Source organism: Pseudomonas sp. JC1203 (genome assembly GCF_056175065.1).
Map to the genome: position 1 here is coordinate 1 of NZ_JBWCAM010000011.1, position 115,343 is coordinate 115,343.

95 protein-coding genes and 3 pseudogenes (1 of these 98 running past the window's edge) are annotated in these 115,343 nt (G+C 61.0%); 56 read left to right on the top strand and 42 right to left on the bottom strand.

Annotated elements, in window-relative coordinates:
* Positions 1-101: 101 nt before the first annotated feature.
* From acnD to AC0SZ7_RS17205, 10 genes are all read left to right on the top strand, one after another.
* Positions 102-2,696, top strand: coding sequence for a Fe/S-dependent 2-methylisocitrate dehydratase AcnD (acnD, locus tag AC0SZ7_RS17160; protein ID WP_475505489.1), 2,595 nt, complete (start codon positions 102-104; stop codon positions 2,694-2,696).
* A gap of 11 nt (positions 2,697-2,707) precedes the next feature.
* Positions 2,708-3,910: a 2-methylaconitate cis-trans isomerase PrpF gene (gene prpF / locus AC0SZ7_RS17165; protein ID WP_475505490.1), complete on the top strand. Its 1,203-nt coding sequence runs from the start codon at positions 2,708-2,710 to the stop codon at positions 3,908-3,910.
* Positions 3,911-4,013: 103 nt separating this feature from the next.
* A complete protein-coding gene (locus tag AC0SZ7_RS17170; protein WP_475505491.1) occupies positions 4,014-4,556 on the top strand; it encodes a TetR-type transcription factor C-terminal domain-containing protein in 543 nt (180 codons plus the stop codon).
* 282 nt (positions 4,557-4,838) lie between these two features.
* Positions 4,839-6,509: a DUF1302 domain-containing protein gene (locus tag AC0SZ7_RS17175; RefSeq protein ID WP_475505492.1), complete on the top strand. Its 1,671-nt coding sequence runs from the start codon at positions 4,839-4,841 to the stop codon at positions 6,507-6,509.
* Positions 6,510-6,525: 16 nt separating this feature from the next.
* Complete coding sequence (locus AC0SZ7_RS17180) at positions 6,526-7,881, top strand: DUF1329 domain-containing protein (RefSeq protein ID WP_475505493.1); 1,356 nt, start codon at positions 6,526-6,528, stop codon at positions 7,879-7,881.
* A gap of 47 nt (positions 7,882-7,928) precedes the next feature.
* Complete coding sequence (locus AC0SZ7_RS17185) at positions 7,929-8,957, top strand: WD40/YVTN/BNR-like repeat-containing protein (RefSeq protein WP_475505494.1); 1,029 nt, start codon at positions 7,929-7,931, stop codon at positions 8,955-8,957.
* A 21-nt stretch (positions 8,958-8,978) separates the two neighbouring features.
* The gene (locus tag AC0SZ7_RS17190) at positions 8,979-11,402 is read left to right on the top strand and encodes an efflux RND transporter permease subunit (RefSeq protein WP_475505495.1); all 2,424 of its coding nucleotides are present in this window, start codon (positions 8,979-8,981) and stop codon (positions 11,400-11,402) included.
* Positions 11,403-11,500: 98 nt separating this feature from the next.
* Positions 11,501-12,481 (top strand): LysR family transcriptional regulator, encoded by a 981-nt coding sequence (locus AC0SZ7_RS17195; protein WP_475505496.1) that lies wholly within the window; start codon positions 11,501-11,503, stop codon positions 12,479-12,481.
* Positions 12,482-12,606: 125 nt separating this feature from the next.
* Positions 12,607-13,797, top strand: a complete 1,191-nt coding sequence (locus AC0SZ7_RS17200; RefSeq protein WP_475505497.1) for a M20 aminoacylase family protein — start codon at positions 12,607-12,609, stop codon at positions 13,795-13,797.
* 45 nt (positions 13,798-13,842) lie between these two features.
* A complete protein-coding gene (locus AC0SZ7_RS17205) occupies positions 13,843-15,153 on the top strand; it encodes an MFS transporter (protein ID WP_475505498.1) in 1,311 nt (436 codons plus the stop codon).
* Here AC0SZ7_RS17205 and AC0SZ7_RS17210 read toward each other — a convergent pair.
* The 3 genes from AC0SZ7_RS17210 to AC0SZ7_RS17220 are packed head-to-tail and all read right to left on the bottom strand — an operon-like array spanning position 15,150 to position 18,237.
* Positions 15,150-15,899: an SDR family NAD(P)-dependent oxidoreductase gene (locus AC0SZ7_RS17210; protein ID WP_475505499.1), complete on the bottom strand. Its 750-nt coding sequence runs from the start codon at positions 15,897-15,899 to the stop codon at positions 15,150-15,152. The genes AC0SZ7_RS17205 and AC0SZ7_RS17210 overlap by 4 nt on opposite strands.
* Positions 15,900-15,905: 6 nt before the next feature.
* Complete coding sequence (locus tag AC0SZ7_RS17215; protein ID WP_475505500.1) at positions 15,906-17,192, bottom strand: acyl-CoA dehydrogenase family protein; 1,287 nt, start codon at positions 17,190-17,192, stop codon at positions 15,906-15,908.
* Positions 17,193-17,214: 22 nt separating this feature from the next.
* Positions 17,215-18,237, bottom strand: a complete 1,023-nt coding sequence (locus AC0SZ7_RS17220; protein ID WP_475505501.1) for a phosphotransferase family protein — start codon at positions 18,235-18,237, stop codon at positions 17,215-17,217.
* Positions 18,238-18,438: 201 nt separating this feature from the next.
* Here AC0SZ7_RS17220 and AC0SZ7_RS17225 point away from each other — a divergent pair, with 201 nt between their 5' ends.
* The 10 genes and pseudogenes from AC0SZ7_RS17225 to AC0SZ7_RS17270 all read left to right on the top strand — a co-directional run bounded on the left by AC0SZ7_RS17225 (position 18,439) and on the right by AC0SZ7_RS17270 (position 31,411).
* Positions 18,439-19,647 (top strand): acetyl-CoA C-acetyltransferase, encoded by a 1,209-nt coding sequence (locus AC0SZ7_RS17225; RefSeq protein WP_475505502.1) that lies wholly within the window; start codon positions 18,439-18,441, stop codon positions 19,645-19,647.
* Between the two features lie 18 nt (positions 19,648-19,665).
* Positions 19,666-21,822, top strand: coding sequence for a 3-hydroxyacyl-CoA dehydrogenase NAD-binding domain-containing protein (locus AC0SZ7_RS17230; RefSeq protein WP_475505503.1), 2,157 nt, complete (start codon positions 19,666-19,668; stop codon positions 21,820-21,822).
* 12 nt (positions 21,823-21,834) lie between these two features.
* The gene (locus AC0SZ7_RS17235; RefSeq protein WP_475505504.1) at positions 21,835-22,992 is read left to right on the top strand and encodes an acyl-CoA dehydrogenase family protein; all 1,158 of its coding nucleotides are present in this window, start codon (positions 21,835-21,837) and stop codon (positions 22,990-22,992) included.
* A gap of 11 nt (positions 22,993-23,003) precedes the next feature.
* Positions 23,004-23,981, top strand: a pseudogene (locus AC0SZ7_RS17240) (NAD(P)H-dependent flavin oxidoreductase); the annotation flags it as partial.
* Positions 23,982-24,027: 46 nt separating this feature from the next.
* Positions 24,028-26,157 carry a fatty acid oxidation complex subunit alpha FadB gene (gene fadB / locus AC0SZ7_RS17245; RefSeq protein WP_475505505.1) on the top strand — a complete coding sequence of 710 codons (2,130 nt, stop codon included), beginning with the start codon at positions 24,028-24,030 and terminating at the stop codon, positions 26,155-26,157.
* A gap of 15 nt (positions 26,158-26,172) precedes the next feature.
* On the top strand, positions 26,173-27,345 hold the full coding sequence (locus tag AC0SZ7_RS17250; protein WP_475505506.1) for an acyl-CoA dehydrogenase family protein: 1,173 nt from the start codon (positions 26,173-26,175) through the stop codon (positions 27,343-27,345).
* A gap of 25 nt (positions 27,346-27,370) precedes the next feature.
* Positions 27,371-28,519, top strand: a complete 1,149-nt coding sequence (locus tag AC0SZ7_RS17255; protein ID WP_475505507.1) for an acetyl-CoA C-acetyltransferase — start codon at positions 27,371-27,373, stop codon at positions 28,517-28,519.
* A 16-nt stretch (positions 28,520-28,535) separates the two neighbouring features.
* Positions 28,536-29,303: an enoyl-CoA hydratase/isomerase family protein gene (locus tag AC0SZ7_RS17260; RefSeq protein WP_475505508.1), complete on the top strand. Its 768-nt coding sequence runs from the start codon at positions 28,536-28,538 to the stop codon at positions 29,301-29,303.
* The gene (locus AC0SZ7_RS17265; RefSeq protein WP_475505509.1) at positions 29,293-30,189 is read left to right on the top strand and encodes an acyl-CoA thioesterase; all 897 of its coding nucleotides are present in this window, start codon (positions 29,293-29,295) and stop codon (positions 30,187-30,189) included. The genes AC0SZ7_RS17260 and AC0SZ7_RS17265 overlap by 11 nt, the downstream gene beginning before the upstream one ends.
* Positions 30,190-30,232: 43 nt before the next feature.
* Positions 30,233-31,411, top strand: a complete 1,179-nt coding sequence (locus AC0SZ7_RS17270; RefSeq protein ID WP_475505510.1) for an acetyl-CoA C-acyltransferase family protein — start codon at positions 30,233-30,235, stop codon at positions 31,409-31,411.
* A 50-nt stretch (positions 31,412-31,461) separates the two neighbouring features.
* Here AC0SZ7_RS17270 and AC0SZ7_RS17275 read toward each other — a convergent pair whose 3' ends face one another.
* Genes AC0SZ7_RS17275 through AC0SZ7_RS17290 form a run of 4 tightly spaced genes read right to left on the bottom strand, consistent with a single transcriptional unit; the run spans position 31,462 to position 37,190 of the window.
* The gene (locus AC0SZ7_RS17275; RefSeq protein WP_475505511.1) at positions 31,462-32,634 is read right to left on the bottom strand and encodes an acyl-CoA dehydrogenase family protein; all 1,173 of its coding nucleotides are present in this window, start codon (positions 32,632-32,634) and stop codon (positions 31,462-31,464) included.
* Positions 32,635-32,654: 20 nt separating this feature from the next.
* The gene (locus AC0SZ7_RS17280) at positions 32,655-33,767 is read right to left on the bottom strand and encodes an acyl-CoA dehydrogenase family protein (protein WP_475505512.1); all 1,113 of its coding nucleotides are present in this window, start codon (positions 33,765-33,767) and stop codon (positions 32,655-32,657) included.
* A gap of 27 nt (positions 33,768-33,794) precedes the next feature.
* Positions 33,795-35,942, bottom strand: a complete 2,148-nt coding sequence (locus tag AC0SZ7_RS17285) for a 3-hydroxyacyl-CoA dehydrogenase NAD-binding domain-containing protein (protein ID WP_475505513.1) — start codon at positions 35,940-35,942, stop codon at positions 33,795-33,797.
* Positions 35,943-35,981: 39 nt separating this feature from the next.
* Positions 35,982-37,190: an acetyl-CoA C-acetyltransferase gene (locus AC0SZ7_RS17290; RefSeq protein ID WP_475505514.1), complete on the bottom strand. Its 1,209-nt coding sequence runs from the start codon at positions 37,188-37,190 to the stop codon at positions 35,982-35,984.
* A gap of 230 nt (positions 37,191-37,420) precedes the next feature.
* Here AC0SZ7_RS17290 and AC0SZ7_RS17295 point away from each other — a divergent pair, with 230 nt between their 5' ends.
* Together AC0SZ7_RS17295 and AC0SZ7_RS17300 are read left to right on the top strand one after the other, a co-directional pair.
* The gene (locus AC0SZ7_RS17295) at positions 37,421-38,149 is read left to right on the top strand and encodes a 2-phosphosulfolactate phosphatase (RefSeq protein WP_475505515.1); all 729 of its coding nucleotides are present in this window, start codon (positions 37,421-37,423) and stop codon (positions 38,147-38,149) included.
* Positions 38,146-38,922 (top strand): DUF2889 domain-containing protein, encoded by a 777-nt coding sequence (locus tag AC0SZ7_RS17300; protein WP_475505516.1) that lies wholly within the window; start codon positions 38,146-38,148, stop codon positions 38,920-38,922. The genes AC0SZ7_RS17295 and AC0SZ7_RS17300 overlap by 4 nt, the downstream gene beginning before the upstream one ends.
* Positions 38,923-38,925: 3 nt before the next feature.
* Here the strand turns inward: AC0SZ7_RS17300 and AC0SZ7_RS17305 are convergent, their stop codons facing one another.
* Positions 38,926-39,738, bottom strand: coding sequence for a FadR/GntR family transcriptional regulator (locus tag AC0SZ7_RS17305; protein ID WP_475505517.1), 813 nt, complete (start codon positions 39,736-39,738; stop codon positions 38,926-38,928).
* A 220-nt stretch (positions 39,739-39,958) separates the two neighbouring features.
* On the opposite strand from AC0SZ7_RS17305, the gene AC0SZ7_RS17310 reads away from it, so the two are divergent.
* Genes AC0SZ7_RS17310 through AC0SZ7_RS17320 form a run of 3 tightly spaced genes read left to right on the top strand, consistent with a single transcriptional unit; the run spans position 39,959 to position 43,059 of the window.
* A complete protein-coding gene (locus AC0SZ7_RS17310; protein WP_475505518.1) occupies positions 39,959-41,071 on the top strand; it encodes an acyl-CoA dehydrogenase family protein in 1,113 nt (370 codons plus the stop codon).
* A gap of 9 nt (positions 41,072-41,080) precedes the next feature.
* Positions 41,081-42,277, top strand: coding sequence for an acyl-CoA dehydrogenase family protein (locus AC0SZ7_RS17315; RefSeq protein WP_475505519.1), 1,197 nt, complete (start codon positions 41,081-41,083; stop codon positions 42,275-42,277).
* A 20-nt stretch (positions 42,278-42,297) separates the two neighbouring features.
* Positions 42,298-43,059, top strand: a complete 762-nt coding sequence (locus AC0SZ7_RS17320; RefSeq protein ID WP_475505520.1) for an enoyl-CoA hydratase-related protein — start codon at positions 42,298-42,300, stop codon at positions 43,057-43,059.
* A 90-nt stretch (positions 43,060-43,149) separates the two neighbouring features.
* Here the strand turns inward: AC0SZ7_RS17320 and AC0SZ7_RS17325 are convergent, their stop codons facing one another.
* The 3 genes from AC0SZ7_RS17325 to AC0SZ7_RS17335 form a co-directional block, all read right to left on the bottom strand.
* Complete coding sequence (locus AC0SZ7_RS17325; RefSeq protein ID WP_475505521.1) at positions 43,150-43,956, bottom strand: FadR/GntR family transcriptional regulator; 807 nt, start codon at positions 43,954-43,956, stop codon at positions 43,150-43,152.
* 108 nt (positions 43,957-44,064) lie between these two features.
* Positions 44,065-45,060: an NADPH:quinone oxidoreductase family protein gene (locus tag AC0SZ7_RS17330; protein ID WP_475505522.1), complete on the bottom strand. Its 996-nt coding sequence runs from the start codon at positions 45,058-45,060 to the stop codon at positions 44,065-44,067.
* A complete protein-coding gene (locus AC0SZ7_RS17335; RefSeq protein WP_475505523.1) occupies positions 45,057-46,013 on the bottom strand; it encodes an NAD(P)H-dependent flavin oxidoreductase in 957 nt (318 codons plus the stop codon). Before AC0SZ7_RS17335 ends, AC0SZ7_RS17330 begins: the two co-directional genes overlap by 4 nt.
* A gap of 111 nt (positions 46,014-46,124) precedes the next feature.
* On the opposite strand from AC0SZ7_RS17335, the gene AC0SZ7_RS17340 reads away from it, so the two are divergent.
* The 4 genes from AC0SZ7_RS17340 (at position 46,125) to AC0SZ7_RS17355 (ending at position 49,542) form a co-directional block, all read left to right on the top strand.
* Positions 46,125-46,973: an alpha/beta fold hydrolase gene (locus AC0SZ7_RS17340; protein ID WP_475505524.1), complete on the top strand. Its 849-nt coding sequence runs from the start codon at positions 46,125-46,127 to the stop codon at positions 46,971-46,973.
* 94 nt (positions 46,974-47,067) lie between these two features.
* Complete coding sequence (locus AC0SZ7_RS17345) at positions 47,068-48,261, top strand: thiolase C-terminal domain-containing protein (protein WP_475505525.1); 1,194 nt, start codon at positions 47,068-47,070, stop codon at positions 48,259-48,261.
* Entirely contained in the window at positions 48,258-48,689 is a 432-nt protein-coding gene (locus AC0SZ7_RS17350) for a Zn-ribbon domain-containing OB-fold protein (protein ID WP_475505526.1), read from the top strand. The genes AC0SZ7_RS17345 and AC0SZ7_RS17350 overlap by 4 nt, the downstream gene beginning before the upstream one ends.
* Before the next feature lie 58 nt (positions 48,690-48,747).
* Positions 48,748-49,542: an enoyl-CoA hydratase/isomerase family protein gene (locus AC0SZ7_RS17355; protein WP_475505527.1), complete on the top strand. Its 795-nt coding sequence runs from the start codon at positions 48,748-48,750 to the stop codon at positions 49,540-49,542.
* Between the two features lie 227 nt (positions 49,543-49,769).
* Here the strand turns inward: AC0SZ7_RS17355 and AC0SZ7_RS17360 are convergent, their stop codons facing one another.
* From AC0SZ7_RS17360 to AC0SZ7_RS17375, 4 genes are all read right to left on the bottom strand, one after another.
* Positions 49,770-49,952, bottom strand: a complete 183-nt coding sequence (locus tag AC0SZ7_RS17360; protein ID WP_475505528.1) for a hypothetical protein — start codon at positions 49,950-49,952, stop codon at positions 49,770-49,772.
* Positions 49,953-50,062: 110 nt separating this feature from the next.
* A complete protein-coding gene (locus AC0SZ7_RS17365) occupies positions 50,063-50,422 on the bottom strand; it encodes a DUF6285 domain-containing protein (protein WP_475505529.1) in 360 nt (119 codons plus the stop codon).
* Positions 50,422-51,438 carry a phosphotransferase family protein gene (locus AC0SZ7_RS17370; RefSeq protein ID WP_475505530.1) on the bottom strand — a complete coding sequence of 339 codons (1,017 nt, stop codon included), beginning with the start codon at positions 51,436-51,438 and terminating at the stop codon, positions 50,422-50,424. The genes AC0SZ7_RS17365 and AC0SZ7_RS17370 overlap by 1 nt, the downstream gene beginning before the upstream one ends.
* Positions 51,439-51,449: 11 nt before the next feature.
* The gene (locus AC0SZ7_RS17375; protein ID WP_475505531.1) at positions 51,450-52,217 is read right to left on the bottom strand and encodes an SDR family NAD(P)-dependent oxidoreductase; all 768 of its coding nucleotides are present in this window, start codon (positions 52,215-52,217) and stop codon (positions 51,450-51,452) included.
* Between the two features lie 118 nt (positions 52,218-52,335).
* Here AC0SZ7_RS17375 and AC0SZ7_RS17380 point away from each other — a divergent pair, with 118 nt between their 5' ends.
* On the top strand, positions 52,336-53,199 hold the full coding sequence (locus AC0SZ7_RS17380) for an acyl-CoA thioesterase (protein ID WP_475505532.1): 864 nt from the start codon (positions 52,336-52,338) through the stop codon (positions 53,197-53,199).
* A gap of 10 nt (positions 53,200-53,209) precedes the next feature.
* Here AC0SZ7_RS17380 and AC0SZ7_RS17385 read toward each other — a convergent pair whose 3' ends face one another.
* From AC0SZ7_RS17385 to AC0SZ7_RS17395, 3 genes are all read right to left on the bottom strand, one after another.
* Positions 53,210-54,157, bottom strand: coding sequence for a flavin reductase (locus AC0SZ7_RS17385; RefSeq protein ID WP_475505533.1), 948 nt, complete (start codon positions 54,155-54,157; stop codon positions 53,210-53,212).
* Positions 54,158-54,230: 73 nt separating this feature from the next.
* Positions 54,231-56,762 carry an efflux RND transporter permease subunit gene (locus AC0SZ7_RS17390; protein ID WP_475505534.1) on the bottom strand — a complete coding sequence of 844 codons (2,532 nt, stop codon included), beginning with the start codon at positions 56,760-56,762 and terminating at the stop codon, positions 54,231-54,233.
* 32 nt (positions 56,763-56,794) lie between these two features.
* Positions 56,795-57,934 carry a WD40/YVTN/BNR-like repeat-containing protein gene (locus tag AC0SZ7_RS17395; protein WP_475505535.1) on the bottom strand — a complete coding sequence of 380 codons (1,140 nt, stop codon included), beginning with the start codon at positions 57,932-57,934 and terminating at the stop codon, positions 56,795-56,797.
* A 203-nt stretch (positions 57,935-58,137) separates the two neighbouring features.
* On the opposite strand from AC0SZ7_RS17395, the gene AC0SZ7_RS17400 reads away from it, so the two are divergent.
* Together AC0SZ7_RS17400 and AC0SZ7_RS17405 are read left to right on the top strand one after the other, a co-directional pair.
* Positions 58,138-59,253 carry an NAD(P)-dependent alcohol dehydrogenase gene (locus tag AC0SZ7_RS17400; RefSeq protein ID WP_475505536.1) on the top strand — a complete coding sequence of 372 codons (1,116 nt, stop codon included), beginning with the start codon at positions 58,138-58,140 and terminating at the stop codon, positions 59,251-59,253.
* A gap of 3 nt (positions 59,254-59,256) precedes the next feature.
* Complete coding sequence (locus AC0SZ7_RS17405) at positions 59,257-60,609, top strand: aldehyde dehydrogenase family protein (RefSeq protein ID WP_475505537.1); 1,353 nt, start codon at positions 59,257-59,259, stop codon at positions 60,607-60,609.
* 45 nt (positions 60,610-60,654) lie between these two features.
* Here the strand turns inward: AC0SZ7_RS17405 and AC0SZ7_RS17410 are convergent, their stop codons facing one another.
* Entirely contained in the window at positions 60,655-61,884 is a 1,230-nt protein-coding gene (locus AC0SZ7_RS17410) for an NAD(P)/FAD-dependent oxidoreductase (RefSeq protein ID WP_475505538.1), read from the bottom strand.
* 146 nt (positions 61,885-62,030) lie between these two features.
* On the opposite strand from AC0SZ7_RS17410, the gene AC0SZ7_RS17415 reads away from it, so the two are divergent.
* The 5 genes from AC0SZ7_RS17415 to AC0SZ7_RS17435 all read left to right on the top strand — a co-directional run bounded on the left by AC0SZ7_RS17415 (position 62,031) and on the right by AC0SZ7_RS17435 (position 65,815).
* The gene (locus tag AC0SZ7_RS17415) at positions 62,031-63,329 is read left to right on the top strand and encodes a cytochrome P450 (protein ID WP_475505539.1); all 1,299 of its coding nucleotides are present in this window, start codon (positions 62,031-62,033) and stop codon (positions 63,327-63,329) included.
* Between the two features lie 12 nt (positions 63,330-63,341).
* Positions 63,342-63,764: a DUF3237 domain-containing protein gene (locus tag AC0SZ7_RS17420; protein WP_475505540.1), complete on the top strand. Its 423-nt coding sequence runs from the start codon at positions 63,342-63,344 to the stop codon at positions 63,762-63,764.
* A 51-nt stretch (positions 63,765-63,815) separates the two neighbouring features.
* The gene (locus tag AC0SZ7_RS17425; RefSeq protein ID WP_475505541.1) at positions 63,816-64,484 is read left to right on the top strand and encodes a TetR/AcrR family transcriptional regulator; all 669 of its coding nucleotides are present in this window, start codon (positions 63,816-63,818) and stop codon (positions 64,482-64,484) included.
* Positions 64,485-64,497: 13 nt separating this feature from the next.
* Positions 64,498-64,818, top strand: coding sequence for a 2Fe-2S iron-sulfur cluster-binding protein (locus tag AC0SZ7_RS17430; protein WP_475505542.1), 321 nt, complete (start codon positions 64,498-64,500; stop codon positions 64,816-64,818).
* Between the two features lie 64 nt (positions 64,819-64,882).
* Complete coding sequence (locus AC0SZ7_RS17435; RefSeq protein WP_475505543.1) at positions 64,883-65,815, top strand: alpha/beta hydrolase; 933 nt, start codon at positions 64,883-64,885, stop codon at positions 65,813-65,815.
* A gap of 34 nt (positions 65,816-65,849) precedes the next feature.
* On the opposite strand, the gene AC0SZ7_RS17440 is transcribed toward AC0SZ7_RS17435, so the two are convergent.
* The 7 genes from AC0SZ7_RS17440 to AC0SZ7_RS17470 all read right to left on the bottom strand — a co-directional run bounded on the left by AC0SZ7_RS17440 (position 65,850) and on the right by AC0SZ7_RS17470 (position 75,411).
* Positions 65,850-67,292 carry an MFS transporter gene (locus AC0SZ7_RS17440; RefSeq protein WP_475505544.1) on the bottom strand — a complete coding sequence of 481 codons (1,443 nt, stop codon included), beginning with the start codon at positions 67,290-67,292 and terminating at the stop codon, positions 65,850-65,852.
* A gap of 74 nt (positions 67,293-67,366) precedes the next feature.
* The gene (locus AC0SZ7_RS17445; protein WP_475505545.1) at positions 67,367-68,746 is read right to left on the bottom strand and encodes a DUF1329 domain-containing protein; all 1,380 of its coding nucleotides are present in this window, start codon (positions 68,744-68,746) and stop codon (positions 67,367-67,369) included.
* 14 nt (positions 68,747-68,760) lie between these two features.
* Positions 68,761-70,404 (bottom strand): DUF1302 domain-containing protein, encoded by a 1,644-nt coding sequence (locus AC0SZ7_RS17450; RefSeq protein WP_475505546.1) that lies wholly within the window; start codon positions 70,402-70,404, stop codon positions 68,761-68,763.
* Between the two features lie 307 nt (positions 70,405-70,711).
* On the bottom strand, positions 70,712-72,265 hold the full coding sequence (locus AC0SZ7_RS17455) for an AMP-binding protein (RefSeq protein ID WP_475505547.1): 1,554 nt from the start codon (positions 72,263-72,265) through the stop codon (positions 70,712-70,714).
* A gap of 15 nt (positions 72,266-72,280) precedes the next feature.
* Positions 72,281-72,970, bottom strand: coding sequence for a phenylacetate--CoA ligase family protein (locus AC0SZ7_RS17460; RefSeq protein WP_475505548.1), 690 nt, complete (start codon positions 72,968-72,970; stop codon positions 72,281-72,283).
* Positions 72,967-74,280, bottom strand: coding sequence for a phenylacetate--CoA ligase family protein (locus tag AC0SZ7_RS17465; protein ID WP_475505549.1), 1,314 nt, complete (start codon positions 74,278-74,280; stop codon positions 72,967-72,969). The genes AC0SZ7_RS17460 and AC0SZ7_RS17465 overlap by 4 nt, the downstream gene beginning before the upstream one ends.
* Before the next feature lie 45 nt (positions 74,281-74,325).
* Entirely contained in the window at positions 74,326-75,411 is a 1,086-nt protein-coding gene (locus AC0SZ7_RS17470; RefSeq protein WP_475505550.1) for an amidohydrolase family protein, read from the bottom strand.
* Between the two features lie 402 nt (positions 75,412-75,813).
* On the opposite strand from AC0SZ7_RS17470, the gene AC0SZ7_RS17475 reads away from it, so the two are divergent.
* The 8 genes from AC0SZ7_RS17475 to AC0SZ7_RS17510 all read left to right on the top strand — a co-directional run bounded on the left by AC0SZ7_RS17475 (position 75,814) and on the right by AC0SZ7_RS17510 (position 87,892).
* Positions 75,814-77,343: a class I adenylate-forming enzyme family protein gene (locus AC0SZ7_RS17475; protein WP_475505551.1), complete on the top strand. Its 1,530-nt coding sequence runs from the start codon at positions 75,814-75,816 to the stop codon at positions 77,341-77,343.
* On the top strand, positions 77,340-78,161 hold the full coding sequence (locus AC0SZ7_RS17480; RefSeq protein ID WP_475505552.1) for an enoyl-CoA hydratase: 822 nt from the start codon (positions 77,340-77,342) through the stop codon (positions 78,159-78,161). The genes AC0SZ7_RS17475 and AC0SZ7_RS17480 overlap by 4 nt, the downstream gene beginning before the upstream one ends.
* Positions 78,162-78,193: 32 nt before the next feature.
* The gene (locus tag AC0SZ7_RS17485) at positions 78,194-79,480 is read left to right on the top strand and encodes an FAS1-like dehydratase domain-containing protein (protein ID WP_475505553.1); all 1,287 of its coding nucleotides are present in this window, start codon (positions 78,194-78,196) and stop codon (positions 79,478-79,480) included.
* Complete coding sequence (locus tag AC0SZ7_RS17490) at positions 79,477-80,652, top strand: acyl-CoA dehydrogenase family protein (protein WP_475505554.1); 1,176 nt, start codon at positions 79,477-79,479, stop codon at positions 80,650-80,652. The genes AC0SZ7_RS17485 and AC0SZ7_RS17490 overlap by 4 nt, the downstream gene beginning before the upstream one ends.
* Before the next feature lie 13 nt (positions 80,653-80,665).
* Complete coding sequence (locus tag AC0SZ7_RS17495) at positions 80,666-81,742, top strand: acyl-CoA dehydrogenase family protein (protein WP_475505555.1); 1,077 nt, start codon at positions 80,666-80,668, stop codon at positions 81,740-81,742.
* Between the two features lie 46 nt (positions 81,743-81,788).
* Positions 81,789-82,931: an amidohydrolase family protein gene (locus tag AC0SZ7_RS17500; protein WP_475505556.1), complete on the top strand. Its 1,143-nt coding sequence runs from the start codon at positions 81,789-81,791 to the stop codon at positions 82,929-82,931.
* Positions 82,932-83,085: 154 nt separating this feature from the next.
* Positions 83,086-85,482: a CaiB/BaiF CoA transferase family protein gene (locus tag AC0SZ7_RS17505; RefSeq protein ID WP_475505557.1), complete on the top strand. Its 2,397-nt coding sequence runs from the start codon at positions 83,086-83,088 to the stop codon at positions 85,480-85,482.
* Positions 85,483-85,510: 28 nt separating this feature from the next.
* Complete coding sequence (locus AC0SZ7_RS17510; RefSeq protein ID WP_475505558.1) at positions 85,511-87,892, top strand: enoyl-CoA hydratase-related protein; 2,382 nt, start codon at positions 85,511-85,513, stop codon at positions 87,890-87,892.
* Positions 87,893-88,039: 147 nt separating this feature from the next.
* Here the strand turns inward: AC0SZ7_RS17510 and AC0SZ7_RS17515 are convergent, their stop codons facing one another.
* The 4 genes from AC0SZ7_RS17515 to AC0SZ7_RS17530 all read right to left on the bottom strand — a co-directional run bounded on the left by AC0SZ7_RS17515 (position 88,040) and on the right by AC0SZ7_RS17530 (position 92,428).
* Positions 88,040-89,065 carry a zinc-dependent alcohol dehydrogenase gene (locus AC0SZ7_RS17515; RefSeq protein ID WP_475505559.1) on the bottom strand — a complete coding sequence of 342 codons (1,026 nt, stop codon included), beginning with the start codon at positions 89,063-89,065 and terminating at the stop codon, positions 88,040-88,042.
* 59 nt (positions 89,066-89,124) lie between these two features.
* Positions 89,125-89,940 carry an SDR family oxidoreductase gene (locus tag AC0SZ7_RS17520; RefSeq protein ID WP_475505560.1) on the bottom strand — a complete coding sequence of 272 codons (816 nt, stop codon included), beginning with the start codon at positions 89,938-89,940 and terminating at the stop codon, positions 89,125-89,127.
* Positions 89,937-91,604 carry a flavin-containing monooxygenase gene (locus AC0SZ7_RS17525; RefSeq protein WP_475505561.1) on the bottom strand — a complete coding sequence of 556 codons (1,668 nt, stop codon included), beginning with the start codon at positions 91,602-91,604 and terminating at the stop codon, positions 89,937-89,939. The genes AC0SZ7_RS17520 and AC0SZ7_RS17525 overlap by 4 nt, the downstream gene beginning before the upstream one ends.
* A gap of 71 nt (positions 91,605-91,675) precedes the next feature.
* Entirely contained in the window at positions 91,676-92,428 is a 753-nt protein-coding gene (locus AC0SZ7_RS17530) for a TetR/AcrR family transcriptional regulator (RefSeq protein WP_475505562.1), read from the bottom strand.
* Positions 92,429-92,617: 189 nt separating this feature from the next.
* Here AC0SZ7_RS17530 and AC0SZ7_RS17535 point away from each other — a divergent pair, with 189 nt between their 5' ends.
* Genes AC0SZ7_RS17535 through AC0SZ7_RS17550 form a run of 4 tightly spaced genes read left to right on the top strand, consistent with a single transcriptional unit; the run spans position 92,618 to position 97,217 of the window.
* Complete coding sequence (locus AC0SZ7_RS17535; RefSeq protein ID WP_475505563.1) at positions 92,618-93,868, top strand: amidohydrolase family protein; 1,251 nt, start codon at positions 92,618-92,620, stop codon at positions 93,866-93,868.
* Positions 93,868-95,277 (top strand): FAD-binding oxidoreductase, encoded by a 1,410-nt coding sequence (locus tag AC0SZ7_RS17540; RefSeq protein WP_475505564.1) that lies wholly within the window; start codon positions 93,868-93,870, stop codon positions 95,275-95,277. The genes AC0SZ7_RS17535 and AC0SZ7_RS17540 overlap by 1 nt, the downstream gene beginning before the upstream one ends.
* Complete coding sequence (locus AC0SZ7_RS17545; protein ID WP_475505565.1) at positions 95,267-96,055, top strand: SDR family oxidoreductase; 789 nt, start codon at positions 95,267-95,269, stop codon at positions 96,053-96,055. The genes AC0SZ7_RS17540 and AC0SZ7_RS17545 overlap by 11 nt, the downstream gene beginning before the upstream one ends.
* A gap of 1 nt (position 96,056) precedes the next feature.
* Complete coding sequence (locus tag AC0SZ7_RS17550; RefSeq protein WP_475505566.1) at positions 96,057-97,217, top strand: alpha-hydroxy acid oxidase; 1,161 nt, start codon at positions 96,057-96,059, stop codon at positions 97,215-97,217.
* A 37-nt stretch (positions 97,218-97,254) separates the two neighbouring features.
* Here the strand turns inward: AC0SZ7_RS17550 and AC0SZ7_RS17555 are convergent, their stop codons facing one another.
* Positions 97,255-98,364, bottom strand: a complete 1,110-nt coding sequence (locus AC0SZ7_RS17555; RefSeq protein WP_475505567.1) for an acyl-CoA dehydrogenase family protein — start codon at positions 98,362-98,364, stop codon at positions 97,255-97,257.
* Between the two features lie 9 nt (positions 98,365-98,373).
* Complete coding sequence (locus AC0SZ7_RS17560) at positions 98,374-99,543, bottom strand: acyl-CoA dehydrogenase family protein (RefSeq protein WP_475505568.1); 1,170 nt, start codon at positions 99,541-99,543, stop codon at positions 98,374-98,376.
* A gap of 138 nt (positions 99,544-99,681) precedes the next feature.
* On the opposite strand from AC0SZ7_RS17560, the gene AC0SZ7_RS17565 reads away from it, so the two are divergent.
* The 3 genes and pseudogenes from AC0SZ7_RS17565 to AC0SZ7_RS17575 form a co-directional block, all read left to right on the top strand.
* Positions 99,682-100,701: an AraC family transcriptional regulator gene (locus tag AC0SZ7_RS17565; protein ID WP_475505569.1), complete on the top strand. Its 1,020-nt coding sequence runs from the start codon at positions 99,682-99,684 to the stop codon at positions 100,699-100,701.
* 438 nt (positions 100,702-101,139) lie between these two features.
* Positions 101,140-101,754 (top strand): LysE family translocator, encoded by a 615-nt coding sequence (locus tag AC0SZ7_RS17570; RefSeq protein ID WP_475505570.1) that lies wholly within the window; start codon positions 101,140-101,142, stop codon positions 101,752-101,754.
* Positions 101,755-101,867: 113 nt separating this feature from the next.
* Positions 101,868-101,988: pseudogene (locus AC0SZ7_RS17575) on the top strand (hypothetical protein); the annotation flags it as partial.
* A 44-nt stretch (positions 101,989-102,032) separates the two neighbouring features.
* Here the strand turns inward: AC0SZ7_RS17575 and AC0SZ7_RS17580 are convergent.
* The 6 genes and pseudogenes from AC0SZ7_RS17580 to AC0SZ7_RS17605 all read right to left on the bottom strand — a co-directional run bounded on the left by AC0SZ7_RS17580 (position 102,033) and on the right by AC0SZ7_RS17605 (position 108,090).
* Positions 102,033-102,332 (bottom strand): cupin domain-containing protein, encoded by a 300-nt coding sequence (locus AC0SZ7_RS17580; protein ID WP_475505571.1) that lies wholly within the window; start codon positions 102,330-102,332, stop codon positions 102,033-102,035.
* A gap of 435 nt (positions 102,333-102,767) precedes the next feature.
* A complete protein-coding gene (locus tag AC0SZ7_RS17585; protein WP_475505572.1) occupies positions 102,768-102,902 on the bottom strand; it encodes a hypothetical protein in 135 nt (44 codons plus the stop codon).
* A 235-nt stretch (positions 102,903-103,137) separates the two neighbouring features.
* Positions 103,138-104,754, bottom strand: a pseudogene (gene ilvD, locus AC0SZ7_RS17590) (dihydroxy-acid dehydratase); the annotation flags it as partial.
* A gap of 33 nt (positions 104,755-104,787) precedes the next feature.
* On the bottom strand, positions 104,788-106,053 hold the full coding sequence (locus tag AC0SZ7_RS17595) for an alginate export family protein (RefSeq protein WP_475505573.1): 1,266 nt from the start codon (positions 106,051-106,053) through the stop codon (positions 104,788-104,790).
* 265 nt (positions 106,054-106,318) lie between these two features.
* The gene (locus AC0SZ7_RS17600; RefSeq protein WP_475505574.1) at positions 106,319-107,347 is read right to left on the bottom strand and encodes an AraC family transcriptional regulator; all 1,029 of its coding nucleotides are present in this window, start codon (positions 107,345-107,347) and stop codon (positions 106,319-106,321) included.
* Positions 107,348-107,448: 101 nt separating this feature from the next.
* Positions 107,449-108,090, bottom strand: a complete 642-nt coding sequence (locus tag AC0SZ7_RS17605) for a TetR/AcrR family transcriptional regulator (RefSeq protein WP_475505575.1) — start codon at positions 108,088-108,090, stop codon at positions 107,449-107,451.
* A 352-nt stretch (positions 108,091-108,442) separates the two neighbouring features.
* On the opposite strand from AC0SZ7_RS17605, the gene AC0SZ7_RS17610 reads away from it, so the two are divergent.
* Entirely contained in the window at positions 108,443-109,471 is a 1,029-nt protein-coding gene (locus AC0SZ7_RS17610; protein ID WP_475505576.1) for an AraC family transcriptional regulator, read from the top strand.
* Positions 109,472-109,710: 239 nt separating this feature from the next.
* Here AC0SZ7_RS17610 and AC0SZ7_RS17615 read toward each other — a convergent pair whose 3' ends face one another.
* The 4 genes from AC0SZ7_RS17615 to AC0SZ7_RS17630 form a co-directional block, all read right to left on the bottom strand.
* Positions 109,711-109,986 (bottom strand): hypothetical protein, encoded by a 276-nt coding sequence (locus AC0SZ7_RS17615; RefSeq protein ID WP_475505577.1) that lies wholly within the window; start codon positions 109,984-109,986, stop codon positions 109,711-109,713.
* Between the two features lie 225 nt (positions 109,987-110,211).
* Positions 110,212-111,687 (bottom strand): cytosine permease, encoded by a 1,476-nt coding sequence (locus AC0SZ7_RS17620; protein WP_475505578.1) that lies wholly within the window; start codon positions 111,685-111,687, stop codon positions 110,212-110,214.
* A gap of 13 nt (positions 111,688-111,700) precedes the next feature.
* Positions 111,701-111,925 carry a hypothetical protein gene (locus AC0SZ7_RS17625; protein WP_475505579.1) on the bottom strand — a complete coding sequence of 75 codons (225 nt, stop codon included), beginning with the start codon at positions 111,923-111,925 and terminating at the stop codon, positions 111,701-111,703.
* Positions 111,926-112,142: 217 nt separating this feature from the next.
* Positions 112,143-113,021, bottom strand: a complete 879-nt coding sequence (locus AC0SZ7_RS17630; protein WP_475505580.1) for an NAD(P)-dependent oxidoreductase — start codon at positions 113,019-113,021, stop codon at positions 112,143-112,145.
* Between the two features lie 272 nt (positions 113,022-113,293).
* Between AC0SZ7_RS17630 and AC0SZ7_RS17635 the strand changes: the two genes are divergently transcribed.
* The 3 genes from AC0SZ7_RS17635 to AC0SZ7_RS17645 all read left to right on the top strand — a co-directional run.
* Positions 113,294-114,280: an aminotransferase class IV gene (locus tag AC0SZ7_RS17635; RefSeq protein WP_475505581.1), complete on the top strand. Its 987-nt coding sequence runs from the start codon at positions 113,294-113,296 to the stop codon at positions 114,278-114,280.
* A gap of 63 nt (positions 114,281-114,343) precedes the next feature.
* Positions 114,344-115,213 carry a phytanoyl-CoA dioxygenase family protein gene (locus tag AC0SZ7_RS17640; RefSeq protein ID WP_475505582.1) on the top strand — a complete coding sequence of 290 codons (870 nt, stop codon included), beginning with the start codon at positions 114,344-114,346 and terminating at the stop codon, positions 115,211-115,213.
* A 54-nt stretch (positions 115,214-115,267) separates the two neighbouring features.
* Positions 115,268-115,343, top strand: the 5' portion of a protein-coding gene (locus AC0SZ7_RS17645) for an NAD(P)-dependent oxidoreductase (protein WP_475505583.1). 806 nt of this gene lie beyond the right edge of the window; 76 of the gene's 882 nt are visible here — the first part of the coding sequence; the start codon lies at positions 115,268-115,270; its stop codon lies beyond the right edge, outside the window.

Genomic DNA, 115,343 nt, shown 5'->3' on the forward strand with positions numbered 1-115,343 from the left:
GATGGGGCCCGCAATATCGCCATCGCGGCCAAGGCCGGCTCCTACGGATGAGTGCTCGCCCTCGCGATTGTGTGACCGACACCGTGAATGAGCCCACTACCATGAACACTCAATACCGCAAGAACCTGCCAGGCACCGCCCTGGACTATTTCGACACCCGCGCCGCCATCGACGCGATCAAGCCCGGCGCCTACGCCACCCTGCCCTACGTGTCCCGCGTGCTGGCCGAAAACCTGGTGCGCCGCTGCGAGCCGGCCAGCCTCAGCGCCTCCCTGAGCCAACTGATCAACCGCCAGCGTGACCTCGACTTCCCCTGGTTCCCGGCCCGCGTGGTGTGCCACGACATCCTCGGCCAGACCGCGCTGGTGGACCTCGCCGGCCTGCGCGACGCCATTGCCAGCCAGGGCGGCGACCCGGCGCAGGTCAACCCGGTGGTGCCCACCCAACTGATCGTCGACCACTCCCTGGCCGTGGAGCGCGCAGGCTTCGACCCGCAGGCCTTCGAGCAGAACCGCGCCATCGAGGACCGCCGCAACGAAGACCGCTTCCACTTCATCGACTGGACCAAGAAGGCCTTCAAGAACGTCGACGTGATCCCGCCCGGCAACGGCATCATGCACCAGATCAACCTGGAGAAAATGTCGCCGGTGATCCAGGTGCGTGACGGCGTGGCCTTCCCCGACACCTGCGTGGGCACCGACAGCCACACCCCCCACGTCGACGCGCTGGGCGTGATCGCCATCGGCGTCGGCGGCCTGGAAGCCGAGAGCGTGATGCTCGGCCGCGCCTCGTGGATGCGCCTGCCGGACATCATCGGCGTCGAACTCACCGGCCAGCTGCAACCGGGCATCACCGCCACCGACATGGTGCTGGCCCTGACCCAGTTCCTGCGCCAGCAGAAAGTGGTCGGCGCCTGGCTGGAGTTCCACGGCAAGGGCGCGGCGAAGCTGACCCTGGGCGACCGCGCCACCATTTCCAACATGGCGCCTGAATACGGCGCCACTGCAGCGATGTTCTACATCGACCAGCAGACCATCGACTACCTCAAGCTCACCGGCCGTGAAGACCAGCAGGTGCAGCTGGTCGAAGAGTACGCGCGGCGAACCGGCCTGTGGGCCGACAGCTTGAAGACCGCCGAGTACGAGCGCACCCTCAGCTTTGACCTGAGCACCGTGGTGCGCAACATGGCCGGCCCCAGCAACCCCCACGCGCGCCTGGCCACCAGCGACCTGGCGGCCAAGGGCATCGCCGCACCCTGGACCGAGACGCCGGGGCAGATGCCCGACGGCGCGGTGATCATCGCCGCCATCACCAGCTGCACCAACACCAGCAACCCGCGCAACGTGATCGCCGCAGGCCTCTTGGCGCGCAACGCCAACCGCCTGGGCCTGACCCGCAAGCCGTGGGTGAAGACCTCGCTGGCGCCCGGCTCGAAAACCGTCAAGCTGTACCTGGAAGAAGGCGGCCTGCTGCCGGAACTGGAACAGCTGGGCTTCGGCGTGGTGGCCTTTGCCTGCACCACCTGCAACGGCATGTCCGGCGCCCTGGACCCGGCCATCCAGCAGGAGATCATCGACCGCGACCTGTACGCCACCGCCGTGCTCTCGGGCAACCGCAACTTCGACGGGCGCATCCACCCCTACGCCAAGCAGGCGTTCCTGGCCTCGCCGCCGCTGGTGGTGGCCTACGCCATCGCCGGTACCATCCGCTTCGACATCGAGAAGGACGTGCTGGGCCACGGCCCTGACGGCGCGGAAATTCGCCTCAAGGACATCTGGCCCAGCGACGCCGAAATAGACGCCCTGGTCAAATCCTCGGTGAAGCCCGAGCAGTTCCGCCAGGTGTACATCCCCATGTTCGCCATCCACGAGGACACCGGCCCCAAGGTCAGCCCGCTGTACGACTGGCGCCCCATGAGCACCTACATTCGCCGCCCGCCCTACTGGGAAGGCGCCCTGGCCGGCGCCCGGCCGCTCAAGGGCATGCGCCCGCTGGCGGTGCTGCCGGACAACATCACCACCGACCACCTGTCGCCCTCGAACGCCATCATGCTCGACAGCGCCGCCGGCGAGTACCTGGCGAAAATGGGCCTGCCCGAGGAAGATTTCAACAGCTACGCCACCCACCGCGGTGACCACCTGACCGCCCAGCGCGCCACCTTCGCCAACCCCAAGCTGTTCAACGAAATGGTCAGGGAAAACGGCCAGGTCAAGCAGGGCTCCCTGGCCCGCGTGGAGCCCGAGGGCCAGGTGATGCGCATGTGGGAGGCCATCGAGACTTACATGAACCGCAAGCAGCCGCTGATCATCATCGCCGGTGCAGACTACGGCCAGGGCTCGTCGCGCGACTGGGCCGCCAAGGGCGTGCGCCTGGCGGGCGTGGAAGCGATTGCCGCCGAAGGCTTCGAGCGCATCCACCGCACCAATTTGGTGGGCATGGGCGTGCTGCCGCTGGAGTTCCTGCCGGGCACCAACCGCCACACCCTGGCCATCGACGGCAGCGAGACCTATGACGTGGTCGGCGCACGCACCCCGCGCGCCACCTTGACCCTGGTGATCCACCGCGCCAACGGCGAGCGCCTGGAGGTGCCGGTGACCTGCCGCCTGGACACCGCCGAGGAAGTCTCCATCTACGAAGCCGGCGGCGTGCTGCAACGCTTTGCCCAGGACTTCCTTGAACAAGCCCCCGCGGCCTGAGGAGCGATGCCATGAGCTACCCCGCACAAATCCGCATTCCCGCCACCTACATGCGTGGCGGCACCAGCAAGGGCGTGTTCTTCAAGCTTGATGACCTGCCTGCAGATGCCCGCCAACCGGGCCCGGCCCGTGACGCGCTGCTGCTGCGCGTGATCGGCAGCCCAGACCCGTACGGCAAGCAGATCGACGGCATGGGCGGCGCCACCTCAAGCACCAGCAAGACGGTGATCCTCAGCCAGAGCACGCGGCCCGGCCACGACGTGGACTACCTGTTCGGCCAGGTGGCCATCGACGCGGCGTTCATCGACTGGACCGGCAACTGCGGCAACCTCTCGGCCGCCGTGGGTTCGTTCGCCATCAGCAACGGCCTGGTGCCGGCCGAGCGCATCCCGCGCAACGGCGTGGCCACCGTGCGCATCTGGCAGGCGAACATCGCCAAGACCATCATCGCCCACGTGCCGATCACCGACGGCGCGGTGCAGGAAACCGGCGACTTCGAGCTGGACGGCGTGACCTTCCCCGCCGCCGAAGTGCAGCTGGAGTTCATGGACCCGGCCGCCGAGGAAGAAGGCGGCGCAGGCGCCATGTTCCCCACCGGCCACGTGGTGGACGACCTGGAGGTGCCCGGCATCGGCACCTTCAAGGCGACGCTGATCAACGCCGGCATCCCCACCATCTTCCTCAACGCCGCCGACATCGGCTACACCGGCACCGAGCTGCAGGACGCCATCAACGGCGACCCCAAGGCCCTGGCACGCTTCGAGACCATCCGCGCCCACGGCGCCCTGCGCATGGGCCTGATTTCGCACCTGGACGAAGCCGCCACGCGCCAGCACACGCCCAAGGTGGCCTTCGTCGCCGGGCCCGCCGCCTACACCGCGTCCAGCGGCAAGGCGGTGCAAGCCGGCGACGTCGACCTGCTGGTGCGCGCGCTGTCCATGGGCAAGCTGCACCACGCCATGATGGGCACCGCCGCCGTGGCCATCGGCACCGCTGCGGCCATCCCCGGCACCCTGGTGAACCTGGCCGCCGGCGGTGGCGCGCGCCAGAGCGTGCGCTTCGGCCACCCCTCCGGCACCTTGCGCGTGGGCGCCCAGGCCGAGCGGGTCAATGGCGAATGGAAGGTGCTCAAGGCCATCATGAGCCGCAGCGCGCGGGTAATGATGGAAGGCTGGGTCAGAATTCCGCGCAGTGGTAACCACCAGAGGGTCTAAAACAATGCATGCCCGCGATGGCTTCCCAACCAAGAGACAAGCCCAATCCGCTCCAGATGACGATCAGCTTCGGCCTGGGGGGGCCGGGCGCAGGCTTCGAGACGTGGCGCTTTCCTTATTCGTCCAGGAAGGCTTTGCCAATATCAGCCTGAGGACGCTCGGCAAGCACCTTGGCGTACAAGCCGGCTCCCTTTACAACCATTTGGACAATAAACAGGGCCTGCTTTTCGAGCTTATTCACGAGCACCTTGAAGGCCTGGTGGAGACGGTAGAACAAAAGGTGCGCAAATTCAGCAGGACCGAGGACAAGCTCAAGGCTTTCGTTTCAGTGCACCTCGCATTCCAAACCCATGAACGGCAATGTGCGCAGCTCATGGGCTTGGAGCTTCGCAGCCTGTCGCCCACCCACCGGAGTGAGATTGACACGCTGCTTCAGCGCTACCATCAATGCCTGGACACCATTGTGCGCACAGGTATCGAGCGTGGCGTGTTTGCACCTCAGGATCTTGGCACCAGTACCAGTAGCATTCTAGGCATGCTGACAAGCGCCGCGTTCTGGTTCAATGGCGGTACCGAACACTCTCGAGACCGCCTGATTACGCACATGAACACCATGATCATGGGCGCGCTAGGCGCGTACCGATAGCCGCCCCCTTGCGTTTCCATTTGCTCCCCTGCGCCACAATGGCGGTTTACCGATCGACGTTGTGGCGTCTCTGTCTCAAGCCTGCACTGTCTGCCCTGCGCTGATCAAGACTCACTGCCGCCGGTGGCTATCCAATCTCGGCATCATCATGCCGATTCTCGAATAGTCGCGATGCCCCCCCCCCTTTAGCATCCAACAGCAGACAGGTAATCCATACACCTGATGCCAAACATCCGCCGAGATGTGCTTTTGTACCTGGTTCTGGACTGTGGGGGCAATTTGATGAGGCAAGTGATTCGAGGTGGCAAATCCAAGGGACAGCGATGTGCATCCGCATTAACTCTGGCAGTGCTTACCGGCGTGGGCATGTCGACCGCCGAGGCGTTTGACTTCGATCTTACCGATACCGACTGGCATGGACGATGGGACAACACGCTGAGGTACAACCTGGGAGTGCGCGCTGAGGGGCGGGACTCAATGATAGGTAACTCGACCTCAATGCAATCGTCCGACTACAGTTTCAACCGTGGGCATGTCGTTACCGACAGGTTTGACCTGCTGTCGGAGCTCGACCTGATATACCAGGAACGCATGGGCTTGCGCATCAGCGGCTCGGCTTGGTACGACAATGCGTACGACAGCGATGTTCACACCAACCCAGGGCAGTACGCTCCAGGCGTAAGCTACTCGGACATCGGCAGCTACGAGGGCAACAAATACTCAAACTATACCCGACGCTATTACGAAGGTCCCTCGGGGCAGTTGCTCGATGCCTTCGTGTTCTCGAAGTTCGACATCGGCGACATACCCGTCAGCGTTAAGGCGGGGAGGCACAACGTGTACTGGGGTGAATCCCTGTTCAGCCTGGTACACGGGGTATCTTACTCTCAAGGGCCGGTTGACCTCGCCAAGGCCCAGGCGAACCCGGGCACCGAGGCAAAGGAGCTGTACTTGCCCCTCACGCAGGTCTCTTCTCAATTCGACCTTACCGATACTCTGTCCCTGCAGACCCAATACTTCTTCGACTGGGAAGCATCGAGGTATGCGGAAGGTGGGACTTACCTTGCCGCCAGCGATGTCGTGTTAAACGGTCCAGATCGCATGTTCGTCGCGAACACCGCCAATGGGCCGCTGTTCGCGCGCCGCCTTGATGCCCGTGAGGGCAGCAAGGTCGGCGATTGGGGCATAAACCTGCGCTGGTCGCCAGAGGCACTCAACAGCTCGACCATCGGTGTCTACCTTCGGCAGTTCGATGAAAAGTTGCCGTGGTTGCTTGTGAATACTCAAGATCCCGCCAACATGACCTACCGAGCCTCATACGCACGGAACACCCGCCTGCTGGGCCTGAGCCTGGCAACCAATCTAAACGGCCTAGCTGTTGGAAGTGAGCTGGTCTATCGCCGTAACACTGCGCTCAACAGCACGTCCTTGGTGGCGGGGGACGAAGGCGCGCGTGGAGATACGTTACACGCGCTGATCAACGTCATGGGCAGTATCAACTCCACTGCTTTCTTCGATGCCCTGAACTGGTCTGCAGAGATCACCTATAACCGGTGGCTACGGGTGCGCAGTAACGAACAGTACTTCAACGCCGGCGGCTACGCATGCAGCGGTGGCACATGGAGCGGCTGTGTCACGCGCAACTTCGTGGGCGGCCAGATCAGCGTCAGCCCAAGCTGGAACTCGATCATTGACGGCGTAGACCTGTCGTTTCCCATCAGTTTCAGCGAGGGCATCAAGGGCAATTCGGCCGTGCTGGGGGGTGGAAACCAAGGTTCTGGCAGCTACAGCCTGGGGCCGAGCGTCCTGATCCGCCAGCGCTATCAGATTGACCTCAAGTACATCGATTACCTGGCCCGCTACAAAGACAACGGCACCCGCATTACCGCTTCCAATGGCGCCCAGCTGCAGGATCGTGGCTGGGTTGCGCTGACGGTGAAAGCCGCATTCTGACCCCTGGAGCATGACCATGACATTGATTGCCCGCATTCCCCACACCCTGCTGTGCACATTGTTGACGATGAGTACAGGCACAACGTTTGCCGCCCAAGACAATGACGCGCCCGGTAACCCACTGACTGCCTTCGGCGCCGTCCAAGGCGCCAACGCCGATGGCAGTATTCCTTCCTACACAGGAGGACTGACCACTCCCCCCGCCCACTACATCTCCGGCAGTGGCGTGCGCCCGGATCCGTTCGCCAATGATGCCCCCATTCTACGAATCGATGCACAAAATATGGCGCAATACGCGGATCAGTTGACTGAGGGGACCAAGGCCCTCCTGAACACATACCCCAGCATGTACATGGACATCTACCCCAGCCGACGCTCGGTGGCTTATCCCGCGCAAGTACTGGAAAACACGCGCAAGAACATCCAACGTGCACACAGTACCGAAGGCGGCTTGGCCGTGGAAGGCGCCCTGGCTGGCTTTCCTTTTCCCCTCCCCGCAGACGGTCAGCAAGTCATGTGGAACCACCTGCTCGCCTATTCTGGCGCGGTGAAGGACTACTCCTCGCAAACCTGGATCGTGGCGGGCAATAGTGCACCCCTTCTGAGCCTGGTGCAAAAAATGCACGTCGAGTCGCCCTTCTATCAAGCCGACGGCGGTGAGGATACTGAAAAGTATTACAGCAAGGCCGTATCGGAAACCACTGAGCCTGCCCGTAACGCAGGTCAGAAAATCCTGTTCTACAAGGCACTAAACCCCATTAAGGGTGGAGACCTCTCCTGGTCCTACGTACCCAGCCAACGCCGCGTGCGGCAACTGCCTGATTATGTGTACGACTCGCCCATCGGCAGCGCAGGTGGCTACATGGTCATCGATGACGCTGGACTGTTCAGCGGCGCCCTGGATCGCTTCGATTTCAAGAAGATCGGCAAAAAAGAGGTATTCATTCCGTACAATTCCTACAATGCGCTCTATGGCTGCCCTACCGAGCAGTTGCTTAAACCAGACGTGTTGGCACCCCAGTGCATCCGCTGGGAGAAACACCGTGTTTGGGTAGTCGAGGCCGACCTCAAGCCTGGCCTGCGCCATATTTACAGTAAACGCCGGTTCTACTGGGACGAAGATAGCTACCTGGCCGGGGCCACCGAGAACTACGACAGCAGCGGCAAATTGTACAAGGTCGGTTATTCGTTGATGGCCCCTGCCTACGAGGTGCCAGCCCCCATGGCTGACACCACAGTTTTCTACGATTTAACGGCCAAAGCCTACGTGCTCTACAACTATGCTGGGCAATCTGGAGGTTATAAATTCACCCAGCCCTGGCCAGCCAAAGCCCTGACCTCACAGGCGATGGCCGGGGCGGGTATTCGCTGATGGTGGCCGGATTGATCGGGGGCTGGCGTGTGCTCCTGGTTACGGCAATGGTCCTGGCCATTGCTGCCCAGGCGCATGCCGACGTCAACGCCTTCATTGACCCGTTGCTCAGCCCTGCCGTTACTCGATCAAACCCGGAGCACGGTAGTTTTGTCGCCCTCGCCCACGCAGGCTCGCGCCTTGTAGCAGCCGGCGCCAGGGGGCGTATCGTCTACTCGGATGACCATGGCGACCACTGGTATCAAGCACAAGTGCCCGTGCAATCGGATTTGGTCGCGCTGAGCTTTCCCGACCCTGCCCAAGGATGGGCCGTGGGTCACGCAGGTGTGGTGCTGCACACCAGTGACGGCGGCCGTTCATGGCAAAAGCAATTGGATGGCATCCAGGCTGCAGTACTGATCACTGATTACTACATCAATTGGCAGCCAAACGAGCACCCGCAAGCCGAACAACTGCAGGCAACAGGCGCCCAGTTAAGGGCAGATGGGCCTGACAAACCTTTTCTCGATGTGTGGTTTGAGGACAACCAACATGGTTTCGTCGTGGGTGCTTATGGTTTGATCCTGCGCACCACTGATGGGGGGCAGCACTGGATACCTTGGTTGGACCATGTCGACAATCCTCAAGGGCTGCATCTATTCGCTATCCAAGGCAATTCCAATGGGCTGTTCATTGCAGGCGAACAGGGTTTGCTATTGCAATTTGACCGGCTGAAACAGCGCTTCGAGCAACGTAGCCTGCCCTATCAGGGCACCCTCTTCGGATTGCAGGCACACGACAACGCGCTTTACGTATTTGGTATGCGCGGGCATGTGCTGCGCAGCGTGGCGGGCGGCCCCTGGGAATCCCTTGGCAACAGCGACAGTAGCAGTGTCACCGCCGCCACCACGCTGTCCAGCGGCCAAGTGGTATTTGTCAGCCAGGCTGGCAACCTACTATATGCGGCCACTGGCAGCGACGTACTGAATGTCAGGCCCTCACAAGCAGGGATGCCACTCGCCTCCCTGATTCAAGACAACAATGACCACTGGGTGTTCGCCGGCGCACTAAGCGTGCTGGTGCGAAGCGCGCCCTGATTGGCAAAGGCTGGAGGTAGGGTGAATACAACCAAGCGATCAACAGGAAGCGAGCGCTGCGCCGCCGACCTTGACAGGCATTCAGGCAGCCGGATTGAACGGCTCATTTTCAACCACCGCGCATTCATTATCGCGCTATGTGTACTGATCACTGGGCTACTTATCGGGCCCGCCCTGCAGCTCAAAATGACGGCCAGCTACGAAAGCACGCTGCCGCACTCGCATCCCTACGTGCGTAACTACCTGGAGAATAAAGACCAGCTAAGGGGGCTGAGCAATACCTTGCGCATTGTGGTGCAGAACCCGAACGGCAGCATCTACGATGCCGATTTTCTGGACACGATGCGCCGCATCAATGACGCTTTTTACCTGCTCAAAGGCGTTGATCGGCCTTGGGTAAAGTCAATCTGGAGCGCGTCAGTCCGTTGGACCGAGGTCACCGAAGATGGCTTCAGAGGCGGCCCCGTCATGCCGGCTGATTTCAACGGCTCGGCCGCCAGCCTCGCGCAACTGGCAAGCAATGTACAAAGGGCCGGGCAAGTGGGGGGGCTGGTCTCCAACGATCAGACCTCGGCCATGATCATCTTGCCCCTGATGGATAACGCCGCTGGCGGTGAGATGCTGGACTACGCAGCCTTCAACCAGCAGTTGGAAGATCTGCGCCAAAGCTTCCAGGCAACCGGATCAGTGAAACTCCATATCATCGGTTTCGCGAAGGTGATGGGGGATCTAATCGATGGGGTACACAAGGTAGTTGCCTATTTTGCAGTCGCCGCCCTGATCGTCGCCATTGTGATATTCCTCTACCTGCGCTGTCTGCAAAGCACAGCACTGCTGATGACCTGCTCACTGACCGCAGTCATTTGGCAGTTGGGCCTGCTCAAGGTGGCCGGCTTAGGGGTAGATCCTTACTCAATGCTGATGCCGTTCTTGATCTTCGCGATCGGCATCAGCCATGGTGCGCAAAAAATGAATGGCATCATGCAGGACATCGGGCGTGGCCTGTCGGCGTACGTCGCGGCTCGACTGACGTTTCGCAGACTTTTCCTCACTGGCTTCGCGGCACTGCTGGCTGATGCGGTTGGGTTTGCCGTTCTATTGCTGATCGATATCCCGGTCATCCACACCCTGGCCTTGGCGGCCAGCATGGGTGTAGCCCTGCTGATTGTGACTAACCTCATCCTGCTCCCTGTCACGCTATCCTACTGCGGGGTCAGTCATCGTGGTGTACGTCATGCGCTGCGTGGACAAAGGCGCGCGCGCCAGGGTAGCAGCGCCATAGCCTGCTTTCTGGTTTCGTTGACTACGCCAAAGCGCGCGAGCCTTGTCTTGTTGATCGCGATGATCATAGGTGCTGGTGGCTACCAGCTGGGCCGCCGCTTGCAAGTGGGCGACCTGGCAAACGGGGCACCCGAGTTGCGCGCCGACTCTCGCTACAACTTCGACAATGCCTATATTCTGAGCCACTACGCCCTTTCCAGTGACCAATTCGTGGTCATGGTCAAAACCCCGAAGGATGGCTGCCAGACCTACCCTACCCTAGTGGAGACCAGTCGTCTGGCCGATGAATTGGCCAGCGTGGAGGGCGTACAGTCGACGCGCTCACTGCCGGACAGCCTGCGCAGAATAATTGCCGGCAATTTTGAGGGCAGCGCTAAATGGGAAAGCTTGTTACACAACGACGGGGTACTGGGCAATGCCATTTATACCGCCGGCAGCCTCGCGCCTGAACTGTTCAACCGGGACTGCTCAGTTCTGCCCGTAATAGCTTCGCTAACAGATCACAAGGCCGTCACTTTGACACGAGTGCTACAGGTCTCCGAAGCGTTTGCCCGCGACCACAACACCTCGGAACGTGAATTCGTATTGGCAGCTGGAAATTCCGGCATCGAGGCGTCTACCAACATTGTCGTTCAACGCGCCGATCACTTGATACTGTTCTACGTATATACGGCGGTTGCCCTGCTCTGCCTAGTGGTATTTGGTAGCTGGCGCGCGGTTGTGGTTGCCCTCATTCCCCTGGCGTTGACCTCGGCACTTGTCGAAGCATTGATGGTAATACTGGGGATGGGGCTGAAAGTAGCAACCCTGCCCGTCATCGCCTTGGGCGTCGGAATTGGCGTCGACTATGCGCTGTACCTGCTGAGCACCCAACTTCAGGCACTACGAGCGGGGAGTAGCCTTGCAGATGCATTCAATCACGCGCTGCAGTGTACGGGCAGAGTCGTGGCCATGGTCGGCGTGACGCTCGCTGCTGGTGTCGTTACATGGGCATGGTCACCCATAAAATTTCAGGCAGACATGGGCATACTACTGACGCTGATGTTCATGATGAATATGTTGGGGGCTTTGCTGCTAGTACCTGCCCTTTCACAGTTCCTGTTGCGCCAACCCGGTGCGGTCGCGCAACGCACGGGGCAACCCAGCCACGTGCAAACCCACTAGCTACACAGTTGAATTCCCTGCTGACTCTGAACCCATGGTGGGGCATATTTCTTGCTAAAGTCCAGATAGACCAATAACCAGAAGACTATCGGACGCCCATGAAAATTCACCAGCTACGCGCATTGATCACAATTAGCGAATGCGGCAGTATTCAAGAGGCTTCTCGACTGCTGCATATTTCGCAACCAGCACTGTCACGAAGCATCAAAGAACTGGAAGCGGAACTGGGTGTTTACTTGTTGGTACGCTCCAATCGAGGCATAACCCTGACCGAGTATGGGCAACGCCTGATAGGGCGTGCCCGGTTGGTGGTTGAAGAGTTACGCAAAGCTCGCAATGAAATAGAAACGCTCAAGGGCACGATGAAGGGTAGCGTGACCTTGGGCGTCACCCCCGTTTCCCCCGGCGACCAGTTCATGGACTGCATCGCCAAATTCCACAAACTTTATCCTGATGTCAATTTGACAATCCAGGAAATGCGCCCTCCCCGACTAATGGAAGGGTTGCGCGAGGGACGTCTGGACCTGATCCTCACGACACAGTCGACACAACCCAGTTCCGACGGATTCCAGTGGTCGGCGCTCTACACTCAACCCAGCGTTCTAGCGGTACGCAAGGGACATCCCCTCAGACACGTCAGGCACTTGCAAGCGTTGCGGGATATGGATTGGTTGTTGTTTGACGCTTTCGAAGATTCGTTGCTGGCCGGTTTCTTCGCACGCTTGCACATTGATCCACCCGCGCGAGTGATCGAGTGCTCGTCCTTGGGCCTTAGTCTCGGATTGAGCACACGAACCGATGCCATCAGTTTTATGTGCCAGCCGCTGGTTGTTTCGAGTTTGTTTAGAGAGCGCCTGGATTTCTTGCAACTCGAAGAGGAATTACCGTGCATGACCATCTCCATGGTCAGCCGCGACCCGGAGTTGATGTCCCGCGAAGCCAAAACACTGGCGGCCGATATGCTCTACGCATTCCGCGATCACAGAGCGACGCAAGGCCCGCCGTCGCCGTCGGCAAATCAGGGCAAGGCGTTCTTTCCTTCATCCGTCGTTTCAGGCCAGCACATGTTGCGGCATTAGTTCCCTCTCCACGGGTGGTGTGTTGCGATACCAAATACAAATAGCCATACGGAGACATGATTATCCAACAGGGCCGCATTCGGCCATGCTCCGGTTCTCGACCGACAACCTTGGAGTTATCAACGATGAGTGTCCCAACCGATCAATTGATCGCTGCCATCCACCGCAGCAAGGAAGAATTCACGCGCATTCGGCGGCATATTCACCAACACCCTGAACTGGGCTTCGAGGAGTATCAAACCAGCCAACTTGTCGCAGACTCTCTACGTCAATGGGGATATGAAGTTCAGGAGGGCATTGGAGGAACCGGTGTTGTCGGAATCCTGAAGCTGGGAAGTTCCACACGCAGCATTGGCTTGCGTGCGGACATGGATGCCTTGCCCATCATGGAAGCCAACGGCTTGGCGCATCAGAGCATGTCGCCTGGCAAAATGCACGGCTGTGGCCACGACGGCCACACGGCCATCTTGCTGTGTGCCGCCCGTTACCTGGCGCAAACCCAAGGTTTTGACGGGACGTTGACACTCATCTTTCAACCAGCCGAGGAAACACTGGGCGGCGCCGTGGCCATGATGAACGATGGCTTGTTCGAGCGTTTTCCATGCGACGCGGTCTTTGCTCTTCATAACGCTCCCGGCTTGCCGATCGGCATGTTCATGGCCAAATCCGGCTCACTTGCGGCATCCTCTGACCAGGTCGATATTCGCTTGATTGGCGTGGGTGGTCACGGTGCCATGCCCCACCTTACCCGCGATCCGGTAGTCGCTGCGGCCGAACTTGTCCTGGCACTGCAAAGTATCGTTTCGCGCAGCGTACCCGCCAGCGAAACCGCCGTGGTTACCGTAGGGGCCGTGAAAGCCGGCGAAGCAGCGAATGTCATTCCAGCTTACGCCGATCTCAAACTGAGCGTGCGTGCCACAACGCTTGAAACCAGACAACTGCTCAAAAAGAGGATTGGCGAAATCACCCAAGGTGTTGCCAGTGCTCATGGCATGGATGTGCAGTACGACTACCGCGAATTGGTGGGGACGGTGCAAAACTCCGACAACGAAACGCTGTTGGCTCAAGCGGTGATCCGCGAATTGTTCGGGGCCGAGAAACTGCTGACCCAACCATCCAAAGGCGGATTGGGCAGTGAAGATTTCGCTTGGATGCTGGAAAAGAGGCCAGGTTGCTACATTGCGCTAGGCAATGGCAACAGCGGACCCTGCGGCTGCTCCGTGCACAATCCAGGTTATGACTTCAACGATGAGGCCATTCCTTATGGCGCCAGCTATTGGGCTCACCTTGTCTACCGGTTTCTGGCCGCTGCCTGACAACGATGCCGTCGCTACAGACGGCACTTGCCAAAGGATACCATCATGATCAACTCGAACAACCGGCAGCGCAACATCGTCATCGCATTGCTGATGATCGTAGTCATTATCAGCACACTAGATAAAGCTGTTTTTGCCTTCGCGGGCGTTCAGATCATCAATGATCTGGGCTTAACCGCCGCCCAGTTCGGCTTAGTGGCCAGCGCGTTTTTCTTTCTTTACTCCGTGTCGGGCATAAGCGTGGGATTTTTGGCGGATCGATTGGCCACTCGCTGGATATTGATGGGCATGGCAGTCGTCTGGATGCTCTCGCAATTGTTGGTGGTGATAAGCAGCACTTATATGGCGTTGCTCATCAGCAGACTGCTGCTTGGGGCCGGGACCGGCCCTGCGACGGCAGTGACACAGCATGCCTGCTTCAAGTGGTTTACGCCCCGGCAGCGGGTGCTTCCCGCGTCGCTGATCACCAGCTCTATGATGATCGGCGGAGTACTCGCGGCCACGCTGATGCCGGCCTTCATCGACCACTGCGGTTGGAGAAACGCCTACCTCGCACTTGCAACACTTGGCCTTTGCTGGTTGGTCCTGTGGACCTTGCTTGGCCGAGAGGGCGAGGAAACTGGTAGGGTTGGCGAAATGCGACGGGACGCAGGCAGTCGTGTCCCATATCGGCAGTTGCTGCGCACGCCAAGTTTCCTCTGGACGACACTCATGGGGTTCCTGAGCTTTGTCCCTACCTCCCTAGGCCTTAGCTGGTCGATGGTGTATCTGCAAAAAGGCCATGGTTTCACCGCAATTGAGGCGGGGTATCTGACCTTGGCCATGACCGTGGCCATCATGGTTCTGACCCTGCTGGCTTCGGCCTTGGCGCAGAAAGCAATGGCCAATGGCTGCAGCGACCGCGCCGCGTTGGTGGCGCCCGCCTTCTTGTCCTGCGCTCTGGGAGGGATAGCGTTTACCGCCCTTTGGGTCTGGCCCTGGGATCCTACAACGGCCATCTCGCTTTTTGTGGCCGGCAATCTATTGATGAATATTTTGCCAACGTTCGGGCTGACTATCACCGCCCATATGGTGCCTTCTGGCCAGCGCGGCAGCATGTTGGCCATCTACAACGGCTGTGTGACCTCTGCCGGGATGCTAGTTCCGACGCTGGTGGGATACCTGATTGAGTGCAAGGCGGGCGACATCAAGGCCGGGTACGAGCTGGCGGTGGCGAGTTTCGGTTCAGTCACCTTGGTCTGTTCGCTGGCTGGCCTGGCGATCGTCAAGCCCGAACAAACGCGGCTAAAGATAATGAAGATGGCGCAGGGCCCGTCACCTAGTCCGCAAGTGACGGGCTTGGTCAGTGGTACCTAGCCGATCCCACCATCGACGCGCACCAGGCTGCCTGAGCTGAACGAACTGCAAGGGCTGGCCAGATACAACGCCGCCGTGATGATTTCTTCCGGCTGGCCTGGCCGGCCCAGCGCATTGTCGAAACGTTCGCGAGCAACCGCGGGCCAGGCCTTGGCAACATCGGTCAAAAACGGGCCGGCCGACAACGTGTTGACTCGCACCTTGGGCCCATATTCCTTAGCCAGCGACTCAGTCATGGCATTAAGCGCCGCCTTGGCACCACAGTAGGGGACCACAGCCGGCAATGGACGCAGCGCTCCAGTACTGCTCACATTGATGATGACCCCGCCCTGCCCGGTCGCCATCTGCGCCGCCACCCGCGCTGCCAGTCGAAACGGCCCTTTGAAGTTAACCTGCAACACTTTGTCGAACAGCGCCTCCTCCGTATCATGGGAAGCAGGAGCCACAGGAGACATACCGGCATTATTGACCAGAATATCAACACGACCAAAATGGGCAAACACGCGCTCGAGCATCAAGTCAATGTCTGCCCACTCTCCCATGTGGCAGCGAACGGCAATGGCTTCGCGCCCCATGTCGCGAATCAAGCGCGCGACGGTTTCACAGGCCTCCAGTTTGCGACTGGCGATGATGACATCGGCGCCTTGGCGGGCGTATGCCAACGCTATTTCGCGACCCAACCCACGGCTTCCTCCCGTGATCAGCGCCACCTTTCCGGTCAAGTCGAAGTAGTCGATTCGCGTCATGGGCAGCTACTCCAGGTAAGCCTTGAACTTGACCCTGGCCGCCTCGCGTCGTGCCACCAAGTGCTCCGAGGGGAACAGACCGGGGGCGGGTCGATAACGCTTGAGCAGACTCTTGGCGACCCCCACCTTGTGTACCTCGGTCGGTCCATCGACCAACGCCATCGACGCGGCGTAGATCCACATCTGTCCCAGAACCATTTCATCACTTACCCCCAGCGCCCCGTGAACTTGCATGCATCGCTGGACAATATCGTGGTAGACCTTGGGTGCTGCGGCCTTGATGGCGGCGATGTACATCTGGTTGGCCTTGTAGTCATGGCCGTTATCAATACGCCAGGCCGTTTCCAGTACCAGCAGCCGGTATTGGCGCAGCTCTATAAACGAGTCGGCCAGGTATTGCTGGACCACCTGTTTGCTGGCCAGTGGTTCCCCCTTGGTATGGCGCGACAAGGCACGCTCGGCCATCATGTCGATAGCTTTCTGGCATTGACCAACCGTACGCATGGCGTGGTGTACCCGCCCGCCCCCGAGCCGTGCCTGGGCGACCGCGAAGCCCTTGCCCTCTTCGCCTAGCAGCGCATCGGCGCTGACGCGCACATTGTCATACCGGATATAGGCATGTGCCCCCTCCCCGGGATTCTCCCCATAAACCCCAGGATTACGCAGAATATTGATTCCGGGCGTGTCAGCAGCCACCAGAAACATCGAAGTACCGGCATGGACAGGCACGTCCGGATTGGTCACGCACATGACGATCAGGAAGCTGGCGTACCGAGCATTGGAAGAGAACCACTTCTCACCGCTGATGATCCAGTCGCTGCCATCGCGCACCGCGCGGGTAGTAAATACTGCCGGGTCGGCACCGCCCTGTGGCTCGGTCATGGAATAGCAGGAGACGATGTCGCCATTGAGCAATGGCTGCAAGTACCTGGCCTTCTGCTCGGCGGTGCCGAACATGGCCAAAATCTCGGCGTTGCCGGTGTCGGGCGCGGCAGTGCCAAATACAGTCGGGGCCCAACTCGAACGACCGAGGATCTCGTTCATCAGCGCCAGTTTGATCTGGCCATAACCCTGCCCGCCCAACTCAGGCCCCAGGTGGCAAGCCCACAGTTCCTGCTTGCGCACTTCATCGCTGAGGGGCTTGATGATGGCGCGCGCCGCCTTGTTTCCGAGATCGTACGGTGCACTCATATCGGGCCAGAGCGTATCCAGGGGTTCAATCTCCTCCTTGACGAAGCGCTCCATCCAATCGAGTTTTTTCTGAAAATCAGGTTCGGTGCTGAAGTCCCACATGGGCTGCTCTCTCGCTGTCAGGTCAAAGGAGGGTGGAAAAATGCAGGCCGCGCTGGATCATGTCGGGTACCTGCTGTTCCATGCTTGCGTGAGCGGCAAGGTCTGATTTACCTGCCTGGTACCGTGCATAGGCACCTTCCATGATGATCGCCAGCTTGAACATCGACAGCGCCATGTAATAAGGCAATGCGCTGATGTCCAGCCCCGTCTTGGCGGCGTAGCGTTCGGCCAATTCGCGCCGCGCAGGCATCCACTGCCAGTCAATATAATTGGCATAGCTCTCGGGCTCGCCTGCTTGCTGCCATCCCGCCAGCATCCAGCCAAGGTCCAGCAACGGATCGCCGATGGTGGCCATCTCCCAGTCCACGATCGCCCCCAGGCGGACAGGGTTGCTGTGTTCATACATGACATTGATGAATTGGTAGTCGCCGTGAATCAGGGAGGCACGTTGCATGGCCGGGGTATGCTGCGCCAGCCAATCGCCGAGCCTAGCCAGCCCCTCGATATCGCGGGTTTTGTAGCGCTCCAACTGGGCTGACCACCGAGCCACCTGGCGCTCCAGGAAATGCTCAGGCTTGCCGAAGCCTTCAAGCCCGAGGCCTTGCCAATCAGCATTGGCCAATTCGGCCAACGCATCCACCAACTCAAAGGCCAATGTGCGATGGGCCTCGGGACTTTGGGCAATCGTCGCTGGCAATGGGTTCTTGCCGGCGAAGCCGTCATGCCACTCGAGCAACGCGAAAGGCGAGCCAATGACCTGAGGGTCTTCACAGCCGGCGATCAGCCGGGTATGGGGGATGCTGCTGCGGCCAATGGCGCGTAACAACTTCATCTCCCGCAGGATGTTGTTGGCACTGGCATCGTTGGCCACCTGCGGCGGTCGCCGCAGCGCGTATGAGCGTCCGTTGGCCTCGACTTTGTAGATGAGGTTGCTGGCGCCGCCCTGAACCACTTTGACGCTCAGCCCCTCTGCTGCGCCCAGAGTTGCCCTCAGCCAGGCCCCCAGCCTTGGCAGGTCTGGCAGAAATTGCGTTGCATCCGTCATGTGCCGTCTCCTCTTATTGGTCGCTTTTATTTCGAAGATCAAACAACATCATTCATCATTATGATCTACACGATTTCACTTCATGTCAATGACTGGCAGAGCGCTGGAAGATGCTTGTTTTATGATATAGATGATTATAATCTTTAAGCCTCATAGGCGATCCGAGCCCAGCTGTCGCCAAGGCATTTCGAGGGTCTTGAAGTGAACGATGCTTATATCTACGACCATGTACGCAGCCCGCGGGGCAAAGGCCGTCCTGACGGCGCCCTGCATGAGGTCAGCGCTACCGCGCTGGCAGCGCAAACACTCCAGGCGCTGCGTGCACGAAGCGATCTGGATACGGCCTTGGTCGAGGACGTTTTCCTGGGGTGTGTCATGGCTGCCGGCGAACAAGGGGCGAACATCGCCCGCGTCGCGGCGCTCCAAGCCGGTTATGCGCAGACGGTGCCCGGCCTGCAGCTCAATCGCTATTGCGCATCGGGCCTGGATGCGGTGAACCTGGCGGCCTCGACCTTACGTTGCGGCCCGGCCCAGGCCATCGTTGCCGGGGGCGTGGAATGCATGTCGCGCACCCCCATCGGCTCGGACGGTGGTTCGGTGTACACAGACCCACAGGTTGTGTGGAATACCTGGTACGTCCCGCAAGGCATCGGCGCAGACCTGATCGCCGAACAAGACAACTACAGCCGCGAAGACGTTGATAGTTACGCCCTGCGCAGCCAGCAGCGCGCCGCTATGGCGCAACAGGAGGGGCTGTTCAAGGCGTCACAGTTCACCGTCACTGACATCCTCGGCCAACCGCTGCTGGATCGCGATGAGGCCATCCGCCCAAACGCCACCCTCGAGGATCTGGGCAAACTCAAGCCCGCCTTCGAAGCCACTGGCAGTCAGAACGGCTTCGACGCCGTGATCCTGCAACGCTACCCCCAATACGAGGCGGTTCGCCACGTCCATACCGCAGGCAACTCCAGCAGTATCGTCGACGGTGCGGCCACGGTTTTACTGGGCACCGCACAGTTCGGTCGTGACCAGGGACTGGCTCCCCGGGCAAAAATTCGTCATTACACCGCCATCGGTTCCGAGCCGGCGATCATGTTGACTGGCCCTGCGGCGTGCACCGAAAAACTGCTCAGGCAGGCTGGGTTGACCATCAAGGACATCGATCTGTTCGAAGTCAACGAAGCCTTTGCCTCGGTAGTCATGCGCTACATGCGCCACTTCGACCTTGACCCGGCAAAGGTGAACGTCAACGGCGGCGCGATAGCCCTGGGTCACCCGTTGGGTGCAACCGGCGCAATGCTTGTGGGCACGGTGCTCGATGAGCTTGAGCGCCGCGACCTGAATACGGCCATCGTCACCTTGTGCGCGGCGGCCGGCATGGCCACCGCAACCCTGATCGAACGGGTCTGAACCATGGAGTCCATAACGATGAACACCCTGAGAATCGAACGGGACGGCGATGGCATCGTGGTCATCACCATTGACCTCCCCGAACGTAGCGTAAATATTTTCACCGAAGAGTTTGTCACCGACCTGAGCGCTGCGGTGAATCACGTGCTTGACGACGCCACGGTATCAGGCGCGATCCTGACTTCAAGCAAAGCAGCGTTCATCGCCGGTGCAGACCTCAAGGCACTGGTAGATGCCTATGACCTGGGCGTCGATGCCGCTACCGCCGCTCGCCGCTTTACCCGTGAAACAGCCGTGATGCGCCGTATCGAAACCGGCGGCAAGCCCTTCGTCGCGGCCCTCAACGGCCTGGCGCTGGGTGGAGGCCTGGAACTGGCGCTGGCCTGTCATTACCGAGTACTGATAGACACCCCAAGCGCCCAAGTCGGCCTGCCTGAAGTGACGGTTGGCCTACTGCCCGCAGGAGGGGGCACACAACGACTGCCCCGCATGCTGGGCATCGAAAAGGCGCTGCCGTTGTTGCTCGAAGGTGTATCGCTCAAGCCGGCTCAGGCATTAGAGCTAGGCATTGTCGATGAAGTGGTGCCTGCCGGCCAATTGCTTGCTACAGCCCGGCGCTGGCTCGCCGGGGCACCGTGCGCCGTGAAGCCATGGGATGCAAAAGGCTTTCACGTGCCCGGCGGGGTCGGCTGCCTGGCGCCCCATGCAATACGTTCTTTCCAGTTTGGCACTACTCAGGCCAAGGCCTTGGGGGCTGACAACTACCCTGCCCGCTTGGCCATTCTCTCGGCCGTTTTCGAGGGCAGCCAATTGCCCTTTGACAAAGCGCTGGAGGTTGAAGCCAAGTACTTTGGCACGTTGCTGGCGAACCCTGTCGCGCGCAACCTGATGCGTACGCTGTTCATTAACAAAGGCGCCGCGGACAAGCTGGCCCGCCGGCCACACGGCCCTGCCAAAAGCCAGGTGAGCAAACTCGGCGTACTGGGGGCTGGCATGATGGGCGCGGGTATCGCTTACGCCGCAGCCGTCGCAGGCATTCAGGTCACCCTGCTGGACACCGATGCCGCAGCAGCTGAGCGCGGCAAGGCTTATTCGGCCAGCCTGTTGGAAAAAGCCGTTGGCCGGCAGGCGCAAACCCGGGAATACGCCGATGCATTGCTGGGGCGGATTACCCCCAGTACGGATTTTTCCACGCTGTCAGGCTGTGACATGGTCATTGAGGCGGTCTTCGAGAACCGTGAAGTCAAAGCCCGGGTCATCGCCAACGCGCAAGCCTGGATGCCGGCGCACGCCATTTTCGCCAGTAACACCTCAACCTTGCCCATAACCGGCCTGGGCGAATACTTCGCTCGCCCCGAGCAGTTTATCGGCCTGCATTTTTTCTCGCCGGTCGAGCGCATGCCGCTGGTGGAAGTGATCGTTGGCCGGAGCACCAGCATCGATACCATTGCCAGGGCACTGGACCTGGTCGGTCAGTTGCGAAAAACGCCGATTCTGGTTAACGACAGCCCAGGTTTCTACACCAGCCGCGTGTTCTGTACCTACATCGATGAGGGCATGGCCATGCTGGCCGAAGGGGTCAACCCTGCACTGGTGGAGAATGCTGCCCGCCTGGCAGGCATGGCCACCGGACCGCTAGCGGTCACCGATGAAGTATCGCTGGACCTGCAAAAAAAAGTGATCGACCAGGCCCATGAAGACCAACTGCCGAGCAAGCACCTGCGCTTGCACGCCAAGCCGGTCGTGGAGCGCCTGGTCGCCTTGAATCGCCTGGGCCGCAAGAACGGCGGCGGTTTCTATGAATTCCCCCCAGGCGCCAAAAAGCGTCTATGGCCTGGCCTGCTGGACAGCTTCCCCCTGGCGGCCGTGCAGCCACCGGTCGAGATGGTCAAAGACCGACTGCTGTATATCCAGGCACTGGAAACTGCGCGCTGCCTTGAAGAAGGCGTGCTCAGTGACCCGGCGGATGCCGATCTGGGCGCGGTGCTGGGAATCGGGTTTGCCCAATGGACCGGGGGGACCTTATCGCTGATCGACACTCTGGGCATCGGTGCCTTCGTGAGCCGCTGCGATACCTTGGCCAATCAATTCGGCGAGCGTTTCCGCCCTTCGGCATGGCTGCGCGAACGCGCCGTGCGTGGCGATACATTCCACCCGCTGCCCAGCGCCAGCTGAAAGGAAACCAGGATGCTACAGAATCGATTGATCTTCGACAGTGATCACGAACTGTTCCGTGACCAGGTACGCCGGTTCGTCCAGCGCGAAATCGCGCCCAACGTCGACCGCTGGCGTGCCGCGGGCTGCTGTGACCGCGAGATTTTTCGCAAGGCCGGTGACCAGGGCCTTCTGCTGATGTGGGCAGACGAAGTCTACGGAGGCTCGGGGTTGGCCGATTTGCGCTACGAGCAGATCGTTTACGAAGAAGTCATTCGCCATGGCGATATCGGTGTGTTCTTCACCCTGCACTCACGCATCGTTGCACCTTACCTGCAACGCTTCGGCACGGACGCCCAACGCCAGCGGTACCTGCCGGGTTGCGTCGCAGGCACCACCATCCTAGCCGTGGCCATGACCGAGCCCGATGCAGGTTCCGATCTGGCGGGCATGCGGGCCCGGCTGGAGGATAAGGGAGACCACTGGATACTCAACGGCTCCAAACTCTACATTTCCAACGGACTCAACGCAGACTTGCTGGTGGTGGCTGCTCGAACCTCGTCTGAGCGCTATGCGATCAGCCTGGTGCTGGTGGAAACCAACTGGCCGGGCGTGACCCGTACCCCATTGGACAAGATGGGACTGGATGCACAGGACACAGCCATCATCTTTTTCGACAACGTCCGCATTCCCAAGGACAACGTGTTGGGCGAGCCAGACAAGGGGTTTGCCTATCTGGCCGAAGGGCTGGCAGAAGAGCGTTTGCTGTCTGCCTGCCAGTCGATCGCGCATGCCCAGGTCGCATTCGACTTGACGCTGGACTATGTCAAGGACCGTCGTGCCTTCGGTCGCCCGGTCGGTACCTTCCAGAACAGCCGCTTCGTGCTCGCCGAGCTGCGTGCCCAGTTGGATTGCCAGCAGATCTGGATCGACCAGCTTGTACTGCAACACAACCAAGGGCTGCTGAGCGCTGAAGCCGCCGCGGCTGCCAAACTGCTGACCTCCGAGCTGGAAGGTCGGGTCATGGACCAGTGCGTGCAACTGCATGGCAGTGCCGGCTACATGGACGAATACCGGATCAGCCGCATGTACCGCGATGCGCGTGTCTCGCGAATTTTCGCCGGTACCAGCGAAATCATGAAAGAAATCATTGGCCGGGCCCTGGGCCTGGATGAGCGCAAAGTCAAGTAAAAGAGGCTGTCACCATGAAAACTCGTATTACCGAACTGCTTGGCATTCGCTACCCGATCATCCAAGGCGGCATGCAGTGGGTGGGCCGCGCGGAGTTGGCCAGCGCCGTCTCCAATGCCGGAGGACTGGGCATCCTCACAGGCCTGACGCAGCCCACCCCTGAAGACTTGGCCAAGGAAATCCGTCGCTGCCGGGAAATGACCGACAAGCCCTTCGGCGTCAACATGACGATTTTTCCCACCATCAGCCCTCCCCCCTACGACGAGTACATCGACGCCATCATCGCTAACGGGGTAACCATCGTTGAAACGGCAGGCAATAAAGCAATCAATTACCTGCCCAAGATGAAAGCCGCCGGCGTGCGCATCATCCATAAATGCGTGGCCGTGCGCCACGCCTTGAGCGCTGAAAAGCTGGGCGTCGACGCCATTAGCATCGACGGTTTCGAGTGTGCTGGCCACCCGGGCGAGGAGGACATTCCAGGCCTGGTGCTGATCCCGGCCGCAGCCCGTGCGCTGAAGATTCCCATCATTGCCTCCGGTGGCATCGGCGATGGCCGTGGGTTGGCCGCGGCGCTGGCGCTGGGCGCTGAAGGCATAAACATGGGTACACGTTTCTGCCTGACTCAGGAGGCGCCCATCCACCCGGAGGTCAAAGCCGCCTTGCTCAAAGGCACCGAGCGCGATACCAACCTGATATTCCGCACCCTTAACAACACCGCAAGAGTGTTCAAGAACGCCATCTCTGACGAGGTCGTCGGCACCGAGCGACGGCCAGGAGGCTGTGCCTTCGAAGATATTCGTCCGCTGGTTGCCGGGGGCCGAGGCCGCGCCGCGCTGGAGTCAGGCAACGTCGACGACGGCATCATTACCGCCGGCATGGTCCTGGGTCTGATCGACGATATTCCAAGCTGCGCGGAGTTGTTGGAGCGCATGGTCGGCGAATGTCGCGAACGCCTGGCGTTCGCCACCCACCTGGCCGCCCACTGAACACATTAATGCCTCACCTGAACAATTAGATAAAGCAGGTCAACGCATGTACCAAGGTCAAACACTGCAACTGGTCCCCCTGGACAACCAATTGGTCGAACTGCGGTTCGACCGAACCGGCGAAGCCGTGAACAAATTCGACGCCCTCACAGTCGACGAACTAGGGCTGGCCTGCCAGGCCCTGCGCCAGCAGACTGACGTACGCGGGCTGGTGCTGACCAGTGCCAAGGATACGTTCGTAGTCGGCGCCGACATATTCGAATTCAGCGCGCTATTTGATCGCAGCGAAGAGGATCTGGCCGCCTATAACCGAGCGCAAAACGCCGTTTTCGATGATCTCGCCACACTCCCCTTCCCTACCGTGGCCGCAATCAACGGCATGGCCCTGGGTGGTGGCTTCGAGGTGGCGCTGGCGTGCGACTACCGCGTAATGGGCGCCAGTGCCAAAGTCGGCCTGCCCGAAGTGACGCTTGGCATCATTCCCGGCTTGGGTGGCAGCACACGCTTACCCCGTCTGATTGGCGCCACGGCAGCCATTGATTGGATCATCACGGGCACGGCGCAAAAAGCGAGTGTGGTGTCACGGCTGCAGGCGGTCGATGAGGCCGTGTATGACCCTGCAGTACGACAGTGCGCGTTGACCGTATTGCAGCAAGCCGCCGATGGCAGCCGTGATTGGCACGCCCGCCGTGAACAGCGCAACACTGGCTATGTCATTGACGCAGCGGCGTTGGCACAGGCCAAGGAGGCCGCCCGTGTGCGCTGGCCCCACGTGCCTGCTGCACAATTGGCCATCGAGTTGATCGAGCGTTGCGCCGGGATGACGACCCACGATGCACGGCTGGAAGAAAACCGTGTATTCGCCAGCGTGTCGCAAACCCAATCCGCTCATGCATTGATGCAACTGTTCGTCAACGATCAGTATCTACGCAAGAAAGCCAGGGGGTATGCCAAGGCATCGGCTGACATTTCTCGGGCCGCAGTGCTGGGTGCCGGCATCATGGGAGGGGGCATAGCCTATACCAGCGCGGCAAGCGGCGTGCCCACGCTTATGAAGGATATCGCCCAACCCGCCTTGGACTTGGGCATGAATGAAGCGGCTAAGTTGTTGGACAAGCAAGTCACCACTGGCCGTATGGAGCCAGGTAAGGCTGAGCGCATCCTGCAGTCGATCAAGCCTGTTTTGGATTATCAAGGCTTTGAGCAAGTCAACGTTGTAGTCGAGGCGGTTGTCGAAAATCTCAAAATCAAGCACAGCGTACTGGCAGAAGTGGAATCCACGCTGCCACCGGCCGCCGTGCTGGCCTCCAATACCTCATCGCTGTCCATCACCGAGTTGGCGAGCGGCTTGCAGAGACCTGAGCAGTTCGTGGGCATGCATTTTTTCAATCCCGTGCCCATTATGCCGTTGGTGGAAGTCATCTGCGGCCCCAAAACCAGCCCTAAAGCGGCGGCGACCATCGCCAGCTACGCCAACACCCTGGGCAAGACACCGATCGTGGTGAAGGACTGTCCCGGGTTTCTGGTCAACCGCATTCTCACTGCCAATGTGCTGGCCTTTCTGCGATTGATACATGACGGCGCGGATTACCAAGCCATCGACGCCGCCATGGAAGCGTTTGGCTGGCCCATGGGGCCCGCCTACCTCCAGGACGTGATTGGCATGGATACCTCCCTGCACGTCATCGATGGCATTGCTCAAGGCTACGGTGAGCGCCTGCTACCCGGTTTCAAGCATGCCGTGCAGCACATGGTCAACGAGGGGCGGCTGGGACAGAAAAACGGCGTCGGTTTCTATCGATACGACAAGGACCCCAAGGGCCGCCCGGTGAAGTCCGTGGATCCCGCTACCCGTGATTTGCTGGCGCACCTGCAGCCCGACGGCCCCCAAGAATTCGACGCCGCCGAAATCGTCGAGCGGATCATGCTGCCGACCATCATCGAGGCAGCCCGTGCACTTGAGGAGGGGGTGGCCGACAGTGCCATCGAAGTCGATATGGCGCTGATACTGGGCCTGGGCTTTCCCCGCCATGTTGGCGGCGCCCTGAAGTATGCGGACTGGCTTGGCGCCTCCAACCTGTTGGCAGCCTGCCAACGTTATCAGGCCCTGGGCGGCCTGTATCGCCCTACCGAGCAGATGGTGCAGATGGCTGCCCGTCAACAACGTTTCTATTGACTACCGGACGCTGCCATGGACTTCACACTTCCCCCTGAGCTGCTCGAATTGCAAGCGCGCACCCGCGCCTTTATCGCGCAACACATCATTGCGCTGGAAAAGGACCCTCGCTGCACGCCCCACGGGCCTACAGAACCGCTGCGCCGCAAGATGCAGAGCCTGGCTCGCCAGGCTGGGCTGCTGACCCCGCACATGCCAACCGCTTACGGTGGACTGGGCCTGAACCACCTGGCCAAAGCCATCGTGTTCGAGGAAGCAGGCTATTCGCCGCTTGGACCGGTGGCACTGAACATTGCCGCTCCCGATGAAGGCAACATGCACATGATGGAGCAGATCGCCACGCCTGAGCAGAAGGAGCGCTGGCTCAAGCCGCTAGCCTTGGGTGAGATACGCTCCTGTTTCTGCATGACCGAACCCTCGCCTGGTTCGGGTTCAGACCCGGCGATGCTGGCGACCACTGCCCTGCGCGATGGCGATCACTACATTATCAATGGGGTGAAATGGTTCATCACCGGGGCCGAAGGTGCCAGCTTCGCCATCATTATGGCCAAGCTGGAGGACGGCCGGGCCACGATGTTCCTGGCGGACATGGACCGCCCAGGCATTCGCGTCGAGCGTGCCATGAACGCACTCGATTCCTGCTTCCCAGGCGGCCACGGCGTGGTTCGCTTCACTGACCTGCGGGTACCGGCCTGTGACGTGCTGGGCGAACCGGGAGAGGGCTTCAAATACGCCCAGGTGCGTCTTTCACCCGCCCGCCTGACCCACTGCATGCGCTGGCTGGGCGCCGCCCGGCGCGCCCACGAAACGGCCACCGCCTACGCCTGCAAGCGCGAAGCTTTTGGAAAGGTATTGGCCGAGCATGAGGGGGTGGGCTTCAAGCTGGCAGACAATGAACTGGACTTGCACACCACGCGCCTGGCGGTGTGGTACTGCGCGTGGGTTCTGGACCAGGGAGAACTGGGACGCCATGCCTCCAGCATGGCCAAGGTCATCTCGTCTGAAGCGATCTGGCGGATAGTGGATCGTAGCGTGCAGATTCTCGGCGGCCAGGGCGTGACGGATGAAACCATTGTCGCGCGCATATTTGCCGACGTGCGAGCCTTCCGGATTTACGACGGCCCCTCAGAGGTACACCGCTGGAGCATTGCCAAGAGCGTTATCCGTGCCCACAACAAGCACCACTGATTTTTCCCCCTCCAAGGAGTGAACCATGGCCAGCGCCTACATCGTCGACGCTTTGCGCACACCCACAGGAAAGCGCAATGGCAGTCTTTCCACGTGGCATCCAATGGACCTGGGCGCCCATGTCATCAAGGCCCTGGTGGCGCGCAATCGCATACCGGCCGATGAATACGATGATGTCATCTTCGGCGCCATCGACGCCATCGGCCCCCAGGCAGGCAATCTTGCACGCTTTTGCTGGTTGGGCGCGGGGCTCCCCGATAGCGTTCCCGGCGTGACCATCGATCGGCAATGTGGATCGTCGCAGCAAGCGGTGCATTTTGCCGCCCAGGCGGTATTGAGCGGCACTCAGGACGTCGTCATTGCCGGCGGCGTACAGAACATGAGTCGTATTCCCATCAATACGGCCCTGTATGCCGCCAAAGACCTGGGCTTCGATGATCCCTGGACGAGCGCCACGAGTTACCGCGCTCGCTATGGCGAGCAGCAACTGTCACAGTTCGCCGCTGCTGAGCGCATCGCGCGGCATTGGGGCTTCAGCCGACAGGACATGGAAGCCTATGCGTTGCAGTCCAACAACCGGGCATTGGCGGCTATCCAGGCTGGAGCATTCGACACTCAGGTCGTTCCGGTGGGCGATTTTGCCATGGATGAAACAGCTCGGATCAGCAGCCTGGAAAAGATGGCGACCTTGCAGCCGTTATTGCCGGATGGGCTGTTGACCGCTGGCACCAGCAGCCAGGTATCGGACGCGGCCAGCGCCGTGCTGATCTGTTCCGAAGCGGCGCTCAAGCGCTATGGCCTGACACCCAGGGCGCGCATCGTGCACATGAGCGTGCGCGGCGACGATCCTGTGTGGATGCTGACAGCTCCCATCGCAGCCACTCGCCATGCTTTAGGCAAGGCAGGCCTGCGCATGGCCGACATTGATCGAGTGGAAATCAACGAAGCGTTCGCCAGTGTCGCCATGGCTTGGCTGAACGAATTGGACTATTCAGTCGAATTAACCAACGTCAATGGCGGCGCCATTGCCTTGGGGCATCCAATCGGCGCCACTGGCACCAAGTTGTTGACGACCTTGCTGCACGAGCTGGAGCGCTGTGGCGGCCGCTATGGGCTACAGACCATGTGCGAAGGCGGTGGCCTGGCTAACGTAACCATCATCGAACGGCTGTAAGCCGAGGAGTTTCAGCATGACGACTGTCGTCACTGTCAGCCATGATGAGGGCGTAGCCCTGGTCCAGCTCAACCTGCCAGAGAAGCGCAACAGCCTGGTGCCTGAACTTTACCGGCAACTGGCGCAGACCCTTGAGCAACTGCAGGACAACGAAACCACGCGAGCGATTGTCCTCAGCGGTGGTGCGCATTTTTGCGCAGGAGGCCCACTGGATGGCCTGGATACTCAAACCCAGGCGATGCGCCGGGACATGCGTCGAGGCCAACGGGTCATCCGCGCGATCGTCAATGGTCGGGTGCCGGTGTTGGCCGCGGTACAAGGCGCAGCGTTTGGCGCAGGATTGTCACTGGCCGTCGCCTGCGACTTCGTCGTGGCCGATGCAGACAGCCGCTTCGGCGCGGTCTTTGGCAAGGTTGCCGTCATGCCCGATTGGGGGGCGCTGTGGACCTTGCCCCAACGCATTGGGTTACCCCGCACTCGCCAACTGGTGATGTTCCAACAAATCATCGGAGGTGAAGAAGCCGTCCAGATTGGCCTGGCAGACTTCCTTGCCCCGTCCGGCCAGGTGCTGGAAACCGCGCTGCGCCATGCGCATCAGTTGGCGGCTAGCGCGCCAGGACCGTTGGCAGCGACTAAGGCGATGCTTGGCCGGGCGCCCTTGAGCCTGGACGCGGCATTGGATTGGGAGGCCGACGCTCAAGCCGTACTCATCGCCTCGGCGGATTTTGCCGAAGGCAGGGAGGCTTTCTTCCAGAAGCGCAAGGGGGTGTTTCGTGGGGTCTGAGGCACTCTCCTGCTCTGCGCCTGCCAAAGCATGGGACGGCACCAGCATTGCCCCCCTACTGCAGCTCCGTCCCCTGGGAAATGACCGGTTCACCTGCGACACTTTCCATACCAACCAGAATGGCGCGATCTATGGTGGGCAGACACTGGGGCTGGCAGTCGCCGCAGCCCTGGCCACGGTAGATGAGCCGTTGCGTCCCCACGTGTTGCAACACAGCTTTCTGGCTGCGGGAGACGTGGGTGCACCGCTGACCGTGACCGTCGAACGGGTGCAGCAGAGCCGTCGCTTTGCTGCACGGCTAGTCAGGCTGGAGCAACATCAACGCACCATTGCCCTGGCGACCGTATCGTTTCATGCCGGGGAGTCGGGCATGGCGCATGAGATCAGCCCGCCAATGCACCATGGCCCTGAAGGCCTGATGAACCTGACGCAACTGCGCAGCCATTATCATGATCGCCTCAACGCACAGGAACAGGCATTCATCGGCAAGACCCAGTCGGTGGAGATCCGCCCGGTGCAGGCCGAGCACATGCTGCTCGAACGGGACGCCCTTGGTGACATGAGCTACTGGATGCGTAGCGGGTCAGAGCTGACCATCAGCGCGCGCATGCAACCAGCAGCGCTTGCGTACCTCAGTGACTTCTGGTTCGGCATCACCGCCCTCACCCCGCACCACGAACACAAGCTGGCTGCCGACCTGTTTGTCGCCAGCCTCAACCATACCATTTGGTTTCATCAGCCGGTCGACTGCCAGGAGTGGTTGCTGGTCTCGGCCAACACACCGGCCGCAGGCTCCGGGCGTGGTTTGAGCCTGGGGCATATATATGACCGGGAAGGCCACCTGTTGGCCAGCATGGCGCAAGAAGGGCTGTACCGCCAGCGCTGACCCCTGGCTTTCGTTTGCCACCTTCACCTGAGAGGAATTGTGTATGAACACGGAAATCTTCGTGGTCAGCGCCGCGCGCTCGGCCATTGGCAGTTTTGGCGGTTCGCTCAAGGATGTACCGCCCACCCAACTGGCCACCGACCTGGCCCGTGCCGCCCTTGAGCGGGCCAAACTAGCCCCCGAGCACATCGGCCACGTGGTGTTCGGCACGGTGATCCCCACCGAGCCACGCGACGCCTACGTGTCGCGGGTGGCGGCGGTCAACGCCGGCATTCCTCAAGAAACTCCTGCATTCAACGTCAACCGCCTGTGCGGTTCCGGCCTGCAGGCCATCGTTTCGGCGGCGCAGAGCCTGCTGCTGGGCGACGCCGGCGCGGTGTTGGCCGGCGGTGTCGAGTCCATGAGCCGTGGCCCGTACTTCCTGCAGCAGACCCGCTGGGGCGCGCGCATGGGCGATATCCAGGCGCTGGACTACATGCTGGGCGTGCTGCACGACCCGTTCGCCGGCATTCATATGGGCATCACTGCGGAGAACATTGCCGAAAAGTACGGCATCACCCGGCAGATGCAGGATGAACTGGCGCTGGTCAGCCAGCAGCGCGCCGCCCGGGCCATTGCCGAGGGGCGGTTTGCCTCGCAGATCGTGCCCATCGAGATTGCCACGCGCAAAGGCCCGGTGACCTTCGCCGAGGACGAAAACGTACGCGCCGTGGACGCCGAGCAGTTGGCGAAGATGAAGCCGGCGTTCAAGAAGGACGGCACGGTGACCCCGGGCAACGCCTCCAGCCTCAACGACGGCGCCGCCGCCCTGGTGCTGGCCACCGCCGAGACCGTGCGCGCCCACAATCTTGTGCCCCTGGCGCGGCTGGTGGGCTACGGCCACGCCGGCGTGGAGCCGGCGCTGATGGGCCTGGGGCCAATTCCGGCCACCCGCCAGGTGCTGCTCAAGGCCGGCCTGCGGGTGCAGGACCTGGACGTGATCGAGTCCAACGAAGCCTTCGCCGCCCAGGCCTGCGCCGTGGCCCGCGAGCTGGACTTCGACCCGGCCAAGGTCAACCCTAACGGCTCGGCGATCTCCCTGGGCCACCCGGTGGGCGCCACCGGCGCGATCATCGCCACCAAGGCCATTCACGAACTGCATCGCATCCAGGGCCGCTATGGCTTGGCGACCATGTGCATCGGTGGCGGCCAAGGCATCGCCGTACTCTTCGAGCGCGTTTAAACAACCTGTTGCAGCCATCACTCAAAGGCGAGGCCCTGATCGTTAGTCGATCAGGCCTTGCCCAATTGGTTGAATGGCGTATCACGATCATTGCGCGGCTCTGGCGGTAAACCCAGTACCCGCTCGGCAATAATATTGCGCAGTATCTCGTCTGTGCCTCCGGCAATACGCAGGCCGGCCGACCAGAGATACCAGTAATTGAGCCTTCGCGACTGTGGTTCGTCCAGCTCGCGCAACGCATCGACGCCCAGGTTCTCAAGCGCGCTACTGGTCATGTCTTGCAGGTTCTTGGCCATGACCAACTTGTTGATGGACGCTTCCGGACCCGGCACTCCCCCACGTGATACTGCGGTCATCGAGCGTAAGCGCGTCAACTCGATGCCCTCGTCCGCCACGTAGTAGCGTGCCAGGGATGTCGCGTCCAGTAGCCCAGCCAGTTCGCTGGCAGTAGGCGCGCCGCAGGGCTTTCCTCCTACCGCCAGGCGCTCGAACATCAAAGTGCTGAGCGAGACCTTCCAACCATCGCCTACCGCGCCCAGCCGCTGGCTATCACAGATGCGCACATCCGTGAAAAAAACCTCATTGAACTCAGCATCGCCCAGCAGCGTACGAATGGGGCGCACTTCCACCCCCGGGGCTCGCATGTCGACATAGAACATGGTCAAGCCCTTGTGCTTGGGGGCTGCGGGATCGGTACGCACCAGCAACAACCCGTAATCAGCCTCATGGGCGTACGAGGTCCAAACCTTCTGTCCATTGATGATCCAGTCATCGCCCTCGCGAACGCCCCGCGTACGCAACCCGGCAAGATCAGATCCTGCGGCCGGCTCGGAAAACAGCTGGCACCAGATCTCGTCCCCCCGCATGCCCGGAGCCATGAAACGATCAATTACCTGGGCAGAGCCATGGGTAAACAGGGTCGGCAGGCACATGCCGATGCCGACAGCGAACGGGATCAGCGGCAACGGGTAGCGCTCTTCCTCCTGGTGGTAGATCACATGCTCTATCGCGCTGCCCCCTTGGCCGCCTACCGGCGTTGGCCACATGATGCCGACATACCCGGCCTCTGCCTTCAGTGCCTGCCAACGACGGGCCAGGCCCATGAACGCCTCGGGCGCCATTGCGGTTTCAGGGGCAACGGCGAACTTCGGGGCGTGGCTGGCCAGCCAGGTGCGAACCTTCGCGCGATAGGCCGCTTGTTGCGAGGTATCTTCAAAATCCATTGCGGTTCTCCGAATAGCTGTCAAGACGCAGTACGGCCCAAAACATCCTTGAGGCGCTGCGCCCACCAGGCACGGCCACCCAATTGAGTCGCCAGCAACCTGGCGCGGCGATAGAACAACTGGGCATCACTTTCCCAGGTGAAACCGATACCACCGTGCAACTCTACACAGGCTTCAGCGGCTTTGTTCAAGGCTTCCGTGGCGGCCAGGCGCGCGCCTGCCGCGGCTCGAGGCAACTGGTCTGGCGCCTGGGTCAATGCCCAGGCACCGTAATAACAATGACTACGGGCCAGTTGATTGGCCACGTAGGCGTCGGCCAGCGCATGCTTGACCGCCTGGTAACTGCCCACGACCCGGTTGAAGGCCTGGCGTGTCCTGACATACTCCACGGTCATCGCCAGCGCTGCCTCGGCACTGCCCAACTGTTCAAATGCCGACAGCACCGCGGCAGCATCCAAGGCTCGTACGGCCAGTTCCGCGCCCTGCCCCGGAGCGCCCAGCCGTACACACGGCGCGTTCTCCAAATGTAAGTCGGCAAACGACCGCACACGGTCTATGGCTTCGACGGCTTCAAGGCTGACGCCCTCGACGCCGGAGTCCACTCGCCACCACCCCCAACCGCCAGCGTCTTGCTCGGAGGTCGCCGCGACCACAAAACAGCCAGCAACCGCGGCGTCTGCCACCATCACTTTGTGGCCGCTGATCCTACCGTCACTGACCCGCGCCTGGGGCCTGGCGGTCCAGACCTCCTGCCCTGCTTCAACAAACGCCACACTGGCGGTTGTGGTTCCTGCCGCCAGCTCGGCCAACAGATTCGAGGCTTCACTACACCCCTGCGCCTGCTGCAAGGCGGTCGTGGCATGCAGCACTGAACTAGTGTAGGGAATGGGCGCCAGCGAGCGCCCGACCTCCTCCGCCAACACGCACTGCTCCAGCGCCGTCAGTCCCAGGCCACCGTCTTGCTCGGCGACTGCCGCAGCCGGCCAGCCGAGGGCCTGAACCTGGGCCCATAGCGCCCGATCGCACAACCCTGTGCTGTCCAACACCACACGGGCTCTTTGCAGCCCGTCGGCAAATACCCGCTGTGCCTGATCGCGCAGCTGTTCCTGTTCCGCAGAAAAGTCGAAATTCATGATCGATGCGCTCTCTGGCAAGGGTGCTCAACAGTCAAGGGCATGAAAACGCGCTCCCCGTGCAACACGCTCGCGCAACCACGCCGAGGGGCGGAAACGTTCGTCGATCTCATCGGCCAACCGGTCGCAGCGGTCGATGAAAACCGCACCCAACGTGTCGATCAGACTGAAGACGCCTCCGGTCCAGGCCGGGAAGCCAATACCCAGCACTGTCCCCACATCACCTTCGGCAGCCTGAGTAATGACCCCTTCTTCCATGCAGCGCACAGCTTCCAATGCCTGGATGTAGAGCATGCGTTGCTTGATCTGCTCGACGTCCGGCTGCTCAGTCAACTCAGGGAACACTTCGCTCAGCCCTGTCCAGAGGCTGCGCCTGCCTTGGGGATAGTCGTAGAACCCCTGCCCACCGCGACGACCTATGCGCCCCAGGTTCTCGCAGAACATTTTTTGCACATGGAAGCCAGCAGGTTCTCGCCACGCAGCGCCCAGCGCCTCGCGCTCCGCCAGGGCCGACTTATAGCCGTTTTCCAGACCGACATCGTCCAGGAGCGCCAGCGGCCCCATGGCAAACCCGGCCAGGCGAGCGGCATTGTCGATCAACGCCGGCTTGACGCCGGTGCCCAGCATGGCCAGCGCGTCCTGAAGGTAAGCGGCGATCACCCGCGAGGTAAAGAAGCCACGTGAGTCCTTGACCACAATGGGCGTCTTGCGCAAGGCCCGGATGAAATCCAGGGCATGGGCCAAGGTAGCGTCACTGGTTCGTTCGCCGACGACGACCTCCACCAGTGGCATACGCTCGACAGGTGAGAAGAAGTGCAGCCCGATGAACCGCTCAGGCGCTGTCAGGTCTCGGGCCATGTCGCTGATGGGCAGGGTTGAGGTATTGGAAGCCAACAGCGCCTCGGCCTTGAGATACGGCTGCGCCTTCATGAATACCACCGATTTGACCTGGAGGTCTTCAAATACCGCTTCGACCACCAGGTCACAGTCGATCAGTTGGGCATAATCGCTGGTGGCATGAATACGGCTCAGGATGGCGTCTGCTGCTGCCTGCGTCATGCGCTGCTTGCCCACTCGCTTGGCGAATTCATCCACCAGGCGCTGGCGCCCGGCCTCTGCCTGCGCTTGCGAAGCGTCGAGCAGTATGACCTCCAGGCCGGCGGTTGCAGTGGCGCTGGCGATCCCGCTGCCCATCAAGCCGGCGCCGAGTATGCCGACTTTCCGATACGCAGCGGGCGCGATGCCGTCGGGACGCCGCGCGCCTTTCTCCAACTCTCCTTTGTTGACAAACAACGTGCGCACCATGTTGCAAGCCGTGGCGTCAAGCACCAGCCCGGCGAACTCGCAGGACTCGATATGCAAGCCGGCATCGATAGGCACGCACGTACCGTGGGCCACCGCACGCAATAACGCAATGGGTGCCGGGAGGTTGCGCCCCGTGTCACGGGCGATCTGCGTGGTGGTGAGATTGTACAGGTTACCCAGTTCCACGTCGGCAAAACCGGCCCCACCCGGCACCTGGAACCCTTTCTGATCCCACGGCTGCTCGGCGTTGCCATGCTCGATGAGCCAACGCCGAGCAGTATTCAGCAGATCGGCATTGGGCACCACCTCATCGACAATGCCTGCGGCAAGCGCGGCCTGGGGGGGCATCAACGTCCCCTTGAGCATCAGCGGCAGCGCCTTGGCAATTCCGATCAAACGAGGCAAACGCTGTGTTCCCCCTGCTCCCGGCATCAATCCCAAGGTCGCTTCCGGCAGCCCTAGCAAGATTTTGGGGTCGTCGGCAACCACTCGGTGGTGACACGCGAGTGCGATTTCCAGCCCGCCACCCAGGGCCGAGCCATTGATGGCTGCGGCAAAGGGTGTGCCACAGGTCTCCAGGCGGCGCAGTACCGGACTCATCTGCGTCGCCATGACACGTGCCTGTTCCACGCTCAAGGGCCGTGACAGCGTACGGACGATGTCCTTCAGGTCCCCGCCCGCGACGAAATCCTTTTTTGCCGAGGTAAGAATCACGCCCTTCACATTGTCATCGCCGGTCACCCGATCGATAAGCTTGATCAGTTCATCGCGAAAGCCTTCGGTAATGGTGTTGGCCGGTTGTTCCGGAATATCGATGGCGACCACGGCCACGCCGTCGTCGCCCAGGGAATAAGCAATGGTTTCAAACATGCGATGACCCATCCTTGCAGAATTCGATAATCGCCACGATCAGACTCGCTCGATGATAGTGGCAGTGCCCATGCCGATGCCCACGCACAGGCTGACCAGTGCGGTGCTGGCGCCGCTGCGCTCCAATTCGTCCAGGGCCGTGCCCAGCAGCATGGCTCCGGTGGCACCCAGCGGGTGACCCAAGGCAATGGCACCTCCATTGACGTTGATGCGTTCGTGGCCAATGTCCAGCACGCGCATGTATTCCAGCACCACCGAGGCAAACGCCTCATTGAGTTCAAACAGATCGATGTCGCTGACGTTCATCCCGGCGCGCTCAAGCGCCCGCAGCGAAGCTGGGGCCGGGCCGTCGAGCATGATGGTGGGGTCGGAGCCGATGGAGGCGAAGCCGCGAATGCGCGCCCGCGGCGTCAGGCCCAGGCGCTGGCCGGCCTCCAGAGAGCCGACCAGCACGCCCGCCGCTCCGTCGACAATGCCGGACGAGTTGCCGGCGGTGTGCACGTGGTCGATCTCGAAGACATCGGGGTATTTCTGCAAGGCAATGGCATCGTAACCGCCCAGGGTGCCCATCTGGGCGAAGGCCGGTTGCAGGTTGGCCAAGTCCTGAGCCGTAGTGTGTGGCCGCAAGTGTTCGTCACGGGCCAGAAGCGGGTAGCCCAGCCGGTCAACGACAGGAATGACCGAACGGTCGAAACGCCCTTCGTCCCAGGCCCGCCCGGCCCGTTGCTGGCTGGCGATGGCGTAGGCGTCGACGTCGGCACGGCTGAACCCGCCCCGGGTGGCCAGCAGGTCGGCGCCAATGCCTTGGGGGGCGAAAGCCGTCGCGTAGGCGATTGCCGGGTCTCGCGCCCAGGCACTGCCCTGGGAGCCCATCGGTACCCGGGACATGGACTCCACTCCGCCGCCGATGGCCAGGCCCACCTGGCCCGACATCACCTGCGCAGCCATCAGGTTCACCGCATCCAGCCCCGAGGAGCAGGCCCGGTCCAGTTGAAAACCGGGCACTCGCACGTCGTAATCGGCCATCAGGATGGCCGGGCGGGTCAGGTTGGAACCCTGCTCGCCAAAGGGCGTGACAATCCCCAGGGCCACTTCGGCTACCTCGGCGCTGTCAAACCGGTTGCGCTCGCGCAAGGCCCGCAGCACCTGGGCCGCCAACTCCGTGGATGTCACCGCGTGCAGCCCTCCGTTAGCCCGCCCGCGCCCCCTGGGGGTGCGTACGTGGTCGAAAATATAGGCTTGAGCCACTGTCAGTCTCCCATTCAATCCATTCAACGCCGAGACGATCAGCAACGCCCGACGACACGGACCTTAATCATATATATGCTTATGATGATAAACAACCAGTCCGATGGGTAGTTTCTTCTCTCAAGCACTGCTATTTCGGCCAAGGATGCGGGTAGGTTGTCTTGCGTGCAATAATCTATATGATTAATCTGTTTCTGCACCTTCCCCATTTCGTTGACAAGGAGCCTTGCATGCCGAAAATCAATGTAATCCTGAGAAAGGAGGACCTGAACCCCGATTTCCTCTATGACAAGGTAGCCGTTGTCATCGATGTACTGTTTGCCACTTCCAGTATCGTCAGCGCCTTGCACCAAGGCGCTTGCGCAGTGTACCCCGCCTGCAACCGGCAGATGGCTTGCGACGCGGTGCGCCTGCTGGCCAACGACAGCTACGTGCTGGCCGGCGAAAATCATCTCAAGCCTCTGCAGGGTTTCGCCGGCTACTCGCCGCTGGCCCTGTGCCTGGAACCCCTGGCCGGGCGCGACCTGTTCTATGCCACCACCAACGGCACTGTGGCACTGCGCAAGGCCGACACCGCACGCTACGTGTACGCCGCAGCGCTGCTCAATGCCCCGGCCGTGGTTCGCCAGCTCAGGCAGCATCGCGGCACCTCCATTGTCCTGGTCTGCGCCGGCTCCGCCGGGCGTGTCAATCTGGAGGACCTCTACCTGGCCGGGCACCTGATCGACCAGTTGCTGGCTTTGGAACCTGACCATTGGCAGGCCTCGGACACCTGCACCATTGCCCAGGCGGTGTACCGCCAGTTCGCCGACTCCCCCGCCCGCTGCCTGCAGCAAAGCCAGCTGGGTGTATTGTTGCGGGCTGCGGACATGCAGCACGAAGTGGATTATTGCGCCCAGGTGGGGCTGCTGGACATCGTGCCACGCCTGTGCGGCGACCGTCTGATGTGTGCCGCGTGAGCCAGGGCTACCCACGCACGGGTGGGCGGTTGCGGCGCCTGATCGTACTGCGTCACACCGCCCCCGGCCAGGTCACGGGCTGGCTGGAGGACGACTTCCATCACTTTGGCGTGACTATCGAGCACGACGGCCGAGTGATTACCGCCGTTCGCATGGCGGCACCCCGTACCCCCTGGAGTACCTGCCCTGGCGCCGTGCAACCGTTGCAACAACTGGTCGGCAACCCCTTGATCGCCCGTGCCTCGGACATCGGCGCCCTGATCGACATGCGCCAGCAGTGCACCCATGTGCACGACCTGGCCGGACTGACACTGGCCCACGTCAAGCGAGTGCAGGTCGAAAGACGCTACGAAGCCCAAGTAGATGACAGGCAGGTAATGGGTTGGGATGGCCTGCATCCCAGGCTGGGGCCGACCCAAGTGCGATTGTTGCGCGACAATCAGGTAGTCATGGGCTGGGCGGTAGACCAGGACACCATCACTAACCCACCCTGGCAGGGCCAGACACTGGGCCGAGGCTTTCGCCAATGGACCGAAAGCCTGGCTGAAGAGACAGCGGAACAGGCGAATATTTTGCGCCGGGCGATTTTGGTGGCCGGTGGGCGCACCCTGGACCACGACCGCTTCCACGATGCCGCCGAGTATGGCCAGCCACCGTTGTGCTACAGCTTCCAGCCCGAACGCAGTGCCCAGGCCCTGCGCTGCCAAGGCTCGACCCGCGACTATGCCGAGGGCAGCGAGGGCATGCTGCTCGACACCCGGCAGATCCCTTGACGCCTAGCTGGCGTTGAACAGGTCGGCAATGCGCATGTGCTCGAAGCCCGTCACCCAGACCTTGTTCGATCGCACCATGTGCTTGCGCCAATGGGCCTCGGCGCCATCGATGTCCTTTGCTTCGATCAGGTTGATCAGCTTTTCCTGGGATTTTAGCCCGGTGACGGCAGCCAGGATCGAATTTTCCAGGGAGATATTGCGCCGCTGCAAGGCGACTACTGCCGCCTGATGGCGGGCCACGACCTCGTGCATCGCGCCCCACAGATGAATCAACGGCTTGTTGCCCGAAAGCTCCACCAGCAGTTTGTGAAAGCGTGCGACTTCGGCAGCGAAGGCCGCCGGATCCTCGATGCACAACCGTTCCTGCTCCACAACGTCGCGCAGCACCGGCACCGCACGCGCGGCGGAGTGCTCAACCACGAAGCGCACAGCCGATGGCTCGAAGGCCATGCGCGCCTGGTACACCTCCGCCACGGTGGTGCCCTCGCACTGCAGCACCATCAAGGCATAATTGGCAATCAGATTAGGGTCTGGGGCGTGAATGATCGCACCGCCTTTGGCGCCCCGCGCCACGGTGATCAGGTGCTCTGCCTCCAGGATACGAAAGGCTTCGCGGATGGTAGGCCGAGACACACCGAATTCTTCCATGAGCTTGCCTTCTGCCTGCAGCAGATCACCTTCCTTCAGCTCACCGTTGACGATCTGCTTTTTGATGCGCCCCGCAACGATCTGCGGGGCCTTGGGAATGTGCAAGGCCTGGCGCTTGTCCTGTCCCCCTCGCCCATTGAGAAAGCCCAGGTCTTTCATATCGCTCATGACTACCAACCTTCAGAATGACCACCCCGAAGCGGGCGACCTAATCAACCATATGATATTGATGATTTAACTATAACACACGATTCGAAAAGTATTTCGTGGTTTGTCTGCGAGCCGCCATACTGGCTGCCATCGACAGGATGTCGACCACTGGACACAATAATTTTAATGTGTATATGATTTATACGTTTATACAACAGTGATACTGGCAGGGGCCACCATGAACTTCGATTTTTCTGATGAACAGCGCATGCTCAGGGACCAGGCCCGCCGCTTTCTCGGCGAGGCCAGCAGCCTGCAGGCCTTGCGCCAGATGCTGTCGGCACACCAGCCTTGCAATCCCGACTTGTGGCAACAGGTCAGCGAACTGGGCTGGCCCGCAGTGGCCATAGGCGAGGCGCAAGGCGGCCTGGGGTTGGGCATGCTCGAGTTGTGCGTACTGGCCGAGGAGCTGGGACGTGCCCTGGCCCCCATTCCGTTCCAGAGCACCGTGCTTACCGGCGCCGAACTGCTCAAACGCAGTGCCGCCCCCCAGGCCCTGGAGGTTTTGCAGGCCATCGCTGGCGGCGAAGCCACTCTGACGACCGGCCTGATTGCCCCCGGCCAGTCCTGGGACGCCCAGCCCCTGCGCTTTGATGGCAAGGCCGTGAGTGGTCGCAGCCATGCCCTGGCTTACGGGGCTCACGCCCACCATGCTGTGCTGCCCGCCCTACAGGCCAGCCAGCCCGTGGTAGTGCTGGTGGACCTCAAACAAGCGAACATCAATACCGTCCCCCTCAAGGGCCCTGACGGCACCGTACCCTTCGCCGCGCTGGAACTGAGCCGCATTCCCGCGGTGGGCGTACTGGCCGGTGCCCAGGCGATCAAGACCATGGAGCGGGTGGTGGACCAGATGGCTATCTTCACCGCCTTCGAGCAAATTGGTGGTGCCGACGCCGCCCTGGACCTGGCACGCAACTATGCCCTGGAGCGCCACACGTTCGGCCGCCCCATTGGCAGCTACCAGGCCATCAAGCACAAGCTGGCCGACATGGCCGTGAACATCGAATTGGCACGCTCCAATGCCTGGTATGGCGCTTGGGCGCTGGAAGCTGGTACCGCCGCCGAGGCTATTCTGGCAGCCGCCACCTGCCGCCTGAGCGCCACCCATGCCTACGAACAGGCCGCCCGTGAATGCCTGCATATTCACGGCGGTATCGGCTACACCTGGGAAGCGGACTGTCACTTTTTCTATAAACGCTCACGCCTACTGGCCATGACCCTGGGGGAACCCGGGGCCTGGGTCGATCGCCTGCTGAGCGCCCAATCCCTGCAGCTGCTGCGTGCCCATTAAGGAGGCTTTATGGACTTCAATGACAGTATCGACGAGGCTCAATTCCGGCAGCAGGCGCGCCAGTGGCTCCAGGATCACGCCCCCAGCGTGATCGGCCATGACAGCCAGCAGGATGTGCAGGCCTTTACGACCGCAGCGCGCCAGTGGCAGCGGCTGAAAGCCAGCGCCGGTTATGCCGCTATTCGCTGGACGCGGGAAGAAGGCGGGCTGGATGGCACGCCCATGCAGGAAGTGATTTTCCACGAGGAAGAGTCGCGCCATGCAGTGCCGGTGGGCCCCTTGGTCACCATCGGCACTCAGTTGGCCATCCCTACCCTTCGCACCCACGGTACCCCAGAACAGGTAGAGCGCCTTACCCAGCCAACGCTCAATGGCGATCTGCTGTGGTGTCAACTGTTTTCCGAGCCCAGTGCCGGCTCCGACCTTGCCAACCTGCGCACTCGCGCGGTGCGCGACGGCGACGATTGGGTGATCAATGGCCAGAAAGTCTGGACCTCCTGGGCCCATGTCGCCGACTGGGGCATCCTGCTAGCGCGCACCGATTCCGAAGCCACCAAGCACAAGGGCCTGACGTTTTTCCTGGTGGACATGCGCAGCCCGGGTATCGAAGTTCGCCCCATCGAGCAGGTCTCCGGCGAGTCCGAGTTCAACGAGGTGTTCTTTACCGACCTGCGCATCCCTGATCGCTACCGCGTCGGCGAGGTTGGCGACGGCTGGAAGTGCGCCATGACCACCCTGATGAACGAGCGGGTCAACGTCGGTGGCGAAAGCCAGGCGCTGCCCAATGTGGTCGAACTGATCGAGCAGATCAACCGCAGTGGCTCGGCCAACAGCCAGGATCGCTTCCGCATTGCCCACCTGCTGACCCAGGAGCTGGGCCTGCGCAATTTCCGGTTCCGCTTGCTGACCTCACTGTCCAAAGGCGAAACACCTGGTCCCATCGCAGCCATGAGTAAACTGGTGTACGCCAATGGCCTGCAGGCGCTGTCGGCCCTGGCCCTTGACAACTTGGGGCTTGATGGCTTCGTCCAGATTGACCAGGCAGCCGGCGCAGCCCGGTTCAGCCACGGTTACGAATGGGCGGCGGCGTTGCGCATCGCCGGTGGCACCGACGAGATCCTGCGCAACCAGATTGCCGAGCGGGTTTTGGGGATGCCGGGCGAGATTCGCGTGGACAAGAACATACCCTTCTCCCAATGTCGCTGAACGCAGGGAGGTCCTTGAGCATGAGTGATTCCATAAGGCTGGAACGCCAGCAGCATTGCCTGTCAATCACCCTCGAACGTGCCGACAAGCACAACGCGCTGACCAATGCCATGTACGACAGCCTGGCGGCTGCACTGCGCCAGGCAGCGGATGACGATGACATTAATGCGGTGGTCATCAGCGGTGGGCCGAAGGTATTTACCAGCGGTAACGATCTGGTGGACTTTCTCAAGCAGCCCCCCACCCATCTCGACGCGCCGGCCTTTCGATTCATGGCGGCGGTGGTTGACCTGGATAAACCGTTGATTGCGGCGGTGTGTGGCGCCGCCATTGGCATAGGCACCACCCTGCTTCCCCACTGCGACCTGGTGATGGCGACCCGTGACAGCCGGTTCGCCACGCCGTTCGTAAAACTGGGCTTATGTCAGGAATTCGCCGCCAGCCTGCTGCTGCCCCAGCGCATTGGCCATGGTCAGGCAGTGCGGATGCTGCTGGGGGGTGAAAGCCTGGACGGTGAACAGGCCCATACGCTGGGCCTGTGCAGCCACCTGTACGGTAGCGCTGAAGAGTGCCTGGCCTCGGCCCTGGACTACGCCCAGCGCCTGGCCGATGCCCCGGCCAAGGCGCTACAGGTGAGCAAGCGGCTGATGCGCCAGGCGCAGCGCGAACAGGTGTTGGCGATCATTCGCGAGGAAAATCTGCAGTTCATCGAACGGCTCAACACCCCGGAGTGCAGGCAGGCGCTGGAACGTTTCGTGCAAAAGCGCAGCTCAAGCCAATAGCCGCTGCCGCAGGCTTCGCGGGCCCTGTGCCGCGCTGGACATCTCAGGGCAGCGCAGCCTGCCGGCAGCAGCAGCTACGCTTGCCTGGGGTCAGTCTTGAATCAATTGGGAGATCGTCATCTCTTCATAACCGGTGAGCCAGGTTTTGTAGGCGGCCTGCATGTGCTTGCGCCAGTGAATCTCGGCAGCGTCCTCGTCACCCGCCTCGATCAGCTTGACCAATTTTTCCTGGGAGCGCAGCCCCACAGAGGCGTTGGCGATGATGTCTTCAGTGGCCTGATTGCGTCGGTACAGCGACACCACGAGCGCCTGATGGCGCTCGACGACCATATGGATCACGGCCCACAGATGCATCAATGGACGGTTGCCGGACAACTCCACCAGCAGGCGGTGGAACTCGGCGATGGCTTCGGCGAACGCCGATGGATCACCCAACGCCTCACGCTGACGAGCGATGGCCCCGCGCAGAGTCTGGGGGGCCTCCTTTCTGGCCTGTTTGACGACCAGCCGCACGGCCGATGGTTCGAAAGCCATGCGCGCCTGGTATACCTCGGCAACCTTGGTTCCCTCACTTTGCAGGACCATCAGTGCATAGCTGGAAATCAGATCCGGATCAGGACCGTGGACCACGGCACCGCCACGCGCACCACGGGCGACGCTCACCAATCGCTCCGCCTCCAGGATCCGATATGCCTCGCGGATGGTAGGGCGCGAAACGCCGAACTCCTCCATCAACTTGGCTTCGGCCGGCAACAGATCACCCGCCTTAAGCTCCCCCGTCACGATCATTTTCTTCAACCGCGAGGCGACGATCTGGGGCGCCTTGGGGATTTGCAGCGGTTGCCGCTTGGTACCGGACAAACCGAAAGCTGAGGATTTTCCGACGGGCGTGTTCATTGTTCCTTTCATTCCTGATGGCCGCATGGCTTCCCGTTCATTCTAACGGTTACGGCCTTGAAAGAAAGTAAAGGATCAATAATCTGTATCCTATGCAGCATAAAGCCGTTAGGAGGGCTGTACTTCCACGACCGTTTTGCCGATTCTGTCGCGGTCCAGCGACGTGCTGAGCGCTTGGGCAAAGTCCTCCAGCGGGTAGCGCCGCCCCACCAGAGGGTTCAACTCTCCCGCAGCGATGAGGTCAGCAAGCAACTGGCGTGATTGGGCGGCGTGGCGGGGTTCGAACAGGCCATACTGACGCACGTCCACCCCCATCAGCGTGGCGCCCTTGAGCAGAGTCAGGTTGACCGGCAGCGCGGGGATACTGCCTGCGGCAAATCCCAGCACAAGGTAGCGACCACCCCAAGCCAACCGCCTGAAGGCTTTTTCCAGGCCGGGCCCGCCGATGGGGTCGACAATTACCTGCAAGCCTTCTCCATCTGTCAGCACCTTCAACTGGTCAACCCAATCGGCCTGGGTGTAATCCACACTCTGCCAAGCCCCTGCAGCCAGCGCCGCCTCACGCTTGGCGGGGGTCGAAGCGGCCGCAATCACCCTGCCTCCCAGCCAATTGGCCACCTGGATCATGGCCTGGCCAAGGCCGCCCGCCGCCCCCAGCACCAACACGGATTCGCCGTCCTGCAACTTGGCCCTGTCACGCAAGGCGTGCAGCGCCGTGGTGTAATCCACCCAACACACCGCAGCGCGACTGAAATCCAGAGCATCTGGCAACCGTGTCAGTGCCGTTGCCGGTACCACTGCGTAATCGGCAAACCCGCCCCCCAGGCCAAGTGCAGCCACCCGATCGCCAGGGTTGAACGCGGTCACTTGGGCACCCACCTCGTCGATGATTCCGGCAAACTCGCAGCCGGGCACGAACGGGACAGGCGGCTTGACCTGGTACCCGCCACTGCACAGCAATCCATCGACGAACCCCACCCCGGCGCTGTGCACCCTCACCCTTATTTCGCCGGCCTGCGGCTGCGGGACCGGTAGGTTCTGCAGCTGATAGGCCGACAGTTCCAGACGCTGCCCTTGGACTGCCCTCATCCAAATCTCGCTCATGCCCATGCCTCCAGTGTGCGTTGGCTGCTGATTTTCAGGGCCTGGCAGTACTCCTGCTCCATGCGCGTGACGAGCGCTTCCACGTCAGGCACATCATGGATGTTGCCCACCCCTTGCCCCGCGCCCCAGATATCGCGCCACACTCGATATTCACCGTGTCCACCGGTACCCACCCCCGGCGTCTGTGCCGACGGCAGGCGCGCCGGATCAAGGCCGGCGCGCTCGACACTGGCGGCCAGGTAATTGGCCGGCAGGCCGCTGAACAGATTGCTATTGACGATGCCTTCTGCCTTGGCCTGCACCAGCATCCGCTGGTAGACCGGGTCTATCTGGCACTCGCGGGTGGCCAGGAAGCGTGTGCCCATGTAACCCAGGTCAGCCCCCAGCAGTTGCGCGGCCAGCAGGTCCACCCCGCGGCTCATGGCGCCAGCCAGCAGCACCGTGCCCTGAAAGAATTGACGAACCTCACTGATGAACGCAAAGGGGTTAAGTTGCCCGCCATGCCCCCCGGCACCGGCGCACACCAGCACCAGCCCGTCGACACCCGCCGCCACAGCCTTTTCGGCATGGCGCACCGTGACCACGTCATGAAACACCAAGCCGCCGTACCCGTGAACCGCTTGCACCACGTCACCAGGCGCGCCCACGCTGGTGATGATCACTGGCACGCGGTGCCTGACCATCAGGTCCAGGTCCGCGTCCAGGCGAGTATTGGCTGGAGCCAAGATCTGGTTGATGGCAAACGGGGCACTGCGGTATCCGGCCAGAGCCTGAATCATCCCCGACAACGCATCGTCCAGTTCAGCCGTGGAGCGTAGATTAAGCGCCGGCATGGAGCCCAAGACCCCTGCCCGGCACTGGGCGATGACCAGGCTGGGCGATGACGCCAGGAACATGGGCGCTGCCACCAACGGCAAACGCAGGCGGCCTTTCAGTGAATCGGGCAGAGGCATGAGCAAACCCTTTTGTTATGGTATGAGTGCATGGATAAGTTGCACAGAGGCGTTTAATCATGTGTACTATTAAGCTATTAATGGTAGAACACAACAAAAAAGGAAGTCACCATGAGCATGCACCGCCAGACATTGGAGGGATATCGAGGCCTGACCTTGTGTGCTGATTGCGGTGGCCCCGCCCGCGGGCTGCCGGTCATATTGCTCCATGGCGGCGGCCAGACCCGTCACTCCTGGAGCCGTGCTGCCACGCAACTGGCGGCTGCCGGCTACCGCACCCTGGCCCTCGACCTGCGCGGCCACGGTGAAAGTGACTGGCCGGCCGATCAGGACTATTCCACCGACGCCTTCGTGGCTGACCTCAAGGCGGTCATCGCCACCCTGCCACGCCCACCCGTGCTGGTGGGCGCCTCGTTGGGTGGCGCCTGCTCGCTGCTGGCGTTAGGCGAAAGCGCCACGCCCCTTGCCAGCGCCCTCGTACTGGTTGACGTGGTGCCGCGCATGTCCCCTGCTGGCGTCAAACATATCCGCGACTTCATGGTGGGCAGCCCCAATGGATTCGCCACGCTGCAAGAGGCGGCCGACGCAGTGTCACGCTACCTGCCCAACCGACCTCGCCCCCCCACCCACGAGGGGCTGCTCAAAAATCTGCGGTTGAAGGAAAACGGCCGCTACTACTGGCACTGGGACCCCGCCTTTCAGGCCAACGGCGCCCGTGAACGCCTGGCGGACCTGCATTTGCGCATGGAAACCGCCGCCAGCAAGGTCAAAGTGCCGACGCTGTTGATACGGGGCCGGCAAAGCGATGTGGTCAGCGAACACGGTGCTCAATCATTACTGGCGCTGATGCCCCATGCCGAATACGTCGACGTGGACGGTGCCGGGCACATGGTTGCCGGCGATCGCAATGACGTGTTCAACCAAGCCATCGCTGACTTTCTCGCCCGCCAGCCGCGATGAGTGCGCATTCGCTTTGACCAGTCGGACATCACAACAACAATTCCGATGATCATTTATCCATGACGTCCACGGGCGTCGCCGAGGGAGAGAAGGCATGACCTGGGAACACAGCGACAAGACCGCCATTGTCGGCGTCGGCGCGACACCCTACTACGTGCGCGGACAGTCCTGGCCCCGCACCATCAATGAGATGATTGGTGAAGCCATACTGGGGGCGTGCGCGGACGCCGGCCTGTCGGTGCGTGACATCGACGGTTTTGCTTACTATGGAGGAGCCAAGGCAGGCTACATCGACACCATGGACACGGCTAGTATCATGGAGATGCTCGGTATTCCAGAGGTGACGTTCACCGCCACCCTGACTGGCGGTGGAGGCGGATCAGCCGGCGCCATCGGCCTGGCCTCAGCCGCCATCATCGCCGGCGACGCCAAGTACGTGGTCACGGTCATGTCCCTGCAGCAGCGGGCCCAGCGCCTGGGCACGGTGTTCGGCGCCCTCAAGCCAGACCCGGAGAACTCGTTCCTGCAGCCTTCCGGCCTGGTCGGTCCCGGTCACCTGATGTCGGTGCTGGCCCGTCGACACATGCATCTTTATGGCACTCGTCGCGAGGCCTTCGCCGAGGTGGCAATCAACAGCCGACTCAACGCGTTGAATCGCCCCAAGGCCATCCGCCGCACGCCACTGACCCTTGAGGAGTATTTTGCCTCGCCGATGCTCGCCGACCCGCTGTGCCGCTTGGACTTCTGTCTGGAAACCGACGGCGCAGTGGCTGTAATCACCACGTCCACCGAGCGGGCGCGGGACCTGCGGCAGAAACCGGTGCTGGTTACCGCCGCCACCCACGGTGGCCGTGCCGAATGGGGACGGGCATTCGCCTGGATGGGCATGAGCGACGAATATTTTGCCTCCTCAGGGCACAAGGATGTTGCCCGGCGCCTGTACGAACGCGCCGGGGTCACGCCCGCCGATATCGACGTGGCGCTGCTTTACGACCATTTCACCCCCATGGTGGTCATGCAATTGGAGGATTATGGTTTCTGTGCCAAAGGTGAAGGCGGCCCATTCGTGGAAAGTGGCGCCATTCGCATGAACGGCAGCCTGCCGGTCAATCCCCATGGCGGGCAACTATCGGAGGCCTACATCATCGGCATGACCCATATCCTGGAGGGGGTCGAGCAATTGCGCGGCACTGCCATCAACCAGGTGCCCGACGCCGAGTTGGCGCTGGTCACCGGTGGCCCAGCCTCCATTCCCGTTTCCGGCCTGATCCTTCGGAGGTCCGCATGAGCCCCATCCTGTCCCGCGCCCTGCCCGGCGAGCACGTCCACATCACCACCGACCCATGGACCGAGCCGTTCTGGCTGGCGGCCCGTGAAGGTCGGCTGGTGTCCGCCCAATGTGGCCAATGCCGCACTTTCCGCATGCCACCCACCCCGTACTGCCCCCATTGCCAGAGCCAGGACACCCGCTGGCCCACCTTGGAGGGCACCGGTACCGTCTACAGTTATGCGGTGTGCAACCGCTCTCCGTTTCCCGGCGTGGACGATTTCATCTATATCCCGGTGGTGGTTGAACTGGACGGTGCCCCGGGCATCCGCCTGGTGTCGAATTTGGTGGGCATCGACCCCGCCGACGTCCGCATCGGCATGGCAGTGACGGTGGACTGGAACCCCATTACCGAAGACTGGCGCCAGCCCGTATTCAAAGCCCTTTGACCCGCAGGTGGCGTCGCCTCGGCGCCACACCGCCCGACGATCAACCTGGAACACGATCATGGACTACCGCACCGTATTGTTCGATGTCACCCCTGATGGCGTGGCGACCATCACGCTCAACCGGCCCGAGGCGATGAACTCCTTCACCCTGGCCATGCTGCGCGAATTCGACCACCTGTGGGCGCGCATTCGCGAAGACGACGAGATCCGTGCCGTGGTGCTACGCGGCTCGGCTGGCCGGGCCTTTTCCACGGGAGCGGACGTGAAGGCACACGCCACGGAAAACGTACTGGGCACCGATAACCTGTGGAACGCCCGCGATCCGGGCGAGAGCCTGGGCGCACGCGCCAACAAGGTCTGGAAGCCGGTGGTCACCGCGGTACATGGGCTGTGCTGCGCCGGTGCGTTCTACTGGTTGAATGAAAGCGACGTAATCATCTGCTCCGAGGACGCGCAGTTCTTCGACCCCCATGTGTCTTACGGCCTGGTGTGCGCGGTGGAGCCGATCGGCATGTCGTACCGGCTGCCGCTGGGCGAAGTGCTGCGCATGTCATTACTGGGCAACGACGAGCGCATCAGCGCCCAGACGGCGCTGCGCATCGGCCTGGTAACCGAAGTGACAGCCAACGAAACGCTGTGGGCTCGAGCCCATGAACTGGCAGCACGCATCGCGGCCAAACCACCGGCGGCAGTCCAGGGCACGGTGCGGGCCATCTGGGAATCCCTGGACGTGCCCCGCTCGGTTGCGCTAGCCCAGTCGTTGAAATACCCCCTGCTGGGCAACCCCGTGGCCCAGGCGCAAATGGACGTGGACTCCGTACGCAAACAGGCACGCACGTTCGATGTCCGCTGACGGAGCGTGTGTGACGCGGCTTACGCCGCTATTACAGGCGCATGTCGCTGCAGCAACTGTCTTGTGGAGATACACACTATAGGAGCAAGGCTTGCTAACGATGCAGGCGACGCGGTTTTTCTGGATTACGGCGTCGATACCATCTCGAGCAAGCTTTGCCCCCACAGGACGGCGTAGCAGATGCCGAAGGCTGCGTCGTGCGCTGCTGCAGGTCGGCTGCCTTGATGCTAGGCTCCTGCCTTAAGCTTGTTTAGCTGGGCAAATCCCAAAAACACTCCCCCTATCGCCAAATGCTCGGCCAACGGAAAAGCCGGCGCCTGGTTGTTCGAGTACGCCCAGATATCCAAACCTGCGAGCAACAAATTCCAGACGCCCGCTACTGTGAATCCCCACCTGATGGTCTTGTTCATTGCGTCCTTCCCTGATGTGTCAACAGCAGGGAAGAGTAATTTCAAATAGCCATCACCCATAGTAAATTTTTTCTCAGCTTTAGCAGGCGTAGTCAGCACCCGCTTGCGCCTTACCGATAATCAGGGTTGCTTTGCGCCAGCGATTGCGCCGTCACCCGCCGCAAATGCTCCAGGACAGGGCTTGCCTGGGGACTGTCCGGGTCGCCCAGGCCACTGCGCAATGCCTGCGCCAATAGCCGGTTGGCGTGAGCCAGCCGCCACTCGTCGGTACCCAGCAGACGGTTCAATGACGCCAGCTCATCACGCTCAGGTTGCTCGCCAGCGCGCAACTGGCGGGCAGCGATATTCATCGCATTGCAGATCATCAACGCTTCATGCTTGCAACTGGCCGGCATTTGCGCCAACAGCCGCGTGCGTAACAGACGCTGGGCCGTTTCCAGCAGATCGGCGCCATCAGGACGTGTACGCATCAGTCTTGCTCCGTCATGTCGAGAATTTCCCATTCCAGTTGCGCGGTCATGTGACCGGTCAGCGCCAGCAGCAGCGAATCCTGTTCGCCCGACACATGCCGCTCAGCCTGTTGGATGGCAATCACTGCCCAATGCACATGGGCCATTATTTCCCAATAACGCACCTGGTCCCGCGCGATGGCTCGACCACTCTGCGCCTCGTACCCACGATAGAAATCGTCACGGTCACCGATACCCCCTGCCTCCTGTTCCGGCAGGGAAAACCGCCAGCAGCGGGCACAGAACCAACCAATGTCTTCCAGCGGGTCACTCCAGCCGGCGAATTCCCAATCGATGATCGCCGTCAGGCCCTGCTCGTCCACCATATAATTGCCGGTACGAAAATCACGATGGCACAGCACTTTCGACCGATCCGCCGGCGCGTGCCGCTCGAGCCAGCGTAGCCCCCACTCCAGCACCGGGTAAGGCGTGTGATGGCGGTCCAGGAAACCGCGCAACTCTGCGATCAGATGCATAGCAGGAGGCGCATCGTAGGCCGGCAGAAATGCCAGATCCTGGCGTGGCGGGGTGATCGAATGGATTCGCGCCATCTCGCGGCCCAACTGCTCGGCCAACGCCACGCGGTTACCCCCCCACGCAGAGCCGGGCTTGACGATCAGGTGCGGGCTGGCAGTGCCCGCCACCCGACGCATGAGGAAAAACGGCCGCCCCAGCACCGAGCGTTCTTCACACAGCCACAGCGGTTGCGGCACGCTGACGCCCGCTTCAAAGGCCGCCGTCAGTAGGGCGAACTCCTGCGCTCGACCATGGCTGACCGCCACGCCGGACGGCGCGTCAGTCCGCAGCACCAGACTTTGCGGGCCTTCGTGAAGGCCATCCTGGAACACCGCGTCGATGCGCCAGTTTTCCTGAATCGCGCCGCCGGACAGCAATTCGGCAAGGGTGACTTGGACGCGACTGCTCCCCCCCCGTTGGGCCAAGTAGCGTTCCAGTTGTTGGCAAGCAAGTGCATCCATGAAGCATTCTCCTAAAGTGCGCTGACCAGGTGCCCGCCATCGACCGCCAGGGCCGCGCCGGTGATGTGGCGACCGCCCTCGCCCGCCAGTAGCAGCAACGGAGCATCCAGATCCGACAGCACGCCGAACCGGCGGCTGGGAATGCGCAAGCGCAGGCGCTCGCCCGCCTCGCTGGAGAGAAACTCGTGGTTGAGTTCAGTGGCCACGTAGCCGGGCAGCAAAGCGTTGACCCGGATGCCATGGCGCGCCAGCTCCAGGGCCAGTGCCTTGGTGGCCTGAATGACCCCCGCCTTGGAGATGGCATATGGGGCGACGGCACCAGATACCCTTTCTCCGAGAATAGAGGCAGTATTGACGATCACCCCGGTCTTGCTGGCGGCAACCATGCGCCGGGCGGCCTCGGTGGCGACCAGCCAGCCCCCCTTGAGGTTGGTGTCCATTACCGCCTCCCAGTCGCTCTCGGTTTGCTCCAACGCCGGCTTGGTGACAGTGACACCGGCATTGTTGACGACAATGTCGGGCACCCCATGCAAGCGGCAGACTTCAGTAAACGCCTCCGTCACGGACCCTGCTGCCGTGACGTCCAGGCGCACGGTCGAAACTTGGCCACTGATGGACTCGGCCAGCTCAGTCAACACGTCGGTACGTCGTGCCGCCATCACCACGTGCGCCCCAGCATCTGCCAACACACGACAGAAATGTAGGCCAAGGCCACTGCTGGCCCCGGTCACGAATGCCACCTTGCCCTGCAGACCAAAAAGGTCATTCAACCCCGCCATGCACGCTCTCCAATGTTCGCTGCCTTGGCCACACAGGCCAAAGGCTTGGAAAAATCATATCAATGAGTTATATGTTTAATCAATCAGCCATTGTTCCTTGACTCAGGACACACCTCGCATGACGACGCCTCGACCTTCTGATTTCGCTGCGCTTTTTCACCTGGACGAGGACGACTCACGATTTGTCAGCCGTTGCGGCGAAGCCAACCTGACCGGTAACGCTTTTGGCGGGCAACTGATGGCGCAAGCGGCAGTGGCCGCAGCCCATGGACTTGACCCGCGACGCCGTCTGCGCTCGTTGCACGCAGGCTTCTTCAAGCCCGTCCCGCTATCACCGCCACCCGTCTATGACAAGGCAGTCCTGCTCCATGGCAGAACCTTTAGCAACCTAGAGGTGCGGGTCGGAACACCTGGGCAACTGGCCTTTAGCGCTCAACTGTGTTTCCAGGCACCCGAAGTGGGCCCGTATCACCAAGCAAGCGCCCCCCAGGTCCCGCTGCCGACAACCTTGTTGAACCTGGCCGAGTTAGCCGACCGCTTCCACTCACGCCTGAGCGAGGGCAACCGACGCCTGCTGACGGCCAGCCATTTGCATGAGCTGCGCCCAGTGGATGCGGAAGCCTTCCTGTTTTGCGGCGATCGACAACCGTCCATGCGCTACTGGATGCGCAGCAGCCAGGCCATGGACGATGAGCCGCTCAGTCACGAAGCTGCGTTGGTCTACATGTCCGACGCGTGGGTCAACAGCCCCATGCTAATGCCCCACGTAGCAACGCGGATGGGCCGCGATTTCTTCGCCCCTACTCTGACCCACGATTTGTGGCTGCACCGTTCATTCAGGGCCGACGAATGGCTGTTGTTCGACCTCACCAGCCCGTCGCTGGCCGGCGCGGCCGGGCTGGTGCTGGCAGCCATTTACGACGGCCGCGGTCAACTGGTGGCCAACGCAGCCCAGCACGCACTGTTTCGCCGACTGGGCTGAGCCGGAGCAGTCAAGGCCGGGTATTGCGTATAATTTTTTTGAGCAGGTTCTTGAGCAGCGCCAGGTCGTCCCAGTCCAGGCCGCCGATGGCCTTCTGCTCTTCTGACTTGGCCTGAACGAACAACTTGACGGCGCAATCGCGCCCCTTGGCGGTGAGGTCAAATTCACGGTCCGGACCGTTGCCATGCACCGTGAGCAACTCCGCCTCCAGCAACCGCCCCAACTCATGTTCGTCCAGCCTGTGGCCGCTAGGCTGAAGCAGCGCCTCGATCTGGCCCTGGGTCTTGTGCTTGCCTGCCGACAGCACGCTGAGGACGAAATAGCCGCACTCGCTCAAACCCATTGCTTGCCAGGCCAGGCGAACGGGGCGGTACAACTGCATGGACGCCACCCCCAAGAGGAAGCCCAGATAATCCTTGTTGAAGCTGCTGCCAACGTCCTCGGTGTCTATCAACGACTCAAGCGCACGGGGATGCACCTTGGCGTATTTGCCGCCGTGAAAGGCCAGTGGTGGGTGCGCCGAGTGATCGAATTCGATGACTTCGCCAACGAAGATGATATGGTCGCCGCCTTCGTAACGGTAGCTGGTGCGGCATTTGAAGCGTGCCGCACAGCCCTCCAGCAGCGGCACCTGGCCCGGGCCGCGCTGCAACTGCATGCCCTCGAATTTATCGATGCCTCGCCGGGAAAACCGATCTGACAGCGGTTGTTGGTCGGCAGCCAGCACATGCACGGCAAAATACTCGCCAGTCATGAAGGCATCCAGGCTACCGGAGGTCTTGGCCAGGCTCCAGAGAATCATGGGTGGTTCCAGTGATACTGAATTGAAACTGCTGGCGGTGAGGCCTACATCGGCGCCGCCACCATCGCGGGTGGTGACGATCGTGACGCCCGTAGCAAACGCGCCCAGGGCATTGCGAAACTGCTTGCTATCGATGACCAGATCGGAATTGCTCACGGACTTCTCCTTATGGATTAAAGCCACCGCAGTGATGCTATCCACTGCGGCTATGCGAAATGAGGGAACAGGCTCAGCCACCACTGGCGATCTTTTTCAGTGCGTCGGGGGCTGGCGGAGTGGCGATATCCACCGTGGCCTCAACCGCCGGCATGCGCACCGCGACCACGACCGCATTGCCCTTGGCTTGGCCGATGTCGCGCAACAAGAAATAGGAAAGCGCCGGAATCAGGGTGAGTGCGCCCAGCATGTTCCACAAGAACATGAAGGTCAGCAGGATGCCCATGTCGGCCTGGAACTTGATAGGCGACCACACCCAGGTAACCACGCCGGCAGCCATGGTGATGCCGATCAACGCTACTACCTTTCCAGTAAAGCCCAGGGCCAGGCCGTAAGACTCGGCTAAAGTGATGCCCCGCCGTTGCGCGCCCAACTGCACGCTGAGCAAATACAACGCATAGTCCACGCCTACGCCGACGCCCAGTGCGATCACCGGCAGGGTCGCCACCTTGACGCCAATTCCCAGCATCACCATCAGCGCCTCACAGAGGAACGAGGTGATCACCAGCGGCACCATGGCGACCACCACGGCACGCCAACTGCGGAAGGTTATCAGGCACAACACGATCACTGCCGCGTACAACAGCCCGAGGATTCGGTAGTTGGCCTGTTCCACAACGATATTGGTGGCTGCCTCGATGCCGGCGGGGCCGGCCGCGAGCAGGAACTGGCGATCAGGGGTATTGTGTTCGGCTGCAAAGGCTTCGGTAGCCTTGACCACCTGGGTCAGGGTTTCGGCACGGTGGTCTTTCAGGTAGGCAATGACCGGCGCCACGCTGGCGTTGGCGTTCATCAGCTCAGGATTGCCCACCAGCAAGGCTTGGGTGACATTGCCGGAGGTCTGCTGGTTGCGCGGGATAGTCATCCACTTGGGATTCCCCTCGAAGGAACCGGCTGCGACCATGCGGATGCCCCCTGCCAGGGAAGATACCGCCAGCACGCCTGGCAATTGCTGCAACTGCCAGGCAAGACGGTCCTGTTCCACCAGCGAGGTGTAATCTCGCATGCCTTCGGTAGGGGTCTTGACGATCACCGCGAACTGATCGCCGCTCAAACCGTAATGTTCGTTGATATAGGCAACGTCTTTGTTGTAGCGCGAATCGGGTCGCAGCTCGGGTGCCCCAGGGTCCAGGTCACCCATCTTCAACCCATGGAGGCTGATGGCCATGGCCCCTGCGCCGACCACCAGCGCGGCCACGGTCAAGGGTATCGCGAACCTGCGCTCGGTGCAGCGTTGTAGCAGGCCCATCAGCCCTTGCCCTGCGGGGCGCTTGCGCAGACTGCGTAGTGCTGCGCTCTGGCTGACGCCAATATAGGAAAGCGCCACGGGGATGAAGAACAGCTTGGTGAAGATCAGCACCAGTACCCCCAGACTGGTGGTCATCGCCAGGTCGTGGATGACCGGGATGTCAATGATCATCAGCACCGCGAAACCGACAACATTGGTGATCAGCGCGGTCAAACCAGCAATGAACAAGCGGCGAAAGGTATAACGTGCTGCCACGTATTTGTGCGTGCCGCGACCAATGTCCTGCATGATGCCGTTCATCTTCTGGGCACCGTGGGACAAGCCGATGGCGAAGATCAGGAATGGCACCAGCACCGAATAGGGATTGAGCGAATAGCCCAATACCTCCAGCAAGCCCAGCAACCAGACCACGCCGATAGTGGCCGTTGCCACCAGCAAGACCGTGCTGCGCCAGTCGCGGGTATAGAAGAAGATGATCAGCGATGCAATCAGCGCCGAGGCACCAAAGAACATCATGACTTGCAGCAACCCTTCGATCAGGTCGCCCACCAACTTGGCGAAGCCGATGATGTGGATACGGTAATCGCCTTGCTGGGCCGCAGTTGCCTGCTGCTGCAGGCTGTAGGCAGTCTGGAATTTGTCGCGCACGTCCTTTTCCAGAAACGTCGACAGCACACTGTAATCCAGCGGTTGGCCGGTGGCGGGAATCACGTCCAGCAACGGCACGACGATCATGCTGGATTTAAGGTCATTGCCCACCAGGGTGCCACGCAACCCTGCGCGCAGGGCATTGATGCGGACCTGATCAATCGAGGCGGCGCTGCCATCGTAATTGAACGGCATGACCGGCCCGCCGCGAAAGCCCTCCTCCGTCACTTCTGTCCAGCGCACCACTGGCGTCCACAGCGAGCGGATGAATGCACGGTCCACGCCTGGGGTCAGGAACACCTTGTCGTTGATGTCGCGTACCACCTCCAGATATTGCTTGTTAAAGATATCGCCTTTGGTCGTTTCCACCACAATGCGCAAGGAGTTGCCCAGCCCCTTGAGCTCGCTGCGATTGTCAAAATAGTTTCGGATATAGGGATGCGATTGGGGAATCATGGCATCGAAATTGGCTTGCACGACCAGTCGCGTGGCATGAAAGCCCAGGAACACTGTAATGGCCGCCACCAGCCCGACAACCCAGATCCGGTGATTGAAAATCAAACGCTCCAGCCAGTCGCCCGAATGCTTGTCGAAATCCTTGGGGTCGCGGATGACGGGCAGATGAAGTGATTCAGTATCTACAGCCATGATGTCTCCAGATTTTTTTCAAGCCCAGGTCTTCAGCTGCCGACTGCTGGAACGGGTTCGAGCTGTGCGCCAAGGGCGCCGACGATGATCACTGAGCCCTTGCCTGCGGCCAGTACATTGGCAAAAGGCACATTGCGGCTCAACGAAACAGGCTGGAAATGGTCGCCTGAGCTATCGCCAAGCAACAGCGCTCCGCCCTGGCTGACCAGGGCGATGCGCTGGTCAGCCAGGATGGTCGCGCCGGTCAGGGTGTTTTCCACGCCAGTGTCGACCTTGGCCCACGTCACGCCCTTGTCGGTACTGCGCCAGGCGTTGCCACGCAGGCCGTAGGCAATCAGGGCACGGGAGGTCCCGATGATCCCGAAGAAGCTACCCTGATACCCGGTATTGAGCGCAACGAAGCGCTGGCTGGCCTTGTCCAGGTGAAACACCGTGCCGCGCTCGGAGGCAATGTAGAGCTCACCATCCACCTTGCTCAAGGCTGCCAAGTGCTGGCCGTCTGGGTTGTCTACCTTGTCCAGCAAGGGCGTCCAGTGCTCGCCGCCATCGTGGGTTTCCATGATCAGGTTGAAGGTGCCGACAACGTAGCCGTGCTGTTCATTCTCAAACCACACATCCAGCCAGGGTTGTTCGGGGCCCGTGTCGTAGTCCAGGTGGATTTGCTCCAACATCGCCACAGCCGCCGGCCGATCCGCCTCTGCGGCATGGTCCAGGCGTTGCTGGTAGTAGTCGACCATTAGCTTGCCGGTGCTGAAGCCGTCCTGCTGCTTGTTCCAGCTGACCCCACCGTCGCGGGTATGCAGGATCACCCCGCCGTGCCCTACCGCCCAACCCTGGCGTGCACTGGGAAAAGCCACAGCGGTAAGGTCGACACTGACCGGCACCTGCGCCTGGCGCCAGCTGAGCCCCTGGTCATCCGAATAAAGGATGTGCCCGCGCCAGCCAACCGTAACCAGGCGTGCACCTGCCTGGGCCAAGCCCACCAGCTGAGTGGTGGGTGCCAGTCGCGAAGGCAGCGCAGCAAGATTCAATGGATCGATGTATGACGGTGCGCTGTCGTTGGCATGAGCGCCCATCAACAGCGTCACCCCCAAAGCGCAGCCCAACAACCAACGGATGTTGGGCCAAAGATTGCCGCTTGCGCCCAAGGGCGGTGAGCTGCATTGGCTCATTTCAACCTCCAGACTCTTATTGAATTTATTGTTCGGAGTAGCGCTTGCCTGTTGCACACAGCCTGTTCAAGGCTGCAGATACACCATAATCATATTAATCCTGTATATCTTTATCGTCAACGCGACGTTGCCACGCTGGCGATAAAATCAAAACAATGATATATCTGATTGTCAGCAATCCACCAACAACAAAGGGACCCTGCATGAGAATCACAGCCGCCTTGGCGTTTGACACCAACGCCCCCTTCGTCTTGAGCGAGGTAGAACTTGCCGACCCGGCCCCCCACGATGTGCTGGTGCGTATCGTGGCGTCAGGGCTGTGCCATACCGATTTGAACGTGTTGAAAAACCCAGCGTTGCCATGGCCTGCAGTGTTCGGCCATGAGGGCGCCGGAGTAGTAGAGCGTGTGGGGAGCGCAGTGAGCAGGGTGGCCGTGGGCGACCACGTCATTCTCACCACGGTGTCGTGTGGCACTTGTGCCCAGTGCATCAGCGGTGAACCTTCCTACTGCGTGGACTTTCGCGCGCTGAACATGTCGGGCGGGCGTTGCAGCGATGGCACCTGCAGCCATACCCATGCCGGCAAGCCAGTATTCGCCCGGTTCCTGGGCCAGTCTTCATTTGCAAGTCACTCGCTGGTGAACGAGCGCAGCGTGATCAAAGTCGACCGCGACTTGCCGCTTGAAATTCTCGCGCCGCTGGGTTGCGGCATCCAGACTGGCGCCGCAGCAGTGCTCAACACCTTGCGCGTGCGTGCAGGGAGCCGATTCGTGCTGTTCGGTGCCGGCGGTGTGGGCCTGGCAGCCCTGATGGCGGCAAAAATCGCCGGTGCCAGCCAGTTGATCGTAGTCGACCGCATTGCCAGTCGACTCGCACTAGCGCGCGAATTGGGTGCAACCCAGGTAATCGATGCCAGCCAACTGGAGGCTGTGCAGGCAGTTCGCGAAGTCAGTGGCGGCGGCGTCGATTATGCGGTTGAGGCCACCGGGGTACCGGCAGTCATGGAACAGGCCATCCAGGTGCTGGGCCATGGCGGCACGGTGGTATTGGTGGGAATGGCGGGAGCCCAGGCCCAGGTCACTTTCAACCCCATCGAGCTGCAAGGCAAACGGGCGCACATCAAGGGCAGCATCATGGCCGGTGAAGGCGGGATCCCGGAGTTGTTCATTCCACAGTTGATTCAATACTGGAAAGCCGGCCTGCTCCCCATCGAGAAGCTGCTGCGCACTTACGCCTTCGACGACATCAACCAGGCCGTTATCGATGCTCGTGACGGCTCAGCCATCAAGCCCGTCATCCGCATGCCCCAGGAGGTTTGAGCCATGTCAGTTGATAACAATCTGATTGGTAAAATAGACGCTGTGTTTCAACAACAGCGCCTGAGCCGGCACGCCCGCAAGCTGGAGAACAGCCAGCAGCGTGCGCAGCGGCTCAGCCGGCTCAGGGAGGTCATTCTTGCGCACATCGACGACATCGAGCAGGCCCTGTTCGATGACCTGCGCAAGACGCCCAATGGCGGCAAGGGCGGCGAAATAGCGTCTGTGCTGGCAGACATCGACACTGCCATCACGCACCTGGAGCAATGGATGGCCGACGTGCCCGTGCCCTCCTCGGCCTATCTGCCCGACAGCACTGCCCACATTCATTACGAGCCACGCGGTACCGTACTGTTGTTGGGGGCGTGGAACTTTCCGTTCGCGCTAGTCATGGCACCGCTGGTACCGATCATCGCCGCCGGCAACAGCGCCATGATCAAGCCCAATGAGCTGCAACCGGCCACCAGCCAAGTCGTCGCTCGCCTGATCGCCGAAGCCTTCGACCCACGCGACGTAGCCGTCGTCGAAGGCGGGGTTGCGGTAGCCGAACACCTGCAGGGCCTGCCGTTTGACCATGTGTTCTTCACCGGTAGCCCGGCGGTGGGCAAGCGTGTGATGGCGGCGGCGGCTCGACATCTTAGTAGCGTGACACTGGAGTTGGGCGGCAAATGCCCGGCCGTCATTGGTCCGGATGCCGAGCTGATGTCCACCGCCGCCAAAGTAGTAGGCGGGCGCTTTAACAATGCTGGCCAGCTGTGCCTGTCGGTCGATCACGCCTGGGTACCCCGCCAACAGATCGATGCATTCAGTGAAACCGTCAAGGCCCTGGTCGCCAAGATGTTTTACGCCGACGGTCAGCTGCTGCTGGACAAGCAACCGCGCATCGTCAACGAACGCAATTTCGATCGGTTATTGGGTTATATCGAAGACGCACTGGCTCGCGGCGCGAAACAAGTGTGCGGCGGGACGTCGGACCGGGCGACACTGACCATCCACCCGACCGTGCTGACGAATGTGCCGTGGGACGCGCGCATCATGCAGGAAGAAATCTTCGGCCCGATACTTCCCCTGCTCGCCTACGACGACCTGGAACAGGTCGTGGAGCAGATCGATCAGCACGGCAAGCCACTGGGCGTGTATGTGTTCAGCCACGACAAGGCGTTCATCGACCAGGCGTTGCAGGGGACCTCGTCCGGTGGCGCGACGATCAATCACGTCATGATGCATTGGGTGGAGAAAAACCTGCCTTTCGGCGGCGTCAACGGCAGCGGCATGGGCCGTTACCATGGCCTGGCAGGTTTTCGCGAACTGTCCAATGCCCGCTCTATCTTCATCCAGGGGCCCGCACCTACTGCTTAAGGGGCAAGGGCGCACCGACTCGGTCGCCCTGCCACACCGTTTTTTTCATGCGCCGAGCGCCAGTGTCTCATCCTTGAGACGCTCGGCATCCACGTTCCTTCGCTCTTGAATCAGCCGTTTGGCTGCCAGGAACTCGGCCGGGCGCGCTACAACGTCAGCGGCAATCATGCGGCCGTCTTGCAAGTAAAAGGCACTGAAACTGTTGGTCCGATCATCGCCTCGAATCACCAACTGCTCATAGCCCCGGGATAACCCCGCCATCTGCAGCTTGAGCCCATACTGGTCCGACCAGAACCAAGGCAGCGAGGCTGGCGGTCGCGGCTTGCCCGCCAGGCTGGCAGCAACGCGACGCGCATGCTCCAACGCATTGGGCACTGACTCAAGGCGCACGCGCCGACCATAAAACCCGCATACATGACTGGCGCAATCGCCTGCGGCGTATATACACGGATCCAGGGTGCGGCCGTCGGCATCGACGACGATGCCTCCATCCACTTCCAACCCGGCGGCTTCGGCCAGCTCGGTATTGGGGAACTGACCCACGCCTACAAGCACCTGATCGGCGGCAAACACGCGACCGCCCAGACAGCTGACCGCGCCCACCTGCACGCCCGTGCTGGCAGGCATAAAGGCGTTGACTTGCACCTGGGTATCGATCAACACCCCCGCCTCGCGGTGCAAGCGCTCATAAAATGCGGAGAGGGGGGCTGCCGTCACCCTGGCCAGCACCCGAGCTTCGGCTTCCAGTACCTGTACCCGCAAGCCGGCGCCCACGGCGGCTGCCGCCACCTCCAGGCCCACATAACCACCACCGACGATGACGAGCCGCTGCCCGGGCCGCCAAGCCGATTGCAATACCCGGGCATCTGCAAAGGTGCGCAGCACACCGATACCGGGCAAGTCCGCCCCGGGTACCGTCAGGCGCCTGGCCCGTCCCCCCGTGGCCAGCACCAGGTGCCCATAGCCCAGCCGCCGACCATCACTCAACAGCACCTGTCGAGCCTGTCGATCAACCGACAGCACTGCCACCGACAGGTGCAGTTCAATACCGGCCCGTTCGTAGGCCAGCGCAGGCTTAAGCAGCACCGATTCGAACGGTACCTCCCCTGCCAGGCACGCCTTGGACAGCGGTGGGCGATGGTAGGGCAATGCGCTTTCTTCCCCTACCAAGGCGATACGTCCCGACACGCCGTGCTGGCGAAGGGCGAAAGCGACTTCGGCGCCAGCCTGCCCGGCCCCCACTATCACTACGTCTATCTTGTCCTCATTGCGCATCTTAACCTCCGAAACCAGACCATCCTGCTCAGCCTAAGCAGGATCGTCACACCTTAATCATCTATATCATACAAATCAATATTTACGACTCAATCATTGATACGATATAGTTGATTAGTCTCACACCAACCCATCAGAGGCCGACAATGAAACTGGGTGAAATCGATCTGTCCAATCCGGACGTATTTGTGCAGGGCGTTCCCTACGATTACTTCGCGCTACTGCGACGCGAAGCGCCGGTAAGCTGGCAAGCCGACTGCCAGGGCGGTGGCTTCTGGAATGTCACGCGCTATCACGATATTCAAGCGGTGGAAAACAACGTCGAGGTGTTTACATCCAAAACCAACGTGACACCGCAGCCCATTCCGGAACAGACGCTGGCCGCCACTGTGGATCGCATGATTATCCTCAGCGACCCACCCCGGCACAGTTTTTTGCGCAAGCTGATCATGAGTGGCTTCACCCCCAAGGCGATCTCCCGCCTCGAGGCGCGCATCCAGCAGCTTGCCTGCGATTCGATCGACGCTTTTATCGCGCAAGGCTGCTGTGACCTGCACGATCTGGCCGCGCACATGCCCATCGAAGTGGTGGCGGACTTGCTGGGGGTACCCGACGTCGATCGCCAGCAATTGTTTGACTGGGCAAACGCCATGTTTGGCGGCAGTGATCCCGAATTGTCCAACCCCCAGCACATGAATCTGGCGCAGCAACAGATGTTCGCTTACGCCAAGGCGTTAGGCATCAGCCGGCGCGAGGCGCCGTTGGAAGATGTGTTCAGCCAGGTAGCCATCGCTCAGGAAAACGGTGAGCGCCTGAGCGACATGGACCTGGGCTGCTTTTTCCTGATCCTGGCCACGGCGGGCAATGAGACCACGCGTACCCAGATTCTGCAGGGTGCCCTGACCTTGATCGAGCACCCCGAAGCTATGCAGGCCCTGAGGCAAAACCCGGCGCTGATCGCCAATGCAGTCGAGGAAATGTTGCGCTATACCACCCCCGCCCTGTGCTTCGCCCGCAAAGCCACCCAAGACATTGAGCTTGCCGGCCAGACCATCAAGGCCGGCGACAGAATTGTGATGTGGTATTGCTCAGGAAGCCGCGACGAGCAAGTCTTCAGCAATCCGGAGCATTTCGACATCCATCGCCACAATGCACGCGATCACATGGCATTTGGCTCCAGGACAGGTATTCACCGCTGCCTCGGCGCCATGCTCGCGCGCATGGAGTTGCAAGCGATTTTCAAGCAAATCGTTACGCGCCTGCCGGACCTGGCACTGGATGGCCCCGTGTCACGCCTGCGCTCCAATTTCACCAATGGCATCAAGCACATGCCTGTGCGGTTCAGCAAAGGCACGCCTGCCAACAGCGCCCATGCTGTGCGTCTGTACGCCAGCCACAGCGCCAAACCCGCTTCCACCCCCACCACCTGCCCATTCGGGCACTGAGAGGAATATGCCATGCCTGTTACCCTGACTCCCCTGGCGACGGTCACCGTCAAGCTCGGCGCCCCCGTGTTCATCCCCAATACGCCTCGCGGTACCCGTGCCATCGTCAACCTGGAAGCCGCGACCTGGGAGGGCGAACGGCTCAATGCCACCCTCAAGCAGGTCGCGGCTGCCGACTGGGCGCAATTCACGGCAGACGGGACCATTCACGTAGACGTGCGTTGCGCTATTGAAACCCACGACGGCGCGGTCATCTTCGTCGCCTACCAAGGCCGCGCCACCGCAAGCCCCACCGGGGCCGATCCGATCATGATCGCGCCCACGTTCGAAACCGGCGACGAACGCTATGCCTGGCTGAACAAAGTCCAGGCCATTGGCCGCGGCAGCCGCGATGCCAGCGGCGCCCTAGTCTATGACCTGTACGAGGCAAGCTGAACCATGACAGGCCCTATTGACACCACGTCGGATACGCCATCGACCTGCAAAGTGCTCGATGCCGCCATCTTGTGCCTGGAACAACTGGGCCTGGACAAAGCCACCATGGAGGATATCGCCCGACTGAGCAGCGTGTCGCGGGCGACCCTTTATCGCCGGTTTGGCAGCCGGGAAGCCATCTTTGCGGCGGCCCTGGACCGACACTCGCGGCCTTTCGAACGGCAGGCCAGCGACGTACTGAACGGCCTGGGCACGCTACCTGAACGCATAGAGCGGTTTGTCCTCTGGGCAGTACTCGACGTGCCGGCCAACAGGCTGCTGCAGAACGCCGCCTGGTCGGGTCTCTCGGACAGCGGCATGCAGGTATTTGGTGGCGTGTTCAAACGCAAGATCGGCCGCATCCTGATGCCGTTAATCGATGCAGCGAAAATCAGCCGTGAACTGCCCACGCTACTGGACGCCGAGGCATTAATCGACTGGCTGATACGTGAATTGCTGATGATCAAGTCGACTCAGAGCTGGGAACGAAACCGCCTGCAGCGCTACATCAGGAATTTCATCATCCCAGTGCTGCACGCTCACCTCGCGCCAATCGCCCATGGTGCCGGGTTGCCGGCGCGCTCCATGGAGCAGCGACTGGCACACCTGGAAAACCGACTGACCGAGATTCATCAACTGCTTGGCCTGGTACACCAGGACATCCATGCCCTTTCAATTTGATCAGTGAATAACCATGCCGACCATCACCTACATTGAATTCAACGGCACCGAGCATCGGGTCGACGCCCTGGACGGGCAGAGCCTGATGGAGGCCGCCGTGGCGAACATGATCCCCGGTATTCTCGGCGACTGCGGCGGCAATTGCAGTTGCGCCACTTGCCACGCGTACATGGACCCAGCCTGGGCTGCCGCCCTGCCCGCCATAGCCGACGAGGAACAGGGCATGCTCGAAGGCGCTTTGGCAGTCAACGAGCACAGCCGTCTGTGCTGCCAGGTCATTGTTACACCCGCCCTGAATGGCCTAGTGGTTCGACTCCCCGAACGCCAGTTCTGAACCACTTTACCCGGCCAGTGCCAGTCATTATCCTATATATGATTACAACAAAAAGGAATTCACCATGTCACTTGATCCACAGATTGCTGCACTACTGCACAGGCTCAATGAAATGGGCCTGCCGGACGTGGACACCATCACCGCCCAGGATTTTCGCGACCAGGCGAACCAACGTCGGCTGCCACGGGACATCATCGAGTCGGTAGGCGAAATCATCGACCGGGAAGTGCCGGGGCCCAACGGCTCGATCCCAGTACGGGTCTACCGACCCGCCAATGCCGGGCCCGACCTGCCGTTGCTGGTGTATTTCCACGGCGGCGGTTTCGTGCTGGGCGACCTGGACGGCTACGACGGCGTATGCAGCGCCTACTGCAACACGCTGCAGGCCGTGGTGGTGTCGGTGGGTTACCGCTTGGCGCCGGAGCATCCCTTCCCCGCTGGCGTCGGCGACGCCTATGCAGCCACTGGCTGGGCGTCCAAACAAGCCAGGGCGCTGGGCGCGTCCCCTGCAAAACTGATCGTCGGTGGCGACAGCGCCGGAGGCAACCTGGCTGCTGTCGTCTGCCAACAGGCCTTGGCCGAAAGCGGCCCTGTCATCGCGCATCAACTGTTGCTTTATCCGGTGTGCGACAATGACCTGGAGCGCCCCTCGTACCAGGAAAACGCCACCGGCTACCTACTGGAAACACGGATGATGGCGTGGTTTTGGCAGCAGTACCTGCCCGATCCCACGCAAGCCAGCGCTCGCAGCTGCCCCTTGCGAGCATTTGACTTGTCCGGGCTACCGCCTGCCACGGTGGTGACCTGCGGCTACGATCCTCTGCGCGACGAGGGGGAGCAATATGCCAGCCGTCTGGCTGACGCGGGGGTGCCAGTGACACACATCGCCCTGCCCGGCGCGATTCATGGATTCATTAGCTTTACAGGCCTCATCGAGTTGCCCGGCCAGGTCATACGTCAGACCGCCCAACTGATCCACAAGACGCTACACCCCTGACCAAAGCCCCCTGGCACCAGGGGGCAGCTCCCAATCAGATGGCATCAGGCAACGCCGAGCTCGCCACTTTACTGGCGGTGCCAGGCGGTGGCAGGGCGAGCGCGCTCAGCAGACACAGCAGGCAGGACAGGCTGATCAGCGCGAACACCCACAGGTAAGCGCTGGCCGAGGGGAACATGCCCGAGCCCCCGCTTGGATCACTGACAGTGCTCAGGGAGAAAACAATCGCAATCATCTGCGCACCAATGCCCATGCAGGTCATTCGGACCACTTGCGTCACCCCGTTGAGCTCACTGATTCGGGTTGGGGGCGCCACTTCAGCGATCAAGGTAGGAATAGCGCTGAACGCAATCGCCGTGCCAGTACCATTGATAATGACTGAACCGACGATCAGCCAGACCCGGTCATGGCTCAGTGTCAGAGCTGTCCAGCCGCACGTCAGCAACACCAACCCAATCACCAACGCCAGCCGCCCCCCTCGATGCCCGGCGATACTCCCCCCCCAGGGTGAAGCCAGGATGGCCACCAGCGAAGAAGGCAACTTGATCGTTGCCGCCAACGTGGCCGCCAGTCCCAGCCCTACGCCTGTCCACACGGGCTGTTGCAGCAGCATCAGCATCACCTGGCCAAATTGCATGGCACCGATGGCAATCAGGCCATGGCACACGTTGGTGAGCAGAACTTGCCGGTTGGTGAACAGTCGCACGTCAATCAACGGGTTGGGGTGGCGGCGCTCGTAATGCACCCAGAAGACAAAGAGCAGCAAGCTCCCCACAACCAGGCCGACCACCCGCAGATCAGACCACCCCCACATCGAACCACGGCTGAAGCCAAACAGAAGCGCCGCCACCGCAGGAGCGAACAGCACGCCTCCTACGATGTCCACTGCGCCTTTGCCTACGATCCGCGGGGACACCGGAACCAGCTGCCAGACGGCCAGGATACCCACGACGGCGATACCGGCGCTCAGGTAGAAGATCCAATGCCATTGCAGGTAGTCGATTACCAGCCCCCCGCACACGAAGGCCACGCCCGCCATGGTAGAGGCCGTGCCGGCAACAATACCGTTGCCCAGGGCGATCTTGGGCTTGGGCAGATTCTCCGACACCAGGCCGAAACACAAAGGCAGCACGGCTGCGGATACGCCGTGGATGGCACGACCGACGATAATGCCTTCAAGGGTCTGGGACAATGCAGCCACCAGCGAGCCGATGACCGAGATGACCATGACGATGAGCATTACCCGCCTGCGCCCATAGAGGTCGCCCAGGCGCCCGCATATGCCGGCCGCGGCTGCGGCCACCAACATATAGGCGGTCATGACCCAGCCAATCATGACTGGGTCCTTGAATTCACGATAAAACGTTGGGAACGCTGCGAACAGCATGCTGACCTCAAAAATCGAGGCCATGTCAGCTGCCATCAGGGCGAGGATAATGATTTTCCAGCTTCGCGTCTTGGCCTGAAGTGAAGGCATGATGGGGTACCTGCGGACTGAAGGCAAAAAAACCGCGGCCCGGAACGGCCGAACCGCGGTGAAGGGAACTTCGATCAGCGCACGCCGGTGCCCGCCATGGACTCGGCACGGTAGGTGTAGTCAGGTTTGCGCGGCATGACCTTCAGGTAGCCGTTAGGCGAGCTGATCATACTGTTGAAGATGTACTGGCCCTTGCTCAGGTCGTAGGTCACCGAGGTGGTGTCGGTCATGCCGGCATTGCCCTGGGCGTTACGGTTGTATTGGGGCCAACTGGCTGACAGGCCGACCCTGAACACTTTGCCGGAGTCATCAGTCGCGTCGGCGGCCATCAGCGTCCAGGAGTCTTCGTCAATATAGAAGTTGCGCTCGGCAGCAATGTGACGTTTATCTGGCTTGCGTGTGGCCTGGACCACCCAGACCCGATGCAGCTCCCAACGCATGGCGTCCGGGTTGGCAAATTTCTTGCCCAGAATGTCATCGGTTTTCATGGTCAAGTACTTGAACTGGTTATACGGCACGTACATTTCCTTGCGCCCTACCAGCTTGAAGTCAAAGCGATCCATACGGCCGGCGAAAAGGTTCAACTCGTCATAGTTCAACGCCCCTGACAGCGAAGCACTGGGCGTGTCATAAGTCAGTTCGGGGGCGAGGCGCGTCCGACGCTGCCCCGTGGTGTACGACCAGATCTTCTGAGGGGTTTCGTCAAATTTTGCCGGGTACCAGACCAACGATTTCTGCCCGGCATCGCGTGCCGGCGCGATCGTACGGTTCAGGAATCGGAAGTAGTTTTCCGCGGCCCCCTGGTAAGGCGTTGCGTTGGGATCCCAATAAGGGTAATCGGCATCGAAAATACTCTCATTGGTCATGGTCTTGGTACCCGCGGAGTCCACGAACCAGCTCTCCATCCGAATTTCGTAGTCGGGCTGTTCGTGGGTCGCGGCATTCCACATGGCCTCGTAGCCGGTCTTCGGAATCGGGAATGGTGTGCCGAACCAGCAACCTCGCAGCCCTACGCCGTCGGGCGTGGTCTTGCACTCAGGGTTATGGGCATTGGCCACTGTGCTGTTGGCATGGGCCTCGGACATCGCCGGGTAACTGCGGTGAGTGGTGTATACGTCTATGCGGAAGTCGGGCCAGCGCTTGAGCAACTCCTTTGTGCCCAAGGTCAGCTTGTCAGCGTACCGGTCCATATTCTTGCTGGTAATGCTGAACAGCGGTTTCTCGCCCGGGTACGGATCAATCGGTTTGTTGTCCGACGGACTGGCACCGGCCGGAGGTTTGACGCCGCCCGTATACGCAGGAATGCTGCCGTCCTTATTGCCGGCGATTTCCGCGCCCCAGGGAGTAAGGGTTGTACCCAGTAGCTTGAGTTCATCGGGCGATGGCTGCGCCATTGTGGCTGAGGCAACGGCAAGGGATAACGCCGCAACCATGATTCTTGCTGAAGTGATCATGTCGTGCTCCTGGTTCAGAACGATGCCTTGAGGGTCAAGGTCACGCGACCGCGGTCCGTGGTCTGCCACGCGCCACTGCCATAGTAAGTGGTGCCCTCGCGACGAATATCCGCAGTGGAGTCGGCCCACACCAACGACGCAGTCACCTGGTGATATATGTCGGCCGAGACGCCCGCCGAGTAGGTGTAGAGCCCCTGGTTGGTGCCACCGAAGTCGGCGGTATTACCGCGCACCCCGCCACCGAAGGTCACAGGAAGCGACAGGTCGATGCCGGGGAACACTTGCAGATATTGGGGGGTGAAGCTCATGTTGAACCCCCAGGCGTTGCGGGTAGCGCAGCCAGAATCGCGACCCAGAGGGCAGGCGGCGCTGTCTTCACCGTTGTAGAGAGCCTTGTTGTCGGTCACCGACTCCAGGTAGTCATAAGTCACCTCACCGATCAGCGTGCCGGTATCCCAGAGGGCGGTCTTGGGCATGGTGTAGATGGCGTTCGCCAGTGCGTGCCAGGTGTTGCCTCGCGCACCTTCGTCTGCACTGGACAAGGCGACCGAGTTGAGGCCTGCATTGCGCCGTGTCGAAATCTCGGCACCAATGGCAAAGGGGTCAATGGTGGTATCCAGGCTTAGACCGATCAACCGCGTACTGCGCGGGAAAACCGCGCGAATATCCGTGGCATTGTCCGGGTCACGGAAGACCCAAAAACCGTTCTTCTCATCAAACTCACGGTAATAAACGCCGATGGTCGACGAGTTCAGTTCCGGAATCGTGATTTTAGTGCTGATGCCCCAGTTGCCATAACGATGCTTCGGTCCCAAGGGGTCATCGATATGGAACCCGGCCAGCGGCGTTGAACCACCAAAGCTATCGGGACCATTGAGCAGGAAGTCAGCAGTCCCCAGGTAGGTACCGCCCTCGGGAATGCGAATGGAGTCCCAATCAAGGTAATACTGTGCGCCGATGGACACATTGTCGCTCACCTGGCTCGTCATGGAGACCTGGTTCAGCGGAAGGAAGGTTTCGCGGGTTTCGGTTCCCGGAGTAGCCGCGCTCTTCTGGCCATCAATGGGGCTCTGGCTGTAGGAAATGCCCCCTTGGCTGAAGATCGAGTTACCCCAGTACACCACGTGCCGCCCCACCTTCAAGTTGACCGGCCGGTCGGCCAGCGAAAAGTTGGTATAGACGAAAGCATCGAGAATCTCGCCGGATGGGCCGCGGTAGTAGCGCTTCGTGTAGCTGGAGTAGCGATCGTTGTCGTAACTGGTTGGCCCGGAAATCGATGGGTTCTTTTCCACCGAGGTATCGCTGTAGGCGTTGTCGTACCAGGCAGCGCCGGAAAGACGCATACCGACCTTTTCCTGCCAGTCCAATTCCAGTTCGGACAACAAGTCAAGGCGGTCGGTGACGACGCTACCCTTCTTGAATTTGTAGTCACTCTGATTGGAGGTACTGCTATTGCCGATGCGGCTGTCGATTCCATCGACCCGCCATCCCAGGTTGTACCGCAAAGTATTGTCGAAACGAGCGGTCAGCCCGTCGATACCCGTGTCCAACTGCATCGCGGTGGCGGGAAGTACTACGCCTGCAGCCACGCAAATGCCAGCCGCCTTGACTGCTGCGCGGCAACCCCGTTGCCCACGCAAAAGCCTGCCATCACTCATTTTGAACCTCCAGACCATTATTGAAATTGTTGTGCGGAGTGTTTTTGTTGTTTCGAGCTTGGGTCCAGCTAGGGCCTGGCAACAGCCCTGGTTTGCCTGCAACCAACCGACATGAAAGCCGGAGAAGCAATTAACCTTACAATCATACTAATCCTATATCTGATTAATCGTCAATACGATTGTACTGATTAAGAAAGCCATTGGGGAGCGGTTGGGAGAGGTGCTGGGATTAGCGGCGGGCAAAAAAAAACGCACCTGCCCTGCTGTGGGGCCAACAGGTCAAGTGCGTTTGAACGCGTGGAGCAGATCAGTTAACGCCTGGGTACCCTCCTCCCCCATACATTGCATCGACCGCCTGGCGATCGGTCTGGCCATCACGGCATTTAGGCAAGGCTTCGGCAAATTCGATCTGCTTGGGCTTTTTGTACGAGGCCAGACGCTCACGGCAGTGCTCGATTATCTGCGCCGCATCCAGCGACTGCCCCGCCCGCAGGACAACCACAGCCTTGACATTCTGTGACCACACCGGGTCGGGCACGCCGAGTACGCAAACGTCGAGCACCTGCGGTAGCTGGCGCAGACAGCCTTCGACTTCCGCGGGGTAGATGTTTTCCACCCCTGACTTGATCATGGTGGTCTTGGGGCCCACGAAAGCGATGGAGCCGTCAGCCAAGCGCTTGCCCAAGTCTCGCGTGCGATACCAGCCGTCCCAAGTGCGCTGCTGGTTTTCCTCCAGACGATTGAAGTAACCATTCATGACTTGCAGCCCGCGCACCTCGATCTCGCCCGCCTCGCCCGGAGCCAGCTCGTTCCCCTGGTCATCGACAATGCGGACCTGGACCAGCGGCGACGGTCGCCCCGCCCCTTCGCCTCCCAACCACCCCATCACCGCAAAGCCCATGATTTCGGTCTGGCCATACAGGACAGGCTTGCGATTGAGGGGAGCCGAAGCAGGCATGACCAGGGGATTGGTCCACTCGGGGGCCAGCGGCGAGCTCCACAAGCTGGCGGTGTCGTAGCTGCCATCGGCATTGAGCTGGCGGATCTGCTCCAGCGTCGGATGAGCAACAAAAGCATGCGTGACCCGTTCGGCCTCAATCAACCTGAGCATATCTTGGGCATCGACCCGCGGCAGGAAGACATTTTTTCCACCAAACAGGAACGTCGACAGCGTCGTGACCAGAGTCCCCAAATGAAACAGTGGGCCAGAGTTGAGAAATACTGAGGACTCGCTGACGCTTTCCGCGTATGCCACCATGATGCCTTGGTAAAGCAGGGTCGAGTGGCTCAGCAAGGCAGCATTGGGATGCCCTGCGAAGGCAGCGGTATAGATCGCCAACAGTGGCCACTCGGCATCCACCTGCTGCTCCTGGCGTTGCTCGTCGAAGCCAGTCAACCAATCTTCATAACCCCCTTCACCGTCCAGATCGGACTGTATCCAGGTGCACGGATGTCGAGCCAGTGCACGGGCGGCTTGTACGGTTTGACCGATTTCCGCCTCTTGCCAGATCACCACCCGCGGGGTGAAGTCATCTATCACGAAGGCCATTTCATGTTCGCTCTGGCGCCAGTTGGCAGGGCAGAACACCGCGCCTATGCGCGCGGCGGCCAACAGGCATTCCACTACGCGAAAAGAGTTCTGGCCCAGCCACAGCACATGGTCGCCCTGCTCCAGGCCCGCAGCCTGCAGGGCATTGGCCAGGCGGTTGACCCTGCGATCGAGTTGCGGCCAGGTCAGGCGCCGGTCCCCATCCACCAGCGCATCGAGCAAGGGTCGCGAACGACGGTGTTCACTGAGCACATCGGCCAGCCCATGCTGGCGGATCTGCCGATAGGCATCTGTCTTCAACGTCGGCTGCATGTATTGAGCTCTCCCCTATTCAGGCAGGATGCGTGGGCCAGGGTTGCCGCAGCGACACCCTGAGTGAATGACGCGCGCTTTGACGCCGGTCCTATAGGCCTGGAACGGCTGGCAGCGCTCTAAACGACTGCTGATAACCACTTCGCCGTCTTGCTCATCGACCAGCCATTCGAAGCGATCAATGTGGGCACCTTCGCCCGCGCTGCACTCCACCGCCACTGCTGGTCCCAGCTCCAGGCACCGGTACAGTTTCAGACCAGGCGTGCCGACCAAACTCGCGTATGCCTGGGGCCACGCCCACAGAATCATGCCCTGGAACAACTGCTCGGGCTGCAAGCCCATACCGCGCAATCCATCGAGAGTCGCCTGGGTAATGCCATAGACGCCCGCCAGCTTGAAGCGACGGACGATGGACTCCACACGCTTGGCGTCGTACAGCGACGAGTCGGCCGACACAGCCACCATGTTGTACTGCATGATCGCCCGTTCCATCCCCAGGGCCTGCACGCCTTCGTCGAACAATGCCGTCACCATCAGGTTTTGGCCGCTGCGAAAATGAAAGGTGCTCAGCACCTTGAGCATCGCCCGGGTCCAGCGTTCGGCTTCAAGCGCTGAATAAGCCAGGCTCTGGCGAGCACCGCTGGCATCGTGGAACCGCCCCACGGCCATGGGAGGCATGGCAAACGTCGGTTGTGCACTGTTCATGATTTCACCACCCTTGGAATCTTGTTTGGCGGGCCGTTCTTGAGCAAATCGGCATTGGCCACGGCCTGGACCTTAAGCGGAATCTGCAGAATCCCGGCCAACGTGTCGGCGATGCGCACCTCCAGGGCTTCGACACTGTCCTGCAACGCGGTCTCGTCATACCCCACCCGCAGGATCAACAGGTCCACTTCGCGTTGCGGCCGCACCATCTGGAACAGTCCGCTGCGCGCCTCAGGAAATTGCTCCAGCAACGGGAAGACATCCATCGGCAAAATGGAGCGGCCAGCGACCCGCATTTCGTCGCTCTTGCGGCCGATGGGCTTCAGGCGGCCGTGGGTGCGACCGCAACTACACGGTTTGCGGGTGAATTGGATCAGGTCGTCGGTACGGTATCGAATCAAAGGAGCGACATCGTCAAGCAGCGCCGTCACCACCAGTTCGCCCCGCTCGCCGTCGGCGACGGCCTCGTTGCCGGCTGGGTCGAGATGCTCGATCAGCGCCAAGTCTTCCCAGGTATGCATGCCATCGTGGGCACGGCACTCCATGGTAGTGGCGATATCGCCCAAGGAGCTGAGTTCAAAGATTTCCAGCCCCCACGACTCGACGACGTGCCGAAAATGCGGGCTCATGGGTTCGCCGCCAAATACCGCGCCGCCATAGGATGAAAAAGCCTCGCGCAGATCGTCACCGGTTTCCTTCTGGTAGCGCTCCAAGGCAACGATCAGGGGCGTTGAAAGCATGAACAGCGCTTTGGGTCGAAACTCACGAGACGCCTTCACCAAGTGCGGCATCTGGTCAGGAAGGTGTTGCAAGGTCAGCGGTCGCATACCGCAGTCCAGCCACTTGTCAGCGTTCAAACCTTCACGAAACGTGAACAGCGCATAGGTGAAATAGTCAGTGGGCCGCACACCCATGTGCCACAACTCGCGCTTGAGCCCTGCAATCGCCACGTGATATTCACTGCGTGGCAGCGGCGTGGGGTCACCCGTGGTACCGGAGGTGAAACCCACGCCACGCAAGTGCGGTGGCCCTACACAGGTCAGGCCGCCATAGGGATCGCCGTGGCGGTCACGAAAATCGCGGATGGTGTCCTTATCAATGAAAGGCACCTTTTCGCGAAAATCGGCCAGGGAGCGAATATCCTCCGGGGTGATACCTGCTTTGTCCCATACCTCGCGTACCAATGGCGATTGGTTGTAGGCGTAGGGCAACAACTGCAGTATACGGACCTCCTGCAACCGTTCGATGTCCTCGCGCGGCATGGTTTCGACCGCTGGGTCGAAGAACCTGTCGTCATCTAGTCTGCTCATGGCTTGTCCTTGTTATTGTTTGACTGTCACCGATCGCTGGATGAGTTACTGGAATTGCGGCAACGGCAAGCGGAACAACCGCGCCGCGTTGCCACCCAGAATATCGGCCTTTTCCTGTTCACTGATGTCTATGCCATCGAACAGCCCGGCGATGATGGCCTTGGAATGCGGGAAAGTGCCCTCGGCGTGGGGGTAATCCGATGCCCACATCAAGGCCTGGGTGCCGGTAACCGCACGGGCCGCGATGCAAGCCCGATCATGCTGGAATGACGCCTTGACCTGGCGGCGAATGATTTCGCTGGGCTTGACCGACAGCTTGGGTTGCACAAAGGCGGCGTGGGCGTGATACACCTCGTCCATGCGTTCAGCCAGGGCGCCAAGCCAGCTGGCACCGCACTCGATGATCGCCACCTGGGTCCGTGGGTTACGGTCCAGTACCCCACCTGCCACCAGATACGTAACAGTGTCGATACCATCATTCATCTGGCGCGTGTAGTTGACCACTGCCGCACCCGGCCCACGTTCGTGGATCACGGTCTCAAGGCCAGTGCCAGTGTGCATCACCAGCACGATGCCCAACACACCAGCCTCATGGAAAACCGGGTCCCAGGCGGGGTCGTTGTACTTGGGCACCCCGCTGGGCGTAACTGACGGCAGCATTGCCGCCGTGAAGCCCAGCCGCGCCACTCGTTTGATCTCTTCGACGGTATGGCGCAGGTCGCGCACCGGCAAAATGGCGCAGCGCACGAAGCGGTCGAGATGCGCCGAGAAAAAGCCATTGTTCCAGTTGTTATAGATCTGCGTGGTGGCGTACTCGGCCTCGACATCCTTGATGGCGTAGGCCCACAGGCCCAGGCTGGGGAAGCAGATTTCGGCGTCGATGCCGTCTTTGTCCATGTCCTGCAGGCGGCCTTTGAGGTCATGCAAGCCGACACGTTTAACCCCTTCGATATCGACCACATTAAGGCGCATCTTGAAGATCACCTCCTCGTCGGTACGGGTAATAAGTGTCTCGCCTTCGCGAACGGCATGAATGGCATGTCGGCGTAGCGAAGCAGGCAACCCTTCACGGAACAGGTCATTGGGCTCACGCACATGGGAATCGGCACTGAAGATGAAATGGCCAGCCATGGTTGGACAGTCTCCGTCGAGTTGAACCAGGGCGAATGATCGCCTCAGGGAGGCAGCGGGCAAAGTCGGCATGGTTACCCCAACGTACCGGCCACCACTAAAAAACGCTTAATCATTGTGCTGATTATCATTGCATGGCGGATTACCGCTGTCCATAAGTGGCGAGGCGTACCCCACGCTTTTATCGACCGCTTGGGAAACCGCTGTTTGCCTCCCACCCTCCTCTGAAATGCGGTAGCCCTTTATTTTCGGGCACTGCAAAGACATCTGGGGCAAAGACAGGAACGCTGACGCTGACAAATTATTTGCTTAATCATACAGCTCATTGATACGATAAATTTCATCGCACCCCTTGCCCGTTGTTCGGCGAGCCCTGTGAACCTGTGACGAGAGCCATTGACCATGACGTTAGACCTCGCTTCAAGCATAAGCAGCGTGCTCACGCTGGCACCTGATGCCCCCGCCCTGGAATATCAGCAGCGCTGGTACAGCTGGGGCGAGGTAGGCTTGATCATGCAACAGGCCGAAACGTTGTTGGCCGACCTGCCGACAGGAGCGCCGGTGGGCATCTTGCTGCGCAACCAGCCCGCCGCAGTGGCCATGTTGCTGCAGGTACTGGCCAGCCGCCGCTGCGTGGTCACTCTCAATCCGTTTCAATCTGCAGACAAGATTGCCCAGGACCTTGAGGCATTGGCCGTGGATGCAGTGATCGCCGACGAACAGGACTGGCACGCACAAGCACTGCGTCAGGCGGTCGCCAGTAAAGGCTGCCAAGCGTTGAGTATCAGCTCCGCAGGTACCTTGCGGGTCGGCCCATTGGCCGGCCACTGCGTGAACCCTCAGCGCCTGCCAGCTCCACTGCAGCAGGGCATTGCCATATTGATGCTGTCCAGTGGCACCACGGGGCCGGCCAAGCGTATCGCCCTGCCCTACAGCAACCTGGAGCATTCGCTCCTCGATGCCGCGCACTATGAAGACAACAAGAACAAAGGGCAGCAGGCGCTGAAAACATCACCGGCCATGCTGGCAATCCCGCTGGTGCATATCGGCGGCATGTATGCCGCCGTGGCCGCGGTGATCGGTGGGCGCTCGATCATCATTCTGGAAAAATTCTCGGTGCACGAATGGACCCAAGCAGTGAGTCAGTACAAACCGAAGGTAGTTTCTTTGCCGCCTACCGCCATTCGCATGATCCTGGACGCAAATGTCGCCCCCCACGAGATTGCCAGCCTGCTGGCAATCCGCACCGGCAGTGCGCCGCTGGACCCGCAACTGCAGATCGACTTTGAGCAACGCTATGGCGTTCCGCTGCTTGATGCATACGGTGCTACCGAATTTGCCGGAGCAGTGGCCGGCTGGAGCCTGCGCGATCATCAACGCTATTCAACCACCAAGCGCGGATCGGTGGGCAGGGCGCAACCGGGCTGTGAAATGCGGGTAATCGATCCTGACACCGGCAGCGCCCTAGGTACCAACACCGTAGGCCTGCTCGAAGTCCGCTCCCCCCAGGTTGACGCACAGCGTTGGGTACGGACTACAGACTTGGCGGAGATCGACGACGACGGTTTCCTGTTCATACGCGGACGCAGCGATGCGGCCATTATCCGCGGCGGGTTTAAGGTGCTGCCACGCGATGTTGAACAGGTGCTGCGCGAGCACCCGGCCATCAATGAGATATGCGTGGTGGGGCTGGCTGATCAACGCTTGGGCGCGGTACCGGTCGCAGCCCTTGAATTGCGCCCTGGGGCAACTCTGGACGAACAAGAACTGGTGGCTTACGCACGCAACAAACTGGTGGCCTACCAGGTTCCGGTGCGCTGGCAGGTGGTGGAAAAGTTGCCTCGCACACCTTCGTTGAAGATCAGCCAGCACGAAGTGCGGCTGTTGTTCACCGCGACCCAAGACCTGCAGAACGCGGCGGTGGCGCAATGAGCGACCAGGAAGCCCTGCTGACGCACCTGGACCAGGGCGTGCTGACCCTGACCTTCAACCGGCCTGAGCGTCTCAATGCGTTCAATCCAGCTCTGATGCGCGCATTCTCGGTGGCCGTTCGCGAGGCGGGGGCCAATCCCGAGGCCCGTGTGGTGGTGATCACCGGTGCCGGGCGAGCGTTCTGTGCAGGAGGCGACCTGAGCGGCGACAAACCTCAGGACAAAGGGCGCGAGCCGTCCCGCCCGCGAGCGCCCGACAGCCTGGCAACGCGCATTGACTGGCTGCGCCGCAACATGGACGCCACGCGCCTGCTATTTGAAATGCCCAAACCGACTATCGCCATGATCCGGGGCGCCACGGTATCGGTGGGTATGGCTATCGCTGCAGCCTGCGATTTTCGCGTGGTCTCCGACAACGCCAGCTTCATCACCGGGTTCGCCAAGGCTGGGCTCTCCGGCGACTACGGCGTCAGTTACTTTCTGACCCGACTGCTGGGCACCGCCAAGACCCGGGAGCTGATGTTCCTGGGTGACAAGATCAAGGCCGAAGAAGCCCTGCGCATTGGCCTGGCCAGCCAGGTGTGCCGGGACGACGAACTGTTGTCCAACACTGCCGAGCTGGCCAGGCGCCTGGCCGGCGGCTCGCCGATCATCCAGCGCTATATCAAGCAGAACCTCAACGCGGCACTGGAGATGCCTTTGCCGGCATCCCTGGATCTGGAAGCGACCCTCAATGTCCTGTCGGCCCAGACCAATGACCATAAAGAAGCGGTGCGCGCGTTCATGGAGCGTCGCGAGCCGGTATTCAGCGGCAGCTGAAACCTCCCTTACCTGCCTGATCTGGAGCGCTTATGTCTGACCAAACCCTGACTGAAGATTTCAAGAAAGCCACTGCTTACGAGCTGACCGACCACGACATCGAGCGTGCCCGTTTGTTGTTGGGCGTGGACGTGGCCAGCCGCGACCAGGAACAGATTGGCACCGCGACGCATGACAACATCCGTTCGTTTGCGTACGCGTGCGGCAGTGACAACCCGCTGTTCACCAACCCCGAGTATGCCGCCGGTACCCGCTGGGGTTCGGTGATCGCACCGTCAATGATGGCCGGGGTAATCAACCGCCCCATGCGCGGCGACCCCATGGACCCGGAACTCAAGGCCCAGACCAAGAGCCTTTTCCGTGGTATCCACATGTTTATCTCCGGCGGCGAGTGGACCTTTTTCAAGCCTATCTTTCCTGGCGATACGCTGTACAGCTTCGGTGGTGAGGACGGCCTGGAAGTCAAACAGTCGGAATTTGCCGGCCGATCACTGACCCGATTCAACAGCCAGATCAAGGTCAATCAGCGCGGCGAAGTGGTGTCGGTGTACCGCTACCGGGCAATCATGACTGAACGTAAGAAGGCCCGAGAAACCGGCAAGTACAAGGACATTCGCCCGGCCGAGTACAGCGATGAAGATCTGGCGCGTATCGACGAGATCTACAGTGCCGAGACTTCCCGTGGCGCGGCAGTCCTGTATTTCGACGATGTCAGCGTCGGCGATGTACTGCCTGCCGGCGCAAGTGGTCCGTTGACGGTGACCGACGTGGTCAACTTCCATGGCGGTGGTTATGGCTGGGTGCCCTATGGCCTGCGTACCGGCCGCCTGTGGAACCTGAATCGCAAACGCATCGCCCCCTTCTATGTGAAGAACGCCCAAGGCATTCCCGATGTAGCCCAGCGCCTGCACTGGGACAGCGAATGGGCCCAGGCGATCGGTAACCCCATGGCCTATGACTATGGCGTAATGCGGGAAAACTACCTGTTCCGCTACCTCACCGACTGGGTAGGCGACGCTGGCTGGGTATACAAGCAGTATGACGAGATTCGCAAATTCAACTACATGGGCGATACCCAGTTCATCAGCGGCGAGGTCGTAGGCAAGCGCGAGGAAGATGGCCTGAACCTGGTCGACGTCAAGTTGAAAATGACCAACCAGCGGGGCGAGGACACCGTGCTGTGTGACGCGGTGGTAGCGTTACCCTCCCGTGCTCAGGGCGCACTGGTACTGCCCGAACCGCCAACCGACCTCAAGGTGCGTGCGGCGCGCATGATGGCCAGGCACTGGGAACTGAGCGCCGGGAAGCCTGCGCCATGAACACCGTCCATGATCATTTGCAGGCGCTGGCCGACTATCGCCGGGAAGTCGCTGACTTCCTCGCCCGGGAGTGGCACCCGAAAACCACCGACAAGGGCGTGTTCCGGGGCTTGGCCATTGAACAGGGATACTTGTACCGCACCGTCCCCAAAGCTTACGGCGGCTCCGAACAACCTGCCGATTTGGCCCGTGCACAAGTGATCCAGGAGGAGTTCGCCCGTGTACGTGCCCCCATGGAGGTTCCCGGCGTGGGCACGGGCATGCTGGTGCCCACCCTGCTGGCTTGTGCCACGCCCTGGCAGAAGGGGCGCTTCATCGCTCCTACGCTCAAGGGGGAGATTCGTTGGGCCCAAGGGTACAGTGAACCCAACTCTGGCTCCGACCTGGCATCCATTCGCACCAAGGCTCGCCTGGAAGGCGATCACTGGGTCATCGACGGGCAGAAGATCTGGAGCTCTGGCGCCGACAAGGCGCACTTCATGTTCATGCTGGTGCGTACCGAACCCGAGGCGTCCAAGCATGGCGGCATTTCCTACCTGCTGATAGACCTGCGCCAACCAGGCATTACTATTCGCCCGCTGCGACAGATCAATGGCAGCGACGAATTCAGTGAAGTATTTTTCGATGGTGCCCGGACTCCCGCCGATTGGATTGTGGGTGAACGCGGCGAGGGCTGGAAGGTCTCCAAGACCACCCTGTCGGCCGAACGCTCGGGCTTCATTGGCGCCGCCGAAAGCTCTGTCACGCTGCACCGCAAGTTGCAGGAGCTGGCCAGTCGGCATCTGCTCGATGGCCAACCGGCGATCCGCGATCCACGGATCCAGGACCGACTGATCGTTCTCGAGGGCATGGTGAGTGCCCATTACCACAATGTGCAGCGCCAATTCGCCTTGCGCCTGGCTGGCCAGGAACCGGGCAACGTGGCCTTGATGAACAAGTTGATCGTGACGCGCATCGCGGCAGAAGTGGCTGACATCGGCCGCGACATCCTCGGCGATGCCTTCATGCTCTCGCCATTCGGTCGCGAGGCCGAAGCAGGCCCGGAAAAATGGCTGAACCAGTACTTAGGTTCGTTGGGCATTGCCATTGCCGGTGGTACCTCGAACATTCAGCGCAACGTCATCGCCGAACGCGGTTTGGGCCTGCCCCGCGACAGCGTCGCGGCTCAATGAGGAGGCACTTGCCATGAACTATCTGCTCAACGACGACCAGTTGGCGTTCCAGCAAACCGCTCAAGACTTTCTTGCCGACCATGCCGATTCGGCGGTGTTGCATCACATCGCCGATCGGGGCGCAGGTTGGCAGCAAACGCTGGCCGAACTGTGGCAGGGATTTGCCGACCTGGGCTTCACGGGGCTGCTGGTGCCCGAACAATGGGGGGGTATCGGCCTGCAGGTGGCCGATGCCGCATTGGTTGCCGAGACCCTCGGTGGCGCAGTCGCGCCTCTGCCCTTCAGCCCTCACCAATTGGCGTGCTTGGCGCTTGTACGCGCGGGCAGCCCGGAACAACAGGCACGCTGGCTGCCGGCGTTGGCAAGCGGCACCGTGATCGGCACAGTGGCACTGCACGCCGCCGCCCCGGCCTGGCAGCCGGCCGGCTGGCAGGCACAGCCTGGCGCGGCCGGCCAGGCTGTTTTTGAGTTCGTCCCTGTTCCTGGGCATGCGGTACCGGTGCTGGCGATTGTCGGCATCGCCGGGGGTGGCCTGGGATTGATAGAGCCCGATGCCCCGGGCCTGAAGTGGCAGCCGCAAGCGTGCATCGATCCCACCGCGTTCTTGGCCACCTTAAGCGTGGAGCAGACGCAGATCCAGCCACTTCCCGCCGGTGAAGCCCACGCACGCACGGTGATTGCTGCCGGCCATGCCCTGCTGGCTGCCGACGCGTGCGGCGGCACAATCCGCTGCGTGGGCCTGGCGGTGGACTACGCCCGGATCCGCGAGCAGTTCGGCGTGCCGATCGGCCAGTTTCAAGCCGTGAAGCACCAGATCGCCGACATTGCCCTGGAAGGCGAGCCTAACCGTCCGCTGTGCTGGCACGCGGCCCAGGCCGTGGACACACAGGAGCCTCTGGTGCCGCGCCTGGCCGCCTTGGCCAAAGCCCACCTGAGTGATGCCTACCTGCGCACAGCGCGCCGGACCATCGAACTGCACGGCGGATTTGGCTACACCTGGGAGGCCGACCTGCACCTTTACCTCAAGCGCGCCATGTTCGGTTCCGCCTGGCTCGGCAGCGCCGTGCAACTGAGGCGCCAATTGTCCTGACCGTCGAGACGCCTGCCCCCTTACAACTTCAACAACAAGGATATTCATGATGCGGCCATTCATCTTCAGCTGCGATGCTCATATCGTCGAACCCCCGGACTTGTTCACCAAGGGCCTGCCAGAGCACTTGCAACACTGGGCCCCCAACGTTGCCCTGGACGAAGCCAAGCGCATGCGCCTGAACCGACTGGGGGAAAACGTGATCTTCAAGATTCCCTTGGACTTCCATGCGCACAAGGTCGGCGACTCCAACGATCTGGACGTGCGTCGCCTGGGCGCGCGTGACCTCAAGCTGCGTTTTGCCGACATGCAGCGCGACGGCGTCGACGCCGAGCTGGTTTTTCCAAGCCTGGGCCTGCTGGTGTCACGCATCCCCGATCGCGACGCCGCCCGGGAAGCGTGCAAGTTGTACAACGATTGGGCATGGGAGTATCTGGATGGTATCCGCTCTACCCTCATTCCCGCAGCCATCATTCCCCTGGTGACACTGGAAGACGGCATCGCCGAGCTCAAGCGCGTGATAGGCATGGGCTACAAGGCCGTGATGATGCCGCCGGCGGGACTGGAGTCGGCTCCGCGTTACAACGATCCGGCCTGGGACGAATTCTTCGCCCTGTGCGCCGCTGCCAAGGTGCCCATGGTTTTTCATACCGGCACCGGCAACGTTAACCTGCGCGCCATTCGCGGCCCCGGCGCGGCACTGTTCAATTACGCACGACAAATGAACGATGCCATCGATGTGATCTCGGCTTTGGTTGGGGGCGGCATCCTGGACCGCAATCCTGATGCCCATATCCTCTTCGTGGAAGCCGGCGCAGGCTGGTTGCTGGGCCTGGCCGAGCGCATGGATGAAGTGTACGAAGGCCATGCCCCTTCAATTCAACCCAAGCTGTCGCGCAAACCTAGCCAGATCGTGCGCGACCAGGTGCATTGCTCGTTCCAGAACGATCTGGGCTGTCTGCTGACACTCAAAGGCCTGACCATCGAGAACTTCCTCTTCGCCACTGACTACCCGCACAGCGAAGGTACCTTCCCCTACTCCCGGGAACTGGTAGCCGGCATGTTCGACCAGGTGCCCGAGCTCACCGAGCACGACCGCGCCGCAGTGCTGGGCCTGAATGCGGCGCGCATGTTTAACATCGACCCCCAGGAGGTAGCTACGGAAACCCAACGCGTCCTGAGCGCTTGACTGCCACGCGGCAATGAAAGCATTGCCGCAAAACAGTCACAATGATATATCTGATTAAGGTCGCGCGAAAACAATAACATTCCACCATTCGAGGATGGGACACACTATGCGCCAAGATGCTACACCGCCCCTTTCCGCCATGCCCTTGGAGGGCATGCGTGTCATCGAGCTGGCCAATGGCAAGACCGACACGGCAGCACGTCTGCTCGCCGACCTTGGCGCCCAGGTGATTCTGATTGAACCACCGCAGGGCTTGCCTCAACGCCGGGCTGCGCCACTGGTCGGCTCGGCCAGTCTGGACTTCATGACCCACCACGCCAATAAGCAAAGCCTGGTGCTGGACCTGCACACCCCCGAGGGAAAAGCGCGCTTCCAGCAGTTGCTCGATAGCGCCGACCTGCTGGTCGATGGTAGCGGCCCCCAGACCCTGGACCAACTGGGGCTCGGATTTGACGTGCTACGCACACGCAAGCCGGACTTGCTGCTGTTGTCCATCAGCGACTTTGGCGCCAGCGGTCCGTATGGCGACTACCAGGCTAGCCACGCCGTGCACGCGGCCCTTTCCGGCGTCCTCTGCCGTTCCGGGAAACCGGGCGAGACGCCGGTATTGCCGCCCGGAAAGCTTTGCTGGGAATCGGCGGCGATTCAGGCCGCCTGGGTGGCGCTGTTGGGTCATTGGCAACGGTTGCAGACCGGCGTTGGCGACCACCTGGACTTTTCCATTCAGGAAGCCATTGCCCAGGTTCTGGACCCAGGGCTGGGCGTAACCGGCAGCGCCGCAGCTGGCAAGTCGGCGCTCGACTCCACGCCCCACGGCCGTCCGCCAGCAGTGCCACTGTACCCCATCATTGCCTGCAAGGACGGGCACATGCGCCTGTGCGCACTGAACCCAAGGCAATGGGAAGCATTGCGCGACTGGCTCGGCGATGACCACCCATTCTGCGACCCACAATATTCCAATATCGCCAAGCGCATGGCGGTGGCCCCGCAGATCAACGCGCTTTGCGCAACACTGTTTCGAGATGCCACGACGCAAGAATTGCTTGCCGAAGGACAACGGCGCGGCGTGCCCATCGCGGTGGTGGCGACGCCAAGCCAAGTGCTGGCTGATGAACATTTTACTGCCCGAGGCAGCTTCCAGCCCTTCCACCTGGCTGATGGCAAGGTCGGCCAAATCGCTTCCGGCTATCTGGAAATCGACGGCCAACGGGCCGGGCCGCGTCAAGCCGCGCCAGCGCTCAACGCTCACGCCACAGACCTTTTCGCTGCCCATGTCGCGGCACCGCGCGCGCCAGCCAGCCAAAGCTTTTCTCCCACCTTCAAGCGTCGCCCGCTGGAAGGCATTCGTGTGCTTGACCTGGGTGTCATCGTCGCTGGGGCCGAAGCCGGCCGATTGATGGCTGACCAGGGCGCGGAAGTCATCAAGGTAGAGAACCGCGCCTTCCCGGACGGCGGACGGCAATCCTTGACCGGTGAGCCTATCACCCCCTCCATCGCCCAAGGCCACCGCAACAAGCAAAGCATGGGCATCAACCTGCGCAGTGACACCGGCAGGCGGCTTTTCAAGCAACTGGTGGCCAAGTCTGACGTACTGCTGTCCAACTTCAAGCCTGGCACGCTGGAATCACTGGGACTGGGTTATGACGTGCTCAAAGCCATCAACCCACGGCTGGTGATGCTCGACAGCAGTGCCATGGGCAATACCGGGCCGCAGAGCCGTACGCTTGGCTATGGCCCGCTCGTACGCGCCAGCACTGGCTTGGCCTGGCTATGGCGCGACCCGCAGATACCTGATTATTTCGCCGATGGGGTCACGATTTACCCCGACCACCTGGCGGCCCGAGTCGGGGTGTGCGGAGTGCTCGCCTTGTTGATCCGCCGCGAGCGCACTGGCCTGGGCGGTACTGTTAGCGTGTCCCAGGCCGAGATATTCCTCAATGCCAATGCCGAGCCGTTTCTGCACGAATCTCTGCAACCGGGTGCATTCGCGCTGCACGGCAATGGCTCTGCGCACTGCGGGCCTCATGGCGTGTACCGCTGCGCCGGCGAGGATCAATGGTGTGCGGTCAGCGTGCAGGACAATGGTCAATGGCAGTCGCTGGCGAATTTGATGGGCCGCCAGGATCTGCTCGACGATCCAACCCTGAGCACAGCCCAAGGCCGAGTACAGCAACGCGAGCGCCTGGACCAGGCCGTTGGCGCGTGGACGGCAGCCTTGAGTTCACGAGAGGTGATGCAACAGGCCCAAGCGCAGGGGATCAGCGCGGGTTTCATGCTCCGACTGAGCGAATATCGCGACGATCCGCAGCTGACCCACCGGCAATTTATCGCCACTCTGGAGCACCCCGGGCTACCCGCCCCCCTGCCGACCGAAAGCCAGCTTGCTCACTCGCTGCACATACCATCACCGCCCTTGCGCCCCGCACCTTACCAGGGCGAACACACCCGTGAGCTGGCTGCACGGCTGCTGGGGTTATCGCGCGCTGAAATCGACAGCCTGATTGCCGATGGCCACCTGGAAGACCAAACACAGCTGGCAGCCAAGGCCTGACATCATGAAAACTCATAAGGATTGCCCCGTGAGCGTGAACCTTCCTGACGACCAGACCCCGATCATCATTGGCGTTGGCCAGATCAGTGAACGCCTCGAAGACCCAGGCTACCACCAGTGGTCACCCACGGCGCTGGCGGCCGAAGCCGCCAGGGCCGCCTGCGATGATGCCCTATCGCTAGCCGCTTTGGCGCCCCATGTGGATGCTGTCTACGCCATCCGTACCGTGGCCGACTCGGCACCGGCGCCGTTACGACCTCAGCGCGCTCCTTTTGGCTCACCTGATAACGTCCCGGCCGCCGTTGCCGCGCGCCTTGGCCTTGAGCCGACCCTGCACGTGTACTCGCCCGCCTGCGGTGATGAACCGCAAAAGCTGATAGGGGAAATCTGCGAACGCCTGGCCCAAGGCGAGCTGCGCATGGCGCTGCTGTGCGGCGGCGAAGCCGCTTCAACACAACGGGCCGCACAAGCCGCAGGCCAGCAACTGAACTGGTCCGAACACCATGAACAGGCGCTGGAAGACCGTCACTGGAACGTGGGCGCCATGCGCACCAAGCACATGAACGACCAGAACTTGATCATGCCCACCACCGTCTACCCCTTGCTGGAGCAGGCCCGTCGCCGGCGCCTGGGGCTTGATCGCCAGGCATATGCCGAGCAGATGGGAGATCTGATGGCGCCGTTTGCCAAGGTGGCCAAGGCCAATCCCCATGCTTCGAGCAAGAAGGACTGGACCGCCACAAGCATTGCTACCCCGGGCCCGGATAACCGCATGATCGCCGACCCGCACCCCATTGCGGTGGTAGCACGCGACCAGGTCAACCTAGGCGCCGCCTTGGTGCTGACCACGGTGGGCCAGGCTCGGGCGCTCGGCGTGAGCGAGAATAAGTGGGTGTACCTACATGGCTACAGCGCGCTGGACGAACGTCAGGTACTGGAACGCCAGGACCTGGGCGCCTCTACCGCAATGGCACTGGCCTATGAGCAGGCGCTGCAGGAAGCCAACGTCAGCATTGAACAGATTTGCTACTTAGATATTTATAGCTGCTTCCCTATCGCGGTGTTCAGTGCCCTCGATGCATTGGGCATCGAAGCTGATGATCCGCGTGGACTGACCGTTACTGGAGGCCTGCCGTACTTTGGCGGGCCCGGCAACAACTACTCCAGCCACGCGCTTGTGGAGCTAGTGCATCGGTTACGCGCCGACCCGGGTTCGTTTGGACTGCTGGGGGCCAACGGCGGTTTTCTGTCCACCCATGCCGTGGGCGTCTACTCCACGAAGCCTAAAGCCTGGCATGCCTGCGACAGCAGCACCCTCCAGGCGCGGGTCAATGCACTGCCCGCGCCCGCCTTCACCCTCGATCCACACGGCTGGGGCCACGTGGAAAGCTACACCGTGCTCCACGACAAGTCCGGGCCCCGAGAGGTGATAGTGATCGGCCGCCTCGACACTACCGGCGAGCGCTTCGTGGCCAACAGTGCCCCAGGGGATGAATTGACGGTTCGCGCCTTTGTTGAGCAGGACGGTTTCGACCTTCCCGTGACCCTGCGCCATTGGCAGGGTGTCAACCGCTTTGCGATCAGCCAACTGGCCCTCGATGAGCACGTCCCCAAGACGCCTTTGACCCTACAACCGCACTACACCTACGTGAAGGTCGAACGTCGCGGTGCCGTCCTGGAAATTCAGATCAATCGGCCGGAGGTCAACAATGCGTTGATTCCTGAAGCCAATGACGAGTTGGACCAGATCTTCAGCGCCTTCGAGGCCGACAGCACGCTCTGGGTAGCGATCATCAGCGGTTCTGGTGACAAAGCCTTCTGCACCGGCAATGACCTCAAGGCCGCCTCTACCGGGCGCCGAATGTGGATGCCACGCAATGGTTTTGGTGGCTTGACCGCCCGCCTTAACCGCGAAAAGCCGGTAATTTGCGCGGTCAATGGCTATGCCATGGGCGGCGGCTTCGAGATAGCCCTGGCCAGTGACCTGGTGGTAGCCGACAGTCAGGCGCAGTTTGCCTTGAGCGAAGTGCGCGTGGGGTTGCTGGCAGGTGCCGGAGGCTTGCAGCGGCTGACCCGACAGATTCCCTACAAACAAGCCATGGAGATGATCCTCACGGGCCGTCGTGTGGGGGCTGAAGAAGCTCGCCAGCTGGGTTTCGTGAACCGTCTGACCGCCGCGGGCAAGGCACTGGAGGGTGCGCGAGCACTTGCCGAGGAGCTGTTGGAATGCTCCCCCAACTCGATCCGCCTGTCCAAACAGCTGCTCAATGAGCAGTCCCGCTACGCCAGTGAGCTGGACTCGGTGCGTGTGCCGTTCAAGGCAATCGACCGGGTGGTCAACAGCGAAGACAGGTTCGAAGGCGCCATTGCATTCGCACAAAAGCGCAAACCCGTGTGGAAAAACCGCTAAGTAGGTTTTGAACCCAACAGTCATCTCGCGGCCGGCCAGTCATCACATGATGACTGGCCGATGTCAGCCATGCTCAGCAACCTATCCTATATCCACGCTGTCAGCCCTACCGGCCAATTGGAGGGCAGAACTACCGTAAAGGCCTCTCTATCCTCGCACGCGCCCTGGCGACACTAGAATCTTGCCGAAAGCATTGGGCTGGGCCAGCGCGGCCATAGTCGCGGGCAACTCACCCAGACTGATTTCATGGGTAATCATGGGCCGAGGATTGATGCGCCCCTGGGCGAGCATCTTCAGGGTGTAACTAAAGTGCCGGGCTTCGTACATCATGCAATAGAGGATACGCAATTCCTTGAGAAACGGAATGATCCGTCGAGTGGACTCCTCATGCATGTGCAAGCCGCCAATCACCACCCGCCCGCCGCGCCGGGTCAATGCGGTGGCCAGATCTAGGCTACCAGGGCGACCGATGCATTCAATCACCAACTCGGGCGCCCCGCCCAGTTCGCGCGAACAAAACGATGCCAGATCGTCCGTCAATGGGTCACACACGGCCGTGGCGCCCAATGTGAGAGCTAGGTCACGACGCTCCTGCACTGGATCACTGACCACAATGTCACCGATGCCCAACGCGCGCGCCCACACCACCACGGCCAAGCCAACCGGTCCTGCACCCAGTACCACCAAGCTTTCGCCTGGTTTCCAGGCCGCGACCTCGACCATTTTCAGCCCCACGGCCAACGGTTCGACCAAAGCGCCTAGGGCTGAATCAACTCCGGCTGGCAGGAGGAAGGTTTCTTTCTCGCCAACCAGCACATACTCGGCGAATGCGCCATTGGCCGGCATGTTCAAGCCAATCATTCGGGTGCCAGGGCAATGCGCTGGATCGCCCCCCAAGCACTGCAGGCAGCGCCCGCAGCCCATCAGGGGCAAACTGCAGACACCGTCATGCAAACTGAAGCGCTCAACGCCGGCCCCTAGCTCGGCGACAGTTCCGGCGAACTCATGGCCTAAAACCGCAGCCTGGGCCTTATCCGTCTGAACGACGTGCAAATCGCTGCCGCAGATACCTGCACGCTCCACCTTGAGGAGTATTTCGCCCGGTCCGGGCGTGGGGACATCAATCTTCTGGACTGTAATGTGATGGCGCCCGTGCAAGATTGCGGCGTGCATGCTACGAGCGGTCGTGCCTTTACACTGCGATGACCTACAGGTCTCGCCACATTGATGGTCTACCAATGCTCTTCTCCCCGTTCCAATACTTCGGTGCCACCATCAATGCTCAGAAACTGCCCGACCATCAGGCTATTGGCTGGGCTGGAGAGCCATAACATCAGTTCGGACACTTCCTCAGGCTTGCCGTAGCGCCCAAGCACCTGCGGATGCATATCACGCACCACTTGGGCACGCACGGGGTGGTCCTTGAGTGCTAGTCCTGCCTCGGTTTCGATATAGCCAGGCGCCACCACATTGACGATGATGCCGCTGCCACCCCAACGCGGACTGACGACGGCGCGGCGCGCCCAGCGGATCAGGGCAACTTTGCTACTGGCATAAATGCCCACAGGCGTGCGCTGGTTGACCAGGCGACTTTCGCTCTGCGCTGCGGCCCTGGCCATCAGGTCCTCCGCCCGTTGCAGCGCCGCGACTTCATTGCCTGCCAGGTAGAAGTCGACCAAAGCGCGGTCATCACCACCCGAATACGCCATGCGTGAAGACACCAGCACTACCCTTGGTGCCTTTGACTTGAGCAGTAGCGGCTGCAATCCCTCAAGGATGTCCACTGAACCAAAATAATTGAGGCCGGCGCTGGTGGTATTGGAAAGCAGCATGCCGGCGCAGGTAATAACTGCATCCAGGCCTTCGCAAGCCAAGGCGTTTACCTGATCGACCAGGGATGCTCGCCCCTGCGCAGTCGACAGGTCGGCCACGACGTCGCCTTCATGCAGGTCGGCACGTAACACCCGCCAGCCGCGAGCCTGAGCCATAGCGGCCGTGGCTTTGCCGATACCATTGGCGGCACCAGTGATTAGAATGGTCCCGCTCATGCTCCCACCTCCTGAGCAGCGGCCGTTGGGATCAATGCCCCCGTCAAGGTGAACCCCTCATACCCATTGGCCGCCACCGCGTCACAGAAGCGCCGGTAATTACCGAAGCCCCCCACGAACGGCATGAATACCCGCGGTTTGCCGGGCACGTTGGCACCCGAGTACCACGAGGTGGCCTTGCGGTGCAGGGTCAACTGCGCCAGCGCCGCGACTTTTTCTACCCAGGCGTCTTCGGCAGCCACCGTCGCTTCAATCAGCGTCTTGCCCTGAGCTTGCAGATACCCCAGGCAGTCCATGATCCAGTCAACATGCTGTTCGATCCCCACCACCACGTTGGCCAGGGCGCCGGGGCTCTGGGGGCCGGTCATAACGAACAGGTTGGGGTAACCGGCGGTGGCAAGGCCAAGGTAGCAACGCGGCCCATCACGCCATTTTTCTTTAAGCGCCCGGCCGCCGCGGCCGGTCACATGAATGCGCGAGAGCGCACCGGTAATTGCATCGAAGCCAGTGGCGAACACCAGTACGTCCAGCGGAATTTCCTGATCGGAGGTCTGCACGCCGCCTTCCGTGATGCGCTCGATAGGCGTGTGCTTGAGGTTCACCAGGCTGACGTTGTCGCGGTTGAAGGTCTCCAGATACTGGCTGCCAATGCAAAGGCGCTTGGCGCCCAGCGGGTGGTCGTTGGGGCATAGTGCTTCGGCCACCTGCGGGTCTTTGACGATGCTGCGAATCTTGCTGCGCACGAAGTCCGCGGCCGTCGCATTGGCCTCTTCATTGACCAGCAGATCGTTGAACGAGCCCAGGAAGGCCAGGCCATTGATGCGGTAGTTCTCCTCATAGATAGCCTGCCGCTCCTCGGGCGTGGCAACCAGGGCGGACTTGTCGTTGAACTGGTAATGAGATCCACCGTTTGAATACCGAGTACGTTCACGAATCTGCGGGTAGAGGGCCTGGTAGCGCTCGTGCTCTTCATCCGTCAGCGGACGGTTGCCAGCAGGCAGGACAAAGTTGGCGGTGCGTTGGAAAACCGTGAGGTGCGCGGCTTGTTGGGCAATCAAGGGCGCCATCTGCACCCCCGTGGAGGCCGTGCCCACCAGCCCTACGCGCTTGCCGGTGAAGTCCACGCCGTCGACAGGCCATTGAGTGCTGTGGTACCAGGTGCCCTTGAAGTTATCCAGGCCGAGAATGTCCACGGGTTTGGGCACCGTCAGCGAACCAGTGGCCATGATCACGAACCGTGCGCTGAACTGTTGACCTGCCTGGGTCGTCACGCTCCAACGCTCCTGGGCCTCCTGGAAATGCGCCTCAGTCACCCGAGTGTTGAACTGAATATCACGGCGCAGATCGAAACGGTCGGCCACGTGCTGGATGTAAGCCAGAATTTCGCCTTGGGTAGCGTAGCGTTCGGACCATCGCCATTCCTCCTGCAATTCCTTGGAGAAAGAGTAGGAATAAATCACGCTTTCCACGTCACACCGGGCACCAGGGTAGCGGTTCCAGAACCACGTCCCTCCCACGTCGTGGCCAGCCTCAAAGGCTCGAACGCTCAGGCCCTGCTCGCGCAAACGGTGAATCAGGTAAAGCCCGGCGAAACCGGCCCCTACCACGATGACATCGAAATGGCCGTGAGCCGTGTTGGCTCCAGGCAGTCCTGCATCAGTCATGGCCCAATCTCCTGGGTGTCGCGATCATATCGCTATAATTATTGTATGTATGATTTATACCTTTACCATTATTACCACGGTTTTACTGGGCCCTCAATAGCCTCATCAGGCTTGTCACCCTGGAGAAAGAGGTTGTGCAGCATGGACGCGATGGTCATCAAGGTGTCGTCGTCGGCCAGGTACTGCGGACGCTCAATGGCGATTGTGCGCACCACCAAGTGCAGGGTGCGACAGAACAGGTACAGGCGCTTCTGCGCAGCACCGCCTTCGATAGGCCCGCAGAACCTCTTGAACAACAAGCGCGCTGCGCCATCGACCGGCGGCTGGTAGGGGATGTCGGCGGGCAGTAGGCGCAGGGCCTCGTAATAGCGTACCTGTCGGCCATTGGTGTCCGGGTCGATGGCATGCAGGCGCCGGCGCAGTGCCAGCGCCTGGCGGGTGATCAAGCGAATTCCCTCGAACAGCCCGGCTTCCACGGGTAACGCTTGCATGTCCGCCTGCATGCGCTTGCCAGCTTCAACGCAATAGTCGATGAAAAGCACGTCCACCAGGCTGTCCATGCTCGGGAAGTACTCATAGATCGAACTGGCGCCAACCCCCGCGTATTCCGACAAGCGCGTCAACGTCAAGGCCGAGCGGCCTTCCCTTTCAAGCAAGTTGCGCGCGGCCTGTTTGAGGGCATCGACCAGTGCTTCGGAGCGCGCCTGCCGCGGCAGTTTGCGCAATTGCCCAAATTGTTCGAGCGCCTGCCCGGCATCGGCTAAGGGGATACCTTCCGGGACGGGATCGCCCGAAGGGGTGAAGCGGGTTAATACGTACCGCATGTCCGTGCCCTTCCATTGCGTCAATGCCTGAGCGAATCCGGAGCAATCCGCAAACGCCGAGGAAAATACATTGGAAATCAACGTTGTATGAAGCTGCGCGTTTACGGATTCTCGGATAGGTAAGAATCCGTTAGATGAATAATATGAATAGCCGAAACAGACAACAACTACAACTGAAGAGGTACGCCCATGCATGCCGATTACGACCTGGTACTCAAAGGCGGCAGAGTGATTGATCCTGCCAGCCAACTTGATGGCCCTTTCGACCTCGCCATCAAGAACGGGCGCATTGCCGCCATCGCTGCTGAAATAGAGCCTGGCAAAGCGACGGTGCTGGACGTGCGTGACCAGTTGGTGCTGCCTGGTCTCATTGATCCCCATGCCCATGTTTTTCGCTACATTACCGGCGTTCTAGGTATGGATGCCGATTGGGTCGGCGTGCAGTCGGGGGTGACTACACTGGTCGAGCAAGGGGGGGTGAGTGCCGCGACCTTGCCAGGTTTCCTGGAGTATGTAGTGAAGCCCAAGGCCAACCGGGTGCACGCCTTTCTGGCGCCCTATGCAGCAGGTGGCGTCGGTGGTTTTTCCTACCCTGACCAGTTTACCCCGGGCACCATTGACGAGGAGGCCAGCCTGGAGGCCTTTGAAAGCCATCCACAAACTGTCAAGGGTATGAAATTCTGGGCCGAACAGGCCAGCCTGTTGAAGTTCGGCGACGCATCGATCTGCAAAGTGCGAAGTATCGCCGACCAGGCCAACGTGCCTTTGTACGTGCACATGGGCGAGCTTTGGCGCTTGCCTCCGGAGATCCACGTCCAGTTTGCGCCGCACCGAGTATTGGAAACCATTTTGCCCTTCATGCGCGCAGGCGACGTCTTTGCCCACGCCTACACCGACCGCTTGGGCGGTTTTTTCGAGGCTGACGGCACGGTACGGTCACTAGTACGCGATGCAATTGCCAGCGGGATCCACATCGACCTGGGCTATGGCGCGGCCACCAACTTTCAACTGCTCCGCCATGGAGTGGAGCAGCAGTTCCTGCCACACACCTTGGGCGCTGATATTCATGCCTACAACACCCGGGTGACCGCCCCGTACATCAACACCGGCGGGCGTGGGCGGTTCAATGGTTTTCCAGGCGTAGTGGCCGGCATGAACCTGCTGATGGCCTTTGGCGTGCCGTTGGAGCAAATCGTCCCCATGGCCACCTGCAACCCCGCACGGATTTTTCTGCGAGAAACCGACGGTGTTGGAACATTGGCCATCGGCGCCACAGCCGATGTCACCGTGCTGCATGACTGGCGGGGGCGTTGGCGCCTGACCGATACCGCCAACGACCAGGTCATCACCGAGCGTCTGCTACACCCGCGTTTCTGCCTACGCAAGGGTCACCTGCACGCTGCAGACTCACCGTTGCTGACCCTCCCGGAGGAAGTCTGATGAAGGTGCTCACTGCCAGTGATTTCGCGGACCTACTGGAACCGTCGGCCATCCTCGATGCCGAACAGGCAGCACAACGCAGCGTCGCGCCCAGCCGACCAGGCCAGGCCCTACAGGTGCGCTGCCTGCTCCGCCCGTCCAGTACCGAGCAGGTCAGCGCCATTCTCAAGCGCTGTCACGCTGCTGGCCAACCGGTCACGGTGCTGGGCGGGCTAAGCGGCGGCGGTGGCTTCAGCCATCCCAATGAAGTCGCGATTTCCACTGAACGCATGAATGCTGTGGAGCAAATTGATCCCCACGCCAGCCTCGCGGTAGTGCAGGCTGGCTGCATACTGCAAGCGCTCCATGAAACGCTGGCGCCCTATGGCCTGGGATACGGCGTCGATTATGGCGGTCGTGGCTCGGCAACCCTGGGGGGCAATATCGCCACCAATGCCGGGGGAAGCCAGGTGCTGCGCTACGGCATGACCCGTGACCAGGTCCTGGGGCTGGAGGCAGTGCTCGCTGACGGCACGGTCGTGTCATCCCTCAACCGCATGCTCAAGAACAACGCGGGCTATGATCTCAAGCAACTGTTCATTGGCAGCGAGGGAACCCTGGGCATCGTCACCCGGGCCGTCGTGCGCCTGCGTCCGCTACCCAGCAGCCACAACACGGCGCTGCTGGCGTTAACAGATTTCGACCAAGTGATCGCGTTGCTGATGCACTGCCAAAAGCACTTCGCCGAGCACCTCAGCGCTTTTGAAGTCATGTGGCAATCCTTCTACCGAGGGGCGGTAGCGCTGGATACGGCGCCGCTGTCTGCGGACTATCCGCTGTATGTCCTCGTGGAGACCCAAGGCTTTTCGGTGGGCCAGGATAGCGAGCTGTTTGAGGCGGTGCTGCAGCAGGCGTTGACCCACGAATGGATTCATGACGCAGTCATCGCCAGCTCTCAAGCCCAGCGGGAGGCACTGTGGCAAGTGCGTGAACGCGTCTTGTGGATCATGAAAGCACCCAGTTGGCACGTGTTTGACATCAGCCTTGCACCTTCGGCCATGGCGGATTACCTGACAACGATCCAGCAATCCCTCGATCAGCACTGGGCGAATGCCGAGTTGGTGGTATTTGGCCACATCGCCGATGGCAACCTGCATGTGTTCGTGCGGTTTGATAAGGCCATGCCACCCCAGACCTACGAACAGCTATGCGCCGTGCTGTACCCACCGCTCTGCGTTGTAGGCGGTTCCATGGCTGCCGAACATGGGGTAGGCCAAAACAAAGTTGAGCACCTGCATTATTCACGTACTCCGCAGGAATTGTCGCTGATGCACCTGCTCAAGCACAGCCTGGATCCCCTGAACATCCTCAATCCCGGTCGAGTGTTGAACATCGCGTCTGGCCCTGGAGAGCTTAACCATGCACATTGATATGAATGGCCGTATTGCGCTGATCACCGGTGGCAGCAAAGGCCTGGGCTTCGCTACAGCGGAACGCCTGGTGCGCAGTGGCGCGCAGGTCGCGATAGTGGCTCGCGATCCGATACAACTGGCCAGTGCAGTTGAACAACTCAACAGCCACGCCCGGGGTGCGGCCTTTGGCGTGACCTGCGATGTCACCCAGGCGACGCAAATCGATCAAGCCTTCGCCCAGGTCCAGGACCACTTCAAGAAAATCGACATCCTGATCAACAACGCTGGGGAACACGCCCACGGAGCGTTCGAGTCCTTGTCCGATGCACAATGGCAGCATGACCTTGACCTGAAGTTTTTTTCGGTTGTCCGCTTCTCCAGGCTGGCGCTCCCTGGCATGAAGCAACGACGTTGGGGGCGCATCCTCAACAGTATCAACGTGTTTGCCAAAGCGCCGCGAGCCAACACCGCGCCCACCAGTGTCAGTCGGGCGGCAGTCATGGCCTTGACCAAGGCGCTTGCAAGTGAATGTGCCCCCTTCAACGTACTAGTCAACGCACTGGCCATCGGTATCATTGAAAGCGATCAGTTCCGGCGGGGCTATGCGGCCAACGGCGGTCACCAGAGCTACGAAGACTATCTGCGGGAAAAAGCCATCAGCCTGGGTATTCCACTGCAACGTGCAGGGTCGGCTCAAGAGTTTGCTGACCTGGCGTGCTTTCTGGCGAGCGAGGCAGGGTCGTTTATTACCGGTAGCGCTATCAATGTGGATGGCGGTATGAGCCCGGTGGCGTGAAATGAGCCGAATGACCCTGGCCCGAGCCTGCACCATCGCTGACCTTGCGCACTTGGCTCACCGCAGGATCCCCGGGTTTGCCTTTGATTACCTGGACAGCGGTGCCGGAGAAGATGCAGGCGTACAGCGCAACATCCACGCCTTTGATCGAGTACTGCTCAAGCCCCGCTACCTCAGGGGCCTGGATGCAGGCAAGGTCAACACGCAGACCACGTTGTTTGATCAAACGTACGCTTGGCCCATCGGGATAGCACCCACCGGGATGAACCATCTCATCTGGCCGGGGACCGATCAGGTCTTGGGGCAGCTGGCCGATCGCTACGCAATCCCCGTGGTGAACAGTACATTGGCGAACTTGAGCGTCGACAAACTGGCTGATCTCGCCCCTTCGATGACCTGGTTCCAACTCTACGCGCGCAATGACAGCGTGCTGAACCAGTCATTGTTGAAGAGAGCCTGGGATGCCGGGGTAAAGGTGCTGGTTGTCACGGCAGATCTGTCGAGTGCCCCTAACCGCAACCGCGATGCCCGCAACGGTTTTGGCGTTGCAACCTTTCGCCTGAGCCTGGGGGCGGCCGGATCGGCGCTTAGCCGGCCTCGCTGGTTATGGCAGTGGCTGAGACATGCTGCGCCAAGCTTTGAAAACCTGAGCCCGTTGATCGGCAGCGGCAGTGGCAATCCCGTGCTGCAGGCCCTGGCGCGGCAAACCAAACAGGATCTTTGCTGGAACGACCTGCAGGATCTGCGTTGCGTGTGGCCCGGCTATCTGGTAGTCAAGGGTATTTTGACCCCTGAAGATGCTCGGCAGTGTGTCGAATGTGGTGCCGATGGCATCTGGGTATCCAATCACGGGGGACGTCAGCTTGAATCTGCGCCGGCGGCCTTGGACTGCCTGGAAGACATTGTGAGCGAAATGGGTGGATGCGCCAAAGTACTGTTTGATAGTGGCGTACGCAGCGGAGAAGATGTAATAAAGGCTCTGGCACTGGGTGCCGACTTCGTCTTCAGCGGCCGCAGTTTCTTGTATGGCTGCGCGGCCGCTGGCCCTTCGGGCGGCGAAAAGGTCATGGCGCTGTTTACCCGGGACATCCGTCGCACATTGGCCCAGATCGGCTGCGCGTCGATCGCCGAGCTTGACCGCAGCTGGATTCACAAGGCATGACGCCGGTGGCGCCGCGGCTCACGCCGCGGCGAGCAGGCTATGCCGCCAACGTTGAACCTAATCGGGCGAGTAGCGCTGCCTGGCCTCCCAACAACATTTCCAACTTTTTCGCCAGCAGGCAATAGCGGAAAAGCGGATAGTCACGATCTACTCCTGTACCTCCGTGAACCTGCTGCACGGCATGGCTGACCCGATGGAGCGCCTCGCAGGCAAATATAGCGGCGCACAGGACGGCCTCTTCAGTCTGGCTGCCTTGCGGCTCGGTATCGACCAGGCTCACGGCCTGTTCCTTGAGGCTGCGCAAGCATTCGGTATCGATGTGACAATCGGCCAAAGCGTGCGCCACGGCCTGAAAACTGCCGATTGGCTTGCCAAACTGCTGCCGCTCCCGGCTGTACATGGCGCCCATGCGGGTCATTTCTGCACAGACGCCACACGCCATGGCGACTGCGGCCGCCCGCTGGTACAACTGGGCCTGGCGGACAAACTCAGCTGTCTGCGCTGCCGTAACCAGCAAAGTGGCCGACACGCCGTCAAGCGCGAGATTGAATACGTATTCACCTGAAGTGCCGGTGTGGCGCTGCAGATCAATGCCAGGCGCCTTGAGGTCAAAGGCGAACACACCCACTCCCTCCTGGTAACGCGCCAAGGTCCAACAGATACCGGGCTGGTCGGCCAATGCCACCCGCGACTTTTGCCCCGTCACGCTCCAGTGCTCACCTGACCGGGTGGCAGTTGCCTTTGCTGCGAGGGGGTCGGGTTGGCCAGGTTCGGCAAGCGCCTGGGTAACTATGCCCTCCCCTCGCGCCAATGCTGTCAATGGCGCCATCAGGCAGTCAGCCGTGCCCAGCGTCTGGATTGGCATCGCCCCGCCTATCAAGGCTTCCAGCAACGGCACCGGAGCTGCCGCTCGCGCCGCATGTTCGAGCAATACGCACACTGTCTCAAACCCTTCGCCGAGACCTTGATACCGCTCCTCCAGGCCGATGCCCAACAACCCTGCCTGCGCCAGGGTCTGCCACAGTGGGAAGTCGTGGTAGCCGCTGTTGTCAAGTGCCCGCAGACGAGTCTGATCACACTCGTGGGTAAATATCTTCGACGCCAGCTCAGCCAGTTCCTGCTGGGTACTTGTAAGGGAAAAATCCATGGCCAGCTCCTAACGAGGTAGTTCCAGTGCGGCATGCGCAATGATGTTACGTTGAATTTCGTTGGCACCGCCGCCAAAGGTCTGCACGCTTCCTTTGCGGTACCACTTTTCGATCAAGCCATTGGCAAGCACATCCGCGCCTTCGCGCAACAAGGCCTGGGGCCCGAGAATCTCGATCATGAGCCGGCCCAGTTCCACGTAAAGTTGCGAGCCATATACTTTGGTCACAGAGGCTTCGACCATTCCGCTGCCGCCATTGCTCATGACCCACAAGGCTTTGCGGCAAAGCATCTTCAGCCCCTCGAGCCTGGCCCTGGCCAACGCGAGATTGCGTTGCACCCAGGGTTGTTCAAGCAAGTGCATGAAGTCGGGGTGGCTGCGCAGAAGGGTGAGAGTCTGATCATAAAGCAAGGTCACGTAGCCATAGTTGACCAGGGAGAGGCGTTCCAGATTCAACTGCGCGGTCATCAACGGCCAGCCACCGTTTATCTCGCCAACGCGATAAGCGTCAGGTATCCGCACGTCCTGGTAATACGTCGCGCTGGTGTCCACACCCATGGTGTGGATGACGGTACAGGAAAAGCCGGGGGTGTCAGTGGGAACAAGGAAGAGGGTTATGCCCTTGTGACGCTTGGACAAATCCGGGTCGGTGCGCGCCGCCAGCCAGATGTACTGACTGAACTGAGCACAACTGGTCCAGATTTTCTGGCCGTTGATCACCCAGTCATCGCCATCACGTACAGCGCGAGTACGCAGACTTGCCAAATCACTCCCGGCTTGAGGCTCCGAATAACCGATGGCCAGATAGGCCGAGCCCTCCAGAATCTCGGTCACCACCTTGTCCCTGAACGCGCCCCGGGCGTGGCGGGCGACCATGGGTCCAATCGAGTTGGCCGAAAGTGCTGGCCAGGGAAACCCCGCGCGCTTGGCTTCTTCGACCAGCAAGTACTGCTCGACAGGATCGGCCCCCTCACCGCCCAGGTCTCTGGGCCACGACAGTTTTATCCAGCCATCGTCGCCCAGCTGCCTGAGCTTGCGCCAGTACACGGGCCCACCGCCGTGGGCGAGGCTGGGCTGTTGGAGCTCGGCCTCGAAGTCGGCCGTCATCATCTGCTCGGTCATGTATGCGCGCACCCGATCGCGAAACTCAAGGTGCTGACTACTGAGCTCGGTGTTCATGCGTTATTCTCTTGTTGTTTAAGTACGGCTGCTGGCGATGCTTTGCTTCGCCAGCGTCGATATCGACTATCCCCAAGTGGGAACAGGGCATGAAGGACATAAAACCACTTTTTAGCTCACTAATTTTCGGCGCCGACCATGCCTGACGGTAAGAAGCTGTGCTTAGCCCCACTCAGGGACTACCGCCATGCAGCCCATCAATTGCTGGCCGGGGTACGTCGCGACCTGGGGGATGATGCCAAGGTGCGCACCCTGGCGCAGGTGGGAAGGGCTGGCGCCCCCATGGATGCCCATCAGTTCGCACGCCTGCTGAGAGCCACGTCCCAAACGCTGGACGATGAATTTTTCGGGCTCACCTCGCGCCCTGCTCGCCACGGCACCTGCGCCATGATGGTTGATTTGATCTTGGGGTGTGCCACGCTGGGGGCCGCGCTGGAGCAGGCCTGCAACTTCATGAGGATCGTCACTGACGACTTGCGCCTGAGTTACACGCTACACGGCGATACACTGGAAATTGCGTTAGAGGTCACCGACGGCCACCGAGATCCGCTGGGTTTTCTTGGCGACTACTGGTTGTTGTATTTGCATAATCTATTCAGCTGGGTCATCGGCCGAAGGATCGCACTCAAGGAGTTATATTCCACGTGCTCGGAAGCCCCCACCTGTGACCGCCTACTCAGCTACATCCGCCCCAGCTGGAGCGACGGCCACAGTCATAATGCGCTGGTGCTGAGTGCCCATTACTGGACGGCCTCCATTGTGAGAACACGTGGCGAATGGCACGCGAATGTCGAGCGAATCATCGGTCAGGGCATACTGGGTTGGCCTGATGGCCACGACTCATGGACGTACAGAGTTCGTGGATTATTCAATCAGACGTTCGAGCGCCAGGCAGGGGTACCCAGGCTAGCCGACGTAGCCGCGCATCTGTGCGTCTCACCGCAGACTTTGCATCGCTATCTACAACAGGAAGGCAGCAGCTTCCAGCAGCTGCTCGATGAGTCGCGAAAAGACCATGCCATCGAATTGCTTGAGCGCCAGCACCTCAGTGTCGAAGCAGCGGCGCAGCGCCTGGGATTTTCCGAAGCGCGTTCGTTCAGTCGAGCCTTCAAGCACTGGACAGGGCTCAGCCCCTCCCAGCTTGCATCGAGACGGTAATTCACGATTCGCCAGGTTGGCGGAGCCTTGCGGTGATCCAATCGAAGCTGCCGTTCCCCCCCGACGGCTAGGACTCGGCCACGCACTGTAGCCGCTGCCGCGAGGCTGCGCTGGCCCTGAGTACGCCAAAAAAACATCTGCAGTGTGGTCGAGGGCCAGCGCAGCCTGGGTCAGCGGCTACAGTGCTGCGGCTGGCCATCCGCAATGGCTCGAACGCGGACTGATACCAGTGAGGCGTTCCTGGCTGCTGTAGCGAGCCTGACGACCCAAACAGGCTGGGTGCTACTGGGCACAGTGGCCACTGTATGGGAATTAAAGATAGAATCTGTGCCTGGCTGCCCTCGCCTCTACCCGATAGCATCATTGCTTTCACGACAACCGGCGTAAGCAAATCTTCAACCAGCCATCGAGGCACGATAGGGGCGACGAGGGATCGAAATGCTCGACAGTACTGCGGTACTCACCGTTTTCTGGGTTTACCTGGCGGGGGTGGTCATTCCGGGGCCTAACTTCATCGCCGTTGTTCACAAGGCAGTTGCCGCGACACGGTCTGAGGCGCTGGCATTAGTCGCAGGCATAGTGGTCGTGAACCTGCTCTGGTCGGGCTGCGCGATTACGGGCTTAGGGCTTATATTTGCTGCCTTCCCTTGGGCGGTGCTGATCGTGAAGATACTGGGTGCAGCGTATCTGATGTGGTTTGGCGTACGCCTTATCCTGAACGCAGGCAAGCATCGCGACTTACAGGCAGACGAGAACTCGGTTCGCAGCCTGCGAAATGCCTTCTGGCAGGGGGTCGTCACTAACATCGGTAATCCGAAATCCATAGCCTTTTACGCAGCCGTCTTTTCAGCAGCCGCTCTCGCTCACGTCTCGGCCATCACCTTTACTTCAATGTTAACCGTCGTAGTGATCGTTTCAGTTACTTGGTATGGGCTGGTTGCGCTAGCATTATCGCAGTCAAGGATCGCTTCGGCGTATCAGAAAGCGCGGAAAATGATTGACCGCCTGTGCGGCGGCCTGATTCTGGGTTTGGGCCTACGACAGCTGGCCTAATTCCGGAACAGCACCTGAGACAGCTAGAGTGTCAGCTATCGGCCCAGGGTGTATAAAAACACCTCCGCGAACCGTTGCTATGATTTCCGATGATTTTATCGCAGGGATCCCCCATGAAGCGCTTTATTCAAGGTGAACATCGAGGCCAAAAGCACCTTGCTTCCCGAAAGCCTCGACGATTACGTCACGGATATCAATCCGGTGCGCGTAGTAGACATCTTTGTCGACGAACTCGGCCAGCGAGCGCACCTTCAGAATCCCGGCATCATTGTTAAAGATCATTGTGCATCGACCAAGAAAAGCGTCCCGTAGCTTCCTTTGAGTACCCTGTGCCGTTTACCGGCAGGAACCACCTGAAAATCCCCCGCGCGCATGGCTATCGTCTCGCCTTCGATTTCAAGAATCATCTGCCCGTCGATGAGGAGCAGGGCCTCATCAAATCCATTATGGGTTTCATAGGGAATACCATTCACATCCATCCGGATTATTTTAAGATTGGCCCCTCTCGTAGTGCCTAGAATACGCGATCGCCAAGCATGTGGAAGCGATGAAGCTTCATTAATCAGATTCCTTGCCATACTCTCCCAACTTCCTTCCTGGCAGACATTTAAGACAAAGCTTTTAAGCTCAGATTTAACCCAACAACGCTAGGCAGAGAAGTTACATGGATAGCTCAGGGCGACATAAGACTAATAAGGCATAACTATAGTCACTGATGCCACCCCTTGGTTGGACTGTATGAAAATCGCGCTTAGCGGGCCTCAAACCGCAGGCATTCAGAAAGCGGGCCAAAGCAAGCGCACTGCGCCCCATGCCCCTAGCCTTAGTTGCGAGTTTAGGAGTAATGCCCTCCGACATGGTCAAAACCTTTGCGAGCGTTCGACGCCAGCATGCGCCGCCTGGGCCTCGAAGCCCTGGATCTGTCATGACACAGCTGGCGATGATGGTCAGCTAGCGGGTTGCCAGATCAAGCCCCGGACGGTCCAGCACGCCGGCGAATGCCCAACTCATGGTCATCGTCGCCATGTCGAGGCAGATCTCTTCGCGCGATTGCGCCAGTTGCGCGCCGCTATGTGCGCCGTGGGCATGTTGAACAGCTCCAGCCGGGGTTGGTAGGTGGTATGTCTGGGCAGTTGATTGATGCTCATGTCCTCTCCTTGCCCACAGGGGAATCCCGCTCCAGTCGCCTATCGGGTGACATGCACGGTGCTGGAAAAAGCCATGTTGAGTGTGTTGAGAGCACACCCACAGTGCTGATTCCACACCGCTGGACGGCCCCACCGCCACACACATCACGCAAGCCGATACCGCAACCTGTGCTGGCCCGTGTTCACGCTGCAGCCCTCAGCACACCCTCAGGCCCGCGCAGCCTGGCGACAGCGGTTACAGAGGACGCCGCTGCAGTTGCGCCACGTCACGCACCGCGCCGCGCGCTGCATTCGACGTAAGCGCCGCATATGCCTGAAGCGCTGGCGACACCGTTCGTTCGCGCGCCTCCGGCAGCCAGGCACGTTCCCCCTTTCTGACCATTGCCTGATAACGCGCCCTTAACGTCAGCTCATCTACCAAAAGTTCAATGCAGCGACCAGGAATGTCGATCCTGATCAAATCCCCCGATGCTACCAACCCGATCAGCCCACCCTCCGCGGCTTCAGGCGAGACGTGGCCTATGGACAGCCCGGAGCTGCCGCCGGAGAACCTGCCATCGGTCAACAAGGCGCAGCGCTTGGCCAGCGCCTTCGATTTGAGGTAGCTGGTGGGATACAGCATCTCTTGCATGCCCGGCCCGCCTTTGGGTCCCTCATAGCGGACCACCACCACATCGCCCGGTGCAACCTGGTCACCCAGGATCCCGGCCACGGCGGCTTCCTGACTTTCGAACACTATTGCCCGGCCCTCGAACACCAGCATCGAGGGGTCCACACTGGCGGTTTTCACGATACAACCTTCTGGCGCCAAGTTGCCAAACAGCACTGCCAGGCCACCGTCCTTGCTGAATGCCTGCGCGGCGCAGCGAATTGCACCCGCTGACCGGTCGGTGTCGAGACTTTGCCAACGTTGCGCCTGGCTGAACGCCCGCTGGGTGCGGACATTGCCTGGCGCGGCGCGGTAAAAGGTACTGACCTCTGCCACGGGGTTGCGCGCGATGTCCCAGCGCTCCAGCGCGTCCCCCAGCGTGGCGGCGTACACCACAGGGACACCGGTGTCGATTAAGCCGGCGCGGTCCAGTTCGCCCAGGATGGCCATGATGCCCCCAGCCCGGTGCACGTTTTCGATGTGCACTTCATTGCTGGCCGGCGCCACCTTGCACAGCCAGGGTACCTTTCGAGATAGCCGGTCGATGTCGGCCATGCTGAAATCCACACCGCCCTCGCGCGCGGCCGCCAGCAAGTGCAATACGGTATTGGTCGAACCGCCCATGGCGATGTCCAGGCTCATGGCGTTGAAAAAAGCCGCACGGCTGGCGATGTTGCGCGGCAGTGCGCCGACATCGTCCTGTTCATACCAACGCTTGGCCAACTCGACGATCAGGCGGCCGCTTTGCCGAAACAGGCCTTCGCGATCAACGTGAGTGGCCAGCACCGTGCCGTTAACCGGCAACGCCAGCCCCAGGGCCTCGGTCAGGCAATTCATCGAGTTGGCCGTGAACATGCCCGAGCAGGACCCACAGGTGGGGCACGCGGCCCGCTCCACCGCTGCCACTTCCTCATCGCTGTAGGCGTCGTCGGCCGCGATGACCATTGCGTCGATCAAGTCCAGGGACTGATGTTTGCCCTTGACCACGGCCTTGCCCGCTTCCATCGCCCCACCGGAGACGAACACCGTGGGGATATTCAGGCGCATGGCCGCCATCAGCATGCCGGGGGTGATCTTGTCGCAATTGGAGATGCACACCAACGCATCGGCACAGTGCGCGTTGACCATGTATTCCACGGCGTCGGCGATCAGTTCCCGCGATGGCAAGGAATAGAGCATGCCGTCATGCCCCATGGCGATGCCTGTTAGCCAAAAAGCCGGGGAACAGTGGCCATGTCAGAAGCTCCAGGTGACACTGGTTTCAAACAGGCTGGAACGGTTGTTGTCGCCGTACATCTGCTTCGCTGCATCGCCCGGCAAGGCCATGCCGTATAGTGCGCTGACGGTGATGGTCGGGGTGACCGTCCAGTTGGCGTACAGGTCCACCTCATTGCCGAAGTCGCGGCTGGTGACACCATTGGTGTTGGCGTTCTCAAGGCGGTAGTGATAGCCGATCAAGCCCAACCCCACCTCTTTTTGCGGTTGCAACGCCAACTTGAGCATGTCGATGTCCAGGTTGGTATTGAACAGCATGTATTCACCCACGATCTCACCCTGGTACCAGGTGCCGTACTCGCCGCCGTACCCGTACGTCATTGGGTCGTAGTCGTCGGAATACTGGGTGCGGCGATAGCTGATGATCGGTGTCCACGGCAGGTCAGTGAAGGCGTAGTTACCCTGGGCATACCAGCCGTGGGCCGCCTTGTGGTCATCGCCACCGCGTTCCCAGACGTATTCGCCCGCCACCGTGAATTGCGGCACCGCGCTGAATGGCGTACCTTTGGCGCGCAGGTCGTACACATCAACGCCGTTACGCGCGGCGTTGTCGACATCCAGGGTATGGTAGTAAGTGGCACCCAGGGTGCCCCACGTGTCGCGCCACTCAAGGTTGGCGCCGCGCAGGCGCAGGTGTTCCTTGTAATCCAGGTAGTCGATGTTTTCGTTGGCGCGCAGGTCAAACAGATCTGCGTGCACCTTGCCAGTGTTCAACTGGGCGATCAGGGTGTTGCTGAACGCGGTGCGCGGGCCGATCCAGGCAGCGCCATCCTTGCCCTGGTCTAGATGACCGTCGCCAATCAGGAACCCATTGTCGATCATGAAATTCTGGCGACCGGCACTCAGCGTGATCGCGTCTTTACCCAAGGACGGGAACAGGTCAGCACTTTTCCAGCCTACATAGGCCTGCTCCAGGCTGATGCGTTCCGGGTCGTCATGGGTCAGCCCGGCGGCGTCGCTGCCGCCGCGGGTCATCGCCCCTACCGCCGACACGCCGCCAAAGAAGGTGCCGATGCTGGTTTGTGGTCCGATGAGTTTGAACCCCGGCAGCACGAAGCCTTCGAAGCGGCTGGAGGTGCGATCCACTGTCAGCCCGGAACTGCTGGTGCGGCCACCAAAGGCCTGATTCCTGTCATAGAGATACGCCGCGCCCACGGTCATGCTCGGCTCAACCAGCACATCGCCGATCTGGAAGCTGTCGAGTGCGAAGCTTGCGCTTGCGTACATCACTCCGGCACCCGCCGCCAAACTGCGAACCAATCCTTTCATAGCTGCCCTTCCCCATTAGTCGATGATACAAACTGGCTAGTTGCGGCAGATTGTCTGGGTTAAGCCCGGCGCGCTAAAGGCGCAATCGGGTCAAAAAAAGGGATCAAACACGACACAAGCACGCGCACTTGTAGCCGCTGCCGCCAGGCTGTGCGGGCCCTTGTGTACCCTAGAGATATTCAGTGAGGCACAGGGCAGCCTGGCGGCAGAGGCTACAGGATGCTCAGTGACGGACCTGGGAGCGGTATTGCGAGGGGGTGCAGCCGCTCCAGCGCTGAAACGCGCGCCTGAACGCGGCCGGCTCACTGAAGCCCAGGTCCTGCGCCACGCGCGCAATCGGTACCTGGCGCACCAGTAATTCCTGGGCACGCTGGTACCGTGCCTCCCCCAGCACCTCATGAAAACTGGTCCCTGCCGCGCGCAGGTGGCGCTGCAGGGTTTTGCTGGAGCAAGCCATGGATGCGGCAATGTTCGTCAGCGAGGGGGACGTATCAAAGCGCTCGCAGATGGCCGAACGCACATTGGCCAGAAAGTCCCGCGGGCTTTCCAGGCGCGATTGCAAAGTGGAGCAGCGGGCCTTCATCTCCAGGTGGGAAACGGCATGGGCGCAGGGCAACGGGAAGTCCAGCCAACGGGCATCGAATGACAGGCAGTTGGCCTTGGACGTATCAAAGTTCACCGGGCAACTGAAATACGCCTGGTACGGCGCGGCTTCCGCCTGTTCGGTGCCATTGAGGTTCACGGCCAGCACAGGCAAAGGTTGGTACAGCAGGTCGGCGATGATACTTTGCAGCGCCGTCAGGCTGAACTCGATCGCCAGTCGGTGCAATTGGTCGTCCACGTCGAAATTGGCGCTCACGGTCAACGAAGCCACGCCGTGTTCCTGCACCAGGCCCAGACTGAAACCTGTCCCCAACGGCAAGGGATATTGGAAAAACAATGCCAATGCCGCACGCAAGTCACTGCTGGACAACAGGGTAAATCCGAACAGACCGTAAGCCGCCAAGCGGCAGCGGGTACCCAGCTCCAACCCCAGGTGCGCGGCACCGGTCAGGCGCAGGGCATTGCGCAGAATCAACAGTTCCTCTGCCGGGGTAATCAGCTTGTCGGCATCGTCCAGGTCTGCGGCACGTACCTGGGTACCCGCCAGCAGGCGCTCGGTGGGGTGGCCCAACCCGGTGACATACGCGTTCACCAGGCCAATGAAATGCAAGGTCGCCAGTCGATCGATGTCATCACAAAGCGTCGGCATAGGTCCCTCATCTTCGGTGGGCGGTCAGCGCTGAGCATAAAGCTGCGCGGGCAACCCCCAACAGGTGAGCAGTGACCTAAAAAACGGGTAGCGGTGGCCGGTCAGCCGGCGCGAATCATCAGCAGCCACATGTGCAGGGTGGTGGCCAGGGTTTCTTTCCAATGCTGCTCCAGCGCGCCGATCTGCTTGTTGTAGAACAGCAGGCCTTCAATCTGCGAGGCAATGAGCGTGGCGAAAATTTCCGAGCGCGGCACCGTGAGTTTCGGGTTGACCTCCCGTATCAGGGTAGACAGCACCCGGCAGAACTCACCGTAGATAGCCTTGAGGTGATCGCCGATGGCCTTGTCGTGCTCGGCCAGGGCCCAGCTCTGGAACGAGAACGATGCAATCCAGGGGTCCAGCGCCGCGGTCATGTCCTGTTCGATGACTTGGATCAGGCGCTGCTCGGGGGTCATCGCCGTGTTCTGGGCAATTTCCACGAACTGGGTGACGAACACCTCGATTTTCGCGCGAATCATTGCCAGCAGCAGGTTCTCGGTGGTCCCGCAATAATGCTGCAGGTTGCTCAGGCTGATGCCCATCTCGCTGGCCACCCGGCGCGCCGAAAACTGCGCATAACCGTCGCGGACAAACAGCGTTGCGGCAGTCTCGATGATTTCTTCGATGCGTTGCACACGTTTCTTTTCGCGGGGGCTGGCGGTTCGCTCGAACAGCGACTCGGCCCGCGAGGCTTCACTAAACATCGACAATGCTCCAAAGCGTTTATTTCGTGGCTACAGCATGCCTGCGGGCGGCGCTACGGCGCAACCTTGGCCGCTTGGCCATGACTGCAACAAAATCGTCACGACGGATCTTGACTTAGGTCTAGTGACCGTATCTTATAGGTCGTGCGACCTTTTATCAAATCAAGTCGCCGAGCCACGAGAGCGACCGATCGCCACGCTTGTGCAACACCCCTGCTTTCGCCCTCCCCGGCCTGCCATAACCGAGTGAAACCATCCTGCTCCAGCCCTGTGCTGGAGTTGCGCATGGCAAGTCGACGAGGGCAGTCCGATGGTATCTGTAGAAGCATCTCCCATTACCCCGCAAGACAAAGTGTTTTCGACGGCCGAATGGCAGGCGCTGAACAATCACTGCGCGGCGCACGACGTCACATCGGACACGCCTCACACCCGACTGTCGCTGGACCAGTGGCTCACCACGTTGACCCGCCACTGCCAGGCCGATGCCGATCCCTTGCTGGCTTTGCGCGTGGGCCAGGACATGCACCTGACCGCCTACGGCATGGTGGGCTTTGCCCTGCTCAGCAGCGCCAACCTGCGTGAAGCCCTGGAGGTAGCCAACCAGTTCGCCTTGCTGATGAACCTCAAGCATCGCCTGCTGCTGAGCGTGGACGGCAATTGCGCGCACATCCTGTTGCAGGAGTCCTTCCCGTTGCTGGGCGCCGCCAGGCACTACAACACCTTGCTGGAGTCTGCCAAGCTACTGACCCTGCTGGGCGATATCCTCGGCCACGGTTTCACCGCCCAGCAGGTCAGCCTGAATGTGGCTGGCGATACCAGCGACGCGCAGGCCATCTCCCGCACCTTGGGGGCACCCACCTATCTCAACAGTACCGAGAACCGCATCAGCTTTTCGCGCCAGTTTGTCGAACAGCCATTGCCGCAATCCCAAGCAATGACCTATCAGTCCTGCAAGGCGGTGTGCAGGGACCAGATGCGCGAACTCAGCCAACGCTACGACCTGTGCTACCAGGTGCAGAAGTTGCTGCTGGCGACCCCGGAGCACATTCCCTCGCTGACCGAGGTCGCCGCGCGCCTGCACCTGTCGCCCCGCACCCTGCGTCGCAAACTGGAAACTACGCAGAGCTCCTACAACCAGATCCTGGAAGATGTGCGCAAAAAACTGGCCATCCGCTACCTGCTCGACACGCCGCTGACCACCGAGGCCATCTCCGAGAAGCTCAGCTACAGCGATGCAGCCAACTTCCGCCACGCCTTCAAACGCTGGACCGGCACCGCGCCGCGGGCGTTCCGGGCGCAATACCGTGACAATGATTGGACAATGCCGGCGCCGCATACTTTGCCAGGGGCCATGGGCAATGCCCGCTACGCCCCAGCCTGACCGCCCTTCAACAAAAAAGGCGTCCCGCATGGGACGCCTTTTTTGTTGAGCCTATAACGGTTACATCACAAACCTACCGACACCCATTTCGGGCCCACGGCCAGGGTCAGCGGGTCAAACAGCGTCAGGTACACCACGGCACCGAAGACGATGGTGGCCATGGCGACCCAATTGACACCGCCCCACTACCAATCGGCGCCTTCGGCATTTTTCACGAACAAATGTGCAAGCATCACGCGCTAGCCGCGCAATACCAGGTAATCGGTGAGCATCACTACGGCCATGCCGGCGAAGATCGCACTGTTGTAGGCCAGCCAGTTCATCACATGGCTGATCAACCATTGCGTGTTGAAAGCCACCACCGGCCCCGGCAACAGCAATACCAGGATGCTCATGTCCCAGCGCATACGGGCGAAGAGGCGCACCTGGTGCACCGAGACACCGGCAAAATAGAAGAAGCTGATCAGCATGCCCAGATTGGCCAGCAGCAACAGCGACACGATCACTGTACCCAAGCCCACGTACTCAACAGGTGCGGCGCGGCCAAATTACCGGTGCTCTCCCACAAACGAAAAGCCCTTGGCCGCTGCCGCAGGTTGCGCGGGGCACCGGGTACGCTGGAGATTTTCAGCGAGGCGCATGGCCCGCGCAGCCTGGCGGCGGCTACAGGGCAGTAGCGAGTTGTAGCCGCTGCCGCTGCGCGGGCCATTGCAGATGTTGAAGCGGTTAAGTGAGGCGCTTTACAGGCCGACGGTAACCTTCTTCGCTTTCCATTGCGCAAGGTTGCGGTAACCACCCTTCTCACTCGAAGCAATCACCAACCGCATGGCCGCGTAGTACGCCACGATGCACAGGGCAAAGGATGGCATCGCCGCGCCCAGGTAGCGGAACGAGGGCCCTACCGCCAGGGTCATGGGGTTGAACAACGACAGGTAAGAACACACCCCCAGCACAATCACGCCCATCGCCACCCAGTTCACGCCGCCCCAGTACCAGTAGGCACTGTCGCGCGTCTTGACGAACAGGTGGGCCGGCAGCACCTGCTGGCGACGCAACAGCAGGTAGTCGGTCAGCAGGATGCCGGCGATGCCGACAAACATGGCGCCGTTGTACGCCAGCCAGTTCATCACGTGGGCAATCAACCAATCGGTCTGGAACGCCACCACCAGCCCGGGCAGCAACAGGATGCCGATGATCATGTCCCAGCGCATGCGGGCAAATACACGGATCTGCTGCACTGACACGCCCGCCAGGTAGAAGAAGCTCACCAGGGTGCCCAGGTTGGCCAACAGCAGAACGCAGACGATCACCGCGCCCAGGCCATTGCCAGCGGTCTTCACCACCCACTCGGCAGGCTCGGTGGAGCCGGTGGCCACGGCCGCCAGCGCACCCACTGCGGTGGTAAAGCCCGCACCCACCAGGCCTGCGCCCAGCAGGCACGGCGTGACCAGATGTTTACGCTTGTGAATCAGCCGCGCCATGCCTCCGAAGAACGGCACGATGGTCAAGGCGTTGGAAGCGCCGAATTCCACCCCGTAGGCCAATTGCAGCAGCGGGTCGGTGGTGTACGCAAGCTTGACGTCAACGTTGGTGTGCCACAGCGCCGAGAAGCTGGTGTCCCGGGTGATCAGGTACAACAATACGGCAGCTATGATCAATACGGCTGGAGACGTGTAGCGCGTCAACATCGCCACCATGGCCGGCCCCTTCCTGAGCAGCAGCCAGACCAGCGCCAGCATCACCACCGCCACGACGGTCACCACCTGCGGATCGATGCTGCCACCGGGATGGAACAGCACCTGGTACAGCCGGCCTGCGGCCTGGCCGGTCATGGCCACCAACACGAAGCCCCAACCCAGTGTGGTGATCAGAATCATGAACAGCAGCAGCGCCGATCCACGGGTGCCCAAGGCACTCTTGGCGGCATCCACCGGATCCACGCCATGCCGGAAACTGATCATGCCAGAGGCCAGGTACATCGGCCCCAGGGTCATCATCAGGCCGATCATGTAACCGATAATACCGATGGCGGTATTACCGATGTACGCCAGGGAGGCGCCGAACAGATAGCTGTAACTGGCAGCACCCAACGCAATGGCAGCGTTGAGCAACGGCCCGAAACTGGTGTAAAGGCGCCCGCTGCCCGCCACGGGCAGACGGCCTGCCAGGGTTTCCCGGGAAATCAGCCCGCCTACATCTTCACCTGAAGTGCTCATGGTCAACCCTCGATCAGATGTAGAAGCCCATCAGGGCCCAAAGGACAATACCGGCGATAAACCAGGCGGCGGCGCTGAAAATGATCGAGCCCGTGGGCAGGCTGGTTTCATCGCTGAGGTTTTCGGGCGAGTTCAAGGCGACCAGGCTTTTAACCAGATCAAGGTCAAGATCACCGATCGATTCATCGATCAGGAAGGAATGGTCGCCGGCAATATGAAGGCTGGATGCGTCACGCATAAGCTGCTCCTGAAACACGGTAGAGGGCAGGAATTCTGGAAAGTCGTTGTTCTTATTTAACGCAGCGGCGTCCTGGCGGGGTGGACCCTTCCGGGTCCTGTCATCCATTTCCCTTGGACGCTTCGATTATGCGCCGGCCACATTCGGCAAACAGGTGCAGAGGGGACATTTTGCGGGATGTTGCGGCCCCTCTGCCATCCTGCCGCCCAGTGGCCAATCAGTCCGGGCGACGGAACACTTCGTAGACGGCCGGCAATTCATCGGCCTGATGGCCGCGGGCGGCCGTGGTGTCCACGCAAACGGCGAAAAACTGCAGCAACCGATAGTCGACACCGGCATTGCGAGCACGCTTGAGCAGCGACTGCACGCCCAGCGAGTGCACGTGAATCGAGGCTTCGTTGCCCGAATAATCCTGCGTGTCGATGGCGTCGATGCTGCGCTTCCAGGTGCTCTCGATCACCGGCTTGAACGCGGCCAGGGCGGTCTTGAAGTCCTTGATGTCGACCTGCTCGGCCTGCAGCATCGCCGCGCTCTGCATCAGCGCGAAGGTGTTGCCGTAATACATCGTCAGCAGACTGCCGTCCAGCAGGTTGGCCGCCGACGGATTGGCGCCGACGTAAGTCATGCGCCCGCCCAGAAGGTTCAGCGCCACTTTGTGACGTGCCCACACGGCCTGGGGGCCGGAAACCAGCAGCAAGCACTCCGGACCACCGACCTTGGTGGGGTAATCCATGATGGCGCCATCCAGGTAGTCCACACCGATCTCGACCGCCCATTGCGCACCGGACTCGGCTTCCTTGCCGTCACCGGTGGTCAACTGCACCACGGTCTTGCCCTTGAGCAACCCCGTGACGCTGCCCTGGTGAAATAACGCATTGCTGGTGGCGTAGTCGGCCAGGCACACAATGATCAGATCTGCTGCGACCACCGCCGCCTCGAAGCTGGCGGCGGCACTCGCACCCAAGGATACCAGCGGTTCTGCCTTGGCCGCTGAGCGGTTCCATACCGTTACGTCATGGCCTGCGTTGATAAACGGCGGCACCAGGGCCGCCCCCATTTGGCCCAGACCAATGAACGTTACCTTTGAACCCTTCATGCCCATTCCTCTGTGCTGGAAAAAGATGCGCGGCGTCCACCGCACGGCACGAAGACTGTAGGCACCCGGCGTCGGGCAATAAAGGTGACAGGCGGCCAACAAAGGGTTCCGCACAGGACAGGCGTCGGCACACTGCAGCATGGCCGCATCGACGTCGAAACTTGGCCCCTGCTCACCTGTTGGGCCACATCCCAGGCGCCCTACCATGAGCCCACAAGCACTACTCAGGCGGGTCACACCGCTGCATCTCCCCTTGAAAGAGAGCGCGAACGATGAGCATCATCCAGGCTGAACACATCATGCGTAACGACCCCGCACACCTGCGGGTGCCCTTCGATCCCAAGTACGGCCATGGCTCGGCGTTCGTCAACGGCACCTACGTGGACCTGGATAACGCCGCCATCCCCATGGCCGACCTGGGCTTCACTCAGGCTGACGCCTGCTACGATGTGGTCAGCGTCAGCAAGGGCTACCTGTTCCGCCTGGAAGACCACCTGGAACGCTTTGAAAGCGCCTGCGCCAAGTTTCAACTGACCAACCCGTACACCCAGGCCCAGACCACCGAAATCCTCATGAACCTGATCAAGCAGGCCGGTGCCAAGGAAGCCTACGTGTGGTGGGCGGTGACCCGCGGCTTCAAGCCCGGTAACGGCAGCCGTCTCAACCCCAAGGCCTATGAAAACCGCTTCTACGCCTTCGTGGTGCCGTACGTGTTCATCGCCGATGACCAACAGCGCACCCGCGGCATCGACCTGATGGTCAGCAAGCAATTCATTCGCATCCCACCAAAAGCGGTGGACCCTACCGCCAAGAACTTCCACTGGATGGACCTCAAGCTGGCTCTGTTCGAAGCCAACGCCGCCAACAAGGAATGGTCCGTGCTGTGCGATGCCGATGGTTATCTCACCGAAGCGCCGGGCTCCAACATCTTCCTGTTCAAGGATGGCGCGCTGTACACCCCCGATTCCGGCTGCCTCGAAGGCATCACCCGCAAGACCACCCTGGAGCTGGCGGCGCAACTGGGCCTGCCGCTGCACGTGGAGCGCGTGCACGTGGAGCAGTTGCTCAACGCCGACGAGGCGTTCCTGACCTCCACCGCCGGCGGCGTCATGCCGATCAACAGCGTCAACGACCGCGTATTGGGCGGCAAGGTCGGCCCGGGTGAGCTGACCACCCAGCTGCACAACCTTTACTGGACCAAACGCTGGAACGGCTGGCTGGGCACCCCTGTGGACTACAGCGAACCGGCTGCCGTTTGAGTTCATCACCGGAGGGTGGCCACGCCGCCCTCTTCCTGCATCTCTTGCCCCGACAGGTAGTTTATGGCCAGCGCATTCAAGAAAATCACCCTCGATACGCCCAAGGAAGAAGTACTGAAAATCCTGCGTGAAGACGCAGGCGTCATCATCAAGGGCATGCTGAGCGCCGACCAGGTGGCGCGCTTCAATGCCGACATTCAGCCAGAGCTGGACAAGATTCCCGCAGGCTCGTCGAAGACCAACGAGGGTGCCCAGGATTTCCACGGTGCCAACACCAAGCGCCTGACTAACCTTGTGACCCACAGCAAGACCTTCCGCGAAGAAATCATCGACCACGACAAGGTCCACCAACTGGCCCATGCCATTCTCAGCCCCTGGTGCGACACCTACTGGATGGGCACCGCGCAGGTCATCGAGATCGGTCCAGGCAACAAGGCCCAGCCGCTGCACCGCGATTTCGAAAACTACATGGCCTTCAAGGAAATGGGCATCAAGGCCCCGGACGTGATCTGCAACTTCCTGATCGCCCTGAGCCCCTGCACCGAAGAGAACGGTGCCACTCGCATCATCCCTGGCAGCCAGTACTGGCCCGACTACGATGACCGTGGCACCCCGGACATGACCGTGCCGGCAGAGCTTGAGCCGGGCGACGCGCTGTTTTTCACCGGCAAGATCGCCCACGGCGGCGGCGCGAATGTGACCACCGACCAGTACCGCCGGGCCGTAGCCTTCACCTTCAATCTGGGCTGGCTGGTGCCTGAAGAGGCCTACCCGTTCGTGGTGGACATGGCGCTGGTGCGCACCCTGTCCCCGCGTGTACAACAGATTCTGGGGTTCCGCTCGTTCACCGCCGACCTGTATGGCCTGCCGGGCCTGTGGCAGGTAAATTACGAGGAAATCGCCGACTACATCGGCCTCAATACCCCCAACTGATGCCCTGCCCCAGAACAGCTGGGGCTTTCCCTTTATCCTTCGCCGAGGTTAACCATGCCCGCATCAAATATACCATCCGTCAGCGTCCTGGGCCTAGGCGCCATGGGCAGCGTGCTGGCCCGCACCCTGC

Coding starts and splice junctions, on each gene's coding strand:
- AC0SZ7_RS17570 (WP_475505570.1), top strand. CDS start 101,140: ATGCTCGACAGTACTGCGGTACTCACCGTTTTCTGGGTTTACCTGGCG.
- AC0SZ7_RS17470 (WP_475505550.1), bottom strand. CDS start 75,411: ATGGCTGGCCATTTCATCTTCAGTGCCGATTCCCATGTGCGTGAGCCC.
- AC0SZ7_RS17320 (WP_475505520.1), top strand. CDS start 42,298: ATGAGTGATTCCATAAGGCTGGAACGCCAGCAGCATTGCCTGTCAATC.
- AC0SZ7_RS17625 (WP_475505579.1), bottom strand. CDS start 111,925: ATGCGTGACGCATCCAGCCTTCATATTGCCGGCGACCATTCCTTCCTG.
- AC0SZ7_RS17630 (WP_475505580.1), bottom strand. CDS start 113,021: ATGAAGGGTTCAAAGGTAACGTTCATTGGTCTGGGCCAAATGGGGGCG.
- AC0SZ7_RS17505 (WP_475505557.1), top strand. CDS start 83,086: ATGCGTGTCATCGAGCTGGCCAATGGCAAGACCGACACGGCAGCACGT.
- AC0SZ7_RS17545 (WP_475505565.1), top strand. CDS start 95,267: ATGCACATTGATATGAATGGCCGTATTGCGCTGATCACCGGTGGCAGC.
- AC0SZ7_RS17205 (WP_475505498.1), top strand. CDS start 13,843: ATGATCAACTCGAACAACCGGCAGCGCAACATCGTCATCGCATTGCTG.
- AC0SZ7_RS17565 (WP_475505569.1), top strand. CDS start 99,682: ATGCCTGACGGTAAGAAGCTGTGCTTAGCCCCACTCAGGGACTACCGC.
- AC0SZ7_RS17585 (WP_475505572.1), bottom strand. CDS start 102,902: ATGAGCATCAATCAACTGCCCAGACATACCACCTACCAACCCCGGCTG.
- AC0SZ7_RS17195 (WP_475505496.1), top strand. CDS start 11,501: ATGAAAATTCACCAGCTACGCGCATTGATCACAATTAGCGAATGCGGC.
- AC0SZ7_RS17365 (WP_475505529.1), bottom strand. CDS start 50,422: ATGCGTACACGTCCTGATGGCGCCGATCTGCTGGAAACGGCCCAGCGT.
- AC0SZ7_RS17255 (WP_475505507.1), top strand. CDS start 27,371: ATGGCCAGCGCCTACATCGTCGACGCTTTGCGCACACCCACAGGAAAG.
- AC0SZ7_RS17535 (WP_475505563.1), top strand. CDS start 92,618: ATGCATGCCGATTACGACCTGGTACTCAAAGGCGGCAGAGTGATTGAT.
- AC0SZ7_RS17310 (WP_475505518.1), top strand. CDS start 39,959: ATGAACTTCGATTTTTCTGATGAACAGCGCATGCTCAGGGACCAGGCC.
- AC0SZ7_RS17480 (WP_475505552.1), top strand. CDS start 77,340: ATGAGCGACCAGGAAGCCCTGCTGACGCACCTGGACCAGGGCGTGCTG.
- AC0SZ7_RS17495 (WP_475505555.1), top strand. CDS start 80,666: ATGAACTATCTGCTCAACGACGACCAGTTGGCGTTCCAGCAAACCGCT.
- AC0SZ7_RS17440 (WP_475505544.1), bottom strand. CDS start 67,292: ATGCCTTCACTTCAGGCCAAGACGCGAAGCTGGAAAATCATTATCCTC.
- AC0SZ7_RS17185 (WP_475505494.1), top strand. CDS start 7,929: ATGGTCCTGGCCATTGCTGCCCAGGCGCATGCCGACGTCAACGCCTTC.
- AC0SZ7_RS17515 (WP_475505559.1), bottom strand. CDS start 89,065: ATGCACGCCGCAATCTTGCACGGGCGCCATCACATTACAGTCCAGAAG.
- AC0SZ7_RS17640 (WP_475505582.1), top strand. CDS start 114,344: ATGGCCAGCGCATTCAAGAAAATCACCCTCGATACGCCCAAGGAAGAA.
- AC0SZ7_RS17305 (WP_475505517.1), bottom strand. CDS start 39,738: ATGAGCGATATGAAAGACCTGGGCTTTCTCAATGGGCGAGGGGGACAG.
- AC0SZ7_RS17380 (WP_475505532.1), top strand. CDS start 52,336: ATGACGACGCCTCGACCTTCTGATTTCGCTGCGCTTTTTCACCTGGAC.
- AC0SZ7_RS17330 (WP_475505522.1), bottom strand. CDS start 45,060: ATGAGCGAGATTTGGATGAGGGCAGTCCAAGGGCAGCGTCTGGAACTG.
- AC0SZ7_RS17375 (WP_475505531.1), bottom strand. CDS start 52,217: ATGGCGGGGTTGAATGACCTTTTTGGTCTGCAGGGCAAGGTGGCATTC.
- AC0SZ7_RS17460 (WP_475505548.1), bottom strand. CDS start 72,970: ATGAACAGTGCACAACCGACGTTTGCCATGCCTCCCATGGCCGTGGGG.
- AC0SZ7_RS17280 (WP_475505512.1), bottom strand. CDS start 33,767: ATGAATTTCGACTTTTCTGCGGAACAGGAACAGCTGCGCGATCAGGCA.
- AC0SZ7_RS17405 (WP_475505537.1), top strand. CDS start 59,257: ATGTCAGTTGATAACAATCTGATTGGTAAAATAGACGCTGTGTTTCAA.
- AC0SZ7_RS17555 (WP_475505567.1), bottom strand. CDS start 98,364: ATGGATTTTTCCCTTACAAGTACCCAGCAGGAACTGGCTGAGCTGGCG.
- AC0SZ7_RS17635 (WP_475505581.1), top strand. CDS start 113,294: ATGAGCATCATCCAGGCTGAACACATCATGCGTAACGACCCCGCACAC.
- AC0SZ7_RS17435 (WP_475505543.1), top strand. CDS start 64,883: ATGTCACTTGATCCACAGATTGCTGCACTACTGCACAGGCTCAATGAA.
- AC0SZ7_RS17620 (WP_475505578.1), bottom strand. CDS start 111,687: ATGAGCACTTCAGGTGAAGATGTAGGCGGGCTGATTTCCCGGGAAACC.
- AC0SZ7_RS17580 (WP_475505571.1), bottom strand. CDS start 102,332: ATGGCAAGGAATCTGATTAATGAAGCTTCATCGCTTCCACATGCTTGG.
- AC0SZ7_RS17595 (WP_475505573.1), bottom strand. CDS start 106,053: ATGTACGCAAGCGCAAGCTTCGCACTCGACAGCTTCCAGATCGGCGAT.
- AC0SZ7_RS17215 (WP_475505500.1), bottom strand. CDS start 17,192: ATGTGGGACTTCAGCACCGAACCTGATTTTCAGAAAAAACTCGATTGG.
- acnD (WP_475505489.1), top strand. CDS start 102: ATGAACACTCAATACCGCAAGAACCTGCCAGGCACCGCCCTGGACTAT.
- AC0SZ7_RS17340 (WP_475505524.1), top strand. CDS start 46,125: ATGAGCATGCACCGCCAGACATTGGAGGGATATCGAGGCCTGACCTTG.
- AC0SZ7_RS17410 (WP_475505538.1), bottom strand. CDS start 61,884: ATGCGCAATGAGGACAAGATAGACGTAGTGATAGTGGGGGCCGGGCAG.
- AC0SZ7_RS17295 (WP_475505515.1), top strand. CDS start 37,421: ATGCCGAAAATCAATGTAATCCTGAGAAAGGAGGACCTGAACCCCGAT.
- AC0SZ7_RS17355 (WP_475505527.1), top strand. CDS start 48,748: ATGGACTACCGCACCGTATTGTTCGATGTCACCCCTGATGGCGTGGCG.
- AC0SZ7_RS17370 (WP_475505530.1), bottom strand. CDS start 51,438: ATGGATGCACTTGCTTGCCAACAACTGGAACGCTACTTGGCCCAACGG.
- AC0SZ7_RS17560 (WP_475505568.1), bottom strand. CDS start 99,543: ATGAACACCGAGCTCAGTAGTCAGCACCTTGAGTTTCGCGATCGGGTG.
- AC0SZ7_RS17335 (WP_475505523.1), bottom strand. CDS start 46,013: ATGCCTCTGCCCGATTCACTGAAAGGCCGCCTGCGTTTGCCGTTGGTG.
- AC0SZ7_RS17395 (WP_475505535.1), bottom strand. CDS start 57,934: ATGAGCCAATGCAGCTCACCGCCCTTGGGCGCAAGCGGCAATCTTTGG.
- AC0SZ7_RS17550 (WP_475505566.1), top strand. CDS start 96,057: ATGAGCCGAATGACCCTGGCCCGAGCCTGCACCATCGCTGACCTTGCG.
- AC0SZ7_RS17450 (WP_475505546.1), bottom strand. CDS start 70,404: ATGAGTGATGGCAGGCTTTTGCGTGGGCAACGGGGTTGCCGCGCAGCA.
- AC0SZ7_RS17520 (WP_475505560.1), bottom strand. CDS start 89,940: ATGAGCGGGACCATTCTAATCACTGGTGCCGCCAATGGTATCGGCAAA.
- AC0SZ7_RS17345 (WP_475505525.1), top strand. CDS start 47,068: ATGACCTGGGAACACAGCGACAAGACCGCCATTGTCGGCGTCGGCGCG.
- AC0SZ7_RS17525 (WP_475505561.1), bottom strand. CDS start 91,604: ATGACTGATGCAGGACTGCCTGGAGCCAACACGGCTCACGGCCATTTC.
- AC0SZ7_RS17250 (WP_475505506.1), top strand. CDS start 26,173: ATGGACTTCACACTTCCCCCTGAGCTGCTCGAATTGCAAGCGCGCACC.
- AC0SZ7_RS17275 (WP_475505511.1), bottom strand. CDS start 32,634: ATGGATTTTGAAGATACCTCGCAACAAGCGGCCTATCGCGCGAAGGTT.
- AC0SZ7_RS17445 (WP_475505545.1), bottom strand. CDS start 68,746: ATGATCACTTCAGCAAGAATCATGGTTGCGGCGTTATCCCTTGCCGTT.
- AC0SZ7_RS17220 (WP_475505501.1), bottom strand. CDS start 18,237: ATGACGGATGCAACGCAATTTCTGCCAGACCTGCCAAGGCTGGGGGCC.
- AC0SZ7_RS17415 (WP_475505539.1), top strand. CDS start 62,031: ATGAAACTGGGTGAAATCGATCTGTCCAATCCGGACGTATTTGTGCAG.
- AC0SZ7_RS17420 (WP_475505540.1), top strand. CDS start 63,342: ATGCCTGTTACCCTGACTCCCCTGGCGACGGTCACCGTCAAGCTCGGC.
- AC0SZ7_RS17350 (WP_475505526.1), top strand. CDS start 48,258: ATGAGCCCCATCCTGTCCCGCGCCCTGCCCGGCGAGCACGTCCACATC.
- fadB (WP_475505505.1), top strand. CDS start 24,028: ATGTACCAAGGTCAAACACTGCAACTGGTCCCCCTGGACAACCAATTG.
- AC0SZ7_RS17400 (WP_475505536.1), top strand. CDS start 58,138: ATGAGAATCACAGCCGCCTTGGCGTTTGACACCAACGCCCCCTTCGTC.
- prpF (WP_475505490.1), top strand. CDS start 2,708: ATGAGCTACCCCGCACAAATCCGCATTCCCGCCACCTACATGCGTGGC.
- AC0SZ7_RS17230 (WP_475505503.1), top strand. CDS start 19,666: ATGAACACCCTGAGAATCGAACGGGACGGCGATGGCATCGTGGTCATC.
- AC0SZ7_RS17315 (WP_475505519.1), top strand. CDS start 41,081: ATGGACTTCAATGACAGTATCGACGAGGCTCAATTCCGGCAGCAGGCG.
- AC0SZ7_RS17175 (WP_475505492.1), top strand. CDS start 4,839: ATGAGGCAAGTGATTCGAGGTGGCAAATCCAAGGGACAGCGATGTGCA.
- AC0SZ7_RS17270 (WP_475505510.1), top strand. CDS start 30,233: ATGAACACGGAAATCTTCGTGGTCAGCGCCGCGCGCTCGGCCATTGGC.
- AC0SZ7_RS17465 (WP_475505549.1), bottom strand. CDS start 74,280: ATGAGCAGACTAGATGACGACAGGTTCTTCGACCCAGCGGTCGAAACC.
- AC0SZ7_RS17455 (WP_475505547.1), bottom strand. CDS start 72,265: ATGCAGCCGACGTTGAAGACAGATGCCTATCGGCAGATCCGCCAGCAT.
- AC0SZ7_RS17235 (WP_475505504.1), top strand. CDS start 21,835: ATGCTACAGAATCGATTGATCTTCGACAGTGATCACGAACTGTTCCGT.
- AC0SZ7_RS17475 (WP_475505551.1), top strand. CDS start 75,814: ATGACGTTAGACCTCGCTTCAAGCATAAGCAGCGTGCTCACGCTGGCA.
- AC0SZ7_RS17540 (WP_475505564.1), top strand. CDS start 93,868: ATGAAGGTGCTCACTGCCAGTGATTTCGCGGACCTACTGGAACCGTCG.
- AC0SZ7_RS17490 (WP_475505554.1), top strand. CDS start 79,477: ATGAACACCGTCCATGATCATTTGCAGGCGCTGGCCGACTATCGCCGG.
- AC0SZ7_RS17530 (WP_475505562.1), bottom strand. CDS start 92,428: ATGCGGTACGTATTAACCCGCTTCACCCCTTCGGGCGATCCCGTCCCG.
- AC0SZ7_RS17430 (WP_475505542.1), top strand. CDS start 64,498: ATGCCGACCATCACCTACATTGAATTCAACGGCACCGAGCATCGGGTC.
- AC0SZ7_RS17325 (WP_475505521.1), bottom strand. CDS start 43,956: ATGAACACGCCCGTCGGAAAATCCTCAGCTTTCGGTTTGTCCGGTACC.
- AC0SZ7_RS17210 (WP_475505499.1), bottom strand. CDS start 15,899: ATGACGCGAATCGACTACTTCGACTTGACCGGAAAGGTGGCGCTGATC.
- AC0SZ7_RS17500 (WP_475505556.1), top strand. CDS start 81,789: ATGATGCGGCCATTCATCTTCAGCTGCGATGCTCATATCGTCGAACCC.
- AC0SZ7_RS17285 (WP_475505513.1), bottom strand. CDS start 35,942: ATGTTTGAAACCATTGCTTATTCCCTGGGCGACGACGGCGTGGCCGTG.
- AC0SZ7_RS17200 (WP_475505497.1), top strand. CDS start 12,607: ATGAGTGTCCCAACCGATCAATTGATCGCTGCCATCCACCGCAGCAAG.
- AC0SZ7_RS17260 (WP_475505508.1), top strand. CDS start 28,536: ATGACGACTGTCGTCACTGTCAGCCATGATGAGGGCGTAGCCCTGGTC.
- AC0SZ7_RS17485 (WP_475505553.1), top strand. CDS start 78,194: ATGTCTGACCAAACCCTGACTGAAGATTTCAAGAAAGCCACTGCTTAC.
- AC0SZ7_RS17360 (WP_475505528.1), bottom strand. CDS start 49,952: ATGAACAAGACCATCAGGTGGGGATTCACAGTAGCGGGCGTCTGGAAT.
- AC0SZ7_RS17605 (WP_475505575.1), bottom strand. CDS start 108,090: ATGTTTAGTGAAGCCTCGCGGGCCGAGTCGCTGTTCGAGCGAACCGCC.
- AC0SZ7_RS17390 (WP_475505534.1), bottom strand. CDS start 56,762: ATGGCTGTAGATACTGAATCACTTCATCTGCCCGTCATCCGCGACCCC.
- AC0SZ7_RS17600 (WP_475505574.1), bottom strand. CDS start 107,347: ATGCCGACGCTTTGTGATGACATCGATCGACTGGCGACCTTGCATTTC.
- AC0SZ7_RS17180 (WP_475505493.1), top strand. CDS start 6,526: ATGACATTGATTGCCCGCATTCCCCACACCCTGCTGTGCACATTGTTG.